The organism is Acinetobacter sp. YH01018 (assembly GCF_013420295.1).
Classification (GTDB): domain Bacteria; phylum Pseudomonadota; class Gammaproteobacteria; order Pseudomonadales; family Moraxellaceae; genus Acinetobacter.
In genome coordinates this window covers 1-105737 of sequence record NZ_VOYL01000006.1, presented here as the reverse complement: position 1 = coordinate 105737, position 105737 = coordinate 1, and the positions used below count along the sequence as shown (strand labels likewise).

The 105737-nt window shown below is 42.3% G+C and carries 99 protein-coding genes and 2 pseudogenes; 48 read left to right on the top strand and 53 right to left on the bottom strand.

The window, feature by feature from the left end:
* Window positions 1-506: 506 nt before the first annotated feature.
* The 6 genes from pstB to FTT83_RS04005 form a co-directional block, all read right to left on the bottom strand.
* On the bottom strand, window positions 507-1433 hold the full coding sequence (gene pstB / locus FTT83_RS04030; RefSeq protein ID WP_086196108.1) for a phosphate ABC transporter ATP-binding protein PstB: 927 nt from the start codon (window positions 1431-1433) through the stop codon (window positions 507-509).
* A gap of 13 nt (window positions 1434-1446) precedes the next feature.
* A complete protein-coding gene (pstA, locus tag FTT83_RS04025; RefSeq protein ID WP_086196109.1) occupies window positions 1447-2838 on the bottom strand; it encodes a phosphate ABC transporter permease PstA in 1392 nt (463 codons plus the stop codon).
* Window positions 2835-4214: a phosphate ABC transporter permease subunit PstC gene (pstC, locus tag FTT83_RS04020; RefSeq protein WP_086196110.1), complete on the bottom strand. Its 1380-nt coding sequence runs from the start codon at window positions 4212-4214 to the stop codon at window positions 2835-2837. Before pstC ends, pstA begins: the two co-directional genes overlap by 4 nt.
* A gap of 99 nt (window positions 4215-4313) precedes the next feature.
* Window positions 4314-5339 carry a substrate-binding domain-containing protein gene (locus FTT83_RS04015; protein ID WP_166167009.1) on the bottom strand — a complete coding sequence of 342 codons (1026 nt, stop codon included), beginning with the start codon at window positions 5337-5339 and terminating at the stop codon, window positions 4314-4316.
* 736 nt (window positions 5340-6075) lie between these two features.
* Window positions 6076-7608 carry an aspartate aminotransferase family protein gene (locus FTT83_RS04010; RefSeq protein ID WP_180176225.1) on the bottom strand — a complete coding sequence of 511 codons (1533 nt, stop codon included), beginning with the start codon at window positions 7606-7608 and terminating at the stop codon, window positions 6076-6078.
* Between the two features lie 3 nt (window positions 7609-7611).
* The gene (locus tag FTT83_RS04005; protein ID WP_180176226.1) at window positions 7612-8985 is read right to left on the bottom strand and encodes a diaminobutyrate--2-oxoglutarate transaminase; all 1374 of its coding nucleotides are present in this window, start codon (window positions 8983-8985) and stop codon (window positions 7612-7614) included.
* Between the two features lie 488 nt (window positions 8986-9473).
* Here FTT83_RS04005 and FTT83_RS04000 point away from each other — a divergent pair, with 488 nt between their 5' ends.
* Window positions 9474-10178 carry an SIMPL domain-containing protein gene (locus FTT83_RS04000; protein WP_180176227.1) on the top strand — a complete coding sequence of 235 codons (705 nt, stop codon included), beginning with the start codon at window positions 9474-9476 and terminating at the stop codon, window positions 10176-10178.
* A 158-nt stretch (window positions 10179-10336) separates the two neighbouring features.
* Entirely contained in the window at window positions 10337-10933 is a 597-nt protein-coding gene (locus tag FTT83_RS03995; protein WP_180176228.1) for a phosphatase PAP2 family protein, read from the top strand.
* Between the two features lie 61 nt (window positions 10934-10994).
* On the opposite strand, the gene proB is transcribed toward FTT83_RS03995, so the two are convergent.
* Together proB and cgtA are read right to left on the bottom strand one after the other, a co-directional pair.
* Window positions 10995-12128: a glutamate 5-kinase gene (gene proB, locus FTT83_RS03990; protein WP_131273367.1), complete on the bottom strand. Its 1134-nt coding sequence runs from the start codon at window positions 12126-12128 to the stop codon at window positions 10995-10997.
* Window positions 12129-12157: 29 nt separating this feature from the next.
* Window positions 12158-13369 (bottom strand): Obg family GTPase CgtA, encoded by a 1212-nt coding sequence (gene cgtA, locus FTT83_RS03985; protein WP_180176229.1) that lies wholly within the window; start codon window positions 13367-13369, stop codon window positions 12158-12160.
* A 268-nt stretch (window positions 13370-13637) separates the two neighbouring features.
* On the opposite strand from cgtA, the gene FTT83_RS03980 reads away from it, so the two are divergent.
* Complete coding sequence (locus FTT83_RS03980; RefSeq protein WP_180176230.1) at window positions 13638-14831, top strand: MFS transporter; 1194 nt, start codon at window positions 13638-13640, stop codon at window positions 14829-14831.
* Between the two features lie 226 nt (window positions 14832-15057).
* Here FTT83_RS03980 and FTT83_RS03975 read toward each other — a convergent pair whose 3' ends face one another.
* The 5 genes from FTT83_RS03975 to uvrB form a co-directional block, all read right to left on the bottom strand.
* On the bottom strand, window positions 15058-15432 hold the full coding sequence (locus tag FTT83_RS03975; protein ID WP_180176231.1) for a helix-turn-helix domain-containing protein: 375 nt from the start codon (window positions 15430-15432) through the stop codon (window positions 15058-15060).
* Between the two features lie 205 nt (window positions 15433-15637).
* On the bottom strand, window positions 15638-17095 hold the full coding sequence (locus FTT83_RS03970; protein ID WP_180044578.1) for a glyceraldehyde-3-phosphate dehydrogenase: 1458 nt from the start codon (window positions 17093-17095) through the stop codon (window positions 15638-15640).
* A 268-nt stretch (window positions 17096-17363) separates the two neighbouring features.
* On the bottom strand, window positions 17364-18293 hold the full coding sequence (gene rarD, locus FTT83_RS03965; protein WP_180044577.1) for an EamA family transporter RarD: 930 nt from the start codon (window positions 18291-18293) through the stop codon (window positions 17364-17366).
* A 147-nt stretch (window positions 18294-18440) separates the two neighbouring features.
* Entirely contained in the window at window positions 18441-19028 is a 588-nt protein-coding gene (locus FTT83_RS03960) for a lipocalin family protein (protein ID WP_180176232.1), read from the bottom strand.
* A gap of 160 nt (window positions 19029-19188) precedes the next feature.
* The gene (uvrB, locus tag FTT83_RS03955) at window positions 19189-21213 is read right to left on the bottom strand and encodes an excinuclease ABC subunit UvrB (protein ID WP_180176233.1); all 2025 of its coding nucleotides are present in this window, start codon (window positions 21211-21213) and stop codon (window positions 19189-19191) included.
* A 182-nt stretch (window positions 21214-21395) separates the two neighbouring features.
* Here uvrB and FTT83_RS03950 point away from each other — a divergent pair, with 182 nt between their 5' ends.
* Both FTT83_RS03950 and FTT83_RS03945 read left to right on the top strand, forming a co-directional pair.
* On the top strand, window positions 21396-22184 hold the full coding sequence (locus FTT83_RS03950; protein ID WP_180176251.1) for a hypothetical protein: 789 nt from the start codon (window positions 21396-21398) through the stop codon (window positions 22182-22184).
* A 193-nt stretch (window positions 22185-22377) separates the two neighbouring features.
* Window positions 22378-23835 (top strand): sensor domain-containing diguanylate cyclase, encoded by a 1458-nt coding sequence (locus FTT83_RS03945; RefSeq protein ID WP_180176234.1) that lies wholly within the window; start codon window positions 22378-22380, stop codon window positions 23833-23835.
* 77 nt (window positions 23836-23912) lie between these two features.
* Here FTT83_RS03945 and FTT83_RS03940 read toward each other — a convergent pair whose 3' ends face one another.
* Window positions 23913-24092 carry a hypothetical protein gene (locus FTT83_RS03940; RefSeq protein WP_086199367.1) on the bottom strand — a complete coding sequence of 60 codons (180 nt, stop codon included), beginning with the start codon at window positions 24090-24092 and terminating at the stop codon, window positions 23913-23915.
* 432 nt (window positions 24093-24524) lie between these two features.
* Here FTT83_RS03940 and FTT83_RS03935 point away from each other — a divergent pair, with 432 nt between their 5' ends.
* The 6 genes from FTT83_RS03935 (at window position 24525) to FTT83_RS03915 (ending at window position 30388) form a co-directional block, all read left to right on the top strand.
* Entirely contained in the window at window positions 24525-25607 is a 1083-nt protein-coding gene (locus FTT83_RS03935; RefSeq protein WP_180176235.1) for an OmpW family protein, read from the top strand.
* A 154-nt stretch (window positions 25608-25761) separates the two neighbouring features.
* A complete protein-coding gene (locus FTT83_RS03930; protein ID WP_180176236.1) occupies window positions 25762-26976 on the top strand; it encodes an MFS transporter in 1215 nt (404 codons plus the stop codon).
* Window positions 26969-27103 carry a hypothetical protein gene (locus tag FTT83_RS16015; RefSeq protein WP_257224410.1) on the top strand — a complete coding sequence of 45 codons (135 nt, stop codon included), beginning with the start codon at window positions 26969-26971 and terminating at the stop codon, window positions 27101-27103. The genes FTT83_RS03930 and FTT83_RS16015 overlap by 8 nt, the downstream gene beginning before the upstream one ends.
* A 188-nt stretch (window positions 27104-27291) precedes the next feature.
* On the top strand, window positions 27292-28254 hold the full coding sequence (locus FTT83_RS03925; RefSeq protein ID WP_180176237.1) for a TauD/TfdA family dioxygenase: 963 nt from the start codon (window positions 27292-27294) through the stop codon (window positions 28252-28254).
* 402 nt (window positions 28255-28656) lie between these two features.
* Window positions 28657-29886, top strand: coding sequence for a chromate efflux transporter (gene chrA, locus FTT83_RS03920; protein WP_180176238.1), 1230 nt, complete (start codon window positions 28657-28659; stop codon window positions 29884-29886).
* A 172-nt stretch (window positions 29887-30058) separates the two neighbouring features.
* Complete coding sequence (locus FTT83_RS03915) at window positions 30059-30388, top strand: four-helix bundle copper-binding protein (protein WP_180042282.1); 330 nt, start codon at window positions 30059-30061, stop codon at window positions 30386-30388.
* A 161-nt stretch (window positions 30389-30549) separates the two neighbouring features.
* Here FTT83_RS03915 and sthA read toward each other — a convergent pair whose 3' ends face one another.
* Entirely contained in the window at window positions 30550-31965 is a 1416-nt protein-coding gene (sthA, locus tag FTT83_RS03910) for a Si-specific NAD(P)(+) transhydrogenase (protein WP_086196133.1), read from the bottom strand.
* Window positions 31966-32174: 209 nt separating this feature from the next.
* On the opposite strand from sthA, the gene lipA reads away from it, so the two are divergent.
* Entirely contained in the window at window positions 32175-33188 is a 1014-nt protein-coding gene (gene lipA, locus FTT83_RS03905; RefSeq protein WP_180042280.1) for a lipoyl synthase, read from the top strand.
* A 141-nt stretch (window positions 33189-33329) separates the two neighbouring features.
* Here lipA and FTT83_RS03900 read toward each other — a convergent pair whose 3' ends face one another.
* The 11 genes from FTT83_RS03900 to FTT83_RS03850 all read right to left on the bottom strand — a co-directional run bounded on the left by FTT83_RS03900 (window position 33330) and on the right by FTT83_RS03850 (window position 42631).
* Window positions 33330-33983 carry a tRNA-(ms[2]io[6]A)-hydroxylase gene (locus tag FTT83_RS03900; protein ID WP_180176239.1) on the bottom strand — a complete coding sequence of 218 codons (654 nt, stop codon included), beginning with the start codon at window positions 33981-33983 and terminating at the stop codon, window positions 33330-33332.
* Window positions 33984-34001: 18 nt separating this feature from the next.
* Window positions 34002-34727, bottom strand: a complete 726-nt coding sequence (gene pdxJ / locus FTT83_RS03895; RefSeq protein WP_180042276.1) for a pyridoxine 5'-phosphate synthase — start codon at window positions 34725-34727, stop codon at window positions 34002-34004.
* 25 nt (window positions 34728-34752) lie between these two features.
* Window positions 34753-35481, bottom strand: coding sequence for a DNA repair protein RecO (recO, locus tag FTT83_RS03890; RefSeq protein ID WP_180042273.1), 729 nt, complete (start codon window positions 35479-35481; stop codon window positions 34753-34755).
* A gap of 12 nt (window positions 35482-35493) precedes the next feature.
* On the bottom strand, window positions 35494-35685 hold the full coding sequence (locus FTT83_RS03885) for an NF038104 family lipoprotein (RefSeq protein ID WP_166167159.1): 192 nt from the start codon (window positions 35683-35685) through the stop codon (window positions 35494-35496).
* A 30-nt stretch (window positions 35686-35715) separates the two neighbouring features.
* A complete protein-coding gene (era, locus tag FTT83_RS03880) occupies window positions 35716-36744 on the bottom strand; it encodes a GTPase Era (protein WP_180042271.1) in 1029 nt (342 codons plus the stop codon).
* Window positions 36744-37442: a ribonuclease III gene (gene rnc / locus FTT83_RS03875; protein WP_180176240.1), complete on the bottom strand. Its 699-nt coding sequence runs from the start codon at window positions 37440-37442 to the stop codon at window positions 36744-36746. Before rnc ends, era begins: the two co-directional genes overlap by 1 nt.
* A complete protein-coding gene (locus tag FTT83_RS03870; RefSeq protein WP_166167165.1) occupies window positions 37414-37788 on the bottom strand; it encodes a DUF4845 domain-containing protein in 375 nt (124 codons plus the stop codon). Before FTT83_RS03870 ends, rnc begins: the two co-directional genes overlap by 29 nt.
* A 22-nt stretch (window positions 37789-37810) precedes the next feature.
* Entirely contained in the window at window positions 37811-38638 is an 828-nt protein-coding gene (gene lepB, locus FTT83_RS03865; RefSeq protein WP_180042269.1) for a signal peptidase I, read from the bottom strand.
* A 20-nt stretch (window positions 38639-38658) separates the two neighbouring features.
* Window positions 38659-40476, bottom strand: a complete 1818-nt coding sequence (lepA, locus tag FTT83_RS03860; protein ID WP_086196143.1) for a translation elongation factor 4 — start codon at window positions 40474-40476, stop codon at window positions 38659-38661.
* Between the two features lie 173 nt (window positions 40477-40649).
* Window positions 40650-41111 carry a thioesterase family protein gene (locus FTT83_RS03855; RefSeq protein ID WP_180042267.1) on the bottom strand — a complete coding sequence of 154 codons (462 nt, stop codon included), beginning with the start codon at window positions 41109-41111 and terminating at the stop codon, window positions 40650-40652.
* Between the two features lie 137 nt (window positions 41112-41248).
* Window positions 41249-42631, bottom strand: coding sequence for a Do family serine endopeptidase (locus FTT83_RS03850; protein ID WP_180042265.1), 1383 nt, complete (start codon window positions 42629-42631; stop codon window positions 41249-41251).
* A 226-nt stretch (window positions 42632-42857) separates the two neighbouring features.
* Between FTT83_RS03850 and nadB the strand changes: the two genes are divergently transcribed.
* A complete protein-coding gene (nadB, locus tag FTT83_RS03845) occupies window positions 42858-44501 on the top strand; it encodes an L-aspartate oxidase (protein ID WP_166167177.1) in 1644 nt (547 codons plus the stop codon).
* 67 nt (window positions 44502-44568) lie between these two features.
* Here nadB and FTT83_RS03840 read toward each other — a convergent pair.
* The 4 genes and pseudogenes from FTT83_RS03840 to pabC all read right to left on the bottom strand — a co-directional run bounded on the left by FTT83_RS03840 (window position 44569) and on the right by pabC (window position 47534).
* Window positions 44569-44983 (bottom strand): annotated as a pseudogene (locus FTT83_RS03840) (PaaI family thioesterase).
* Window positions 44984-45058: 75 nt separating this feature from the next.
* Window positions 45059-45664, bottom strand: coding sequence for a dTMP kinase (tmk, locus tag FTT83_RS03835; RefSeq protein ID WP_180082229.1), 606 nt, complete (start codon window positions 45662-45664; stop codon window positions 45059-45061).
* 9 nt (window positions 45665-45673) lie between these two features.
* Window positions 45674-46720 carry an endolytic transglycosylase MltG gene (gene mltG / locus FTT83_RS03830; RefSeq protein WP_180176241.1) on the bottom strand — a complete coding sequence of 349 codons (1047 nt, stop codon included), beginning with the start codon at window positions 46718-46720 and terminating at the stop codon, window positions 45674-45676.
* A gap of 1 nt (window position 46721) precedes the next feature.
* Window positions 46722-47534 carry an aminodeoxychorismate lyase gene (pabC, locus tag FTT83_RS03825; protein ID WP_180042253.1) on the bottom strand — a complete coding sequence of 271 codons (813 nt, stop codon included), beginning with the start codon at window positions 47532-47534 and terminating at the stop codon, window positions 46722-46724.
* A gap of 160 nt (window positions 47535-47694) precedes the next feature.
* Between pabC and FTT83_RS03820 the strand changes: the two genes are divergently transcribed.
* The 7 genes from FTT83_RS03820 to FTT83_RS03790 all read left to right on the top strand — a co-directional run bounded on the left by FTT83_RS03820 (window position 47695) and on the right by FTT83_RS03790 (window position 54383).
* Window positions 47695-48699: a sulfate ABC transporter substrate-binding protein gene (locus FTT83_RS03820; protein ID WP_180176242.1), complete on the top strand. Its 1005-nt coding sequence runs from the start codon at window positions 47695-47697 to the stop codon at window positions 48697-48699.
* 178 nt (window positions 48700-48877) lie between these two features.
* Window positions 48878-49891, top strand: coding sequence for a sulfate ABC transporter substrate-binding protein (locus FTT83_RS03815; RefSeq protein ID WP_180176243.1), 1014 nt, complete (start codon window positions 48878-48880; stop codon window positions 49889-49891).
* Window positions 49892-49918: 27 nt separating this feature from the next.
* On the top strand, window positions 49919-50524 hold the full coding sequence (locus FTT83_RS03810) for an alpha/beta hydrolase (protein WP_180082234.1): 606 nt from the start codon (window positions 49919-49921) through the stop codon (window positions 50522-50524).
* 85 nt (window positions 50525-50609) lie between these two features.
* Window positions 50610-51443, top strand: coding sequence for a sulfate ABC transporter permease subunit CysT (gene cysT / locus FTT83_RS03805; RefSeq protein WP_180176244.1), 834 nt, complete (start codon window positions 50610-50612; stop codon window positions 51441-51443).
* Window positions 51440-52333 carry a sulfate ABC transporter permease subunit CysW gene (cysW, locus tag FTT83_RS03800; protein ID WP_086196155.1) on the top strand — a complete coding sequence of 298 codons (894 nt, stop codon included), beginning with the start codon at window positions 51440-51442 and terminating at the stop codon, window positions 52331-52333. The genes cysT and cysW overlap by 4 nt, the downstream gene beginning before the upstream one ends.
* Window positions 52334-52344: 11 nt before the next feature.
* Entirely contained in the window at window positions 52345-53406 is a 1062-nt protein-coding gene (locus FTT83_RS03795; protein ID WP_180082236.1) for a sulfate/molybdate ABC transporter ATP-binding protein, read from the top strand.
* Between the two features lie 53 nt (window positions 53407-53459).
* Window positions 53460-54383, top strand: a complete 924-nt coding sequence (locus FTT83_RS03790; protein ID WP_086196157.1) for a CysB family HTH-type transcriptional regulator — start codon at window positions 53460-53462, stop codon at window positions 54381-54383.
* Between the two features lie 771 nt (window positions 54384-55154).
* On the opposite strand, the gene carO is transcribed toward FTT83_RS03790, so the two are convergent.
* On the bottom strand, window positions 55155-55907 hold the full coding sequence (carO, locus tag FTT83_RS03785) for an ornithine uptake porin CarO (protein WP_180082237.1): 753 nt from the start codon (window positions 55905-55907) through the stop codon (window positions 55155-55157).
* Between the two features lie 302 nt (window positions 55908-56209).
* Between carO and dapD the strand changes: the two genes are divergently transcribed.
* The 5 genes from dapD (at window position 56210) to FTT83_RS03760 (ending at window position 59622) form a co-directional block, all read left to right on the top strand.
* The gene (gene dapD / locus FTT83_RS03780) at window positions 56210-57031 is read left to right on the top strand and encodes a 2,3,4,5-tetrahydropyridine-2,6-dicarboxylate N-succinyltransferase (protein ID WP_092818612.1); all 822 of its coding nucleotides are present in this window, start codon (window positions 56210-56212) and stop codon (window positions 57029-57031) included.
* A 130-nt stretch (window positions 57032-57161) separates the two neighbouring features.
* Window positions 57162-57872, top strand: coding sequence for a 7-carboxy-7-deazaguanine synthase QueE (gene queE / locus FTT83_RS03775; protein WP_092818613.1), 711 nt, complete (start codon window positions 57162-57164; stop codon window positions 57870-57872).
* A 38-nt stretch (window positions 57873-57910) separates the two neighbouring features.
* A complete protein-coding gene (gene queC, locus FTT83_RS03770) occupies window positions 57911-58582 on the top strand; it encodes a 7-cyano-7-deazaguanine synthase QueC (protein ID WP_092818614.1) in 672 nt (223 codons plus the stop codon).
* Window positions 58583-58595: 13 nt separating this feature from the next.
* Window positions 58596-59009 (top strand): hypothetical protein, encoded by a 414-nt coding sequence (locus FTT83_RS03765; protein WP_180176245.1) that lies wholly within the window; start codon window positions 58596-58598, stop codon window positions 59007-59009.
* A gap of 154 nt (window positions 59010-59163) precedes the next feature.
* Window positions 59164-59622: a peroxiredoxin gene (locus FTT83_RS03760; RefSeq protein ID WP_180176246.1), complete on the top strand. Its 459-nt coding sequence runs from the start codon at window positions 59164-59166 to the stop codon at window positions 59620-59622.
* A gap of 76 nt (window positions 59623-59698) precedes the next feature.
* On the opposite strand, the gene FTT83_RS03755 is transcribed toward FTT83_RS03760, so the two are convergent.
* Window positions 59699-60298, bottom strand: coding sequence for a LysE/ArgO family amino acid transporter (locus FTT83_RS03755; RefSeq protein ID WP_180042233.1), 600 nt, complete (start codon window positions 60296-60298; stop codon window positions 59699-59701).
* A 119-nt stretch (window positions 60299-60417) separates the two neighbouring features.
* Between FTT83_RS03755 and FTT83_RS03750 the strand changes: the two genes are divergently transcribed.
* Window positions 60418-61308, top strand: a complete 891-nt coding sequence (locus tag FTT83_RS03750; protein WP_180042231.1) for a LysR family transcriptional regulator ArgP — start codon at window positions 60418-60420, stop codon at window positions 61306-61308.
* A 42-nt stretch (window positions 61309-61350) separates the two neighbouring features.
* Here FTT83_RS03750 and FTT83_RS03745 read toward each other — a convergent pair whose 3' ends face one another.
* Window positions 61351-61920 (bottom strand): YceI family protein, encoded by a 570-nt coding sequence (locus FTT83_RS03745; protein ID WP_180042229.1) that lies wholly within the window; start codon window positions 61918-61920, stop codon window positions 61351-61353.
* Window positions 61921-61959: 39 nt separating this feature from the next.
* Window positions 61960-62547 (bottom strand): nicotinate-nicotinamide nucleotide adenylyltransferase, encoded by a 588-nt coding sequence (locus tag FTT83_RS03740; protein ID WP_180042227.1) that lies wholly within the window; start codon window positions 62545-62547, stop codon window positions 61960-61962.
* A gap of 104 nt (window positions 62548-62651) precedes the next feature.
* Between FTT83_RS03740 and FTT83_RS03735 the strand changes: the two genes are divergently transcribed.
* Window positions 62652-63452, top strand: a complete 801-nt coding sequence (locus FTT83_RS03735; protein ID WP_180042225.1) for an enoyl-CoA hydratase-related protein — start codon at window positions 62652-62654, stop codon at window positions 63450-63452.
* A 98-nt stretch (window positions 63453-63550) separates the two neighbouring features.
* The gene (locus FTT83_RS03730; RefSeq protein ID WP_180042223.1) at window positions 63551-64312 is read left to right on the top strand and encodes a nitroreductase family protein; all 762 of its coding nucleotides are present in this window, start codon (window positions 63551-63553) and stop codon (window positions 64310-64312) included.
* A 194-nt stretch (window positions 64313-64506) separates the two neighbouring features.
* Here the strand turns inward: FTT83_RS03730 and FTT83_RS03725 are convergent, their stop codons facing one another.
* The 4 genes from FTT83_RS03725 to purL form a co-directional block, all read right to left on the bottom strand.
* Window positions 64507-64824 carry a YqfO family protein gene (locus tag FTT83_RS03725; RefSeq protein WP_180042221.1) on the bottom strand — a complete coding sequence of 106 codons (318 nt, stop codon included), beginning with the start codon at window positions 64822-64824 and terminating at the stop codon, window positions 64507-64509.
* A 331-nt stretch (window positions 64825-65155) separates the two neighbouring features.
* Window positions 65156-65857 (bottom strand): hypothetical protein, encoded by a 702-nt coding sequence (locus tag FTT83_RS03720; protein WP_180042219.1) that lies wholly within the window; start codon window positions 65855-65857, stop codon window positions 65156-65158.
* A 309-nt stretch (window positions 65858-66166) separates the two neighbouring features.
* A complete protein-coding gene (locus tag FTT83_RS16010; protein ID WP_251992217.1) occupies window positions 66167-66298 on the bottom strand; it encodes a KGW motif small protein in 132 nt (43 codons plus the stop codon).
* A 221-nt stretch (window positions 66299-66519) separates the two neighbouring features.
* Window positions 66520-70356, bottom strand: a complete 3837-nt coding sequence (gene purL, locus FTT83_RS03715; RefSeq protein WP_180042217.1) for a phosphoribosylformylglycinamidine synthase — start codon at window positions 70354-70356, stop codon at window positions 66520-66522.
* 534 nt (window positions 70357-70890) lie between these two features.
* On the opposite strand from purL, the gene FTT83_RS03710 reads away from it, so the two are divergent.
* The 3 genes from FTT83_RS03710 to ruvB all read left to right on the top strand — a co-directional run bounded on the left by FTT83_RS03710 (window position 70891) and on the right by ruvB (window position 74176).
* Complete coding sequence (locus FTT83_RS03710) at window positions 70891-72228, top strand: deoxyguanosinetriphosphate triphosphohydrolase (protein ID WP_166167245.1); 1338 nt, start codon at window positions 70891-70893, stop codon at window positions 72226-72228.
* A gap of 121 nt (window positions 72229-72349) precedes the next feature.
* Window positions 72350-72952 carry a Holliday junction branch migration protein RuvA gene (gene ruvA / locus FTT83_RS03705; RefSeq protein ID WP_180176247.1) on the top strand — a complete coding sequence of 201 codons (603 nt, stop codon included), beginning with the start codon at window positions 72350-72352 and terminating at the stop codon, window positions 72950-72952.
* Window positions 72953-73168: 216 nt separating this feature from the next.
* Window positions 73169-74176 (top strand): Holliday junction branch migration DNA helicase RuvB, encoded by a 1008-nt coding sequence (ruvB, locus tag FTT83_RS03700; protein ID WP_086196174.1) that lies wholly within the window; start codon window positions 73169-73171, stop codon window positions 74174-74176.
* 11 nt (window positions 74177-74187) lie between these two features.
* Here ruvB and FTT83_RS03695 read toward each other — a convergent pair whose 3' ends face one another.
* Both FTT83_RS03695 and FTT83_RS03690 read right to left on the bottom strand, forming a co-directional pair.
* Window positions 74188-74835 carry a hypothetical protein gene (locus FTT83_RS03695; protein ID WP_180042211.1) on the bottom strand — a complete coding sequence of 216 codons (648 nt, stop codon included), beginning with the start codon at window positions 74833-74835 and terminating at the stop codon, window positions 74188-74190.
* 352 nt (window positions 74836-75187) lie between these two features.
* Window positions 75188-75769, bottom strand: a complete 582-nt coding sequence (locus FTT83_RS03690) for a hypothetical protein (RefSeq protein WP_180042209.1) — start codon at window positions 75767-75769, stop codon at window positions 75188-75190.
* A 303-nt stretch (window positions 75770-76072) separates the two neighbouring features.
* On the opposite strand from FTT83_RS03690, the gene FTT83_RS03685 reads away from it, so the two are divergent.
* From FTT83_RS03685 to pal, 7 genes are all read left to right on the top strand, one after another.
* Window positions 76073-77428 carry an amidohydrolase gene (locus tag FTT83_RS03685; protein ID WP_218944742.1) on the top strand — a complete coding sequence of 452 codons (1356 nt, stop codon included), beginning with the start codon at window positions 76073-76075 and terminating at the stop codon, window positions 77426-77428.
* A 240-nt stretch (window positions 77429-77668) separates the two neighbouring features.
* Entirely contained in the window at window positions 77669-78079 is a 411-nt protein-coding gene (gene ybgC, locus FTT83_RS03680) for a tol-pal system-associated acyl-CoA thioesterase (protein ID WP_086196177.1), read from the top strand.
* Window positions 78080-78104: 25 nt separating this feature from the next.
* Window positions 78105-78803, top strand: a complete 699-nt coding sequence (tolQ, locus tag FTT83_RS03675; RefSeq protein ID WP_086196178.1) for a protein TolQ — start codon at window positions 78105-78107, stop codon at window positions 78801-78803.
* The gene (gene tolR / locus FTT83_RS03670) at window positions 78803-79252 is read left to right on the top strand and encodes a protein TolR (protein WP_086196179.1); all 450 of its coding nucleotides are present in this window, start codon (window positions 78803-78805) and stop codon (window positions 79250-79252) included. The genes tolQ and tolR overlap by 1 nt, the downstream gene beginning before the upstream one ends.
* 3 nt (window positions 79253-79255) lie before the next feature.
* On the top strand, window positions 79256-80503 hold the full coding sequence (tolA, locus tag FTT83_RS03665; RefSeq protein WP_180176248.1) for a cell envelope integrity protein TolA: 1248 nt from the start codon (window positions 79256-79258) through the stop codon (window positions 80501-80503).
* Window positions 80504-80709: 206 nt separating this feature from the next.
* On the top strand, window positions 80710-81993 hold the full coding sequence (gene tolB / locus FTT83_RS03660; RefSeq protein ID WP_180042297.1) for a Tol-Pal system beta propeller repeat protein TolB: 1284 nt from the start codon (window positions 80710-80712) through the stop codon (window positions 81991-81993).
* A 56-nt stretch (window positions 81994-82049) separates the two neighbouring features.
* Complete coding sequence (gene pal, locus FTT83_RS03655) at window positions 82050-82619, top strand: peptidoglycan-associated lipoprotein Pal (protein WP_180042203.1); 570 nt, start codon at window positions 82050-82052, stop codon at window positions 82617-82619.
* Between the two features lie 42 nt (window positions 82620-82661).
* Here the strand turns inward: pal and FTT83_RS03650 are convergent, their stop codons facing one another.
* The gene (locus tag FTT83_RS03650) at window positions 82662-82856 is read right to left on the bottom strand and encodes an NF038105 family protein (RefSeq protein ID WP_086196183.1); all 195 of its coding nucleotides are present in this window, start codon (window positions 82854-82856) and stop codon (window positions 82662-82664) included.
* A 186-nt stretch (window positions 82857-83042) separates the two neighbouring features.
* On the opposite strand from FTT83_RS03650, the gene FTT83_RS03645 reads away from it, so the two are divergent.
* From FTT83_RS03645 to FTT83_RS03625, 5 genes are all read left to right on the top strand, one after another.
* Window positions 83043-84017: a class 1 fructose-bisphosphatase gene (locus tag FTT83_RS03645; protein WP_166167271.1), complete on the top strand. Its 975-nt coding sequence runs from the start codon at window positions 83043-83045 to the stop codon at window positions 84015-84017.
* 56 nt (window positions 84018-84073) lie between these two features.
* The gene (locus FTT83_RS03640; RefSeq protein WP_166167274.1) at window positions 84074-84850 is read left to right on the top strand and encodes an RNA methyltransferase; all 777 of its coding nucleotides are present in this window, start codon (window positions 84074-84076) and stop codon (window positions 84848-84850) included.
* 166 nt (window positions 84851-85016) lie between these two features.
* Window positions 85017-85631 (top strand): RNA polymerase sigma factor, encoded by a 615-nt coding sequence (locus FTT83_RS03635; protein WP_086196186.1) that lies wholly within the window; start codon window positions 85017-85019, stop codon window positions 85629-85631.
* On the top strand, window positions 85628-85948 hold the full coding sequence (locus FTT83_RS03630) for a hypothetical protein (protein ID WP_180176249.1): 321 nt from the start codon (window positions 85628-85630) through the stop codon (window positions 85946-85948). Before FTT83_RS03635 ends, FTT83_RS03630 begins: the two co-directional genes overlap by 4 nt.
* Window positions 85938-86342 (top strand): DUF3106 domain-containing protein, encoded by a 405-nt coding sequence (locus FTT83_RS03625; RefSeq protein WP_180176250.1) that lies wholly within the window; start codon window positions 85938-85940, stop codon window positions 86340-86342. Before FTT83_RS03630 ends, FTT83_RS03625 begins: the two co-directional genes overlap by 11 nt.
* A 61-nt stretch (window positions 86343-86403) precedes the next feature.
* Here the strand turns inward: FTT83_RS03625 and FTT83_RS03620 are convergent, their stop codons facing one another.
* From FTT83_RS03620 to cxpE, 4 genes are all read right to left on the bottom strand, one after another.
* Complete coding sequence (locus tag FTT83_RS03620) at window positions 86404-88821, bottom strand: CSLREA domain-containing protein (protein ID WP_180042199.1); 2418 nt, start codon at window positions 88819-88821, stop codon at window positions 86404-86406.
* A 17-nt stretch (window positions 88822-88838) separates the two neighbouring features.
* Window positions 88839-90641, bottom strand: a complete 1803-nt coding sequence (gene rbtA / locus FTT83_RS03615) for a rhombotarget A (protein WP_180042197.1) — start codon at window positions 90639-90641, stop codon at window positions 88839-88841.
* A 118-nt stretch (window positions 90642-90759) separates the two neighbouring features.
* Window positions 90760-91464, bottom strand: coding sequence for a DnaA regulatory inactivator Hda (gene hda, locus FTT83_RS03610; protein WP_086196191.1), 705 nt, complete (start codon window positions 91462-91464; stop codon window positions 90760-90762).
* A gap of 15 nt (window positions 91465-91479) precedes the next feature.
* The gene (gene cxpE / locus FTT83_RS03605) at window positions 91480-92700 is read right to left on the bottom strand and encodes a chloramphenicol efflux transporter CxpE (RefSeq protein ID WP_180042195.1); all 1221 of its coding nucleotides are present in this window, start codon (window positions 92698-92700) and stop codon (window positions 91480-91482) included.
* Window positions 92701-92834: 134 nt separating this feature from the next.
* Between cxpE and purM the strand changes: the two genes are divergently transcribed.
* Both purM and purN read left to right on the top strand, forming a co-directional pair.
* A complete protein-coding gene (gene purM, locus FTT83_RS03600; protein ID WP_086196193.1) occupies window positions 92835-93902 on the top strand; it encodes a phosphoribosylformylglycinamidine cyclo-ligase in 1068 nt (355 codons plus the stop codon).
* A 9-nt stretch (window positions 93903-93911) separates the two neighbouring features.
* Window positions 93912-94541: a phosphoribosylglycinamide formyltransferase gene (gene purN / locus FTT83_RS03595; protein ID WP_180042193.1), complete on the top strand. Its 630-nt coding sequence runs from the start codon at window positions 93912-93914 to the stop codon at window positions 94539-94541.
* A 79-nt stretch (window positions 94542-94620) separates the two neighbouring features.
* Here the strand turns inward: purN and FTT83_RS03590 are convergent, their stop codons facing one another.
* Together FTT83_RS03590 and sppA are read right to left on the bottom strand one after the other, a co-directional pair.
* A complete protein-coding gene (locus tag FTT83_RS03590; RefSeq protein WP_180042191.1) occupies window positions 94621-95424 on the bottom strand; it encodes an alpha/beta fold hydrolase in 804 nt (267 codons plus the stop codon).
* Window positions 95421-96446, bottom strand: coding sequence for a signal peptide peptidase SppA (sppA, locus tag FTT83_RS03585; protein ID WP_180042189.1), 1026 nt, complete (start codon window positions 96444-96446; stop codon window positions 95421-95423). The genes FTT83_RS03590 and sppA overlap by 4 nt, the downstream gene beginning before the upstream one ends.
* Before the next feature lie 131 nt (window positions 96447-96577).
* Between sppA and FTT83_RS03580 the strand changes: the two genes are divergently transcribed.
* A complete protein-coding gene (locus FTT83_RS03580) occupies window positions 96578-97561 on the top strand; it encodes a lysophospholipid acyltransferase family protein (RefSeq protein ID WP_180042186.1) in 984 nt (327 codons plus the stop codon).
* A 7-nt stretch (window positions 97562-97568) separates the two neighbouring features.
* On the opposite strand, the gene FTT83_RS03575 is transcribed toward FTT83_RS03580, so the two are convergent.
* The 3 genes from FTT83_RS03575 to FTT83_RS03565 all read right to left on the bottom strand — a co-directional run bounded on the left by FTT83_RS03575 (window position 97569) and on the right by FTT83_RS03565 (window position 102130).
* On the bottom strand, window positions 97569-100016 hold the full coding sequence (locus FTT83_RS03575) for a DNA internalization-related competence protein ComEC/Rec2 (RefSeq protein WP_180042184.1): 2448 nt from the start codon (window positions 100014-100016) through the stop codon (window positions 97569-97571).
* A 202-nt stretch (window positions 100017-100218) separates the two neighbouring features.
* Window positions 100219-100902, bottom strand: a complete 684-nt coding sequence (gene lolD / locus FTT83_RS03570) for a lipoprotein-releasing ABC transporter ATP-binding protein LolD (RefSeq protein ID WP_086196199.1) — start codon at window positions 100900-100902, stop codon at window positions 100219-100221.
* Entirely contained in the window at window positions 100895-102130 is a 1236-nt protein-coding gene (locus tag FTT83_RS03565; RefSeq protein WP_086196200.1) for a lipoprotein-releasing ABC transporter permease subunit, read from the bottom strand. Before FTT83_RS03565 ends, lolD begins: the two co-directional genes overlap by 8 nt.
* A gap of 23 nt (window positions 102131-102153) precedes the next feature.
* Here FTT83_RS03565 and FTT83_RS03560 point away from each other — a divergent pair, with 23 nt between their 5' ends.
* Window positions 102154-102723 (top strand): PilZ domain-containing protein, encoded by a 570-nt coding sequence (locus tag FTT83_RS03560; RefSeq protein ID WP_086196201.1) that lies wholly within the window; start codon window positions 102154-102156, stop codon window positions 102721-102723.
* A gap of 4 nt (window positions 102724-102727) precedes the next feature.
* On the opposite strand, the gene FTT83_RS03555 is transcribed toward FTT83_RS03560, so the two are convergent.
* Window positions 102728-103639, bottom strand: a complete 912-nt coding sequence (locus tag FTT83_RS03555) for a DMT family transporter (RefSeq protein WP_180042182.1) — start codon at window positions 103637-103639, stop codon at window positions 102728-102730.
* 12 nt (window positions 103640-103651) lie between these two features.
* Complete coding sequence (locus FTT83_RS03550) at window positions 103652-104122, bottom strand: YaiI/YqxD family protein (protein ID WP_180042180.1); 471 nt, start codon at window positions 104120-104122, stop codon at window positions 103652-103654.
* Window positions 104123-104392: 270 nt separating this feature from the next.
* Here FTT83_RS03550 and FTT83_RS03545 point away from each other — a divergent pair, with 270 nt between their 5' ends.
* Window positions 104393-105322 (top strand): hypothetical protein, encoded by a 930-nt coding sequence (locus FTT83_RS03545; protein WP_180042177.1) that lies wholly within the window; start codon window positions 104393-104395, stop codon window positions 105320-105322.
* A 297-nt stretch (window positions 105323-105619) separates the two neighbouring features.
* On the opposite strand, the pseudogene FTT83_RS03540 reads toward FTT83_RS03545, so the two are convergent.
* A pseudogene (locus tag FTT83_RS03540) lies at window positions 105620-105737 on the bottom strand (IS982 family transposase); the annotation flags it as partial.

Here is a 105737-nt window from a genome sequence, read left to right as displayed (position 1 = left end):
TGTTCAAATGGCTATTCTACGTTTGATTGGTTTTGGAAAAAAAGAAGAATTTAAGAAAGTGCTAGCAATTTTAAGAAAGAAAAAGCCTGATAGGACAAGGATCCTATGAAATTTGTCGTGTACAGAGCTCAGTATTATATTTTTGTCTTTTCAATAGAAAATAAAGGACAAAACCCATCGAACTCGACACAATCACAAAAATATCATAAAGCCATCGATGGTAATTTGTCATGCCGCGGCTTTGCGACGTTAGAAACAAGCCGTCATAATCAGGGATCAAAACTGCAATGACTATACTCAGCCCAACCATGAAAACAGCAAAATATTGATCTATATACACTGTGCCAAATAAGATTTGAAACACCTCTTTTAAGGCACGACGTGTGATTTTAGCGTGCTCTCGCTCTTCAAGTGTAGGCTGCATTCTTCTTTTATGGTTGGATTCTTAATCTGTTAATTATAACGAAAAAAGAGCCTTACGGCTCTTTTTAGATATGGTGTCCAGATTAACCGAAGCGACCGGTAATATACGCTTCAGTCAATTGGTGATCTGGCTGAGTAAAGACTTTTTCAGTCGAATTGACTTCAATCAAGTCACCCAAATGGAAATAGGCAGTACGGTCAGATACACGTGCAGCTTGTTGCATCGAGTGCGTTACAATCGCAATGGTATATTGGGTTGAAAGTTCTGAAATCAGTTCTTCAATTTTAGCCGTTGCAATCGGGTCCAGCGCTGAACATGGCTCATCCATCAGAATCACTTCCGGACTAACCGCAATAGTACGCGCAATACATAAACGCTGCTGCTGACCACCTGAAAGACCTGTACCCGGCTGGTTTAAACGGTCTTTGACTTCATTCCACAGCCCCGCTTTATGCAGGCTATTTTCCACAATTTCTTCCAGGTCGTATTTATCACGCGCCAAACCATGCAGTTTAGGACCATACGCCACGTTATCAAAAATTGATTTCGGGAATGGGTTCGGTTTCTGGAACACCATACCAACTTGTGCACGCAGTAAAACTACGTCCAGATTCGGGTCGTAGATATCCTGATTATCAAGCATCACCTTACCGGTCACGCGACAGGTATCAATGGTGTCGTTCATACGGTTTAAGGTACGCAGGAAAGTTGATTTACCACATCCCGATGGACCAATAAAGGCAATCACTTCATTTTCATAGATATTGATGTCAATACCTTTAATGGCTTCTGCTTCGCCATAGTAAACATGGACATCTGAAGTACTTATTTTAACATTCGATGTTTCATTTTCTTTTTTCGTTGAAGTATGAGTATCGAATTGAGAAACAAATGAAGTACCAGGATGTTTTTGATCGACTTCGGGAGCGATAAACTGTTTCTGTTCTGGATTCACGGATTCATCCTGTTCTAAGGAATTTGCTTGTGTCATAGCTGTTACAGTATTCATATATTGTCCTCACTTACCAGCGCACTTCAAGTTTCTTACGTAACCAGATGGCAAGGCTGTTCAAACCAACCATCAGCGCCAGTAAGACAATAATTGCGGCAGCAGTACGTCCTTCAAAGAAGTTACGTAATTCGTTACCCTGCCATAAGAAAATTTGTACCGGTAATGCAGTAGATTGATCGAGTGGTGTCGCTGGCACGCTTGCTACAAAAGCACTCATCCCAATCAGAAGTAAGGGTGCGGTTTCACCGAGGGCTTGTGCTACCCCAATAATGGCGCCGGTTAAAATACCAGGAAGCGCCAAAGGCAGCACGTGATGAAATACCGTTTGTACACGGGAAGCACCCAGGCCCAATGCCGCCTGACGAATGGATGGTGGTACTGCTTTCAGTGATGCACGTGTGGTAATAATCACGGTTGGCAAGGTCATCAGACTCAGTACCAGACCACCGACCAATGGTGCAGAAAGGGGTAAATGCATCCAGCCAATAAAAATGGCAGCGCCGAGCAAACCAAAGACTATCGAAGGAACCGCTGCCAAGTTATTGATATTCACTTCAACAACATCTGTAATCCAATTTTTAGGCGCAAATTCTTCAAGATAAATAGCTGATGCCACACCAATCGGAATCGAGATAAAAATCACGATCAGCATCATGAACACTGAGCCCATGAATGCACCTGCAAGACCAGAAGTTGCAGGTGAACTGCGTGAGTCCGGATTGGTAAAGATATTGGTATTAAAGCTATTCTCAATCACACCTTTGGCTTTTAAATCATCGGCAAGCTGGCGAATTTCAGGACTAAGCTGTTGCTGGTCATCAGGTAAACTGCGATCAATATTACCTGCTAACCATACATCGACATTGGCATCGGCCAGAATCTTGATCTCTTCTTTTTTGCCAATTAGCGTTGGATCAGCCATTACCATATCACGCAAGCGATAGGCCTCTGAACTGGTATACAAAGCGGATAAATCATCACGTTTTGAGGCAATTGAAGGATCTTTTGCAATCATGCCATTAACAATCAAGGCATCCCAATCCACCATGCCCATTTCGGTTTGCCAGGCAATGGTACGCTCCGCAAACTGGGCTGGAGATTCGCCATCCTTCTGCGTAGGTTTTGCACCCACCTGAATGATGGCAGGATCGAAATAGACCGGTACAGAGAGACTGCTTTGCCAGAATGCAGGTAAGCCTTTCGCTAAAATACTTCCGAATAAAAGCACCACAAAGAACAAACCTGTCACAACTGCAGAAAAGCCTAAAATACGGAATGTCTTTTCTTTACGATGACGTTTGGCTAAAGAACTGGCAATTCTCTGTTTACGTTTTTCGCGTAATTCAGCTGCAGCTTGTGGGTCAAAGCTTTGCCCCATAGAAGATGTATTTGATGTACTCATTCGTATTGCTCGCGATATTTACGCACGATATACAGTGCAACAATGTTTAAACCTAACGTAATGACAAACAGCGTTAGACCTAATGCAAATGCCACCAAAGCTTGCGGGCTGGCAAAGTCGGTATCGCCGGTTAACTGGTTCACAATGGTAATAGTAACTGTAGATACGGCTTCTAGCGGATTGACATGCAATAATGGACTATTCCCTGCTGCCAGAACCACAATCATGGTTTCACCAATCGCACGTGATGCGGCAAGTAGGAATGCGCCAATAATCCCCGGCAGTGCAGCAGGCAGAACCACCTGACGAATGGTTTCAGACTTGGTTGCACCCAGCCCTAAAGAACCATCGCGTAGTGCACGTGGCACCTGGGTAATAATGTCATCCGACAGTGAAGATACAAACGGAATAATCATGATGCCCATGACAAAACCGGCAGTTAAGGCACTGGTTGCATTAATGTGTAGTCCAATGCTTTCGCCAAGCAACTTGAAGAATGGGCCAATCACCATCAATGCAAACACGCCATAAACAATGGTTGGAATACCGGCTAAAACTTCAATGGCAGGTTTTGCCCAGGCACGAAAACTTGAAGGTGCATATTCAGCCAGATAGATAGCAATCATCAGTCCAACAGGAACCGCAACCAATAAGGCGATCCCGCTCACCATCAGGGTTCCCCAGATTAATGGCAACAGGCCATAACTGCCTTCTGCATTTCCAGAAGTACTAAATCCAGGGTTCCATTCCGTACCAAAAAAGAAATCGATCGGACTTACAAAATGGAAAAAGCGCATGGCTTCGCTAAACATCGAAAGTACAATTCCGATGGTGGTTAAGATGGCCACACCGGAACATAGAGCCAAGCCCCAATTAATGATTTTTTCAACCTGGTTACGGGCACGATATTGCTGGGCAATGCGCTTTTTAGCCATCACCAGACCCGCCAAAGCGGCACAAATCACTAAAGCCAATTTAGCAAAAGAACTAATCGTTTCAATTTTCGCGAGTTGCTGTGCGGCTGCAATTTCATAGGCTGCGGCTTGATCACTCACACCAAAACCCGAAGCAATCGCTTTAACACGATCAATGAGCACTTCTATACCGGCACGATCCAATGTCGCTGCAACGTTTGCAGGGACATTATTTAACACCACATGGCGCAGAATGTTCGGTTCGACAATATTCCAAACCAGTAAAATTAAAAAAGCAGGGATACCACACCATAAAGCCACCAGTGCCCCGTAATAGCCAGGACGCGAGTGCAACTTTGCAGTGTTATTTCCCTTACCTGCTAGGTTACGGCTTTTTGATAACCCGATTTGATAGGCGATGGCAATTAATGCCAACAACACGCCCATAAGTAGCAGATTCATGTATTCTCCAGCATTTTTCAATTTTCATGCTTTGAAAAACTTGTCTATACAAAAAAGCCGAAGGTAGAAATTATTCTACCGTCAGCTCATTTATCCTAATTACTTAACCGCTTTACCGGCTTTCAAATTTGCAAGAACTTTGGCACGTTCTTTGTCTGACATAGAAATCAGACCCGCTTTTTCCAGTTTAGAGCCTTTACCTGAAACTTTCTTATTCAGGAAGTACTCAGAATACTGTTGTAAGCCTTTGATTGATTTAAGGTGCTCACCTTTTACGTAGAAGTACAATGGACGTGATACCGGGTAAGAACCATTTAGAATCGTTTTCTCTGATGGGGTCACATTATTCACTGTAGCTACACGTAATTTGTCACGGTTTTGGTCATAGAAACCTAAACCAAACACACCAACTGCACTTGGAGAAGTTTTTAAACGTGCAAGTGTTTCAGTATAATCACCAGAAATTTCAATGACTTTTCCGTCTTTACGGAAATTTGAACATGCTTTCTTCTGAGCATCTTTATCTAAGTTTTTGAAATATGCGTAAGATTCACAACCTGCTTCAACCATTTTTTCCTGGAACACTTCACGTGTACCGTGGTTAGAAGCTGGAATTACCAATGTGATTGGTTCATTTGGAAGTGCTTTGTCAATTTGATTCCAGCGTGTATACGGGTTTGGAACCAATTTGCCTTGTGAAGGCAACTGTGCAGCCAGTGCAGCAAATACATGTTGTGGACGTAATTTATAAGCTGCTTTCTTTGAGTTAGATGCGAATACAATACCGTCATAACCTACTTTAACTTCGATTACTTGGTTTACGCCAGCTTTTTTACATGCAGCCAATTCAGTATCTTTAATTTTACGAGATGCATTGGCGATGTCGATGGTATTATCACCTACACCCTGACAGAATTGTTTTAAACCGCCAGATGTACCACCAGAACCCACCACCGGTGCTTTAAATTGCGGGAAAGTATTACCAAATTCTTCTGCTACAATACTTGCGTATGGCAAAACAGTCGAAGAACCAGCGATCTGGATAGTATCACGAGCTGCATTTGCTGTTGTTGCTACAGCTGCCCCTGAAAGTGCTAAAGCAAGTGCGATGTGGTTTAAGCGCATTCTTTTCTCTCTTCAATAGATGCAATTTTGAAGTACGCTACTTTTTATAAAGTTTTGTACTTATTTCGATGATTGCATTTTGATTTTAGAATATGACAATCAAGTTACAGCTTTGTGACGCTTTTATGATAATTCATTTCTTTTGTAGGGTTTTTAAAAATATCTTTTAAATTCAATAACTAAAAACCAATCAAAAATATTATTCAAACATTGTTTTTGAGTACGAATTTGTAATATTTCTTAAATCTGTCATTTTCTCATGCCTTCTGTTTCTACTTGCAGGGTGTTTATTCTATGTACAGACCATAAAAATGTTCTGTTTCTGGATTTCTTTTCTATCTGTATCAGGCTTTCTCTGTCCCGTCTCAAAGTTACACTACTCTAATTTTTACCACCACTTGTCCAAATCTCTGAAATTCATAAACATGATTTTGTCATATAGTCAAAAATAAATAATGACAATGATATGACCATAAACATTAAAACAATTAAAAATTCTAATCCTGATTGACCCGCTCACATGGTCTTTAAAGAACATGACTGGGACTTGCTTGCAGAATACTGGTCTCTAAAAAGTTTTAGTCTGTAATTTACAGCTTGAATTTAAAGCAAAACTTTTCAACCACATCTCTTCCAATCAGATCAATATTGATACCTCATAAATCAAATGAGGTTGTACAATCTTAAATAAAAAAAAGGAGACCGTATGGCCTCCTCATTTCACACAGACAATCAATTAATCAATTGCAGGCGTATATGTACCATCCGCGATTGGACCTTTGATACGATCAGCCTCTGCAAGCACAAGGCCAAGCAGGTTCTTCACGTTATCTAAAGTCGCAACTGGACTAAGTGTAGTCATCTTCAAGGATTGAACCTGACCCACTTTAGTCACGCCAATATTCGCTTCACCGCGAGCAAACAGTTCATCCGCAACGTTCTGGTTCAATGTATCTAACAATTCAGCAGGATAGCCTGCTGGCACTACACGGAACAAGACCGAAGCAAATTGCGGTTCAACCAGAAGCTCTAAACCATCAGTCGCTTTAATATAATCAGCAACATCACGGGTCAGTTTCACGCCATGATCGATCATTGAACCGTAAAGCTCTTCACCCAATGCTTCAACCGTCATCCACAATTTCAATGCATCAAAGCGACGTGTTGTTTGCAGTGATTTAGACACCAGGTTTGGCACGCCATGTTCTTCATCATAAGCAGAGTTCAAGTACTCAGCTTCATAATGCATGAAACGGTAGTTCGCTTCGTCTTTCAGCAAGAACGCGCCACAAGAAATGGTCTGGAAGTAATGTTTATGGAAATCGAGCGTCACGGAATCAGACAACTCAATGCCATCGAGCATAGAACGGTAGTCATTAGACAGAATCAGTGCACCACCCCAAGCTGCATCGATGTGCATCCACGCGCCATATTTGTTGGTGATTTCACGAATCTGTTTTAATGGATCAATCGCACCGGCATCGGTCGTACCTGCAGTAGCAACTACACATGCCACGATCTTGCCTTCAGCTTGAAGGTGAGCCATGGTTTTTTCCAGTGCATCGACATCCATCTGTGCATTTTCATTTACAGGAACAGTGACTACGGACTGGAAGCCCATGCCCATCATCGCCATGTTCTTTTGCACAGAGAAGTGTGCATTTTCAGAACAGATGACTTTGACATTACGCATAGCATCCGCAGGAATACCATCGCGCTGAACAGACCACGGATTGCCGTTTTCGTCTTTCCAGTTTTTCGAGATGCAGGCATCACGCGCAAGCAGCACACCCATCAGGTTCGACTGGGTACCGCCAGAGGTGAAGACGCCTGCCTGACCTGAACCATAGCCGACTTTTTGACGCAGCCAGTCAATCAACTGCACTTCCATCAATGAACCGGCCGGGCTTTGATCCCATGAGTCCATAGACTGGTTGGTTGCATTAATCAATACTTCTGCAATCTGGCTCGCCACCATGGTTGGGCAATGCAAATGTGCTAACGAGTGCGGATGATGAACCTTTAAGCTTTTGTTCAAGAAAAGCTCAACCATACGTTCAAGCGACTTGTGTAGACCCATGCCTTCTTTTGAAGGATGAAATGCAATCGCACTGCGTAGCTCTTTAATGCTGCCGCCGGTATACATTTTGTCGTTTTGCAACCATGCAGAAACGGCTTTTACCGCTTCCTCCATTGCTGACTGATAGTCAGCAATAGAACCTGCATCATTGCAGAATAACGCTTTACGGTGTTCTGCAAAATCTACCATGCCTTAAGCACCTCGAACTGCAACAAGCGCTTCAGCGATTGCTTTCTTAAAGCGGGCAATCACTTCAACACATTCGTCTTGCATGATGATAAGCGGGCAAAGTAAACGGATCACTGTACCGTTACGGCCACCTTTCTCAAGCAACAGCTTGTTGTCGAAACATGCAGCCTGAATAGCAGCAGCCAATTGAGAATCACCCGGTAATGAACCCATGTGATCTGCTTGTTGGCGTTCGTCAACGATCTCGATACCGATCATCAGACCACGGCCACGCACGTTACCGATACATGGGAATTCCACTGCCAATTTTTTCAATTCAGCTTGCAGGAAATCGCCACGCTCTTGCGCATTTTGTGCAAGATTTTGTTCTTTGATGGTTTTGATGGTTGCAAGACCTGTACCCATCGCCAATTGGTTACCACGGAAAGTACCGGTGTGACCTGCTGGCTGCCAGGCATCAAATTTGCGTTTAATACCCAGTACTGCAAGCGGCAAGCTACCACCTACAGCTTTAGACATCACCACCACGTCAGGTTCAATACCCGCATGTTCAAAGGCAAACATTTTGCCTGAACGTCCAAAGCCTGCTTGAACTTCGTCAAGAATCAACACGATATTGTGTTTTTCAGTCACTTCACGGATTTTCTTCAACCATTTAACCGGTGCTGTAACCACACCGCCTTCACCTTGAATCGCTTCAAGAATCACAGCTGCCGGCTTGGTTACGCCGCTTTCTACATCTTCAATGAAGTTTTCGAAATAATAAGTCAAGGCATCAACACCCGCTTCACCGCCAATGCCTAACGGGCAACGGTATTCATGCGGATATGGCATAAACTGTACACCTGGCATCAAGCCATTTACTGCATTCTTCGCAGACAGGTTACCCGTCATTGCCAAAGAACCGTGTGTCATACCGTGATAGCCACCTGAGAAGCTGATCACCGAGCTACGACCGGTATAGGTTTTTGCTAATTTAATCGCTGCTTCTGTACCGTCTGCACCAGACGGGCCACAGAACTGCAGGCAATACTCTTCCTTCCCACCAGGAAGTTGTTCAAGTAATGCTTCAGTAAATGCATCTTTTAAAGGTGTCGTTAAATCTAAAGTATGTAATGGCAAACCACTCGCTAGAGTGTCCTGAATACTTTGAATTACCGCAGGATGATTATGGCCTAAAGCCAATGTTCCTGCCCCAGCTAAACAATCGAGGTACTCTGTACCTTCAACATCAGTAACCCAACAACCTAAGGCTTTTGCTATCGCTAACGGCAATTTGCGTGGATAGCTACGAACATTGGATTCCATCTGGCTTTGGCGAGTCAAATAGTATTCGTTAGTAGACTTAGTGGCAGGATTTACAGAAGAAACGCTCATATCGAATTACCATCTCTGATATGGGTTGAAAGAAATAAGTCGGGTGACTTGTGGTCCTTTGACTCGGTGCTTTATAGAATCTAGTTTGACGACTTGATTTATACATCATAACTAAACGGCGGATGATACAGAATTTTTCAATAAAATAAACAAGTTTTATGACTTTATCTGTCCAAAACCGATCAAAAAAATATATCAAGCCAAATCTTAGATTGAATTATCATCTTACAGTGTGACAGACTAAAGAAAACCTTATTTTTATACTTTTTTTATGCAAAAGATTGAATTAACGTAATCGATTAATTTTTATAAAATTAAGTATATAATTTTTAAATGTTTTCTTGAGAAGTCATTCTTGATGAAAGAAATGAAATAGAAATGAAATCATTTACAATCTTGACACAAAGTCTACAAAAAATCCTCATGAAGTAGCGATACCATGCCTATCAGAGGCTGAACTTTTCTTTACAAAAAAATAGGTAAAAATAATGCGATATTTAACTCTCCCCTCCCTGGTATTTGCCAGCCTGCTTTCAACCGCTGCCTTTGCTCAGCAGGCAGAACCACTGAACTATAATTTAGTCAATGTACAGGCTGAAGCAACGCGCCAGATTTCTAATGATGAAATGCATGCGGTTTTATATATTGAAAGAAGCAAGAAACAGCCAGCCGAACTTTCTGCACTCATCACACAGCTCATGAACCAAGCCATTGCAGCCTCGAAAAAATACCCGCAAGTGAAAGTCGAAACGGGTACTCAGAGCACTTATCCTGTGTATGACAATGACAGCCAGAAATTGAAAGAATGGCGTGGCCGGGCTGAAATTCGTTTAGAAAGTACCGAGTTTAAGGCCGTCAGCCAGTTAATCAGCGAATTGCAGCAAAATTTCCAGACCCAGTCGATTGAATTTACCGTTTCCGATGCAAAGCGTAAAAAAGTGGAAAATGAATTGATGGTGGAAGCCTCGAAAAACTTCCAGCAACGTGCACAAATGTTGACTTCGGCATGGAATAAATCCAGTTATAATCTGGTGAACCTCAACCTGAATACCAATAACTATTACCCACAACCAGTGATGATGCGTGCCAATATGGCGAAATTTGCCGGTGCTGAAGCCGCAGATGCGCAAAATGTTGCTGCTGGTGAATCGAAAATTACAGTCAATGCCAATGGTTCAATCCAGTTTAAATAATTAAATGATGATTTAAATAAAACCGTGTGCACACACGGTTTTTTTATGAGCTAAATGGGCGATTTGGAACAATATAGCGACAATCCTGTCAAATGTTTCATTTTATTTTTCTTGTAAAATCATCCTATCTTTCAGCTTTTATCTCTCCTCACTATCCCATGTCCCTTGAAAGTTTAAATCTTGATCTGTTTAGTATCCTGAACGTGCCTGAACAGGCTTCCCCATTGATGATGCACTTTGCCACTTTTGTCGCCCATGATTTAGTCTATCTGCTGATTACCTGCTTTGCCTTGTTTTGGTTTTATGGTCATCAAAATTCAAAAGCCCTGATTCTAAAAGCCTTTATCTTTTGCTGCGTCGCTCTCTCAATCAGTGAAGTAGCATCTTACCTGTTCAATACCCCACGTCCTTTTGTGATGCATGTCGGTCAGACTTTAATTGCACACGAAGCAACAGGTTCATTCCCCAGCAATCACATGACTATTTTTAGCAGTATTGCATTTGCCTATTATTTTTCGGCACGACGGGATATTGGCAGGTTTTTACTGGCAGTCGCCTGGCTGGTGGCATGGTCACGGATTTATGTAGGAGTGCATTTCCCGGTTGATATGGCCGGTGCCTTTATTTTGTCGTGGGCTGTAAATCTTGCTGGTTTAAAATTATGGAATCATTACCAAACAAAACTGATGTGTCGGGTCATGTTCCTCTATGAAAAATTATTTAGCGCATTAATTCAACGTGGTTTAATTAAATAAGCAATTAAAAAATATATAAAAAATCCCGCTCTAAAGCGGGATTTTTTTGAATCTATAAAACTTAATAGATCGCCATATGGTTGCGGTGAATCATCTCAAGTGAACGCGCTTCACCTAAAACCTGATGCACTTTATCCGATGCCAGACCTTTGACAATTTCAGCTGAACGCGAACTGAAGTTGACGCGACCGACAGCAATGCGATGCCCCTCTTGGTCCACACACTCCACCACATCACCACGTTCAAAGTGACCTTCAACCGCTTTTACCCCGACAGGGAGCAAGCTGCGGTGATTGTCTTTAATCGCTTTGACTGCACCATCATCCAGCACCAGACGGCCAGCGGTTTGTAAATGTGCCGCCAGCCATTGCTGATGTGCAGTAATGCGGTCATTGTCGGTAATAAACAAGGTTCCCAGCAATTCACCAGACATTAAACGCGCCAGGACATTATCGCTTTCACCGCTGGCAATCAGGGTTGGACAACCCGATTTTGCCGCCAGACGCGCCGCACGGACTTTGGTCAGCATACCGCCACGACCAAATTTGCCGCCACCGCCTGCCATATCGAACAGGCTTTCATCCAGTGCACGCACGGTATGGAACAGTTTGGCATTTGGATTAGAACGCGGGTCGGAGTCAAACATGCCTTGCTGATCGGTCAGGATAATCAGCAAATCGGCATGTACCTGCCCGGCGACCATCGCAGCCAGAGTATCGTTATCACCAAAGCGGATTTCATCGGTCGAAACCGTGTCATTTTCATTGATCACCGGAATCACATGCCAGTCAATCAGGTGCTGCAAGGCATCACATGAATTGAGATAGCGACGGCGGTCTGCCAGGTCATCATGGGTTAACAAAACCTGCGCCGTTTGAATGGAGTGGTTTTCAAGCACACTCGACCAGGTTTGAATCAGTCCCATTTGACCAATGGCAGCACAGGCCTGAAGACTGGGTAGATCGGTGGGTCGATTCTCAAGTTTCATTCGAACCATACCTTCAGCCACAGCTCCGGAAGACACCAGAATAATCTCATGCCCTGCATTGTGCAGATCTGCAATCTGTTTCGCCCAATGCGAAATTGCATCCAGATCTAAGCCTGTTCCGTTTGCTGTAAGTAAAGATGATCCGATTTTAACAACGATTCGTTTACAAGCCTTGAGCTGACGTTGCCCATCTACCACTTCTATCATCTTGTCCTCAGTTACTCATATTTCAGAGCTTAACGTACGTAATACGACTCTGCTTCATCTTCGCCATCTTCATCATCTTCGTCATCACCAAGAATACCGGCAAGACGTTGCTGACGACGCATCTCACGATACGCTTCTTTTGCAGCGATGGTTTGTTCACGTGTTTCAGCTTCAAGCTGGTCACGGAATGCTTTTACTTGTGCTGCGTATTCCGGATCTTCAGCTTCGAGTTCACGCTGTTTCTCGATTTCATCCATCAGGTAATACACAACTTCTTTGGTCCCTTCAGATATTAAGCCCGAAGTCTTGAATACCGGACCTGTCCACTGCATCTCTTCAAGAAGATGGTTACACCATTCTTCACGCGTCTCTTCAGGTAACTGGTCAACCTTGTTCAGCACCAGTACCACTGGCAATTTAGAAAGCGTTGGGGAGAATTTTTTCAACTCATTCAAAATTGCTTTGGCATTGTACGCCGGATCTGAACCGTCAATCGGCTGTACATCGACAATGTGCAACAAGATACGGGTACGTGCCAGATGCTTAAGGAAACGAATACCCAGACCCGCACCTTCAGATGCACCTTCAATCAGTCCTGGAATATCGGCCATCACGAATGAACGGTGACGGTCGGCATCTACCACGCCCAGATTCGGTACCATGGTGGTAAATGGATAGTCTGCAACTTTTGGTTTTGCGGCAGAAACTGCACGAATAAAGGTCGATTTACCTGCGTTAGGCATCCCGAGCAAGCCAACATCCGCCAATACTTTAAGTTCTAAACGCACTTCACGGAATTCACCTTTGGCACCGTGGGTACATTTACGTGGTGAACGGTTGGTCGAAGATTTAAAGTGTGTATTCCCTAAACCGCCCTCACCGCCTGCTGCAACCAATACACGCTGACCATCCGCAACCAGGTCACCGATAATATCGCCAGATTCTGTATCTACAATGGTAGTTCCAACCGGAACCAGTAATACGGTGTCTTCACCGCCGCGGCCTGCACAGTTTGCACCGCGACCATTTTTTGCACGTTCTGCACGAAATTTACGTGTATAACGATAATCTACTAGGGTGCTGGTGTCATCGTCGGCCTGAATATAAATACTACCGCCACGGCCACCGTCACCACCATCTGGACCACCAAATGGTACGAACTTTTCACGGCGAAAACTGGCTACGCCATTGCCACCGTCGCCAGCCTCTACGGTAATGACTGCTTCATCAACAAAGCGCATGCTGCCAATCCTCTAAAAACTTTAAAACCCCATATTCTGCCATATTTTAAAGAATTTCTCGAATATATTTATTCAGCACTGCATGAAGATGACTGAATTCAGTCTTATTTTATAAACATCAATCAAAAAGCTGATGTTGTCCGATCTTTTGCCAAGCAATTATTTTCCAACCGTCGATATAAATTAATGATCACATGATTGATTTTACTTATTTCATAATCTGGATAACTCTCCTTATAGTGCATGCAGCGTTGTTTGAGTCCTGATCATGTCTTTGCCAAAACCTGAAACTGTCAGCCCTTTGTCATCACAATTTGTATTGCTTATGGCAATTGCCTGCGGTTTATGTGCAGGTTCGGCTTATTTTAATCAGCCGCTGATTTATTCGATTGAAAAGAGTTTGAAAATTAGCACCAGTCAGGCTGGCTTAACTGTCGTGCTTGCACAAATTGGTTATGTGCTTGGCTTAATGCTGTTGGTGCCTTTAGGCGACTTCCTGAATAAACGTAAACTTGTGGTCAGTTTGATGGTATTTGCTGCCATCTCGCAAATTCTGCTGTCATTGAGCACGACCCTCAGCACCTTATATCTTTTCACCCTGTGTGCCACCTTTGGGGCAATTTCCGCTCAGGTTCTGATTCCTTTTGCTTCAACGATTAGTCCACCGGAATCCAGTGCAGCAACAGTTGGAAAACTCATGAGCGGTTTGGTGATGGGGATTATCCTGTCACGGACCTTCGCCGGTTTTGTCTCAACGTACTGGTCCTGGGAAGGTGTGTATTTATCCAGTGGCGTAATCACCCTGCTGTTTGCTGTTGTGATGTGGAAAAAACTGCCTAATACACAACCTCAAACTGGCTTAACCATCAGTAGTATTTACCGTTCACTGTTTGTACTTGCCCGAAGCAATCCACATTTAATCCGTCGAGCCTGTGCAGGTGCCTTGGGCTTTGGCATCTTGTCGATGGTCTTTACCTCGATGACCTTTGTTCTAGGCAATGCGCCTTACTACTTTAGTGATTTTGAAATTGGCCTGTTTGGCTTGCTCGGTGTTATCGGGATTTATTCATCGAGCTGGTCGGGCAAAACTGTGGGGCAAGGCAAGGAAAATCTGGTCGCAAAACTGTGTATTTTTCTAATGCTGTTTTCATGTACACCCCTGTTCTTTGCCCAGCAAAATATCTGGGTTTACGCGATTGGGGTTTTGATGAGTTATTTTGGCCTCACCGCGTTTCATGTACTAAACCAGAACCTAGTTTACCGGATTGACCTGAAAGCACGTTCACGGATTAATGCAGTCTATATGACCATCTATTTTTCGGGTGCAGCTTTGGGTTCATTGGGTGCAGTATATGCATGGGAACACTTTGGATGGATTGGCTGTGTGGCACTCGGTCTGGTCTTTTCGATTGGAATTTTACTGATTGACCGGTTTGATTTTAAGCAGATGAAAAAGGTTTAAACCCAGCATAAGGAATACACCTCAAGGTTTATTCCTTTAAAACTTATAAGACTTAATCTCTAAAACGGATAAACATTTATCCTGTGAATCGCTTCCTGATAAAAATTTGAATCAAAAAAGAAAAAGTTATACAGACTACAACCAAAGTCTGGCCCTTTGCCAGTAAAGTCACCACAAGATTCCCGCTCTTTCCAGCTGATGACTGCCAATAAAAGTAATTTAATTCTTATTTAGCAATACGGTCTTTATTCTCCAAAATCTCAGGCAAACTCCGCTCTACCCAGCCAATCAGATAATTCATTTTTTCTGCAGCTTGCGAGCCTAAAATGGTCAGCTGATATTCAACTTTAGGTGGCACCACCGGATAGACCGTACGTAGGATAAAACCATCCTGTTCGAGCATTTTTAGCGTTTGTGACAGCATTTTTTCACTCACCCCTTCAATACGCTGTTTCAGCTCACTAAAACGATGCACCCCATCGCTTAAACAACGTAAAACTAGTACTGACCATTTATTCGCCAGATGTTCCAATATTTCCCGTGATGGACATTCATTCGATAACACCTGCCCCAACAAAGGACTGATCGCATATTTACTCATTCAAGCTCTCTCCATCTGTATATTTTTATCTTTTACTTACTATTTTTAATGTACTTACCATTTGTAAGTTATCAGATTAGAATTTCAGCTACAAGTATCATTTTTTAATTAAATTCAGTAAAAATTTCTGCCTATAGCATGAGCTTAAAATAACGGCATAAAAAAAGGAGCCTCTATAGAGACTCCCTTTTACTACTTTAACAAATTATGCATTTGTTTCAGCAGGAATTTTTGGGTAGCTTACGCCGCCCATCTGTTCTGCGATACGTAATACCTGGCAGCTATAACCCACTTCGTTGTCGTACCAAACATAGCAAGTTAAACGGTTGCCTGAAGTGATTGTTGCTTGCGCATCAAATACACCTGCAGTACGTGAACCGATAAAGTCAGAAGATACCACTTCAGTTGAGTTGGTATAACCGATTTGACCTTGAAGGTTTGAGTTGATTGAGATTTGACGAATGTATTCGTTCACTTCTTCACGATCTACTTCTTTCTCAAGGGTCAAGTTAAGAATAGCCAATGAAACGTTTGGTGTAGGAACGCGTACAGAGTTACCAGTCAACTTGCCTTTAAGCGCAGGTAATGCTTTAGCAACCGCTTTAGCAGCACCTGTTTCCGTAATAACCATGTTCAATGTTGCAGCACGGCCACGACGGTCAGCTTTATGGTAATTGTCGATCAGGTTCTGGTCGTTAGTGAACGAGTGAACTGTTTCAACGTGACCATTCAGCACTTTGTATTTGTCTTCTAACACTTTAAGTGTTGGCGTGATGGCGTTAGTGGTACAGCTTGCAGCAGAGATAATGGTATCTTCATCAAGAATGTCGGCTTGGTTCACACCGTATACAACGTTCTTCATGTCACCTTTACCAGGTGCAGTCAAAATTACACGTGCAGCGCCTGGGCATTGAAGGTGTTGAGCAAGACCTTCAGCATCACGCCATTTACCCGTGTTATCAATCACCAATGCATTGTTAATACCGTAAGCAGTGTAATCCACTTCAGATGGGCTAGATGCATAGATCACTTTAATGAAGTTACCGTTTGCAATAATGGCTTCGTTTTCTTCATCAACTGAAATTGTGCCTTGGAACGGACCATGGATAGAGTCGCGACGCAGCAATGAAGCACGTTTTTCCAAATCACCATCAGATGATTTACGCACCACGATTGCTTTAAGATTTAAACCACGACCCAAACCTGATTGGCCAATGATTAAACGCGCAAGAATACGGCCAATACGACCAAAACCGTAAAGAACAACATCTTTGCCTTCTACAACCTTCGCATTACCTGCTAAAGATTTCACTGCTTCAGCAACAAAAGCGTCTACGTCACCGCCTTTTTCTTTGAATTCAACAGCAAGTTTACCTAGATCAATTTCTGCTGAACCAATATTTTCAATTTTAGCTAAAGCTTCTAAAATCGGGAAAGTGTGAACCACAGAAAGCTCAACATCCATAACACGTGTACGGCGATGCGCTTTTAAAATCTGGATTACTGAACGGTTAACTAAAGAACGACCGTATACAGAAGTCACGATATTTTTTTCACGATATAGTTGACCAATCAGGGCAATCATACGTTCCGCGATTTCTTCACGGTTTTTCCAGCGACCTTGGTGCTCTGCATGTAGGGCGATGATAGTGTCTTTGCTCACAGCTACGTCCTCTAATTAATTGTATATCTAGGCATAAATTTCAAACCCCACAATTGTAAAGGAATTATCAGCAACTTTGAATCAAAAGCTGAATGTTCAACGTGCTTTTTACAATATATTCACTATAAATTTATAAAATAGTTGTAATTATTTTCATGATTTTACTGTTAAAAGATCAGAAAGCGATTTAAAAAGTAAAAGTATACTTTTTTGTTAAATGTTGCTTAATCAAACAACCTGAGTTTTTACCCAGTTTACCGATTGAAGTCTATTTCAAACGATCCTGATAGTTTTCCACATTTTGATTCAGTGCACGCTGTTTATGCTTTTGTTTGATGATATGAATTGTACCTTCAATGACCAGCAATAAAACGGCAATCCAGATGGGGATATAAGTCAGCCACTCTCCTGCCTCAACCCGCTCCCCCAACACAATAGAAGCAAAGGCCAAAAGCACGGGCTCGAGATAACTCAGCAATCCAAAAATCACAAAAGGCAAATAACGGCTGGCCAGCATATAACTGCCCAGTCCCAACGCACTTAAAAAACCCAAGCCAATCACCGCGATAATTAAATGTGGAAAATGAGCCATTAAACTCAGACTATCGCTATGCATAAAGCCCAAGTAAAAAGCCACTGGCAAAATGAGGCATAAATCCCACCAAAAACCGCCCAAATGATCCGTTTTAAAGACCCGGCGTAAAAAGAAATATAAGGGATAAGCCAAAGCGACATAAACTGTTTCCCAGGCGATACTGCCGATACGCCAAATTTCATGTCCTACTCCTAAAATGGCCAACATCACGGCAGCCAACTGCCATTTCGACAGTTTTTCCTTATAAAGCACACAACCCACCAGCACCATCACCAAAGGTAACAGGAAGTACCCCAGTGAAACTTGCAGACCACGGCCATTAATGGGGCCCCAGAGAAATAGCCACAGTTGTGTGGTACAAAGCAGGGAGCTAAAAATCAGCCAGATCAGGAACACAGGCTGTTTAACCATACGCTTAAAAATCTGGGAAATATGCTGCAAATCACCAGACCACCACATAAACAGGGTTAGAAAAGGCAGCGTGGCCAGCATGCGCCAGGCAAAAGTCTGTTCGCTGTCCAAAGGTTTTAAAAATTGCGTATAAAAATACAACACCCCAAAAGTAACGGATGCCAATACTGACAAAGCCAAGCCTTTATACATCTTTTACCTCAAGGGGATTCTTCATTTCATGACTTTGCGAAACCATCCAAAATACTGGATCATTCAACTTTCAAACCGGAGCTATCTTAACAAATAAAAAACCATGCCTAAGCATGGTTTTGAACTTTTGTTAAAGTATGCAATATGTTACCTGATCGTCTGCTTGGTATGAATCACATCACCCAAATCATAGCCCAACGACTTGGCATATTCCAAATATTCGTTGACGACTGCCTGATCAGGTTGCGGAGTACGGGACAATACCCACATGTATTTGCGGCGTGGTTCTCCCACTAATACCGTCTGATAATTTTCATCCAGTTTAAGCACCCAGTAATCCCCTCGACCGAAGGGTAACCAGCGAATCGCCTCAGGCAAGAAACTGACTTTTAACTTGCTATTAAAAGGTGCATTTTCAATAAATGCCTCTCCAATCGACTGGGTGAGGTTACCCTCTTTGGTATAGCAGCGGTTATCTACGACCACATTGCCGTTCTCGTTCAGGGTATAGGTCGCGGTGACATCACGATCACACTTGTTTTGAAAATACAGCGGCTTGCGAGCCACTTCATACCAGACACCCAGATATTTATCCAGCTCGAGCTTTTCGACCGTTTGTAGTGGCTTGGTTTGCGCATATGCCATTGTCGCCATACCCAAACCCAGCAATACAGCTCCACCGACGGCAATTTTAGCCAGTTTATAGCCCGCTTTTGGAAGATTATCACCTGTCATAAAAGTACCTTTCAGTCAAAATTTTAAATTCTTTAAGTGCTTACACATTTAAAAATAACGACTCCAACCCAACCATACTGTAGCGTTATGTAAGGTCTGTTGACATTTCATATATGGATTGCCAACAGACCTTAATTATTTTGCAATGAAAATCATCAAGCTAGCTGAGCATCTGTGCCTTCAGACGGACTATTTCATCACGCAGTCGCGCTGCCTGTTCAAACTGCAATTCTTTCGAAGCTTTGAGCATCTCTTTTTCCAGTTTGGACAAATGTTTTGCCAGCAATTTAGGGTCTGCCAAAATGTGGCGCTCATCAGCACTCAAGGCACGAGCCTGATCCGAAATTTTCTCGTCAATTTGATCATCAGTCAGCACTTCACCGGTATCGATATCCTGGTTATTTTGACGTTTGGTACTTCTTGGAATAATCCCATGCAGTTGATTAAACTCGATCTGTTTGGCTCGGCGGCGCTCAGTTTCATCCATGGCTTTTTGCATGGAGTCGGTAATGCGATCTGCATACAGAATGGCTTTACCGTTCACGTTACGTGCAGCACGACCAATGGTTTGGATCAATGAACGTTCCGAGCGCAAGAAGCCTTCTTTATCGGCGTCCAGAATTGCCACAAGGGACACTTCCGGCATATCCAGACCTTCCCGCAGCAGGTTAATCCCGACCAGCACATCATGTACACCGCTACGCAGCTCATGAATAATCTTGGTCCGCTCCACGGTATCGATATCTGAATGCAGATAAGCTACCTTGACCCCGTATTCTTTTAAATACGAAGTTAAATCTTCCGCCATACGTTTGGTTAAGGTCGTAACCAGAACGCGTTCATCCTGTTCCTTACGGATATTGATTTCCGAAAGCACATCATCGACCTGAGTCAGCACGGGACGAATTTCGATTTCAGGATCGACCAGTCCAGTTGGACGAACCACCTGCTCGGCAATCTGCTGCGCTTTTTCCAGCTCATATTTTGCTGGTGTTGCACTGACATAAATCGTGGAGGGGATAATCCGTTCCCATTCTTCAAACTGCATCGGACGGTTATCCAGCGCACTCGGCAAACGGAAACCATAATTGACCAGATTCTCTTTACGTGAACGGTCACCCTTATACATGGCACCAATTTGCGGCACAGTGACATGCGATTCATCAATAATCAGTAAGGCATCATCGGGAATATAGTCAAATAAGGTCGGTGGTGCCTCACCTGCCGGACGGCCGGACAAATGACGTGAATAGTTTTCGATGCCGTTGGTATAACCCAATTGCTGCATCATTTCCAGATCATAGCGGGTACGCTGTTCAATACGCTGTGCTTCCAGTAATTTGTCATTAGCCCTAAAGAAACCTAAACGCTCCTGAAGTTCCTCACGAATGGTGCCAATAGCACGCTGTAAATTATCCTTCGGAGTAACATAATGACTTTTAGGGTAAATGGTTACGCGTGGAACTTTACGCACCATTTTTCCGGTTAAGGGATCAAACCAGCGAATCGAATCAACTTCATCATCAAACAGTTCAATGCGGATGGCATCCTGATCTGATTCAGCTGGAAAAATATCAATAATTTCACCACGGATACGGTAAGTACCACGCAAGAATTCCAGTTCGTTACGGCTATATTGCATTTCTACCAGACGGCGAATAATGTCATCACGGCTGATCCGGTCACCCTGCACGATATGCAATAACATGCTCATATAGGCATTCGGGTCACCCAAACCATAAATGGCCGAAACAGAAGCGACAATAATCGCATCACGACGTTCCAGTAATGACCGTGTTGCCGAAAGGCGCATCTGGTCTATATGGTCATTAATCGCCGAGTCTTTTTCAATAAAGGTATCGGAAGATGGCACATACGCTTCAGGCTGATAATAGTCGTAATAGCTGACGAAATATTCAACCGCATTATTCGGGAAAAATGACTTGAACTCGCCATACAGCTGTGCAGCCAAGGTTTTATTATGTGCCATGACAATGGTAGGACGCTGTAACTGGGAAATCACATTGGCCATGGTATAGGTTTTACCCGACCCGGTTACCCCAAGTAACAACTGGTCGTGATAGCCGTTTTGAATACCTTTGACTAATTTTTCAATGGCTTGTGGCTGATCCCCCGCAGGCTGATAGCTGGTCACTAATTCAAAAGGTTGATGACTATCCGACATATTATTCAGCTTCTATACACTAATGCAGTTTGAATGATATGAGGGTTAAAGCTCAACATTCAATATCAATCTCCTGATATTTAGCGAGGGAGTTATATAAAGAAAATTGCAACATTTTTGTCTTGACCGCATGTGCATTCAATAGCAACATGAGACAAAGCCTCATGATCACAATAAAGCCTATGACTTACCATTACCATGACGAAAGTATTGTCAAAAATCTACCAGAAGATACCGTTTTTGTCTTTGGCAGCAACATGGCAGGAAACCATGCAGGTGGGGCTGCGCGTACTGCCCTGCAATATTTTGGCGCAATGCAAGGCGTCGGACGTGGCTGGTCAGGTCAAAGTTATGCCATTCCCACCATGAACGAGCATTTGCAACAGATGCCCTTGTCGCAAATTCAGCACTATATTGATGACTTCAAGATTTATACCAAAAACCATCCGAAAATGACCTATTTCATTACCTCGGTGGGTTGCGGCATTGCTGGCTATAAAACCGAAGAAATTGCCCCAATGTTTAAGGGTATTTCACATAATGTCATTTTCCCTATTTCTTTCCGCCCTTTTGTAGAAAGAGCCTTACCCAAGCTGACCCGTCATTTTCTCAGAACGGTATTTACCGATGAGGTTATTTTCTCCTCCCCAGATGAAGATATTACAGCCTGTTTAGATTTGTCAGAAAATGAAAAAAGTGCCGCCCGAATTATTCTCAATACCCAAATGTACCCAACCGACAGTAATGGCCGGGACCGAAATTTTGAAATTTCAGACATTTTGCATGTGTTAAACGGCAAGATTTTTGACTGGCAAGACCATTCAGAAGGTTCGATGATGTTTGGCGGAGTCATTCTGGCTTTGCTTGAACTCTACAATATCAACGAAAAAGACTTTATGGATGTCTGGCAAGGTGAACGTGAAATTTCTGCGCCTAAGCCAGAAAACAAGGCCCGTAGAGCCAGTCGCTAAGCTTTAATCCTATTTCATAAAACCGATCTTGAAAGCCAGTTCCCGAATTGGCTTTTTTTATTCACCTGATTTTTTATTTTGAGATACCCTGCTCATTAAAAATACATATTATTTTACTTATCATATTATTTTAAAATCATTTTTTACATCATATACTTGATACTTAAATTCTAAAAAATAATGAGCGCCTTAAATGGACATGCTGAACTCCCCTTTTTTTGAACTCTCTCCCGTTGCCATGTGGCTGGAAGACTATAGTGAAATCAAAAAACAATTTGATCTTTGGCGTAGTCAGGGCGTGCAAGATCTGTTCAGTTTCCTGCAAGAAGATGAATCGCGTATTCTTGCATGCGCAAAAAAAATTAAATTATTAAAGGTCAATTCTAAAACCCTTGAACTTTATCAGGCCAATGACTTTGAACATCTATCGCAAAACCTGCAATTAGTCTTTAAAAAAGACATGGCAAAAACCCATATCCACGAACTGGTTGCGTTGTGGAAGGGTGAAACCCGTTTTTCCAATTCTGCGGTAAACTACACCTTGACTGGAAAGCGCCTGGATATCCAGCTCAAAGGCATTGTACTGCCGCAACATGAACAGGATTTATCCTTGGTATTAATTACCACCGAAGACATCACTTCTTATACTGAAGCCTGCCGTAAGGAAGAACGAAGCCGCCATCTGGCAGAGGCACGCTTTACTTATTCTCCAACCTCTCTTTGGATAGAAGATTTCAGCCGTATTAAAATTAAACTGGATCAATTGCGTAAATTAGGCATTGAAGATTTTGCCACCTTTCTGGATGTGCATAGTGAGTTTGTCATTGAATGCATCAAGGAAATTAAAGTGATTGATGTCAATCAAGCCACCCTCGATTTGTTTGGTGCAGCCAGTAAAGAGATTTTATTAAAAAATCTTCATAAAATTTTTGCTGAGGAAATGGTTCGAACATTCCGGGAACAATTGATTGAACTGTGGAACGGTCATCTGCATCATCAACGTGAAGTAGTCAATTACGCAATTGATGGCAGCATTCGCCATGTACTGCTGCAATTTACCGTATTTCCGAATTATCTGGATGACTGGAGCATTGTACAGGTTGCCCTGACTGATATTACGGCGCGCAAAAAAGCTGAACATTATCTTGAATATTTAGGCAAACACGACGTACTCACCCAACTGTACAACCGTTCTTTTTATGTGGCAGAACTGAATCGGCTTGAACGCAATTTATTACATCCAATTTCGTGTATTTTTATAGATTTAAATGGACTGAAAATACTGAATGATAGCGAGGGACATGATGCAGGTGACGGTGTCTTACGGCGTATAGGCAACATCCTGAACCAGTTGATTCAGCATACGCCCTATTCGGCCTCACGTATTGGCGGAGATGAGTTTGTCGTTCTTTTACCCGGTGCAGATGAGGCAGCCTTACAAAACTGCCTGCAAAGTCTGCAGGAACTTTTGTCGGTGGACAATCAATTTTATGCCAATCAGCCGATCAGCCTGTCTATAGGTCATGCGACAAATTTGCCGCATGAACGGATTGAAGATATGCTGAAGCGTGCTGACCTGGAGATGTATCACCAGAAAAAGAATTACTATCAGAACCATGATAGACGAAACCAACTTTCTGACTCGAATTAAATATCCAAAACCCTAGTTTAACTGCAATAAAAAAGCCATGGTCAGACCATGGCTTTTTTATTTTTTATATGAAGAACTTAACGCTTACCCATGGAGCGGCGTGTACCACGTGGTGGCATCCAGGTACGATCAGCATAGCGCTGCGGTTTAGGGCGTAAATCTTCCAAGACTTCATCGGAAGAATTCTCATCTGCCTTTTTCATCGGGAAAGGTAAATTAACCAAGGGTTTTTTCTTGGGCGTATTTTGGGTGCTCATATGATTCACTCAAGGATTTCTGCAGCATATTGTACGGAAAAATGCTTCTCAGTGCGAGACAGGATTTTAGCTCATGGTGCAATCACTTGAGTCAATTGCTTTAGTTATGCCAGCGATGATCTGTTTTTAACTGCATCGTCATCAGCATTGACCACATCAGCCCCTATATCAACGCTATTAATGCATTAAAAATATATAAATATCATCTCAATTCCTACCTGTTATTAACCTACAAAAACTTTATCCATTAGCAAAAACAGCAGTTTACATAAAGTTATTTTTCTTCATGTTACTGAAAAAAAACAGTTAATTTTTTACATGAATACTACCCGATTAATATTTTTGAGTAACAAAATGATTTTTCTCTAAATATAGAATAAGAAATGTGAACAAAAAAAATGAATAATCGAAAAATGGACATGGAGTCCCTGAATGAAAAAAACGTTATTTTGTATGATGTCGTCTCTTGCTGCCCTACCCGCTGTAAGCTATGCCGATTCACATTATTTCAGCTTAAAAGATGGCGATGGTTTTAAACGCTTTTCTGTTTCTGTCGGTGCCCTACATGTCATGCCGCAGGGTAAAGCCCAGCCCTTTCAGGTGAATACAGCTGTTAAAAATGGTGAAGTTGCCAAGAATGGCGATATTCAGGTCGATACTGTATTAAACAACCTAGATCCGGAGGTCAATCAGACTGCACTTGCCACCGTTTTAAGAGGTTTGGGCTTTTTTACCGGAGGTCAGCTTGGAAGCGAACTCAGTGGCAGCTCACAAATTTATGGGCTGGAACAATGGGATAACCCAGGTACAGGCCTAGAGGCCGATGATGTCACAACACTGGGGATCATGACCAATTACTTCTTTACAGATAACCTTTCCTTTGAAATCAAAGCCGGTATTCCGCCCAAAGTTGACTTACAGGGTAAAGGAAAGATTTATGCACCCTTCTTGGCTGTAGCAACACCGCAAATTGGTAACTTGCCCTTAGAATTCCTCAATATTGATTTGCAAAACAATATCTTTATTACCGATTTAGAAGCTCATGGACCTGCTGCCTCGGCTCGTGCCTGGACACCGGCCTTTGAGTTCCAGTATCACTTTGGTAAAACCGGAGTCAATAAATTCCGCCCTTATGTTGGTTTAGGTTTGATGTATGCTTATTTCAATGAACTGGAAATCAATCCGCGTACAGAACAGGACTTGATTGCAGCTGGTCATATGATTGCCAACATCAAACAAGGCAATGCCGGAGCTTCACTGGAAGCTAAACCGAGTAAAGCCAATCCTCAAGTCAACCTTGAAGCAACGGATGTTATTGCCCCAATTGCAACTGTCGGTTTCACCTATGATTTTAATGAGCGCTGGTTTGCGGTGGGTTCAGTGTCTTATGCACATCTGAAAAATGAAACCACGATTACAGTAGCTGATGAACAATTAGGTACATTAATTACCTCCAAAGCAGATATTGAAGTCAACCCGATACTTGCTTATGCGGGGATCGGTATGCGTTTCTAAGTTTTTAATAATCCAAAGACGACTTTAAGTCGTCTTTTTAATCTTTATAAAACTTTCTATAACTTAATTTTATCTTTTGTTGAAATTTAATTTAATCGCCTCGTCCTTTATAATCGAATAACATAGCCACAACACAACTCCGCATGGATGAAATATGTCAGACACCCGTTTTTCCAAACCTCTGATTTACATGTTAATTGGAAGTGCCGTTATTCTGGCTTTATCCTTGGGTGTCCGTCATGCATTTGGTTTATATCTTGTTCCCATGAGCCATGAGTTTGGCTGGGGACATAATGTCTTTAGTCTTGCCATTGCCATGCAAAACCTGATTTGGGGTGCAGTACAACCCATTACCGGAGTTTTTGCCGATAAATATGGCAGTAAAATTGTAGTTGCTATTGGTGGTGCACTTTATACCCTTGGCCTGTTGCTGATGGCCGTCAGCTCCAGCGGCTTGCTGCTGAATTTAAGCGTCGGTTTAATTTTAGGTCTGGCACTTTCTGCGACCTCTTTTCCCATATTGCTTTCTGCTGTGGGGCGTGCCGCACATCCTGAAAAACGCAGTCTGGCGATGGGTATTGCCAGTGCAGCAGGCTCTTTTGGTCAATTTAGCATGCTGCCATCGACCCTGCTGCTTTTACAAAGTGTCGGCTGGTCAGCTGCATTGATGGTCAGTGCCATTTTAATTGCCTTCATTATTCCATTGGCGTGGACTTTAAAAGCGCCTGCTTATACGCCTGCGAATGTTTCGGCTGCCATCCCAACACCGGCATTAAGTATCAAAGAAATTCTGAGGATTGCCAAAAATCATAAACCGTTCTGGTTCCTGTCTTTAGGCTTTTTTGTCTGCGGTTTTCAGGTGGTGTTTATTGGTATTCATTTACCGGGTTACCTGATTGATCATGGTTTTGATGCCACCACAGGCACAGTATTTCTGGCTCTGGTCGGTTTATTTAATATTGTCGGTACTTATACCGCAGGCTGGCTGGGTGGAAAATACTCAAAACCTCACTTGCTGATGGGTTTATATGGCCTGCGTGGTATTGCCATTATTGGCTTTTTATTGCTGCCTTTGAGTATCTGGACAATTTACAGCTTTGGCATCATTATGGGCTTATTGTGGTTGTCTACGGTTCCCCTCACCAATGGTATTGTGGCGAACATGTTTGGCATAAAATATCTATCCATGCTCAGTGGTATCGTGTTCTTTACCCATCAGGTCGGCTCGTTCTTTGGCGGATGGCTGGGGGGTGTCAATCATGACATGACTGGCGACTACAATATGATCTGGATGTTTTCTATCCTGTTAAGTGTATTTGGGGTTCTGGTTCATTTCTTTGTCAATGAGGAGCATGTGGTTCATGACTGATTCTATGCTTGGACTCAAAATCTCGATTGCTGTAGCGATTGGTCTGTTATTGACTATCGCCATTGTGCTTTGGGTCAAAACACCGCAACTGTTTGAGTATTTCAATCAGGCCTTTTGCGCGCATTAATGCTGAAATATCAGCAGTGAAAACAGCAAAAAAACCGCTTTCTTTTGCTGTTTATATTAAAAGTTTAACAATCATCAATTTAAGTATTTTTCACTAGGATTTCATAAGCTTATAAAATATTTTGATTTTATCTTTTGTTCTGGATTGCTTAGATTTTACTTCAACGTAAAAAACATCAGAGCAAAACAATGACGGCACTCACCCAACTTTCTCAGGCAATACATGATGCACCGCGCTGGCATCAGCCAGAACAATTTCAAAACCCGCAAAATATTACTATTGTGCCCTTAGAGGGTGAAGCTTTAGGGGCTGTGGTTTTTGGCCTGGATGCACGTAAAGCCCAAGCAGGTGAAACCATTTACCGTCTAAAACAAGCATTGGCCGAACATCTGATTTTAATTTTCAAAAACCAGCGCTTGGACGATTTACAGTATTTAGCCTTTGCCAGCTATTTTGGTTCCATTTTCCGCCCAAGTGCAGATAATCCGGTACTTGCCACCCAAACAGATACCGGTACACCACCCGATGTCGTGCCCGTTTCCAATGCTGTGGGACAGGGAGACTACACCGGCCATGGTGAACTTTCGCCCCATGCCGATCACCAATGGACGCCACAACCGTCTTTTGGTTCATTACTTTATGCCATTGAATTACCAAAAGACGGTGGGCAAACATCCTGGTTTAACACCATCCAGGCTTATAATGCTTTAGATGAAGCAACCAAACAGCATATCGATCAATTACAACTGATTACCTATAACCCCTTTGTTCGTCGACAACACCTGAAAGACAATGACAATAATGGTTATGGCAGCAGTCCTCTATATCGCTTTAAAGATCAGCCGATTATTGGTCATGCCTATCCTCATCCACTGGTACATACCCATCCTGAGAGTGGTCGTAAAGCGCTCTGGTTAAATACCCATTCCAAGGTGGAACTGGTCAATTATGATGATCAGGCTGGCAGTGAATTGATTGCTTCATTGCGCGAACATCTGTTAAAACCTGAATTCCGCTATGAACATCAATGGCAACAGGGCGATATCGTATTTTGGGATAATCAGGTTACCCTACATTCACGCAAATCATTCCCTAGTGAGCAGCGCCGTTTGCTAAAACGTATCAGTCTGGCAGGTGGTCGGCCTTATTAAGGGATTCATCCATCTGAAATAATAACAATAAACAATAACTGAAAAATTACTCCACAGCATCATGACCTCATCTACATTTACGAATAGGCAAAATCGTAAATAAAATAAAAAATGCGTCATGATGCTGCAATTTTTTATTATCCCCCTTACCTTAGGATAGGCTCCCTCTGCTTATCAGTAACTAGCGTGCGATACATCACATCGGGGATCATTTTCAATGATGGTCATCTTGTTTAAATATTTACGAGTTAAATTAAAAAATAAAAGCCCATCAAAAGTAATTACTTGGGATGGGCTTTTTCATATTTGCAATATGTATTGCAGGAAAACCATACAACAAGGTCAATCCGACCTGTTAATCTTGCTCGGGCTAAAACTCAAATATTTTTGGATCGTTTCATCATGTCATCCCCTGTTCCCACGCTGTCAAATTTCAGCTTGTTTAAAATATTCCTCAGATTAGGCTATACGGCATTTGGCGGTCCAGCAGCCCATCTGGTGTTTTTTTATCGGCGTTTTGTGCAACAGCTTGGTTATCTGGATGAGCATCAATATGCCCATCTGCTGGCCTTGGTACAAATTTTACCTGGCCCGACCAGTAGCCAGATGGGGATTGCGATTGGTTTTCAGCTAAAAGGTTATCGGGGTGCGCTACTGGCATGGCTGGGCTTTACTTTACCTTCGGCACTGCTCATGACCCTTGCGGCAATGCTGGGTATTCAATTTTCTGGTTATTTTTCTGTCGAATTTTTCCATGTGATTCAACTCATTGTATTTAGCGTGGTGGCATGGGCATTCTGGCAAATGTTACGTAGCTTTTGTAAAGAGCAATGGCAGTATGTATTAATGCTACTGTCGGGCTTATTTGTCTATCTAGTTCCCATCAGTATCAATCAGGTTTTGGTGATTCTTTTTGGTGCTTTAGCAGGACTGATTTATCTGCATTATTTTCCGCAAAAAAATACCCCTAAACCCGTTACGGGCATCTCAATCACAGCTAAAAAACCTTTCGCTTATCTCTGGCTGATTTTATTCGCCTTACCTTTTGTACTGGTTCCAGCACTACAATATTTCTTTCCCAGTATTTGGCTAGACAGTTTTACCAGTTTATACCGCGCGGCTTCTCTAGTCTTTGGTGGCGGTCATATTATTTTGCCATTTTTACAGCAGGACTTTGTTGCATCCGGCTTGGTCTCCCAGCAACATTTTGACCTGGGCTATGCCATTGCCCAGCTGATGCCAGGCCCATTATTCAGTTTTGCCAGCTATCTGGGTGCTTTATTACCCTTAAGTTCATCGGCAGTACTGAATGCCGCCTTTGCAACTGCAGTGATTTTCTTGCCTTCTTTTTTCCTCATTTTCGGCGCTTTACCTTACTGGTCGCGTTTAATGCAATTTCCAGGTTTATTTCAAGCTTTGGCAGGCGTTAATGCTGCTGTGGTGGGCCTGTTATTATGCCTGGTGGTGCAGATGGGTGAAAAATATGTACTGTCTGGCTTAGATATTGTTTTTATTATCGCTGTCATTGCATTGCTTAGGAGCAAAATTCCAGTCTGGCTGACCTTAATCAGCAGTTTCTTTAGTTATTATGGACTCTTGTGGCTATTGGATCATCATGGCTTTTTCTCATAGCCTATAGAATCCAGTGATCCACTCTCTATTTACCCAGATTTTTTATCATGCAGCATTCGCTTACTTAAAGTGGACACTGTTTACTTTTAATCACTCAATCTCTCTATTTTCTTAGTCTATTTGTAATTAGCTTATTCAGATATCAATTTAAATTATTAATCAGGAAAACAGAATGAATACTGTCAGCTTTTCGGATTGTGCCCAAATGTGTATGACCTGTTCTTTGACCTGTACCACCTGTGCAGCTGCTTGTCTGGATGAAAATGAGATAGAGATAATGCGTGAATGCATTAAACGCTGTCTGGACTGTGCAGATATGTGCAATTTATGCGCCCGCTCTGAACAAAGAACCTCTGCCTTTATGCAGGAAATCTGTCAGCTCTGTGCTCAAATGTGCGATTACTGCGCCAAAGAATGCAGTAAACATGAAGCTGAACATTGCCAGCGATGTGCCGAAACCTGCCAGCAATGTGCCACAGAATGCCGTAAAATGGCAGCCTAAATCCAAGCAAGTGATAAGCAAAAATAGGAACACTTGATCTTGCGGGTTTGCGCTAAGCGCTATTCTCACTCTCATGCCCTTATTAGATATTTTATCCTACAAAATAAACAAAAACCCGCAAGCCTTCACTTACGGGTTTCGCATCTAAAATTCAGAAAATCTTAGAATAAACGGTTCATACCATTCAAGGTTGCTACACGGTACGCTTCCGCCATGGTCGGATAGTTAAAGGTAGTTTCAACAAAATACTTGATGGTATTGTTCGGGCTATTCATCACAGCCTGACCAATATGGATAATCTCGGCAGCGTTATTACCAAAGCAATGCACCCCTAACACTTCTAAGGTGTCACGGTGGAATAGAATTTTCAATTCACCTACGGTGTCACCGGTAATCTGTGCACGTGCCAGATGACGGAAAGATGCCTGGCCAACTTCGTAAGGAATTTTTTCTTCGGTCAATTGCTGTTCAGTCTTACCAATCGAAGAAATTTCCGGAATGGTATAAATACCTGTTGGAATATCCGTTACGGGTTTAACGTTCTCTTCACCGCTCATGTTTGAACCAGCGCAACGCCCCTGGTCATAAGCAGCAGAAGCCAGTGATGGCCAACCAATCACGTCACCGGCAGCATAGATATTTTCCACTTCAGTCTGGTACTGATCATTTACTGTAAGCTGACCACGACTGTTTGGGGTAATGCCTACATTTTCCAAACCTAAACCATCAGTATTCCCCGAACGGCCGTTACACCACAAAATGGCATCGGCTTTAATTTTCTTGCCGCTTTGCAAATGCAACACCACATGATCATCAAATGTCTCAAGATGATCAATTTGTTCATTATGACGAATCAATACACCCTGTTCACGTAAACGGTAAGATAAGGCATCAGAAATTTCATCGTCCAGATAACTGAGCAATTTAGGCTGGGTATTAATCAAATCAACTTTATGGTCCAGACCAATGAAAATGGATGCATATTCACAACCAATAACGCCGGCACCATAAATAATAATTTTTTGAATTGAATAATCCAGATCCAGAATTTTGTCTGAATCAAATACACGTGGATGATTGAAATCAAGCGCCGCCGGACGGTATGGACGTGAACCTGTCGCAATAACTAATTGCTGGAAAACAATCGTTTCTGTTATGCCTTCAGGGCTAAAGATCAATACGGTATTTTTATCCTGGATATAGGCACGACCATGATAAATATCAATCTTGTTACGGTCATAAAAACGGGAGTGTGTTTCAACCTGTTGCTGAATCACTTTATGGGCATTACGCAGCACCTGTTTCATGGTGAACTGCTTCCATTCGCCCACTTTCTGGAACATCGGGTCACGCTGGTAACGCAAAATGCTCGATACTGTTTGACGTAATGCTTTACTTGGAATGGTACCTACGTGTGTACAGTTACCACCTAATTGTTCACGCATATCAACAATTGCAACACGCTTGCCTGATTTAGCAAGTTTCATTGCCGCGCCTTCACCCGCAGGGCCTGAGCCGAGAACTACCGCATCGTATTTAACGAAAGTTCCACTAACGACCTCTTTTTTACGTGGCATTCAACGCTCCTATCTTCAATATTGGTCTATCTTGGCTATATTATGACGTAAATACTCGCAATTTTCTGTATTTACCTCACATATATTAAGTGATGACTACATTTATTAAATGAATATCCTTTTTACCCCATTTAGATTCAAGTCCGTTATAATGAGAGACCTAATATATCTAGTATCTCCCCCGTCAAAAAACAGTGGAAAAGTTGAATATGTCTGAAAACCGTAAACCTGAACAGGGTGTCAAACTTCGTGGCGCAGAGAAAGTCGCTCGTATTCCTGTAAAAGTTGTACCTACGGTTGAAACGCCACGCAAGCCGGACTGGATCCGGGTAAAAATGGCGGCTCCTGAAGAAGTTCAACGTATTAAAACCACGCTGCGTGAGCAAAAATTACATACGGTGTGTGAAGAAGCCGCTTGCCCGAACCTGCCAGAATGTTTTGGTGGCGGTACCGCAACCTTTATGATTATGGGTGATATCTGTACCCGTCGCTGTCCTTTCTGCGACGTGGCACATGGTCGTCCAAATGCCCTTGACCCTGACGAACCGCGTCATATGGCCGAAACCATTGCCAATCTGGGTTTAAAATATGCGGTTATTACTTCGGTTGACCGTGATGACCTTCGAGATGGCGGTGCACAGCATTTTGTAGACTGTATTAAAGAAGCCCGCAGTTTAAGCCCGAATACCTTATTAGAAATTCTGGTACCGGATTTCCGTGGTCGTATGGACATCGCGCTTCGCATCATGACCGAGTGCCCACCGGACGTATTCAACCACAATATTGAAACCGTGCCGCGCCTGTATAAAGCGATGCGTCCAGGTTCAGATTATCAGCATTCTTTAAACTTACTGAAAATGTTTAAGGAATACTGCCCGGACGTTCCAACCAAATGTGGCTTGATGGTCGGTATTGGTGAAACTGAAGAAGAAGTGATTGCATTGCTGGATGACTTAAAAGCACACGATGTCGATTACGTGACTATTGGTCAATACTTACAGCCTTCTAAAGAGCATGCACCGATTGACCGTTTCGTGACTCCAGAAGAATTTGAACGCTATACCGCCCACGGTCAGAAACTTGGATTCAAGAATATCTGGGCAGCCCCTATGGTTCGTTCAAGTTACTTTGCCGACCGTCAGTATTATGGTGAACCAGTTCCTTCGGTACGTCGCAAAACTGATCCTGCAAAAAAAATTGCGGTGCGGACCATTGAAGCTTAATTGAAGATCAGCCTGAAACTAGGCTGATCAATAAATGCCAATCTAAAACCTTTAGATTGGCATTTTTATTTAAGATTAAAATAAATCGTAAGATATAAAAAATCCTCTATTTGAATAGAGGATTTGTTAGATCAAAAGTATTTAAGCAGCTTGACGCGGCACACCACTATGGAAACGGAAAGTATCATCTTCTGAAAGGATTAAATTCTTTTCCACTTCACGGATATGCTCGATACGCCCCTGAATGTCTTCTTCCGGGTCTTTCATTTTAGATGTTTTGGCAACATCTAAGGCCAGTGCCAGATAATCTTCATAATGGCGTGATTCAGATTTAAGTAGGTAGCGATAATAGCGTCCTAACTCTTCATCAACCAGGGGCGCAAGTGCATAAAAACGCTCACAGGAACGTGCTTCCACAAATGCACCAATAATCAGCACGTCAATCAATGCTTCCGGCTCGTAGGTACGAATTTCCTTGCGCAATATGCCTGCATAACGCCCTGCACTCACGGCTTTCCATTCATGTCCGCGTTTGGACATAAATTCCAGCACCTGCTCATAATGCAGCATTTCTTCGCGTACCAGTTGTGCCAGCTTGACCTGCAAATCGGTAAAAAAGCTGTAGCGGAACATCAGGTTCATGGCTGTGCCAGCAGCTTTTTTTTCACAATTGGCATGATCCTGCATGAGTAACTCCAGGTTATTCACGGCTTCATCTAGCCACGCTTTTGGTGTTTCACATCCCAGGAAGCCAATCACAGGTTTCATGAGATCATCATAATGGGTTGTCGACATAACTTTTAAACTTAAATCTTAACGTGCTGCTTTAATCACAGCTTTCATTTGTTGAACAGCTTGGGTCAAACCGACAAACACTGCATCGGCAATAATGGAATGACCAATATTAAGCTCATGAATATGTGGAATTGCAGCAATTGGGGTGACATTTTCCAGGTTCAGACCATGCCCGGCGTTCACAATTAAACCTTTAGATGCAGCATATTCCGCACCTTTAACAATACGCTCAAGTTCATGCTGCTGTGCTTCTGCAGTTTCGGCATCGGCATAAGCACCTGTGTGTAACTCGATGGTAGGTGCACCGCAAGCCACAGCTGCATCAATTTGGGCAAAGTCAGCATCAATAAATAAAGACACTTCACAGCCAATAGCAGACAAGGCCTGAGTCGCGGCTTTAACATCTTCAAAATGACCCACCACATCCAGACCGCCTTCAGTGGTCACTTCCTGACGCTTTTCTGGAACGAAGCACACATGATGAGGCTTGATTTCCTTGGCAAATTCCACCATTTCAGCCGTCACGGCCATTTCCAGATTCATATGCGTTTTCAGCACAGGACGCATACGACGTACATCATCATCCTGAATATGGCGACGGTCTTCACGTAAATGCAGGGTGATACCCTCTGCACCTGCCTGTTCGCAAATTAAAGCAGCATTTACCGGATCTGGATAAGCGGTTCCGCGCGCCTGTCGCAAAGTCGCCACATGGTCAATATTTACACCAAGTAATGCAGCCATAACAATTACCTAACTATGTTTAAAATTAAGATTGAGATTGAGATTGAGATTGAGATTGAGTGTTTTGAATCCACAATTGACGGCTTTTCAGCGGTCGGTCGCCCAAAAGTGCAGTGATGATCTGCCGATACAGCTTAGTCAACAATTGTAACTGTTCAGGATTAAAATCCCTACCCTTTTCATAATCACGCATCGAAAGAATCTGCTGTCCAGATAAAGTCGAACGTGACTGTTGTACTGTAGGAATAAAACCATCATTAAGCTGAAACAGATAAGATTGTGATTCCTGAATTTTATGTTGCTGTGCATCCACTGTAAAATCAAGTGCATAGCCCAGTTCTTCTAAAAGTGCATGCTCGAACTGACGTAAGATTTGTCTTAAAAAAAGATCAGGATGCTCCTGCTGTGCCAATTGTTGCAATTGCTGCAAGGTCTGATGATATTGCACAAAGGTTTGTGGCATTTCCACTTCAACCGGGCACAAGCGCAGGATAATTTCATTCAGATAGAAACCGGAAAAGAAGGCATCGCCAAAAAAGAAAATCGGCTGATTGACAATTTCCAGTTTGGTAAAATTTTTCAGCTCGGATTTACCCGAAGCTTGCAGGCAAATCGGTTGATATTGTGGCGGCGGCGTTTGTCTTAAAATTCCATCCACACGACCATGCTCCTGAGTAAACAGATGCACAATATGACTGCGCTCACGGTATTTACGATGATGGATTAAATAACCATGCAAGGTTTCATTGCGCATACAGGCTTAAGTCTAATCCTTTTTCTTTTCAGAATCAGATTCTTCATCATCCCCATCTGGAATGACGGCACCCACCACAGCTGCCGTACCTTTAACCACGCCTTTAGTGGTTTTATAAGCCACTTTGACCGGAACGGTGACAATCTTGTAAATACAGCCTTGCAGGAACAATACACATGCCACAACAGTCAGTACTTTCATCATTACAGCTCCTTTCAAAGTAAAACCTAGATTTTAGATATCACTATAACCCAAGCTTTTTAATGCACGCTCATCATCAGACCAGCCACCTTTAACTTTCACCCAAAGGGTCAGCATGATTTTCTGTTCGAACATTTTTTCCATATCGGCACGCGCATCCATACCAATTTTTTTCAGCTTAGAACCTTTTTCACCAATTACGATGGCCTTTTGACCAGGACGATCAACAAAAATGGTGGCATCAATATAGGTACACGCCGCTTTTGGACGACCTGTTTTCGCATTAATGGTCGCTTCTTCAGTCTTGAAAGATTCAATTTGCACGGTCAAATCATACGGCAGTTCTTCACCCAATTGACGCATGATTTTTTCACGAATCACTTCCGAAGCAAGGAAACGTTCTGAACGGTCGGTGATTTGATCCAGTGAATAGAGTGGCGGCTGGAATGGCAAATACTTTTCGATGGTATTACGTAAATGTTCCAGATTGGCACCACGTAAAGCGGATACAGGTACGATTTCGGCAAAGTTCATCAGCTTGGCACGCTCTTGAATCAATGGAAGTGCTTGATTCTTGTTTTCAAAAGTATCCAGCTTATTGATGACCAGAATCACCGGCATTTCTGCATTTTGCAGTTTTTCCAGCACCAGTTCATCGTTTTGCGTCCACTTTTGCGCGTCAACCACAAACAGCACCAGATTGACATCACGAAGTGCAGAATGAGCGGCACGGTTCATCATTTTATTGATGGCACGTACTTCTTTTTTATGCATCCCCGGCGTATCCACAAAGACTGCCTGAGATTTTTCTCGGGTATCAATCCCCACAATCTTGTGGCGCGTAGTTTGTGGTTTACGTGAAGTGATTGAAAGCTTTTGACCCAGCAAATGGTTCATCAAGGTAGATTTACCCACATTCGGGCGTCCTACAATCGCAACAAAGCCACTTTTAAAGTCCGAAGGAATCGTCGTTCCTTGTAAACTGAAGAATTGATTAATTAAATCGTTACCGCCGTCTTGCGGTTCGTGATCAGCATCGATGTGATCGGAATGAGTAGTCATTAAGACTTTTGCTCCAATTGTTTTAAGATATCTGCCGCAACTGCCTGTTCAGCAAAGCGACGACTTGAACCCTCACCACACAATACAGGCAAGCCTTCAATCGTACATTCCACCTTGAAATGCTGATTCGGAGCATCGCCTTGAATATCTACAACGTCATAAACAGGGAGAGGTTTTTTACGTGCCTGTAAATATTCCTGTAAGCGTGATTTAGGATCTTTCAGCTGGTCTGTAGGTTCGATATGGTCTAAATATGGCGTGTACCATTTTAGCACGATGTCTTGCAAGACATTTAAATCGTGACAATCAACATAAATTGCACCAATAATCGCTTCCACAGTATCAGCAAGAATAGATTCGCGATGATGTCCACCCGATTTGAACTCACCCGTGCTGAGAATTAAACACGAACCGAGTTTCAAATCGTTTGCAATTTTGCCTAATGCTTCCTGACGAACCAGTGTGGCACGCATACGCGTTAAACGCCCTTCATTTTCATGCGGATAGGCTTGATACAAATAATGGGCAATGATCATCCCCAACAATGAATCGCCTAAAAACTCCAGACGTTCATAGTTAGTTTTATGACTAACCGATCGGTGGGTCAGTGCAAGCTGCAATAATTCAGGTTGTTTAAACTGATAACCGATACGGTTGACTAAGCGCATATCACTTAGTTTGGACTGACCTTTGATCAAAACTTTTCTCGAACTTTAACACTAAATCTATATTGAGTAAGAACGGCTTTCTTATCTCATACTCTTTTTTCACTTGCAGTCCATCAATATTGGTCACCTGAGCGATTTCATCAAATTTAAGATCGCGAACATTGTTCATCTCTAAACGTTGACTCATCTGACTTGCAAACTTTGAAGGATCGGTATCGGCCGGGCTACTTTGCAGCAACTCTGTAATCTGGCTATCTACAACCCGATCATCCCAGTACGGTGCCCAAACAGCGATGGCAATTTTTGCTAAGAAAGCAAAGCCAATGATTGCAATTAAAACTGCAATATAAGATGCCCCTTGTTGATTTTTACGCATTTGTTATTTTTTCCAATCATGCTCAATCAATTGCACCGTTGCGCTTAAACGACGGTAATTTAAATCCAGGTTCTTTATGCATCCAGATATAAAATGCACGACCTGTTAGATTCTGTTCCGGAACGAAGCCCCAAAAACGGCTGTCAGCACTCTGATCACGATTATCCCCCATCGCGAAGTAATGACCTTCAGGTACTTTCACTTCCCAATATAAACCATTTTCAGATGAATATTTACCATTTTCAACATAGTTGATAAAGGGGGCCTGACGGGCCACATTTACACCTTCAAGCTCACGCATTTTAAAGGTATGCTTGCCTAATGTTTCTTGATGGTAAATTGAAGTTGGTGTATCGAGAATATCTTTTTCTCGGCTAAATTCCACTGGAACTTTCGCCACTTTTTGTCCATTGATAATCAGTTGTCCATGATCATAAACAATATGATCTCCCGGCAAACCTACTACACGTTTGATATAACTGATGGTCGGTTGTGGCGGATAACGGAACACAATCACATCGCCACGTTCCGGTTCACCAACGTCAATGACTTTGGTATTGACAATCGGTAGACGCACACCATAGTTAAACTTATTGACCAGAATATAATCCCCCGTTTCCAAGGTCGGAACCATAGAATCGGACGGAATGTTAAACGGCTCATACAGGAATGAACGCAGCACCAGAACCACTGCCAGGACTGGCCAGAAGTCATATGCCCATGTGATAATGAAATTTTCATTCCCCTTACCTAAGGTTTGTCTTTGTTTGAAAACAAACTTATCCAGTAGCCACACCAAGAAAAAAATCAGCGTGACGGGAACGAGAATTAAATTAAAATCAAAATCCATGAGCTATATGACCTCTATTATTATCTTTCTACTTTCAACACAGCAAGGAACGCTTCTTGCGGGATTTCAACACTACCCACCTGCTTCATACGCTTCTTACCTTCTTTCTGTTTAGAAAGAAGTTTTTTCTTACGTGATACGTCACCACCATAACATTTCGCCAATACGTTCTTACGCATCGCTTTTACAGTTGAACGGGCAATAATTTGCGCACCGATGGCAGCCTGAATCGCCACATCAAACATTTGACGCGGAATCAGGTCTTTCATTTTTTCAACCAGGGCGATACCACGGTGACGTGCATCCTGACGGTGACAGATCATGGCCAAGGCATCAACTTTATCGCCATTAATAAGCACGTCAACCTTCACCAGCGATGAGCTTTCAAAACGGATAAAGTTGTAATCGAGTGAGGCAAAACCGCGTGAACATGATTTCAATTTATCAAAGAAATCCATGACCACTTCGGCCATTGGAATTTCAAAGGTAATTGAAACCTGGTTCGCCATGAACTTCATGTCTTTTTGTACACCACGGCGTTCCACGCACAAGGTCATCACGTTACCCAAGTATTCTTGTGGTACAAGGATATGACATTCTGCAATAGGTTCACGCAAATCTTCTACCGTTGAACCATCTGGCATTTTTGATGGACTGTCGATATAGATCGTTTCACCATTCTTCATCACGGCTTCGTAAATTACGGTTGGCGCAGAAGAAATGAGGTCAAGATCGTACTCACGCTCTAGACGCTCCTGTACGATTTCCATGTGCAACATACCAAGGAAGCCACAGCGGAAACCAAAACCTAAGGCATCTGAACTTTCAGGTTCAAAGAATAATGCCGAGTCATTGATTTGCAGTTTATGAAGTGCTTCACGGAACGGTTCAAAATCGCTTGAATCAATCGGGAATAAACCCGCATACACCTGCGGTTTAACCTTTTTGAAACCAGGTAAAGTTGCAACATCAGGCGTAGTCGCAAGGGTAATGGTATCACCGACAGGCGCACCAAAAATATCTTTAATCCCTGCAATGATAAAGCCAACTTCACCCGCTTCAAGCATGCCTGTTTCAGTATGTTTAGGATTGAAGATACCGACCGAGGTAATGATGTGCGATTGGCCAGTTGATTTAATCAACATTTTATCGCCCTTACGCACACGCCCCTGTTTGATACGCACCAAAGACACTACGCCGAGGTAGTTATCAAACCATGAGTCAATAATCAAGGCTTGTAGCGGTGCTTCACGATCACCTGTAGGTGCAGGAATAACATTCACCAGCGTTTCAAGTACGCCTTCAATGCCAAGACCTGTTTTCGCTGAACAGGTCGGTGCATCAGTTGCTTCAATCCCGATGATGTCTTCAATTTCTTGGATCACACGCTCAGGTTCAGCTTGCGGCAAGTCAATCTTGTTGAGTACTGGTAAAACTTCGAGTCCCTGTTCAATCGCGGTATAGCAGTTTGCTACAGACTGGGCTTCAACCCCTTGCGCAGCATCAACAACCAGAAGCGCACCTTCACATGCTGCAAGCGAACGTGATACTTCGTATGAAAAGTCCACGTGTCCTGGAGTGTCAATAAAGTTTAATTGGTATTCTTGACCGTTCGGATGAGTATAATACAACGTCACTGATGCCGCTTTAATGGTAATACCGCGCTCACGTTCCAATTCCATAGAATCCAGAACCTGAGCCTGCATTTCGCGATCTTGCAAACCTCCACAGGTTTGAATAAAGCGATCTGCCAGTGTCGATTTACCATGATCGATATGCGCAATAATCGAGAAGTTACGAATGTTTTTAATATCAACAGATTTTTTAGCTTGCGCCATGGGCTACCTTGAGAAAAAAACACGCCATGCAACCAATAGTTAATGCATGGCAAAAGCTGAATAGAAATTGCGTAGGATTATAGCAGATGGATTTTTCAATGTATCCTAAATAATGAGTTCGTTTTTCGCTTTGACAGTTATTTTCAAAATAAAACCGGATTGTAGTCATGTACTCAATTTGAAGCCATCGCATCATACTGACTAAAATCCAGCGGATTCACCTGTTCCGATATCGGCTGGTAGGCTTGGCTAAAAGTGGGAGACATGCGTTTTGGCCGACCTGTGGCAATTTCCACACAGGCCCATTTGGTATTCCCCATAAATAAAACGCTTTGGTCTTGGGGACGATAAAACACATATTGCCGGAAAGAATACAAGGCATTGATATCATCCAGCCAGGTACGCAAGATAATCTTTTCGCCTTCAAATGCCGCTTTACGGTATTGCACATGGTGCTCTACCGCAACCATGGCATGCTTCAGTTCCATGTATTCATTCAGCCCCAAACCCAGGGCCTCAATATGTGCAGTAGCGACATCCTGCATCCAGTGCATATACACTACGTTATTTACATGTCCCAGACTGTCAATATCTTTTGCTTGAACGGTGATTTCCAAATCAAAAACTGTGCTCATCTATTTTACCGACCCTTACACTATGCAAAAAATGACCTTCAAGGCTACACAGTCTACGTAATTTTGTATCGCAGTAAAATTGCAAAATATAAAAAACCACTCAGCTGTAGAGTGGTTTTCTGTTCGATGGATTCATGCTATTCAATACGCATGCCTAAAATTGCGCGCTGATCTTGACGAATAATAGAAACACGTGCAATTGAACCTTTTTTCAGTTCGGATACTGTCTTAATAAAGTCATTACTATTCAAAATGGTTTTATTATTGATTTGAGTAATGATATCACCTACAGCGATACGGGATTGTGATGCGATCCCTCCCCGTTTGACTTCTTGAATCAGAATACCGCCTTTAAGATTCAGTTGGGATTGTTCACTGGCAGTCAAATTACGAATCGTCACCCCCAAAACAGGACCTTTATTTTGTGCTGCCTGTTCCACCGGTGCCGGTGTGTCGTCCGGTGCAGTCATCAATGTTGCCGAGATATTACGAGTCTTATCATCCCGCAAAACTTGCAATTGAATGTTTTGATTTGGTGAAGTCCGGTTTAAGTAGTTGAGCAAATCAGAGGTTCTGGAAATAGGCAAGCCATTATATTTCAGGATCACATCACCCGCCTTAAAGCCAGCTCTGGCTGCCGGGGAATTGGGAGCGACCTGGGTCACCAATGAACCTTCAGGCTTGGACAGGTTATAAGATTCAGCAAGGTTACGGTCGATGTCTTGCAACATCACTCCCAAATATGAACGGGTGACCTTGCCATTCTTTTTCAGCTGCTCTGCCACATCCATCGCCACATCGATCGGAATGGAAAATGACAGGCCCATATATCCGCCAGTACCGCTGAAGATACGCGAGTTTACCCCAACCACTTCACCATTCTGGTTAAACAAGGGACCGCCTGAGTTACCCGGATTCAACGCCACATCGGTTTGAATAAAGGGCACCGAGGTTTCGCCCATCATGTTACGCATTTTCGCACTGACAATACCGGCAGATGCAGAATAGTCAAAACCGAAAGGTGAACCAATAGCCAGTACCGGCTCACCGACTTTCAGCCGGTCTACATTGCCTGTACGCAGTTCAGGGAAATTGGAACCATTGACTTTCAGTAGCGCCACATCGGTACGCGCATCACTTCCAACTATGGTGGCATCAATCTCACGGCGGTCATTAAACATAATGGTCACTTTAGATGCATCTTCAACCACATGATGATTGGTTAACAGATAACCATCCTTACTGATAAAAAATGCACTGCCGTAAGCGGTTTTCTCTTGCTGAGCCTGTTGCTGTGGAACAATCACCTGATTGCCAAAAAAGCGTTTCAAAATTTCAGGAATTTGCTGTTGAATCAGCTCTTCCTGAGTCATTTTTTTAACGACACTGACACTCACTACAGCAGGGCTGACCTGTTCAACCAGATTGGAAAAGTCTACCGAAGAAGCTGCTTGTGTTTGCATCGCTGCCATGGTGAATACAGCAGCATACATTCCTTTTTTTATATAGCGATTGTTCATATAAAGCATTCACTCCATTCATTATAAGTATGCGTAAACAGTATTTAGCATAAAACATGTCTGTCTTGGGTAATAATATGTTTGATTATATTTGTATAAACAACAGCTTAAATCTTTCTTAAAAGTTTGTTGCTTTATTACTTTTTCTCATCATACATTAGCATATTAGCTCTTGTTTTTTGATGAAAAAAGGGGTGTTATTAGCAAACTTTTTTCAAATTAGCTGATGAACATGTCTAATTTAAATACAACACATCATTTTGACGTGATCATTGTAGGCAGTGGTGGTGCAGGTTTAAGCCTGGCTTTATCATTACCAGATCATTTCAATATTGCTGTTTTGGCCAAATCGGCACTCACCGAAGCCAGTACTTTTTATGCACAAGGCGGTGTCGCGGCGGTTTTAGATGAAACTGACTCAATTGAACAGCATATTGATGACACCATGATTGCAGGTGCACATTTATGTGAGCGTGAAGCGGTCAAGCAGACTGTAGAAGGCGGCAAACCTTCGGTCGACTTTCTGCTAAAACATGGCGTGCAATTTACCTTAGATGAACAGGAACAATTGCATTTAACCCGTGAAGGTGGTCACTCCCAACGCCGTATCATCCATGCTGCAGATGCGACAGGTCGCGCCATTTCAACCACTTTGGTGCAACGTGCCCGTGAAAAGCAAAACATCACTATTTTTGAAAATTATATTGCCATTGATTTAATTACTTCAAAAAAACTCGGCCTGAAAGATCAAGAAAATCGTGCGTTGGGTTTATACGCGCTCGATGAAAAGACTGAAAAAGTCCATACATTCTTGGCACCCTCTACCGCTTTGGCATGTGGTGGGGCAATGAAAGCCTATCTGTATACCTCCAATCCGGATATTGCGACCGGTGATGGTATCGCCATGGCTTACCGTGCCGGTTGCCGGGTTGCCAATATGGAGTTTAACCAGTTCCATCCAACCTGCCTGTATCATCCGCAAGCACGCTCCTTTTTAATTACCGAAGCCATGCGTGGTGAAGGGGCTTATTTACGCTTGCCTGATGGTGAACGTTTTATGCTGCGTTTTGACGAACGCGCTGAACTGGCACCGCGTGATATTGTGGCACGTGCGATTGACTATGAAATTAAACGTTTGGGTATCCGTCATGTCTGGCTGGATATCACGCATAAACCAGCCGAGTTTGTGAAAGAACATTTCCCTACCCTGTATGCCCGTTTACTAGAACTTGGCATCGACATTACCAAAGACATGATTCCTGTGGTTCCTGCGGCGCACTATACCTGTGGCGGTGTGGTGGTCGATGAAAACAGCCAGACCGACCTTCAAGGTTTATACGCCATTGGTGAAACCTCTTATACTGGCTTACACGGTGCTAACCGGATGGCGAGTAACTCACTTTTAGAATGTTTTGTCTACGGCATGAGTGCAGCCAAACATATAGAAAGCCTGTTCAATCCAGATTATGTTTCTCCTGATGCACCAAGCTGGGATGATTCCCAAGTGATGAATCCGGATGAAAATGTCGTTATTCTGCAAAACTGGGATGAACTGCGTCAGACCATGTGGAACTATGTGGGTATTGTCCGCACCACTAAACGTCTGCAACGTGCCTTACATCGTATCGAAATGTTGAAGCGTGAAATCACTGAATATTATCAGGATTACCATGTCAGCAAAAACCTGATTGAATTACGTAACCTGGTACTGGTTTCAGAGATGATTGTACGCTGTGCCATGGCACGCAAGGAATCACGCGGTTTGCATTACACTCTGGATTATCCGGAGCTTGGGCCTGAATTACGTAAAACGGTACTAACTCCACCCAACTTCCAGGTGGAAACTCCGTTGGTCAATGTAGATGCTTAAACCCGTGTAGCCTAAATAAAAAAGCCGAACATCTTTGTTCGGCTTTTTCAATTTGCATGATATCTTTTTATTGCCGGGGTGGGATGGAATAAGTACCCACTGCATGTGCAATCGGTTCATCTAAATTCATGGAATATAACCATACATCACCCACAATGAGAGCCTTGCCCACTTTCATTAATTGACAGACCGCACGAATATCCTGTGCTGCCGTCGGTTTTCTTAAAAAATTGATGGATAAACTGGTCGTGACAGCCAAGGCCACAATACCGATTTCACCCAGTATGGCAATATACAGTGCATAATCAGCAGCGGTCATCATGGTCGGCCCTGATACCGTTCCACCCGGTCTTAAATCAGCAGTATTCATGATATAAGATGGTGGCTCCTTTTTCAGTGACTGTTTCTATTTCGCATTTTTCCAGGCTTTGCGGAAATTCACATTGCAAAAATTCAATAATTTCGACTTTATTACTTTTCATTGTTTATAAAAAAAATCTTCCATAATGTTAGCCACTATAGAAGATTTTTCATTTAAACCCAATTGCTGGGGATGACTACACCGATTGCAAACACGCGAGTGCCTGAGTGAATACCTGTTCTGGTGTTTGGGTGGCATCCAGACGTTTAATCCGTTCCCCCTGCTGTTGCCAAAGCTCCTGATAGCCTGAACGTACTTTCTCAAAGAATGTGGCTTTCTCCTGCTCAAAGCGATCTAATGCACCCCGTGCACGCGCACGTGACATTCCCAACTCAGTCGGGGCATCCAGCCAAAAAGTAACGTTCGGCATATGCGAGACAAAGTTGGCATTCAATAACTGTAATTTTTCTTTACTTAGGCCGCGGCCTGCACATTGATAGGCAAAACTGGCATCAGTAAAACGGTCACACAGTACGGTCTTACCTGCCTTCAATGCCGGAACAATCACCTGCTGTAAATGCTGTGCACGTGCCGCATACATTAAAAGCAGTTCTGTGTCATTCGACATGCTTTCTTCATGGTTGACTGACAACAGCAGGGAACGGATTTGTTCTGCCATTGGTGTGCCACCCGGCTCACGCGTCAGTACCACTTCATGACCTTGCTGTTGCAGATAATCATAAATTTTACCAATGAGTGTGGTTTTCCCGACACCTTCAGTGCCTTCAAAACTAATAAACATCCCCACTCCTTAATTTTTTGAACGAATGACAGTTAGATATTCTTGCACAGCACGATTATGCTCATCCAAAGTTGCGCTAAATTTATGCCCACCATTACCCGTGGCGACAAAATAGATATTTCTGGAATTGTCCGGGTGCATAGCAGCTTCAATCGCTTTTTGACTTGGCAATGCAATCGGCGTTGGTGGTAAGCCATTGTTGGTATAGGTATTATATGGTGTAGGTGTACGCAAATCGTTACGCGTGATATTGCCATTATAACGGTCGCCCATACCATAAATCACAGTTGGATCGGTTTGCAGACGCATCCCCTGTTGCAGACGACGGATAAACACCCCCGATACCTGATTTAACTCATGATCCAGACTGGTTTCTTTTTCCACAATAGAAGCCATAATCAGCGCTTCATATTTATCCTTATAAGGTAAACCACTGGCACGATTGGCCCATGCAGTATCCAAAGCCTTCATTTGGCGTTTATATAAATCAGTCAAAATCTTTTTATCAGTTTCACCCTTGGCAAAGAAATAGGTATCTGGTGCAAACAGCCCTTCGGGATGGTTAAATGGAATACCTAAGGCTTTTAGCATTTGATCTTGCGGAAGATTCAACACTTCTTTAGTGACTAAATCATCTTTCTTTAGAAGTTCAATTAACTGTTTAAAAGTCGTACCTTCAATCACCAGAATGCGGTTCATCTGTGCATTTTCAGCATTCGAAACCAGTTCCAGCACTTCACGTACCGACATGCCTTGACGAATTTCATAAACGCCAGCTTTCATACTGTCATGAATCATGATTTTTTGATAAAGCTTCAGGATAATAGGAAAACTGACTTTATCTTGCTGAGCTAGACGGTCAATAAAGCCTGAATAACTGTCACCATCTCCAATCGCCAGCATTTGCTTTTCACCTTGCACAGGATAGGACTTGAACAAGCTGGCACCCAAGATAACCGCAAATAATACCGTCAGACCTGCAATTAAAATAAGGATGCCTTTTAAAGGAAATCCTGATGCAGTTTTATTTTTCGATTTTTGCTTTTTGCTAGACATATTAATGAATCTGATTCAATTGAAGGATATTAAAGAGTTCAATACACGGCTGAATATTCAACGGTTGCCGGTTAAGTTCAGTTACAGCTTTCATGGGACTTAAGGCATTACAAAAAAACAGGCTTTCAAATTTTGCAATGTCTTCCATTTCAATAAACCGCTGTTCACAGTGAATACCATGCTGCTGCATCCGGGACAAAATTTCGGCCCGCATCACCCCATGCACGCCATTATAGCGAAGTTCAGGTGTAATCCAGGTATTGTTTAAACGAATGAAACAATTACTGCTTACGCCCTCCACAACAGTGCCTTGTACATCGGTCACCAAGGCTTCAGCCCAACCCTGCTGATCGGCTTCATGTTTTAACAAGACCTGTTCCAGACGGTTCAGACTTTTTAAACCGACCAGATTGGGCATGCTCAATCCCAATGCCTGTTGAAGTACTCCAGATTTGATTTTTTCAATGTGAAAATCATCGACTGCTTGGGGATAAAAAAACACCCAGACATCTGCCGGATGATCAGGCAAGCTATAGCCGCGTTGTCCCTCACCACGACTGATGATGATTTTTAATGTGCCATTTAGTTCAAGAAACTGCTGTTGTAGTAGAGCCAAAGTTTTTTCAATGCAGCTTAAATCTGCCTGCAACATCAGCCGTTCACAACTTAACTGTAGCCGTGCCCGATGCAAGCTTTCAAGTTCAATTTTGCCATGCCGAACACGTGCCGTGGTGAAACAGCCATCTCCGTAATGAAAAGCACGGTCCTGTAATGACACTTCATTTATTTCCCGTGCATTCTTAAAACATGGCATAACAAACATCCTGCAAATGATGACCTAGTTTAAAAATAGTGGCGCTTAATTGATAGCTTTTTTATTCATATCAAATTCGTTTCTTATTATTTTTTCAACAAAAAAGATGACGCTATGCTTGGCTCCGTTACAAAACATTAATAATTCAAAGGATAGCAAAATGCGCTCACTAAAAATCGGGGTTTTAGCAGCTCTTATTTCAGCAACGTCTTTTACTGCACTGGCAAAAGACTTTTTAAACGTTTCCTATGATCCAACGCGTGAATTGTATGAAAACTACAATAAAGAGTTTGCTGCATACTGGAAGAAAACCACAGGCCAAGATATTAATTTTAAACAGTCACACGGCGGTTCTGGCAAACAGGCACGTGCCGTGATTGATGGTCTGGGTGCCGATGTGGTGACGTTGGCACTTGCAGCAGATATCGATGCAATTGCAGCAAACTCAAATTTACTTCCAAAAGACTGGCAAAAAAAATTTCCAAATAACTCTACTCCCTATACCTCTACCATCGTCTTCCTTGTACATAAAGGCAACCCGAAAGGCATTAAAGACTGGGGCGATCTGGTCAAAAATAATGTCGGCATTATTACCCCAAACCCAAAAACCTCTGGTGGCGCCCGCTGGAATTATCTGGCAGCATGGGCTTGGGCGAAACATCAGCCAGGCGGTAACGATGCCAAAGCACAGGAGTTCGTACGTCAAATCTATAAGAACACCAAGGTCCTCGACTCTGGTGCACGCGGTGCAACCACGACATTTGCTGAACGTGGCATTGGAGATGTATTGCTGGCCTGGGAAAACGAAGCTCATTTAGCTATTCGTGAACAACCGGGCAAGTTCGAAATTATCACACCGTCGTTGTCTATTTTGGCTGAACCCCCTGTGGCGATTGTAGAGAAGAATGCACAGAAAGACGGCAACCTGAATTTAGCCAAAGCTTATCTCAACTATTTATATTCACCTGCAGGTCAAACCATTGCTGCCAATAACTTCTACCGTCCGCGCAATGCAGCAATACTGGCAAAACATAAATCCGTATTCAAACCCTTGAAACTAGTCACCATTAATAAAGAATTTGGCGGCTGGAGCAAAGTTCAAAAAGCACATTTTGAAAATGGCGGCGTATTTGACCAGATCATAAAAGCCAATAGCACCAAATAATCTCAGTCAAGCAAACAAAGCATCAGTTTTATTCATAAGGCTGGTGCTTATTTTATGAACCCAGCCTTATTTATCTTTTTTATTCATATAAAATTCATTTTTTATTATTTTTTATGCATAAAGAATATAGCTATTCTATACCCCTGTAATGAAACACATTAAGAATATTGAGGTTCGCATGAGCATTTCGGCAAAATTGAAACTTGGAGTTTTAGCAGCAGTTATATCTACCATTTCTTTAGCTGCTGCAGCGAAAGATTTTCTCAATGTTTCTTATGACCCAACACGTGAACTTTATGAAGACGTGAACAAAGATTTTAGCAAATACTGGGAAAGCCGTACCGGACAGAAAATTAACTTCAAGCAGTCACACGGTGGTTCTGGCAAACAGGCACGTGCGGTCATTGATGGGCTGGATGCCGATGTGGTGACTTTGGCACTTTCTGCCGACATTGATGTAATTGCGGAAAAAACCAGACAGTTACCTGCAGACTGGCAAAAGAAGCTGCCACATAACTCAACGCCATATACCTCTACCATCGTATTTTTAGTACGTAAAGGCAACCCAAAACACATTAAGGACTGGGGTGATCTGGTTAAGCCGGGGATAGGCATTATTACACCAAATCCTAAAACCTCTGGCGGCGCACGCTGGAACTATTTAGCGGCATGGGCCTGGGCAAAACACCAGGCGGGTGGCAATGATAAAACTGCACAGGAATTTGTGCGTAAAATTTATAAAAACACCAAGGTTCTCGATTCTGGTGCACGCGGTTCAACCACAACATTTGCAGAACGTGGCATTGGTGATGTGCTGTTGGCCTGGGAAAACGAAGCTCACTTAGCCCTTCGTGAACAGCCAGGAAAATTTGAAATTATCACGCCATCTCTGTCTATTTTGGCTGAGCCACCCGTGGCGATTGTAGATAAAAATGCAGAGAAAAAAGGCAATAAATATCTCGCTCAAGGCTACCTAAACTTCCTTTACTCGCCACGCGGCCAGCAACTTGCGGCTGAAAACTTTTACCGTCCACGCAATGCAAAAACACTGGCGCAATACAGCAAGGTATTCAATTCCTTAAAACTGGTCAGTATCGATCAGGAATTTGGCGGCTGGAGCAAAGTTCAAAAAGCGCACTTTGAAAATGGCGGTGTATTTGACCAAATTGTTAAAGCCAATAGTGCAAAATAATCGCATTCGATAAACAGGAGCATCGACATGATTCATACCGTAATTGTTCCAGGCGTAGGTGGCAGTGAACACGCACACTGGCAGTCGTGGCTACAACGACAACTCATGTCATGCTCCCGTGTGCAACAACAGGACTGGAACACCCCTGTGTTACAAAACTGGATTGCCGAGTTTGTAAAGACCGTGACGCCTATTCAGGGCAGCATCCAGATTGTCGCGCATAGTTTTGGTTGTTTAACTACTGTGGCAGCTTTAGCCCAGCACCCGGAACTCAATCAAAAAATTAAAAATTTGATTCTGGTTGCACCTGCCAATCCTGCCCGTTTTGGCGAAGCCGGTTTTTCACGTGATAGCCAGCAAGATTACCAATGCTATTTTCATCAGCTGAAAATTGCCGTGCCAACGACTTTACTGATCAGTGAAAACGATCCCTGGTTAAATTTTGAAGATGCCCAGCAACTTGCAAAGGCGTGGGAACTTAATCCGGTTAATCTGGGTCAGGTTGGACATATTAATGTTGCTTCCGGTTTTGGGCCTTTTCCTGAAATTTATGATTATTTAATTTCAGAAAATGTGCTGCAACATATCAATTTTACTGATGATAGCAAGTGCTTTTTCAAATTTGCAATTTAAACCCTGCAAATTATGCTTGTGCCGAATTAAACTTTTATTTTCGCTGACTTTATTGGTCAGTAGTCGCTCTTTTTAAGGAATCATCATGTCGCAGCGATCCCGAGTGCTGCCAGGATTTGGTCTTTCTCTAGGCTTTACCCTAGCGTATCTATCATTAATCGTGCTTATTCCATTATCTGCGGTGTTTATCAAATCGCTAGGTATAGGCTGGGATGGTTTATGGGAAATTTTAAGTTCAGAACGTATCTTAAAATCTTTGCAGTTAAGTTTTAGTGCTGCCCTATTTGCAGCCTTAGTCAATGTCGTGTTTGGCTTGTTACTGGCATGGTGCTTGGTCCGTTACAGTTTTCCCGGTAAACGTATTATTGATGCTTTGGTCGATTTACCCTTTGCCCTGCCAACAGCGGTGGCGGGTATTGCCCTAACCTCATTATATGCACCTACAGGCTGGGTCGGTCAGTATCTGGAACCCATCGGAATTAAAGTAGCCTATACCCCGATCGGGATTACTCTGGCGCTGATTTTTATTGGCTTGCCTTTCGTTGTACGTACCGTACAGCCTGTACTGAGTGATCTTGAAACCGAACTTGAAGAAGCGGCTTCTGCTCTGGGTGCCAACCGTTTTCAGATTGTCAGCAAAATTATCCTGCCCATTCTGTTTCCAGCACTACTGACTGGTTTTGCCCTAGCCTTTGCACGTGGTGTGGGTGAATATGGTTCCGTGATCTTTATTGCCGGTAACCAGCCATTTGAAACTGAAATCGCACCCTTGATGATTATTTCCCGTCTGGAAGAATATGACTATGCCGGTGCAACCACCATTGCCGTGGTGATGTTAATCCTGTCATTCGCGATTTTATTCCTGATTAACTTGCTGCAAGCATGGGCAAGCAAACGTACCGGGAGAACAGCACGATGAGTTTAATCACTAATAGCAATGCCTTAGCCGAGAAATTACAGTCCCGCGATGCGACGCGTGAACCAGTCTGGGTTCGCTATTTACTGCTTACGATTGCACTGATTTTCTTTTTAAGCTGCTTGATTCTGCCCTTAATTCTGGTCTTTGTTGAAGCATTTAAACAGGGGGTTGGGGTTTATTTTCAGGCACTGGTGCATCCAGACACCTTGTCTGCGGTGAAACTGACCTTATTGACCGCTGTAATTGCCGTGCCATTAAATGTAGTATTTGGCGTAGCAGCCGCATGGTCGGTGGCGAAGTTTAATTTCCGTGGCAAATCCATTCTCACCACCATTATTGATCTACCTTTCTCGGTTTCTCCAGTTATCGCAGGCATGATGCTGGTACTGATTTTCGGTACTCAAGGCTGGCTTGGCGGCTGGCTGATGGACAATGACATTAAAATTTTGTATGCCGTTCCTGCCATTGTACTGGCAACCGTATTTATTACTGTGCCTTTTGTGGCGCGCGAACTGATTCCCCTAATGGAAGCGCAAGGTACCGAGGAAGAAGAAGCTGCGATTGTACTGGGTGCTTCAGGCTGGCAAACTTTCTGGAAAGTGACCTTACCCAACATTAAATGGGGTCTGATTTACGGCGTGATTCTTTGTAATGCCCGTGCCATGGGTGAATTCGGTGCAGTATCGGTGGTGTCGGGTCACATTCGTGGTGAAACCAATACCCTGCCGCTACATGTTGAAATCCTTTACAACGAATATACCTTTAGTGCGGCATTTGCAGTGTCATCGCTTCTGGCTTTACTGGCAATTGTGACCCTGATCTTGAAAACATGGGTAGAAGTGCGCCAGGAAAAACAAAACAAACGTAATGAAGATTCAACAGTTTCTTAAGGAATGACATCATGAGTATTCAAGTTAAAAATATTGAAAAACACTTTGGTGCATTCCATGCACTTAAAAATATCTCGCTCGACTTTCCCGATGGTCAGCTGGTGGCATTACTCGGCCCATCTGGCTGCGGTAAAACCACCCTGCTGCGTATTATCGCAGGGCTGGAATCGGCAGATGGCGGTCAGGTGATTCTTGAGGGCGAAGATGCAACCAATGTGCATGTCCGTGAACGTGAAGTCGGCTTTGTATTCCAGCATTATGCCTTGTTCCGTCATATGACGGTATTTGACAACATTGCCTTTGGTTTACGTGTGCGCCCTCGTTCTACCCGACCATCAGAAGCTGAAATTAAAAAACGTGTGACCCGTTTGCTTGATCTGGTTCAGCTGGGCTTTTTGGCCGACCGTTATCCTGCACAACTCTCGGGCGGACAACGTCAACGTATTGCCCTGGCACGTGCTTTGGCGGTTGAACCTCGTGTATTATTGCTGGATGAACCTTTTGGCGCACTCGATGCCAAAGTGCGTAAAGAGCTGCGTCGCTGGTTACGTACTTTGCATGATGAATTGCATATCACCTCAATTTTCGTGACTCATGATCAGGAAGAAGCTCTGGAAGTAGCCGATCAAATCGTGGTGATGAACAAAGGCAATGTCGAGCAAATTGGTTCACCTCGTGAAGTTTATGAAACACCGGCAACACCGTTTGTATTCGACTTCCTGGGTCAGGCCAACCGTTTCGAAGGTCAAAACCAGCAAGGCATTATCCAGATTGGTGACGACCGTCTGCAACTACCGCAGGTGAAAGATGCTCCGCAAGGCAACGTGATTGCCTTTGCCCGTCCAAATGAATTACGCATTCATGCAACACCGCAAGAAAATGCCATTCAGGCCACTTTCCTGCGTGAAATCTGGATTGCCGGCAAGGTTATTGCTGAACTTCAAGATCGTCAGGGCAATTTAATTGAAATTTCGCTTAATTCTGAAGAAGCGAAGTTACATCAATTTAAACCAAATCAAACAGTGTGGTTAAGTCCAACGGGATTGCACCTGTTTGCCAATGACGTCGCTTAATAACAAATAGATGGGGCAAAAACAGCCCCATCCTCTTTAGGGTAAACAGCATTATGAATTTCCAACAATTAAGAATTATTCGAGAAACTGTTAGACAAAACTTTAATTTAACTGAAGCTTCGGCAGCACTTTATACGTCACAATCTGGCGTCAGTAAGCATATTAAAGATTTAGAAGATGAACTGGGCGTACAGCTGTTTATCCGTAAAGGTAAACGTTTGCTGGGCTTGACCGAACCTGGCCAGTCTTTACTCGGGATTGTGGAACGTATGCTGGTTGATGCAGACAATATTAAACGTCTGGCAGATGATTTTAACCGCGTCGATGAAGGTACGTTGACCATTGCAACCACGCATACCCAGGCGCGTTATGTCTTGCCGCCGATTGTGAACCAGTTTAAAAAAGAATTTCCAAAAGTTCATTTGATTCTGCAACAGGCCAGCCCGGTTGAAATTACCGAAATGTTGCTGCAAGGTGAAGCAGATATTGGTATTGCAACCGAGTCGCTAACTACTGAGGAGAACCTGGCCAGCGTACCTTATTATAATTGGCAGCACAGTATTATTACCCCGCAAAACCATGCACTTGCCAACAAGACAGACATTACGCTGGAAGACTTGGCGCAATATCCGATTATCACCTACCATGGCGGTTTCACAGGTCGTTCTAAAATTGACAAAGCCTTTGAAGAGGCAGGTATTGATGTTGATATTGTGATGTCAGCACTGGATGCAGATGTCATCAAAACCTATGTTGAATTGAATATGGGCGTCGGTATTGTCAACAATGTCGCTTATGATGCTGAACGTGACTATCGACTCAAACAGATTCCAACCGATATCTTTGGGGTAAATACTACCTGGATTGCAGTGCGCAAAGGTCATTTGCTGCGCGGTTATGGTTATGAGTTTATTTCACTCTGCTCGCCAGAAGCCGACATTAAGGCCCTGAAAAAAGTAGCTTATCCAGAAGAATAAGCATTTCATGATTTTTTTAAATAAGGGATATAAAAAATATCCCTTTTTAAATTCATCTGTCGTTGCAAAACTAGATTTATAAAAATAATTTAATTTTTCAATCACTTAAACATAAAAACCTCACATAATACTTGCTCATTCTATATAAAATCACAAAAGAAAAAATTGAATGGGGATATCTATATAAGCTAAGGCATTTGGTCTCAGTATTGGTGTTTTCATGACTAGCGACCTCTACATACTGCAGCACTGGAAAGCTCTAACCAATCCATTACCTCTTTTTTACAGCCGGATTATTAAGCCGAGTTCTCAACGGCCATTGTAGATGCCAATATTTCAGGTAAAACACTTCAGCCAAACCAGAATACCCCCCTCAACATTTACTTAAATTTCTACCCCAAATTTTGCCCATTCTTTTTATATTTCAAATGTTGCATTTAAATTGCAAACTCACACTCACTGGTCTTTTGGGCTCATCTACGATCAAGCTTTTGCCACAGATGTCAGCTATGCTTTATAGTTTGGGTATCGGTAGTTTTTATCCTATGTACTCTAATGTATTTATTGTCGCGGGTATAAAGACTCAACAAAGCCAAAGTTAAGCAAAATCAATAGGGTTCATGCAGTCTGTTTGGTATGTTATCTTCAGTAAACCATAACAAGGCTATTGCTTATGGCCTTAAGCTCCGTTACCGCTTCTAGCAAAAATAGCTGCATTGTCTAAAAATAAAAAACGAGCCGAAGCTCGTTTTTTTAAAGACTACTATTTTATTACCAATGATAACTTACACCGATTTTACCTACAGGAAGCCATTTGTGTTTGTCATCAGTCGCAATTTTAGTTTCATCAGCTGCAATATTGTCAACCAGTGAACCGCGTGTTGGGTTATCAGCCGCACCACCACTGACTAACTGTAAGTTAACATCTGGATTATCGGCATAGTAAGCACCGACTTCACCAAATACGCCCCAATTTTTATTAATCTTAGGCGCCCATCCTAAGCCTAAATATGGAGCAATGTCATTTTTGTAATCCATGGTCCCTTTAATATGAGCGCCATCTGCACCCGCTACAAAGTCTGTATGGTTAATGGTAAAACCTTCTCCCGCACCTACACGGCGATCAAGTTCATACTCATTATCTAAATAGGCTACACCAGCGGCCATATATAGACCTTGCACCCATCTATTTTCACTTGCACCCCAAGGACGAATTTCAGCATTCAAATAGGTATTTTTATTCTCCATATCAATGTCATAGTCTGAACCATTGACCGAGATATCATCAGACCAAGAGATATCGCCGCCATTATAACCCAATGCCAAACCGACATATGGGTTTGCAGTCCACAGTAATGCACCACCATAACCGGTTGTACCTACTTCAGCACGGACACTAGTTGGAATAAGCTGGTTACGTTCAAATGCATAACCATCTTGAACGACTGCATCATCAGCTGCCATGACTGTTCCGGCGACAGAGGTCAATACCGATACTGCTAAAAGCGTAGCTAAAGTTTTCATTGTAGATCTCCTCAAAAAGGTTTCTATTTCGTCATTAGTGCTTTTCTATCTAATAGTTAGAACTATAAAATATTAATTGCTCAACTTTTATTCGAAATTTGCTTAGTTTTTGTTATTTTTTGATACATTTTCTATTTGTTTTTGATTATTAAATCATTTTTTTGTTTATTTATCTGTGTAGCCGATTTTCGCTCCCATTTTGCCCATCTTTCATAATTAATTCCGATCCAAAGCCACTTTTTCATCTATTTATATCTCAATATAGTGTAAAATCTTAAAAATTTTTTTCTGGAAGGAAGATCATGTCTCAGCTTTCAACAATCATTGAACAAGCGTTTGAAGACCGTGCGAATTTCACAGCAGCAGATTGTCCTGCTGAAATCCGTCAAGCAGTTGAGGAAGTCATTGCTGGCCTGGACAATGGTACTTTACGTGTTGCTGAAAAAATCGAGGGTGAATGGGTTGTTCATCAATGGATTAAGAAAGCGGTATTGTTATCATTTAAATTAAACGACAACAAACCAATGGAAGCTTGTGATCTTCGTTTCTATGACAAAGTTGATACTAAATTTGGCGATTGGACTGAAGAACAGTTTAAAGCTGCAGGTGTACGTGTAGTACCTCCTGCTGTAGCCCGTAAAGGTTCATTCCAGGCGAAAAATGTGGTCTTGATGCCTTCTTATGTGAACATCGGTGCTTATGTGGATGAAGGTACCATGGTTGATACATGGGCAACTGTGGGTTCATGTGCGCAAATTGGTAAAAACGTTCACTTGTCTGGTGGTGTAGGCATTGGTGGCGTGCTTGAACCGCTTCAAGCGAACCCAACCATTATTGAAGACAACTGCTTCATCGGTGCTCGTTCTGAAATTGTTGAAGGCGTGATTGTTGAAGAAGGTTCTGTCATTTCAATGGGCGTATTCATTGGTCAATCTACCAAGATTTATGACCGTGAAACTGGCGAGATCCATTACGGCCGCGTTCCTGCAGGTTCGGTGGTTGTTTCTGGTAGCCTTCCATCTAAATGCGGTAAATACAGCCTGTACGCAGCTGTGATCGTGAAAAAAGTAGATGCGAAAACCCGTGCAAAAACTAGCTTGAACGATTTATTGCGCGAAGACTAAGATGTAGTCTGCTGCGGAACATTGATTGTTCCCCGGAGCTTCAACCGCTCCTCGTCTCTACGGTTAGCAATAGCCGTAGGGATTTTTATTTTTATACTGTGTTATTTATCCTGAGCTGGATTATGTTGTTATGAGTACTCTTCGATCTTCCGCTATTCCTGTTACCGATCCGTCTGCGGGGTTACGTATTACGGAGATTTTCTATTCATTACAAGGTGAAGCCAATGCTGCAGGATTGCCGACCGTATTTATCCGTTTAACCGGTTGCCCTTTACGTTGTACTTATTGCGATACCACTTATTCTTTTGAAGGTGGCGAACGCCAATCCCTGGATGACATTATTCAGACCGCACTGGATTTTAAAACACCCTATATTTGTGTGACCGGTGGTGAACCACTGGCACAGCCGAATGCCCTGCCTTTAATGCAGCGTTTAGCTGACCTGGGCTGTGAAGTGTCTTTAGAGACCAGTGGTGCACTCGATGTATCTAAAGTCGATCCGCGAGTTTCCAAAGTACTGGATTTTAAAACGCCAACTTCTGGAGAAGTTGCACGAAATTTGCTTAGCAATCTCGATCATTTAACCCCGCATGATCAAATCAAGTTTGTGATTTGTAACCGTGAAGACTATGAATGGTCAAAACAGCAGGTTGAACAATTCAAACTTGCCGATAAAGTCAGTACCGTGTGGTTCTCGCCTGCTTTTGCGGTAGAAAAAGGTGCGGTGAAATTACCCCAACTGGCACGTGATTTGGCTCAATGGATTTTAGATGATCATCTCCCGGTCCGTTTCCAGCTGCAATTACATAAATTGCTCTGGAATGATGAAACTGGTCGTTAATCCATTGTTATTTTGACTTATTTTTTGGAGATTTGAATATGCGCCCTCGTGCCATAGTTTTATTATCTGGCGGCTTAGACTCAACGACTTGTTTGGCTTGGGCGCAAGCACGTTATGAATGTATTGCTTTAAGTTTCATGTATGGTCAGCGTTCAACCACTGAACTGGATGCCGCTCGAGCATTAACCCAGCGTGCTGGTGTAGAACACCGGGTGATTAATATCGATTTAGGTAACCTGGGCGGTTCCGCATTAACAGACCATAACATTGACGTACCAGAACATGAACAAGAAGGTATTCCTGTAACTTATGTTCCAGCACGTAACACAATATTTCTGTCGTATGCGCTCGCAGCGGCGGAAGTTTTTGGTGCAGAAGCCATTGTAATTGGCATCAATGCCGTTGATTATTCAGGTTATCCGGACTGTCGCCCTGAATTTATTGAAGCTTTTGCCAACATGGCGCGCCTGGCAACCAAGGTTGGTGTAGAAGGAAAACCTCTTAAATTTGAAACACCTTTGTTACATTTATCCAAAGCAAATATCATTCGCTTAGGTATAGAACATGGCGTAGACTATAGTCAAACGGTGTCTTGCTACCAAGCAGACGACCAAGGACGTGCTTGTGGTAAATGCGATAGTTGCCGCTTACGTAAACAGGGTTTTGCTGATGCGGGTATCGCCGATCCGACACGTTATATACCGTCATAACAGGGTACAGTACATGAAAAATTTGAAGTCAAACATTATTCTTTCTACATTGGTTTCTGCAGTCGCATTGATGGCGACTGCTGCAAATGCAGCCGAAACAAACAAGCTTCAGGAAGCTTATAAAAGCACCAATGTAAAATCTGCTTTAATTAATGTTTGTAAGGAAGAAACTGCGAAAGGCAAAAAACTTACTTCTGCTGAAGTAAGCAAATACTGTACGTGTGCAGTGGAAGCGGATGGCCGTTTAACAAATGCACAAAAATGGGAAATCCAAAGTACCATTAACCAGAAGAAAAGTCCTGCGACTTTAGCTTTTGTGCAAAAACAAAATAAAGATCTGCAAGCGTGTTTTGGTCCACAATTGACAGGCAAACTCAAAAGCTTGACTGAAGAAGCCATGAAATCTGCTCAACAACCTAAAAAATAAGTTGATTTAGATTTAATAAAAGCCTGCATAATTGCAGGCTTTTTTATTTGTGAAAATTACCTTTCCTACTTCAGCATAAACATCGTTAAATTCGCTATCATGGCAGCATAAATTTACCATTCATATGACAATTTAACTTTATAAGGATGAACGCATGTCTGCTATTACGCTGCCTAATCAAGCCTTCCCGACCACAACCGGTGAAATTAACCTGACTGAAATTCCTACAGAATGGCTGATTGTGTATTTTTATCCTAAAGATTCTACTCCGGGCTGTACTACACAGGCGATCGGTTTCTCGTGTTTAAAAGATCAATTTGATGCCTTAAATAGCACCATTTTGGGTATTTCACGTGATTCGGTAAAAGCGCATCAGAACTTTACCGAAAAGCAGAAGCTGAGCATTAACCTGATCAGTGACAAAGAAGAAGTACTGTGCAATCTTTTCGACGTGATTAAAGAAAAGAACATGTATGGCAAACAGGTGATGGGCATTGAGCGCTCCACCTTTATTTTCCATAACGGCAAACTGGTCAAAGAATATCGCAAGGTCAAAGCTGCAGGACATGCCGAACAGGTACTGGAAGACTTAAAAGCACTTCAAGCAGCTTAATTTTTCATTATCAAAAGGCATGATTTTTAACTAGAAATAGTATTACTCATGCCTTTTTCTTTTGTGTTCCGCTCACTTATTTTAATAAGGAAATGGCAATCGACCACATCACACAGCCAATCATAATATCCAGTATTTTCCAGGCTTGTGGCCGTTGAAAAACCGGTTGCAAATAACGTGCTGCATAGCCCAAGCTAAAAAAGAATAAGAACGATGCCGTTATAGCCCCTAAGGCAAAATACAATTGCGTATTGGGATATTGTGTCGAGATCGAGCCTAATAATACCACCGTATCCAGATAGACATGTGGATTCAGCCAGGTTAAGCCTAAACAGATGAACAAGATCTTGCATAAAGAAGGTGCTTCGTTTTGACTGACATCTAAACGCTGCTCACCCTTCCAGGTCTGATAAAAATGTTGTGCTCCATATATCAGCAAGAAAATTGCACCGAAATATTTGGCAATATTCAGCCAATTCGGATGCAACATGACCAGCGCTGAAAAACCCAGCACTCCGGATGAAATCAATATAGCATCAGATAAAGCACAACACAGGCAAATGGCAAACACATGTTGCTGTTTTAAACCCTGTTTCAACACAAAAGCATTTTGTGCGCCAATCGGGACGATCAGACTTAAACCCATAACAAAACCATGTAAGGCACTATTTAACATACACAATAAAACTTAAAAATCATTCAAAAATCGTGTCTTGCATTATCCCAGCTTGAAGCATAAATTAAGTATGATTAAGAAAATATCAATTTAACTCAGTTTTTCTTAGGTAGCACCCTATGCTTTCAAGTAAATCCTGCGAAGCTTTTCTTGCTGTGGCAGAATCCGGCAGTTTTGATGAGGCTGCACAGCGACTGTGTATTACCGCTTCTGCAGTCACCTTACGAGTGCAGGCTTTGGAAAAAGATTTGGGACAGATTTTATTGCTGCGCGAACGTCCTTGTCGGGTCACGCAAGCTGGTCAAAAGCTGCTGGAACATCTACAGCATCAACGTCTACGTGAACAGAATCTTTTACAACAATTTATGGGGCAATCCAGCCAGCATGAATTTCATCAATTCAGTATTGCCACTAATGCTGACTCTTTATCAACCTGGTTACTCAAAGTTCTACAAAGCACATTAATCAAGCATAAAATTGCCCTGAAGCTGTCTCTGGATGACCAGACCCAAACCCATCAACTGCTTGAAACCGGTTTGGTTAATGCCTGCATCTCGACTGAATCCACAGCCATGAAAGGCTGTGAAGTACATTATCTGGGACAGATGACTTATTGTATGGTAGCCACACCTTCCTTTGTAGAAAGGTGGTTTAAAAATGGTATTCACCGCGATGCCTTAAAACATGCCCCAGCCATTATTTTTAATGGCAAAGATCTGATGCATCATCAGGTGATTCTGAACTTGTTTGGATTAAATCAGCAAAGTTATCCGCATTATTTTATTCCCGCCTCCACTGCATTTGTGGAAGCAGTACATTTGGATTTAGGCTTCGGTTTGGTGCCGGAATGTCAAATTGGTGATGATCTTCAAACTGGGAAACTGGTTGAAATTATGCCAAATGCCAAAACCGAGATGAAATTGTATTGGCATCACTGGAAGCAGCAATCTGTGCTACTGCAACAATTGACGATTGACCTGCTGGAAAAGGCTCAACATCAGATGAATTAAAAAAATGTAAATCAGCAGATATTTTGTGGCAAATCCTACTGCTTATTTGCGTTGCCATTGCCCAGATACTTCAATATTGACTTTCTCTCCGATGCCACCTAATGCCTTTTTCATCCCAAAATCACTACGCTTAACCATGGTTGTAGCTTCTACATTCATAAGTTGTGGATCAAATGGATTGGCTTCTAGGGACGCATCAAGGATCACCGGCCGGGTAATACCGCGCAGGGTCAGATCACCTTTGATCTTGTATTGATAGTTCCCCAAAGCGAGAAATTCATGACTGTTAAAAGTCGCTGTTGGGTACTTCTCTGCATAAAATAAATCTTCACCTAAAATCATATTTTTCAGTGAAGGCTTGCTCAATCTTAGGCTATTTACTTGCATCACAAACCGTGCCGAGGCATTCTGAGGTGCTGCAGAATCAAAGCTCATACTGGACTGAACCTGTTCAAACTTGCCTTTTACGGTTGAAAAGCCCATCGACTTCACCTCAAAGCCCACATAGCTTTGTGGAGTCAGTGTCCATTCCTGTGCATTGACCTGTGCGACGATACCTAGATGGATTACACTGACAATCAGGACACTTTGTAAGCTGGTTTCGATATTCATCTTATCCACTCCTGGGTCTTGGCAATGCTGTGCCTCGACCTAAAAGCTTACTGAAGATTGTTCCAGATTGGTTTTATCTTGGGTCAGGTATTTGTGCTGCAATTGTTGATAAATGGCAGTTTTCTGAAATTTGTGTAAAAACTCACTGGTGCCGAGCGGCAAAGCAGATTCGATAATTTCACCACGATAATATGCTTCACGCAGCGGCGTTGCTGAAATTGCCCCGACCAAGCTGGCAAGTTCCACCATCTCCCATTCCGGAAACAGCTTCAGATAATAAGAAGATTCATCTTTAAAATGACCGATCAAGCCGACTTTGGCTTCTGGTTCAGCAACTTCTTTTACTAGAGATTTAACCAGTTGTTGCCATTTTTGGTCATCATAAACATCAATCACATGCACAAACTTGATCCGCTTCTGGTCCGCTTCTGAAAAATTGGACAAGATCATCTGTTCACGTTCAGCAGCACTAAACGGATTTTTAATATTGCGTTCATTTTGTGCTGAACCTAAGGCCAAAATCACCTTTTGGCTTTGCTGTAATGCAATTTTAATGGTTTGCATATGTGCCAGATGAAAAGGCTGAAAGCGACCAATGAAAACCAGATAATCGAATGTATAGTTCATAACAGATCAAGTTTTTTATGACTCGTGAGTTGTGCCGCTAAAATAAATATGCGACATAATAACTGCCATAAAATCAAATTAAATTTTAAAGCAAGGATAGTACGATGACACTGAGCTGTATTCAACAACCACATCAACATTTAAATGCGAATTTAGACAATGGCGTACTGACCTTAGCCATTCATCGTCCTGAAGCTAAAAATGCGTTATACGGTGAGCTGTATCTAAAAATTGCCCAGGCATTGGATGAAGCCGATCAGGATAAAGACGTGCGCGTGGTGATTTTACGTGGTGAGGATGCCGACTTCAGTGCCGGTAACGATATGCAGGATTTCATGAAGTTTATTCAAACTCCGCTGGCAGGCAAAGCGGGTGATGCACCTCCATTTGTGGTTTTAAAATCTGCGGCAAAATTTTCTAAACCGTTAATTGCTGCTGTTCGTGGTGTGGCGATTGGCATTGGAGTAACGATTTTGCTGCACGCTGACCTGGTGTATAGTGATTCTACTGCCCTGTTCCAGATTCCATTTGTGAGCTTAGGTCTATCGCCTGAAGGCGCTTCGAGCAAATTGCTGATTCAGCAAGCGGGTTACCATAAAGCGGCTGAGCTGCTATTTACTGCACAAAAGTTTAACAGCGACAAAGCCTTAAGTGCTGGAATTGTGAATAGCATTGAAGATGATGTATATGCAACTGCATTGAAACAGGCACAAACTTTAGCAGCACTGCCGCTCGCTTCAATCAAGCAAACCAAAGCCTTAATGAAACATAATCTGCAGGAAATTATTGACTGTATTGATAACGAAGCCGAGATTTTTATGAAGCGCGTAACTTCACCGGAAATGGCAGAAGCTGTTGCAGCATTTATGCAAAAGCGTAAACCGGATTTCGCTCAATTTAATTAATTGAAAAATACATAAAAAACCACTGGGTAATTTACATTGCTTGGTGGTTTTTTTCATTTCTACCCCCACATCAAATAAAAATTGTTACGGAATACACCATGACCAGCCAAGCCAAGACTGAAAAGAAACGCTACTTTGAACCAGCCCCACAAGATATTGATGTCGAAAACTTTAAGAAAGTCATAAAAAGCCGTCGTTCAGTACGAAAATTTACTGACAAAGCCATTCCTGCTGAAGTGCTAGATGAATGTTTAGATCTAGCTTTACTTGCACCGAACTCATCCAATTTACAGCCTTGGACCTTTTATGTGGTTCAAAACCCTGCCAAGAAAAAGCAGTTGATAAAAGCCTGTCTAGGTCAATTGGCTGCAAAGACTGCGGCTGAACTGATTGTCTGCGTGGCAAGGACCGACCGTATTGATGAAATGGCAAAGAAAAATATCAGTGAGTTTCCATTTCCTGAAGTGCCTGCTGCTGTGCAGAAGTATTACAAGTTTATTCCCTACAATTATAAAACCGGTTACTTCAATGTAATAGGTAACTTTAAGAAAGTGGCTTTCAAAGTTGTACGTACACTCGATAAGCAATTGCCTGTGACTGCTTTTAACCCGGCAGATGCAAAACTTTGGGCAAGCAAGACCACGGCTTTAGCATGTGAGAACCTGGTTTTAGCTTTACGTGCTTATGGTTTTGACAGTTGTATGATGGAAGGCTTTGATGAACCGATGGTCAATAAAATTTTAAATCTGAATGATCAACAATATCCAGTCATGGTGATTGCTGCCGGTGAACGTGCAGCGGATGGCGTGTTCTTCCCGCAATACCGTTTTGATCGTGAGCTGTTTGTTCAGAAGGTTTGATTTTAATTGCAAATCGGCACAGCCCCGTAAGCTGTCATAACTCACTTTTAATTTGTGGAGGCGTTTACGTTACTTTGAAAGGTGAGGAATATATTCCGTAAGGTAACCAAAACCGTTTGCTAGCCAGAAGGTTCATCCCTGAACCTCTGGCTAGCGGGTGACATCCATGTCACCCTTTCCCAAATCAAATATCGTCAATAATTTACATCTACTATCTGAACAAACTCAAACGCAGGCTCTTCATACGGATGGCTGGCCTTGAGTGCTTTTGCCACATTAGATGCTTGATTTTCAGGCACAATAGTTTCTACCCGCCATTCCTCGACCTGTTCCAGTTCCCCCACTTCACCAATAAAAGGATCAGCGCCTTTTAACGGCTTAAACTGTCCTGTACCCAACACCTGCCAGGCACAATGCTCATAGTTGCCTATCCCACCTGCCCCTGCTTGAAACACGGCGTTTTTGGTTGATTCAAGATGAGATTCAGGAACGTAATAAATCAGTTTAAGCATGCTATCAATAAACAGAATAAAGATAGGATTATCTTAGCGCTTAAACCTGAATTAATCTCTATCAGATTTCATTGAGACCTTATCAGAACATCAAAAATTAAAATCATTTTAAATACAATTACCTATCACCTTTCTTGACATTTCTTTGACAGTTCAATATTTTACATTGCTCAAAAAACGCTCTATGTTTAGTTCTAACCCTTCAAATTCGATTTTTTCTTTTCATCTCGGTCACCATTATCACCTTAGAATTTCAGCAATAAAAACGGCTGATTGAGGCCGTTTTTTATAAGCTAATGATGAAACTTAGAACAAAATTTTAAGTATTTTTCTATGATTCTGTTGCTAATTTATCGAGTTTAATTTTTATAGCATATAATTTTGCATACACTTCAATAGCATCATTTAATTCTGATCTTCCTTCTTCCATGGTGAATTGATTAGACTTCCTTGAAATATATTTCTGTATACATTCATCGCTTATTTTAATTCTTAAATCTCGAGGGTTATCATAACTTTCAAGTGAATCTGTATGCTTCTTATTTGGCAAATGAAGCATATACAAGTTATTGTACTGCCGAGATAATATTAATCTTAATGATTTTTCAACATCTAACCTTAATTTATTTAAACAGTTAAATTTTTCAATTTGTTCAATTAACTCACAAAATGATTCAGCACATTCATCTACTATACAATCACTACAAAACCCACCTGATCCATAAATACTTTTTTGGACTAAAACTCTAAATAATTCTGTTCTAGCTTCTTTTAACTCCTCTATGGTCTTTTCAGCTTCCGACCTTAATTCTTTCAATTTGACGCCATTTCCTGCAATTGAAAATTCTTGAACCTCAGCTGCAAAGGCTATGATCAATCCAATCACAGCAAATCCAAGACTAAAACCTACAAACTCAGTTCCTGATAATTTCTCCAAAGAGATTAGAAGCCACAAACCACAAGCAATCCCCGCTAAGCCAACAACAGCTCCAAAAACTATATTATTTTTTAATTTATATTCTTTCTTTTTCAATTTTTATTCCGTATGTTTTTAATTAACTAATTTATTATAACAAATAAATAAATTCTAAAATTCAAAAAGTTATTTTATAAAAAACTGAAATCCAATCACATGACTTACGACATGGATGTCGCTCGTTTGGTAGGGATACAAGGACGTATCCTCTACCAAACAAAGCAATTTTGTTACTTTTGCTGCATCAAAAGTAAAACATTGCTTACGCATTATTGATTAAAATTTCGCACAATCAGCGAAGCTGTGACTTTATTAAAATATCCAACACAAAAAAACCACCTCACGGTGGCTTTTTCAATTTAAAAATTAAGAACTTTGCAACAAATAACTACCGATCAAGAACAACATTTGTAGCCCTACGACTGCCATAAAAAACATCCATCCTTTCTTACGTAAAGTCGCTTTATCAACATTTGTATAGATTGCAGTTTTTGGCATTGTGTCACCTCGCTTAGAGATTCAATCCTGAACTTATATTTAGTGAACCATCTTTCTTCCATATTGCATCATGATTGTGCATAAAATATGCAAATCATCTTTCACACCAATATAAAAGCAAAATCCAAACCAAGTCCAGCGGGAGAAATAAAAATAAAATAAAAAATAGATACAAAATAAAAAAGCCACCCGAAGGTGGCTTTTTTCAAAACACTTCAGAATTAACCAATGAACTTACGTGCATTGCGGAACATGCGTAACCATGCACCATCTTCAGTCCATTCTTCAGGTTTCCAAGAATGCTGAACAGCACGGAAGTTACGTTCAGGATGCGGCATCATAATCGTTGCACGACCGTCAGTAGATGTCACACCAGTAATCGCTTCTGGTGAACCGTTCGGGTTCAATGGATATTGCTGTGTAGCATTACCCAAGCTGTCTACATAACGCAGGCTGACTTGATTGCCTGCATTTAATGCAGCAATTTTGTCTTCAGTTGCAACTACACGGCCTTCACCATGTGCTACCGCGATTGGAAGAATCGAACCTTCCATACCGTCTAACAAAATAGAGTGAGATTTTTCAACACGAACGTTCACTGCACGCGCTTCAAATACTTCTGAAGTGTTACGGTGGAAACGAGGCCAGTTTTCCGCACCCGGAATCAGTGGAGCCAATTGCGACAACATTTGACAACCGTTACAGATACCCAAAGAGAAGGTTTCTTGACGATGGAAGAATTTCTCGAACTGGTCACGCAGTTTAGGGTTAAACAATACTGATTTCGCCCAGCCACCGCCTGCGCCCATTACGTCACCGTAAGAGAAACCGCCACAAGCCACAATACCTTCAAAGTCATCCAGACTGATACGGCCAGCAAGCAAGTCGCTCATGTGTACGTCAACAGTGTTGAAGCCGACTTTATCGAATGCCGCAGCCATTTCCACATGACCGTTTACGCCCTGTTCACGCAAGATCACCATGTTTGGACGACGTGAATTGATATACGGCGCTTCAACAGGTTCATTCAGGTCGAATGTCGGCTGTGCGATGATACCTTTGTGGTTCTTGTCAGTGATTAAAGCAAACTCAGAATCCGCAGTTTCAGAGTTGTCACGCAAACGTTGAATTTGATGTGATACTTCAGTCCAAGCTACTTGCAAATCAGCACGTTCAAGTACCAGACCGTTGATAGTCAATTGGTCAGTATTGTTCACTTTACCTACTACAGAGATAGCATCTTTAAGTGAAGATTCAGCGATTTCTGCCTGTAATGCTTCCCAATCAGCAGTAGCAATTTGCAGTACTGCACCAATTTCTTCAGCAAACAGGCTTGCAGTCGATTGATCTTCCAGTGCTACACCCAAACGTGAAGCAAACATCATTTCTGCAACAGTCGCGAGTAAGCCACCATCACCGATGTCATGATAAGCCTTGATCAGGCCACGGTTATTCCAGTCCTGAACCAATGCAAAGAATGCTTTGAAATCTTCGAAACTGTCTACATCTGGAGTTACAGAACCAATGGCTTTATACACCTGAGCCAGAATCGAACCACCAAGGCGGAACTGACCTTTAGAAAGATCAATACGTACCAGTACTGAATCCAGGTTTTTCAATTCAGGGGTCAATGTTTGACGTACATCAGTCACCGGTGCAAATGCAGTAATTACGCCAGACATTGGAGATGTTACAGACTTGTCTTCACCTTCATCATTCCAGGTGGTACGCATAGACAGTGAGTCTTTACCAACAGGAATTGCAATACCCAGCGCAGGACACATTTCCATACCGATGGCTTTTACGCCTTCAAATAACGCTTGGTCTTCACCCGGTTGGCCTGCAGCTGCCATCCAGTTTGCAGACAATTTAATGTCGCTAATCTGCTCGATTTTTGCAGACATGATGTTGCTAATAGACTCAGCTACAGCCAAACGTGCTGATGCAGCAGGGTTTAAAAGCGCAACTGGTGGACGCTCACCCATCGCCATCGCTTCACCAGTGTAACCGACAAGGCTGGTTGTAGTGACTGCAGCATCTGCTACAGGAACTTGCCAAGGACCCACCATCTGGTCACGTGCAACCATACCGGTAATCGAACGGTCACCGATGGTGATTAAGAACGATTTAGAAGCAACGGTCGGGTTTTTAAGAACACGGAAAATCGCATCTTTCAAATCAGTGACTTTAGCTGCATCGAAGTCGTCGCCTTTGCGTTCAATCGTTTCATATGAACGGCTCATGCGTGGTGTACCGCCAAGCATCACCTGCATTGGCATATCCACGGCTTTGTTTTCAAACAATGGATCTTCAACAGTTAAGTGACGTGCTTCAGTCGCTTCACCCAATACTGCAAACGGACAACGTTCACGTGCACAAAGTGATTCAAACAGGCTTAAAGAACTTGGACGAATCGCCAATACATAACGTTCTTGTGCTTCGTTCGACCAGATTTCCATTGGAGACATGCCTGGCTCAAGTGATGGAATCTTACGCAGATCAAGCACTGCACCCAATTCATGGTCATTGACCAACTCAGGCATGGCATTTGAGATACCGCCCGCACCGACGTCATGTACAGACACGATCGGGTTGAAATCTTCCATGCGCCAGCACGCATCAATCACTTCCTGACAACGACGTTCCATTTCCGGGTTTTCACGTTGTACAGAAGCGAAATCCAGGTTTTCACCCAATTTACCGCTGTCTACAGAAGATGCTGCACCACCACCTAGGCCGATCAACATTGCAGGACCACCAAGAACGATTAACAAGTCGCCCGGTTGGATGGCATCTTTTTCAACATGGTCAGGACGGATGTTCCCGTAACCACCGGCAATCATGATTGGCTTGTGGAAGCCTTTCACTTCACCATTGACGTTTTGTTCGAAAGTACGGAAATAACCGTTTAACGCAGGACGACCAAATTCGTTGTTAAACGCAGCACCGCCCAATGGGCCTTCAATCATGATTTGAAGTGGAGATGCCATACGCGATGGTTTGCCGTAGTTTTCTTCCCAAGGTTGTTCAAAGCCTGGAATGTTCAGGTTAGACACCGTGAAACCGGTTAAACCTGCTTTCGGTTTACCACCACGACCCGTTGCGCCTTCATCACGGATTTCACCGCCCGAACCAGTCGCAGCACCAGCAAATGGTGCAATCGCTGTTGGATGGTTGTGGGTTTCCACTTTCATGAGGATGTGAGCAGCTTGGCTCTTGTATTTATAAACGTGGTGACCTGTTTCGTTATCTTTTTTCGGATAGAAACGCTGTGTGTCAAAGCCCACGATGACAGAAGCATTATCTTTATAAGCGGACAATACGTCTGTTGGAGATTCTTTATAAGTATTCTTGATCATTTGGAACAATGATAATGGCTGTTTTTCACCATCAATTGTCCATTCTGAACCGAAGATTTTATGACGGCAATGCTCAGAGTTGGCTTGAGCAAACATCATCAATTCGATGTCGTGCGGGTTACGACCCAGCTTGTTAAATGCTGCGGTTAAATAATCAATTTCTTCATCTGACAAGGCAAAACCAAATTCAGAGTTGGCTTTAACCAGTGCTTGTTTACCCTGACCTAAAATATCAATGCTATTTAAAGGTTTTGGTGCAGTTTCAACAAATAAAGCTGCAGCGTCATCAATATGATTGAACACGCTTTCAGTCATACGGTCATGTAAAACCTGTTTAACTTCATTGGATACTTCAGAAATACCTTTTAAAGTAAACAAAACACCGCGTTCAAGGCGGTGTATCGGGGTATTACAGTTGGCAAAAATATCAGTCGCTTTAGAAGACCACGGAGAAATCGTGCCTAGACGTGGCGTTACAAGAATCTGAATTTCATCACTTGCTGCCTGACGAACTTCAAAAGAAGCACCATCATTTAATAATTGTAATGCAGATTGATGCTGCTGTTCGTTGAGCGCTTGATCAAACAGATAAATCCATTGACTTTCAATTGATTGAACAGAACTCATTGACGCGAGACGGTTTAAGAGTTGAGTTTTCTTAAAAGAAGAGTGTGCTGGTGCACCGGCCACGATAAACATGCTGATTTTGGCTCCACGGGCAGGTCTATTGGACCCTACCGCCAATGTGACTTAGAGAGAGCGCATATTCTACTGTGTATTGGCAAAATCAGCTAGATAGAAATTCACGAATGTGCCATCTATTCTTTCAAGAACATGGAAGAATATTTTATTTTTCAGATAAAAATTTTGAATCTTATATAAATTTAAGCCTGCACTATCTTGTTTCTAAATATTATTTCAATATTACAGCTTATGCTCAATTCCGTATCTTTTAGCCAGTGTTACATAATTCTGCATCTTTTCATTCTTGATGTCTTAGCGTTCTTTCATAAATCATTTTTCAATAACTATAAGCTGTTCGTAAAGTCAAAAGAAAAAATAGATTTTAGCAGGTATTGGATTCATGAAAGAGATCTCTTGAGTAAATGATTGAGCTCAAACACTAGTACCCAGCTCAGTGCATTATCAGAAAGACAAATCATGTCGCCCTACTCTAGTCGCTTGGACTTTTTTTTGGCATGATGAATTCAGCTCTTCATTGAATAACGATAAATGGAACAAATGCGTTGGTTGGAACTGCTTTCGACAGTTCGTATTGGTAGCAAAAAACAAAGTTCAGAACAGGCACGTAGCCCATTTCACAAAGATTATGACCGCATTATCTTTTCGCAAAGTTTCCGCCAGCTCAACCGTAAAACCCAAGTCCACCCCCTGACCCAGCACGATGGTATTCACACCCGTTTAACCCATTCGCTCGAAGTATCATGTATTGGCCGTTCATTGGGCATGCTGGCAGCGGAAAAAATTAAAGATCAACTCCCGGTGTGGATTTCCCCTGCCGATGTCGGTGCCATTATTCAGGCTGCGTGTCTGGCACATGATATTGGTAATCCACCTTTTGGACATGCCGGTGAATATGCCATTCGCGAATGGTTTGATGATGCTTCACATGGCAATTTTTTAAAAAAACTCACCCCGGAAGAGCAGGCCGATGTACGCCAGTTTGAGGGCAATGCCCAAGGTTTACGTTTACTAACCAAAATTGACTATCATCCCAATGATGGCGGCATGCGTCTAACTTACGCCACTTTAGGCGCTTATTTAAAATATCCGTGGCTGTCGAAAACCATTGCCTCACAAGGGGATCGCCCTGCCAATCAGCGGGCAAAATTTGGCTGTTACCAGTCTGAAAAAGAGACTCTCAAGCAAATTGCAGAGCAGCTCGGTTTAATTCAGCTTGGTGAATATCAGTATTGCCGTCATCCGCTGACCTATTTACTCGAAGCTGCGGATGACATCTGTTATGCCCTGATTGATCTGGAAGATGGCATTATTTTAAATATGTTGTCTTATGAAGAAGTCGAACCGGTTTTCCTCGACCTGATTGCAGATTATGGCAGGCCTGAAGAATTATCCATACCAACCACCTGGCAGCAAAAAATTGCTGCTTTACGCGGCCGGGTGATGAAACGTCTTGTGGATGAAGTGACCACTGCTTTTACCAAACATCACTTTGAAATTTTATCAGGACAACTCAAAGGCAGTTTATTGCAATATTGTTCTGAAGATATTGAATGGGGGATTGAACGAGCCAAAAATTTAGCCCGTGACAAGATTTTTGAACATCCGCAAAAGGCTGGTTTAGAGATTATTGCCCATCAAAGTCTGCAAAATATTCTGGATGCCTTTATTCCGCTGACTACACCTCATAAGACTTTAAGCTTTAAAGAGCAGCGCTTGATGTCTATGTTACAACGCGCCGGAGTCAATTTTCAAAGTAATCACTATGAAAATATTATGCAGGTGCTGGATATTATTTCGAAATTCTCAGACCATCAGGCCTATAACCTGTCGCAAGAGTTACAGGGCAATAAAGCCGGCTTGATGTAAAAATGTTGCAGATATGCTGGCTAAAATTTTCATCAGATTTAAAAATTATACCTGAGCATTTTGCCTTTCGTACAAATGCTCACTACTATGCAACCAACGATAGATAAGTGAATAAATAAACATGATTGGATGTCTTATTGGCGAGGTGTTGGCTCTAGAAGCACCAACAGTATTATTAAATGTAAATGGCGTGGGCTATGAAATCGATACCCCGCTTTCCACATTTTGCCAATTACAAAAAGGCCAGAAAGTTACCTTATGGACGCATCTCGCCGTTCGTGAAGATGCTCAATTACTCTATGGTTTTTTAAATGCGCAAGAGAAAACCATTTTCCGTACCCTGCTTAAAGTCAACGGTGTGGGGCCTAAAATGGCTTTGGGTATTCTTTCTACTCTCAGCGTCGACATGCTAATTCATACTGTTGAACATGAAGATGTGAATACGCTAGTTAAAGTACCGGGTGTCGGCAAGAAAACCGCTGAACGCTTGATGATTGAACTGCGTGACCGCTTCAAAGCCATGTCTGCTGGCAATGTTCCGACCAATTCAACAACACCACAAATTCAGTTTACGGGTAATTCTGCCGTCGCAGAAGCCGAAGCAGCTTTACAGTCTTTAGGCTACAAACCTGCTGAAACACAAAAACTGATTAATGCCGTTAAAGCTGACTATACTGAAGCCAGCGACATTATTCGCGCTGCATTAAAATCGATGAATAAATAAAAATGTCCAACAATCTTGGATACACGCAGGCGACATGGATGTCGCCGTTAAACTGATGCTACAAGGATGTAGCATCAGTTTAACAAATGGGTTTTGTCACTTTTGCCCAGTCAAAAGTGAAAATTGCCTACACTAAAGGCATATAAAACCTAAAAGATTTTTGAGGCTGTGAATTAATCCACCTCAAATGACCGTAAAGAGATAGATTAAACACATATGCAAGACCGTCTCATCAGTGGTTCTGAAAAACCTGAAGATCATTTTGATCGTGCCATTCGCCCCACTTCCCTCGATGACTACATCGGTCAGCCCGTGGTCCGCGAGCAAATGGAAATCTTTATTGGCGCAGCCCGTGGCCGTGGCGAAGCTCTCGACCATACCCTGATTTTTGGCCCACCGGGTTTAGGTAAAACCACACTGGCCAATATTATCGCACGCGAAATGGGCGGTAATTTAAAATCCACTTCTGGTCCGGTACTGGAACGTGCAGGCGATCTGGCTGCCATGCTGACCAATCTGGAAGAAGGCGATGTGCTCTTTATTGATGAAATTCACCGTCTTTCACCTGTGATTGAAGAAATTCTGTATCCAGCGATGGAAGATTACCAGCTGGATATCATGATTGGTGAAGGACCGGGTGCACGTTCAATTAAACTCGACTTACCCCCATTTACCTTAGTTGCTGCAACCACACGTGCAGGCTTGCTCACCTCTCCGCTACGTGACCGTTTTGGTATTGTGCAGCGTCTGGAATTCTATTCAGTTGCCGACCTGACTCATATTGTGTCGCGTTCTGCCAGTTTAATGGATGTTCCCATGACTGCTGATGGTGCACAAGAAATTGCCCGTCGTGCCCGTGGCACACCACGTATTGCCAACCGTTTGCTGCGTCGTGTACGTGACTATGCTCAAGTCAAAGGTACAGGCGAAGTGACTCAGGAAATGGCACAACGTGCACTGGATATGCTGAATGTCGATAAAGATGGCTTGGATACTTTAGACCGTCGTTATTTAAGCATGTTGTTAGAACGTTTTGATGGTGGCCCTGCCGGTGTGGAAGCTTTGGCTGCTGCCATGGCAGAAGATTCAGGCACGCTAGAAGATGTGATTGAGCCTTATCTGATTCAGCAAGGCTATACCATGCGTACTGCACGTGGCCGTATTGCCACTAATATGGCATATTTGCAGTTTGGCATGACGCCACCTGAGCCGAAGGACAAATGAGAAAAGGGAGTTTAGACTCCCTCCTTTACCTTGGTTAGTTCACTATTTAAAAAATTGAATATCTTTTCCTTAAATAATCGTACCTCTTCTTTTAAGTCTGATAGATTAATTTCTATTTTTTCCTTTCTAAAACTTGGAGTAATATTAGAAATAGTCCTTCGCTTGAATAAAATAATATCAGCTCTAGTTAACTTTTCTTCAGGGGTCGAATTACCTATATATAGTTCTAGTTTAGTACCTAAACTTTCCATTAGATCTCTTTTTTTAGTTAAATCGACTACATATTCAATTGGATAATCTATATCTAAGTTATTTTGTAAGTTTTTCGACTCATATAATAAATTTTCATATAATGAAATAAAATCAGCACTTGCTAAACGAATTGCATCAATTTTTTCCTTGCTTAAATGAATAGCTGTTTCAATTTTATTCTGTTTCTCTTGGCTTTGAATTAGTTCTTGATTCGACTTTATTTGGCTTTCTGTAGACTTTCTCACCACATAAATTGTAATCAAAAAACCAATAAAACTTATAAAAACAGAACAAATAATTGATGCTGCTACAACCCAATCTGTGGAGTGTTGAATATCTAAAAATAATTTCTGCCCATTCGGCTGCTGTAAAACTACTGCCTGCATGCTTTCTTGTTGGTTCGCCAATTCCTACCCCTTAAAAATCAAAATATTACCTAAAATATTTTATTACAACTCATCAACTTATATTTTTATTTTTAGATTCATCACTTTTAAAAAATCAATTGACAGGCGACATGGATGTCGCCCGTTGGATTGGGGTATATGGACATACCCTCAATCCAACAAAGGGATTTTGTTTACTTTTGGCCTCTCAAAAGTAAGACTTTGCCTACACAAATATATTTCAATTTTATTGAAAAATTGTGGCAGTGAAATCTTATAATTTATCTACGCGAATTCTAAAACTTCTTATAAGCACAAAATCAAAGCATGCTGCTGTTTGATTAACAAACTAGCACCACTAAAAATAAAAGCCCTAAGACCTAGAAATCACCCTCACCTCTTCCACCAGCATCAACTCGCACGCACCATTCCCGGTATCTTCACGGCTAAGTGAACTACGCCAAGTCCAGCCATCAGCAGCCGTGACCTCAACCAGCTGTCCTTTTAAATAAATCAAATCATCTTGATCAATAGCTTTGAGCTGCTTTGCAATCTGTTTCGATGCAGGGATCAAGTGTGTATTGGCACTGTGCGTTGAAATTTCATTGACCGGAATGGGCGGTGCATTTTCATAACGCCAGTAATACCAGCGATTACTCTGACTGATCGATAACTGTTTATAAACAGCAGGATTGGTCATGCTGCCCCATCCCAAAGCAAAATCAACTGGACTAAGTTCCGCCTCTCGTCCAAAACTATAGTCTTCTCTGGATAAAACCCGAAACTCGCCAGCATACGCTTCCAGATTTTTCATCCTATAGCCATCAAACTGATGAATTCCTTGAGCAGACTGATAATCAGCAGCCTCTGAAATCCCTTTATCCGGTTTCAGCCAGTAATTCCACAGTGCAAACCCCAAGGCAAAAATAATTATATATTTCAAAAAGCGACTCATTTTAAACTCGAATGTCATGCAGTGTTGTAATGCCCTAATAATGGATTGAATCAAATAAAATTGTTGGGTCACAGATCCGAAAATTAAGAGGGATAAACAAAATTGATAAAAGCTAATTTCACATAAATCGCAAAGTATTTATAGTCTCGAAGTCCATATAAAACCTTTGTATTCCAGCAACTAACAACAAATATACCTTAAAAGTATATTAAGGGCACTCAAATAGTTTTGTCTAAATTTCCTTCATTATGCAATGCTATGGATTCACTGAAATGATCTCAACCTTTAAGGATTCGGTAATATATGGACATATACAAGCAGATCTCCCTTTGTCTTCCACTTTTTCTTTGCAGCCAGCTGAGCCTTGCAGACTGGATTGATGATTCCGTTAAAAATGTAGAAGCCCATACCATTCAGCTTCGACAGCATATTCATCAAAATCCCGAACTGGGCAATATGGAATTCAAAACCTCCGAGCTGGTACAAAAAGAGTTAAAATCTTATGGGATAGAAGTGCGTAAAGGCTATGCCAAAACCGGTGTCATCGGGGTACTTAAAGGAGCTAAACCGGGTCCAGTGATGGCATTACGTGCCGACATGGATGCCCTTCCGATTGAAGAAAAAACTGGACTTCCTTATGCCAGTAAAGTCAAAGCCATTTATCAGGGCAAAGAAACCGATGTCATGCACGGCTGTGGTCATGATGCTCATACCGCGATGTTACTGGGTGCAGCCAAGGCCTTAGCAGCCAATAAAGATAAAATTGCAGGTACTGTGGTATTTGTTTTCCAACCGGCTGAAGAAGGCGGTGCTGATATTGATAATTTTACTCAAGGTCATTTGATCGGTTCACGTAAAATGATTGCCGATGGTGCATTGAACAATCCCAAACCGGAAGTTATTTTTGGTATGCACGTAATGGCAGGTATGCCAAGCGGTAATATCTCCTATAAAGATGGTGCCATTCTGAACAGTGCGGATCATTTACGCATTCAGGTCAACGGCAAGCAGGTACATGGTTCCATGCCCTGGCTGGGTCGCGATCCAATCTATGCTTCGTCGCAAATGATCAACAACATGCAAAGTTTGATTAGTCGTAATGCAGATTTGACCAAAGGCATGGGCGTAGTCAGCATTGGTAGTATTCACGGGGGAACAACGGGTAATGTCATTCCCGATCAGGTGAATATGGTGGGTACCATTCGTTCTAACAGTGAAGATGTTCGCCAGAGCATTTTAAAAACTTTACCGAACATGCTAGAACATAATGCCGCTGCCAATCAGGTCACAGCAAAAGTGGAAATTGCACCCTACGCGCCTGTTACGACCAATGACAAAACCTTAACCAAACTGATGCAACCCACGCTGGCTCAGGTGAATGGCGAAGATAAACTGCATGTATTGGACAACAATGCCAGTGCCAGCGAAGATTTTGCCTATTATGGTCAGCTGATGCCATCCTTGTTTGTCTTTGTGGGGGCAACTCCTGCCGATCAGGACATGACCAAAGCCGCACCTAACCATAACCCGTTATTTATTGTCGATAATAAGACTTTAAAAACCGGGGTAGAAAGCCATGTGCGTTTTATTCTGGATTATCCAAAAGTTGCCGAACAGGTACAGGCCGACTGGAAAAAGAGACAAACCACAAAAAAATAAGTACGTTTAAAAAAAGTGAGCATCCTTTGCTCACTTTTCGTATTTACAGGTTTTGCAGATTGAATACAGAATAAATTTCATTTGAAACCTTGTGCCATTGGACTCAATTCTCATAATGATAAACTGCCACGCGTTACACAGCTTGACTCTTGGCAAAAAAACCGTCATTTTCACAGTTTTTTTAAACCGCTAAAAGCACAGCTAAAACCATAAAACTGAATTGAAAAATGGGACACAATCATGGCGAATAAATTCGAATTCAACATTCGTGTATATATTGAAGACACCGATGCCGGTGGCATTGTCTATCATGCAAACCATATTCGTTTTATGGAACGTACCCGTACCGAATGGCTACGTGCTTCAGGCGTAGATCACTACTGGCACCAAAAAGATTACAACTTTGTCGTTCATAAAATTAACGTGAAATATTCACGCCCTATCCTGATGGATGACCTGATTACTGTTACCGCGAGTGTAGTTTCGTGTAAAGCGACATCATTTGTATTGCAACAGAATATTTATCGTGGTGAAATCATGCTTGCCTCTGGTGAAGTCGAATTGGCATGTATCAGCGTAGATGGTATGCGTCCAACCCGACTTCCTGAGGAAATCCGTACACTAATTCTCAAAGAGTTAGGACAAGACTAAAAAAATTTATTGGCACATTGTAACTATGGCAACACAACTAGAATCTTCGCTACACGTATCAGATCTTATTTTACAAGCAAGTCCTGTGGTTCAACTGGTAATGCTGCTGCTACTTCTGGCATCATTATATAGTTGGTATCTGATTGCCAAGTTACATATGAGTTATAAAAAAGCCCAGGCCGAAGATCAACACTTTCAAAAAATCTTCTGGTCGGGGGCTGAATTAAATACCCTGTATAACAATGCCCAGCTCAATTCCAAACGTGTCGGTCTGGAAGATATTTTCTATCATGGCTTGGGTGAATTTTTCAAACTTAAAAAACGCAATGCGCCTGCCCAGCAAAGTATTGAAAGTACTGAACGTATCCTGCGTGTGGGTCTTAGCCGTGATCAGGGACACCTTGAACAAGGTTTGGGTGCGCTGGCAAGCATTGGCTCAGTTGCGCCTTATGTCGGACTGTTTGGTACGGTTTGGGGCATCATGAATGCCTTTATTGGTCTGGCAGAGGTCGATCAGGTTACACTGGCAACCGTAGCTCCAGGTATTGCCGAAGCATTAATCGCCACTGCAATTGGTCTGTTTGCAGCCATTCCTGCTGTTTTGGCCTTTAACCATTACACCGCAAAAGGTGAAGCAGTTTATTCAGACCGCGCTTTATTTGCTGAAGAAATGGTGGCGCTGTTACAACGTCAAACTGTGGGTTCTACACAGGAAAATGACTGATGGCAATTCAACGTTCCGGACGCTTTGAGCGTATCAAAAAACCATTAAAAAGTGACATGAATGTTGTCCCTTATATCGACGTGATGCTGGTGCTGTTGGTGATTTTTATGGTCACTGCACCCATGATTACTACAGGGGTAAAAGTTGATTTGCCTCAAGCAAATGGTGCACCCATGCAGGCCGAAGACCGCCCTGCCATTGTCACACTTGAAACAGATGGCACCATTAAACTTGAAGATAAATCACATAATAATGATGTACTCACACTCGATGAATTAAAAGCTGTACTGACTGAGTCACAACGTGAAGCTTCAGCACAGAAAAAACAAATGAGTGTACTGATTAACGGCAGTGAATCTCGTCCTTATGGTGAAGTCATGAAACTCATGTCTGCCTTACAGGATGCAGGATTAACTCAAGTGGGTTTACTGACTGAGCCATTAAAATAATTTATGAAAGATTTTAAAAAGCCGCCTTTTAAACAAAATGCAGTTGCGATTGGCTTCACCCTTGGGGTGCATGTTATTGCAGTGGTTGGCTTGCTTTATCTGGGCATGAGTCAACCACCTGAGCCGCCCAAAAAGATCACTACCGTTTTAGTTAAACCTGAAGATTTAAAACCTGTCACACCTGAAGTCACAGAGTTTGATGAAACAGCAGACAAAAATGTCGCTGAACAAATCACCCAAACGGCTGAACCAAGTATTGAACCTGCTCCTGTGATTCCAGTTGCACCCCCTACTCCAGCACCGGCAAAACCTGATACCGATAAAGCCGTACAGCAAGCCAAGGCTGCTGCCGAAGCGATGCAAAAGGCTGAACAGCAGGCTGCTGAAAATGCAAAAGTTGCTGAAGCAAATAAATTAAAAGCCCAAGCTGAGGCTGCTGCAAAAGCTCAAGCGAATGCTGCCGAGAAAGCCAAAGCCGATGCCGCTGTAAAGGCTAAAGCTGATGCTGCAAATAAAGCCAAGGCTGATGCCGCTGCAAAAATGGAAGCAGATGCCAAACGTAAAGCAGATCAGGCTGAACGTGCAAAAGCAGAAAAAGTAAAAGCGGATGCATTAAGAAAAGCAGAGGCGGATAAACAGCATGCTGAAGCTGCTGCAAAAGCCAAAACTGATGCTGCAAATAAAGCCAAGGCCGATGCCGCAGCAAAAGCAAAAGTCGATGCTGCAAATAAAGCCAAGGCTGATGCCGCTGCAAAAGCAAAAGCCGATGCTGCAAATAAAGCCAAGGCTGATGCCGCTGCAAAAGCAAAAGCCGATGCTGCAAATAAAGCCAAGGCTGATGCCGCTGCAAAAGCAAAAGCCGATGCTGCAAATAAAGCTAAAGCGGATGCGGAAGCACGTGAACGTGCCGTGGAAGAAGCCAAAGCATCAGCCGCCAAACAGGCAGCGGAAGAAGCTGCAACCAAAAAGGCTGAAGCCAAGAAAATTGCCTCAACAGCAAAACGTGATTTTGAAAATAAAATCAAACGTGCATGGGACATCCCAAGTGGCTCATCAGGTCAAAAAGCCACTGCCAGAGTCACTTTAAGTGATAGCGGTTCGGTTCAGTCCGTGATTGTCAACTCGAGCGACCCTGACATGAAAGCCAGTGTAGAAGCTGCTGTTCGAGCAGCTGCACCTTATCCAATGCCTTCAGACCCCGATGCACGACGTGAAGCAAGAACCTTTACTTCAAGCTTTACGGCGAGATAACTAGAAGCCACATCAAATTCTGGTTGATGTGGCTTTTTTTGGCATTTAAACTGGATAGTCGATAAAACAGCCAAAATTTTATTCACTTTTCACAGTCTTATAACAGTTTAGTCATTATGATGGGCTTTCAATCACTCAAAATCATGCCATTATGTGACACAAGCAGATTCACAATAATTTATATTTTTTAGAGTACGTAGCAGATGATGGAAATGACGCGTAAACATCTACTTTGCCTAACCATTTTGGCCGCTTTAAGCCCGGTATTAGCCACGCAATCCTATGCTCAATTACATCTGGAGATTGCTAAGGCACCTGAAGAAGCGCCAAAAATTGCCATTATTCCATTTAATAATGATCAAAGTATTTACCCAATCGTCGAAAATGACCTGAACCGTTCCGGTAAATTTTCCAGCGCTTCCAAAAATCTTCCTGCCACTGCAAGCATGAATAATCCGAATACAGAAGCATGGAAAGCTGCCGGTGTGCCTTATGTGGTAACCGGTACGGTAAAAACTACTGATAATGGCAGTTTTGAAGTTCATTATCAGCTCTATGACATAGAAAAACAGCAATACCTGTTAAATGAATTATTGACTGTACCGGCTTCGCGTATCCGTCAAGCTGGTCATATGATCAGTGATGCCATTTACCAGGCATTGACCGGTATTCCAGGTGATTTCAGCGGTCGTATCGCCTATGTACTGCGTAACCCAGCAACACCGGAACAACGCTATACCCTACAAATTGCCGATACCGATGGTGAGCAGCCGAGAACCATTCTGACTTCCCGTGATCCTATCCTGTCACCGGCCTGGACCCCAGACGCAAAAAAAATTGCTTACGTTTCATTTGAAACCAAACGTCCGGCCATTTACGTACAGGACTTGGCTACAGGAAACCGTGAAAAACTGGCCAGCTTCCGTGGACTGAATGGTGCGCCAAGTTTCTCACCGGATGGCAAGAGCATGCTATTTACAGCTTCCATGCATGGCAATCCTGAAATCTATCAAATGAACCTGGATACACGTGAACTACAGCGCATGACCAATGACAGTGCCATTGATACCGAAGCACGTTATGCTCCAGACGGTAAATCTTTTATTTTCACCTCTGACCGCGGTGGTTCAGCACAGATTTATAGCTATAATTTTGCCAATAGCACAAGTAAGCGTCTGACCTTCCGTGGCGCATTTAATGCCCGTGGTACCTTAAGTGCAGATGGCAAAAAAATTGCTCTGGTTCATCGTCCAAGTGGTAGCAACTATAAAGTGGCCATCCAGGACATCAACACCGGTATTACCAACATTCTTACCCCGACCAGTCTGGATGAGTCACCAAGTTTCTCTCCAAATGGTCAAATGGTGGTCTATGCAACCCGTGAAGGAAACCGTGGTTTATTGTCTATCATGTCACTGGATGGTCGTTTCCGCATGAACCTGCCAAGTGAACAGGGCGAGGTTCGTGAACCGGCTTGGGCCCCTAAATAACAATACAAGCGAATTAATTTTATTAATCTAAAGTAATGATAATCATGGAGATAAAGATGAAAGCAATTCAATTATTAGTACTTCCTGTTCTTGCTACAGCACTGGTGATGACTGGATGTGCCAGCCGCAAGCCTGCTGCTGAAATTCAGGCAGGACAAAATCCGAGCGGGGCCACTACCGTCAGTACTGAAGGTCTAAGTGAAGATGCTGCCTTGAATGCACAAAACCTGGCAGGTGCGTCATCTAAAGGTGTGACGGCTGCGAACAAGGCATTCCTAGCCAAGCGTGTGGTTCACTTTGACTATGACAGCAGTGAACTTTCAAATGAGGACTATCAAACCCTTCAGGCACATGCCCAATTTCTTGTCGCCAATGCCAATTCAAAAGTTGCTTTGACCGGTCATACCGATGAACGTGGTACCCGTGAATACAACATGGCCTTGGGCGAACGTCGTGCCAAGGCAGTAGAAAGTTTCTTGCTGACTAACGGTGTAGCTGCAACCCAGTTGGAAGCCGTAAGTTATGGCAAGGAAATGCCGGTTAATCCGGGTCATGACGAAAATGCATGGAAAGAAAACCGCCGCGTAGAAATCAACTACGAAGCCGTTCCGCCTTTATTAAAATAAGGGTTACCATATAAAAAAAGCGCTCAAATTTGAGCGCTTTTTTTAAGCTTTCTCAGATGCCTGAGAGGCTTCTTGCGGATGCTGCATGGATTCAATCAGATCATGCTTGTTGAATTTTTTGTATTCAGGTTTAGCTTCATATGCTTTCCACGCCTCTTTCACTTTTTCGGCAGAAATATCATCTAAACTCATAGCTTCATTTGGCGTTGGAGTCGCATCAAACTTTTGCGTTGTCATAATTATGCTCCTATCACGTTTTCCATAACCTATAGAACTCAACATAGCATTTTCCACAGAACTTACAAGAGTAAAATCGCGACAAATAGCAGAGTTTAATTGTTCTTTTGCCACGTTCTCATCTAAAATAGCTGCCCATATTCATTTGATAATTTTTTATCATTTTCTAATTGGAGCTTTCCTGTCATGTCATACCTCACCCTTTCCCAATATTTACAACAACAAAACGGGAATCTTACACCTGAATTGGCTCAAGTTATTGAAACAATTGGCAATACATGTAAAGACATCGATCAATTATTGCAAAAAGGTGCTTTGGCTGGTGTTTTAGGAAGTGCACAACACGAAAACGTTCAGGGTGAAGAACAAAAGAAACTTGATGTAATTTCAAATGATTATTTAATTAATGCTTTAAAAGTTCATCCACATGTGGGTGGTCTGGCTTCTGAAGAATTAGACGAATTCACTCCTGCACAAGAAAACGGCAAGTATCTGGTATTGTTTGATCCTCTCGATGGTTCTAGTAATATCGATATCAACATGTGTGTCGGGACCATTTTCTCTATTTTGCCTGCTAAAAATGCAGTGACCAAAGCTGAAGACTTTATGCAAGCTGGTACAAACCAGGCTGCTGCAGGTTACGTGCTTTATGGCCCATCCACCATGATGGCGCTAACTGTAGGTGCTGGGGTGGTATTCTTTACTTTCGACCCTGAAAGCAAAGAATTTTTAATGACTTCTGAAAATATTCAGGTTGCTGCCGATACTAAAGAATATGCCATCAACGCATCGAATCAACGTCACTGGGAAGCACCGGTAAAACGTTATATTGATGAATTGCTTGCAGGCAAAACAGGCCCGCGTGAAAAAGACTTTAACATGCGTTGGGTGGCGTGTATGGTGGGTGATATTCACCGTATTCTTTGCCGTAGCGGTATTTTTATGTATCCATATGACACTAAAGATCCGAAAAAAGCCGGTCGTCTACGTTTAATGTATGAAGCAAACCCAATGAGTATGCTGATGGAACAGGCAGGTGGTGCATCTACCACTGGTCGTGTACGTATTCTGGACATCCAGCCGACTGAACTTCACCAACGTGTACCTGTAGTGATTGGTTCTAAAAATGAAGTTGACCTCGTAACTGGCTATCATAATTAATTTTTCTTATAGCGGAAGTAAGTCCTCATAACTTGCTTCCGTGGATTTATTCTCCCATGCCGACTATTTTTCTAGAATCAAAAGATAATCCCAAAATTAAACACTTGCGTGGCTTAATTGAGCAGAATTCATATCGCAAAAAACAAGGTCAAACCGTACTTGAAGGCACCCATTTGTGTCTGGCCTGGTTAGCTGAAGATAGAAAAATCAAATCTATTTTTACCACCGAACAGGCTTTAAGCCATCCTGATTTTGACCGTATTGCCGAGCAATACCAAGGTGCAGTCTTTGTCATTGGTGAATCCCTGTATAAAGATTTAAGTACGCTGGGCACCACACTGGCTTGTCTTGCCATCGTCGATTTACCCACTTCCCGTCATGCTTTAGATTTCACGGCAGACACCTTAATTCTGGAAAATATTCAGGACCCTGGCAATGTCGGTACTTTACTCCGCTCCGCTGCTGCTGCCGGTATTCGACAAATTGTCTGCACCAAAGGTTCAGCTTCGCTTTGGTCACCACGAGTACTGCGTGCCGGAATGGGTGCACATTTCTCCTTGCATACTTATGAAAATGTGACACTGGAAGATATTTTGTCTCAATTCAAGATTCCGGTATATGTAACCAGTTCACATGAATCAGAAAGCTTGTATACGAAAGATTTGACCCAATCCTGTGTCTGGATTTTAGGCAACGAAGGTCAAGGGGTTTCTGAGTACGCCCTTGCACATGCACAAGCCGTTTCCATACCCCAGCCCGGCGGACAAGAATCCCTGAATGTTGCTATTGCGGGTTCAGTCTGTTTCTTCGAAATGGTTCGTCAGCGTTTATAAACTGATCTTTCGTTACTTTATTTTAAACATCACTGATGGATGTTAAAAAATAGACTACACTAGAAAAATAATATTATTTTTGTCAACCAAACCATTATTTTCAACGTTATATAACTATGAAATTGGAAATAATGGTGGGTATCCAATGACAGGATTTTCCATCTCTATGGATTCAGCACCAAAACAGTCTCAGTCAGAAAATTTAAGTACTCTGAAGAGTACGGCTGAACAACGCCTGAAGACTTTTATGCAGGATGTGACTGGACGTGCCTTGGTCATGATGGAAAGTGCGACTCAAGGTCAACAAGGTATCGCGATGGATTTGGTACAGGAAGCATTTATTTCCTTGCACAAAGCTTATGCTGATAAATCGACTGATGAATGGTATCCCCTGTTTTACACCATCTTAAACCATAAACTGCAAGACTGGCGCAGAAAAGAAGCTCGTCGGGTGCAACCTTTTTCTTTTTTCAAGAAAGTCAGTCTGGATGATGACGATCTTGAGTTAAATGATATTGTCGATGAGACTACTCCTAGTCCATTCGATTTTCTTAATCAAGCCGTGACTGCCGAAGAAATCAAAGAAGCCATCGCTCAGCTTCCTGTTCGCCAGCAGCAAGCTTTTATGCTTCGTGCTTGGGAAGGTTTTGATACACACACAACTGCACAAATCATGCAGTGCAGTGAAGGGAGTGTAAAAACCCATTATCACCGTGCTATTCAAGGCCTCAAAGCTTCTTTAGCACATTTGAATCCATATCGTGGAGGGTCATCCGAATGAAACAAGATGATTTCTTAAAACAAGTTACTTCCAAACTCGATGGGCTCGCACAACATCACAAAGCCAAACCCGTGGTGATGCATCATGTCATTGAAGAAATTCAAGCACGAGAAACATCCCGTTATGGGCTTTGGAAAATGTCAGGTTTTGCTCTTGCCACCGCAATTGCAGGATTCGTGGTATTGCCAAACTCCTTTGAAATGTCAGAAAAACCGCAAAATCAAGTAGTAGTGACCCCAAAACTATCTCCTCAAATGGTTGAAGATTTGGAAATGTTAATGGTTTTAGGTGAGGATAAGGTTCCACATGGCAGCTAAAAAATTAGCCTTTGCTTTTTGTGCACTCGGATTTTTACAAACCAGTTTTGCTGGTTTCGAACGTTTTTGGATTTTTTCCAAAGATGCTGATACACAAGTTGCAGAAACCTGGGAAACATTATCCGATAGTGAACAACGTGCACTCATTCAACGTTACCAATCACTCAAAGAATTACCCGAAGCACAAGGCACTACTTTACAGCAGCGTATGGATTGGTTTACCCAACTTCCAGAACAAGAAAAACAGAAAATGCGTGAAACCTGGCAGAAAATGAGCAGCCAAGAACGTAAAGAATTGGGTATTCGTATGCAAAAAGCGACACCTGAAGAGCGCCCGCTCATTCGCGAAGAATATATCAGTAAATATTTCCCACAAATGACTAAAAATCATTAATTATTTGATTATATTTAAAAAATTAAAATCAAAAAAGCCGCTGAAGTCAGCGGCTTTTTTATTATTTCATTCGATAACGTCGATATAAAGTTAAACCTAGAATAGCAAATACACCATATACTCCAAATGCCCCACCACCACTCGATGATGAATTGGTATTTTGGACAGTGTTGTTCAGATAAATAGTGGCAGTATTTGATCCCAATCCCTCAGCATCATATATTTTATAAGTCACCGGATAATCGAATTGACTGAGATTATTCTTAACTGCAAAATGCAATTTTCCACCATAACATATATTACTAGCATCAGTACCCGGACAAGGACCCTGGCGTTCTGCCGTCATAGTCAACCCAGCTGGTAACTTCTCAATTTGGATTGGAATCTCTTGTCCTTGTTTATTTTGGTAAAATGCCGGTTTTGCTGCAGCTACAGTAGAAGTCAGGCCATCACCATTATCATGGTCATTTTCCAGAGGATTAACGGTTACTTCCAGATTAGAACTTGAACTAATAGAATAAATATCATCCTTTGCAACAGGAGTAATATTTACAAAACTGGCCTGTAAAATACCTGAAGACTGCTTGGCTTCACCACCCTTTTCTTTAAGCGTGTATTTACAATAGGCATAATCAGCAGTATTAAGCAATTCACCACTTGTACGATAGATCATGATCTGTTTGAAATCTGCATTCCATTCGCATTTTAAGTCATCTAGTTCACCTTTTAGCACAGCATTACCATCGGTTACGGTGAGTGTACCAATGCCATAAGGCTCAACCTCAACAGTATAGTTATCGGCATTTAAACTCTTGATGCGATAGTCTTCACCTGATGTATCACTTACCTGCTCTTCTGCAGGAATCGCCAGTACAAATGGGTCAAAATAAATAGCACGGTATTTTTGGTGCTGCTTGGTATATTTCAACAGATTTTCGTATTGAGCTAATTCCTCTTTGAAATCATTGATTCCGGTTGAGTTTTTAACTCCTTCATCAATTAATGCCTTAAGTTCATCAATATTGGACTGATAAAATTCCAGTAAACTAATAATCGAGCTATTTTTTAAATCTGTAATATCTATAGCGGATAAATTCATACGTTCAACCGAACCGATATCGCAACTATTCTTTTTGCTTGGTTCAAGTTGTAAAACTGTATCTAAAAAACGGCTTAAACCGCGTTGATCATAATCACTACAACCTGAACGATTGACATCAATTAAATCTGCCGCACTTTGATTATCTCTTGGATAATATAAAGGCAAGAACATATTATATGCTGATGATTCCGTCATCTTAGACAGTAAGCTAGAAAAACTGGTGCTAGAGACATCTAAATTTTTCGAACTTTCAACCGTGGACTCTAAAGTAATTTTAGGTAACACACATTGATCTGTTCCTGATGCCAAGTTCAAGGCATTATTGCTTGCAACAAAAATCATTTTTTCACTCGGAACACCATTAACCGAGTTATAACGACAGGATTTATCCGAATTATTAAAAGCCAGAATATTGAATGCGAAAACTTTGCTGCCCGATTGATCATATAAAAAGGTGCTGTATGCTGAATTTTCTACGATCGTATTACTAATGGCGGTTAAAGTTGAATAAGGACTAAAACGATCTAAACCGTCACTCACTGCCCGTAAAATACTACCGCTACTTGAGTTTGCTATATTTTGTGCAATCGTATTCGCAGATAAGTTTACCTTTGCAACACCACAAAAATCTAATGCACTCGCACTGGCGATCGAACCATTCTGAATAATACTGCTTTGAGCAATGGTCACCGCAGGTTTGGTATCTCCCAGATTGCCGTAACAGTCCATTGCAATAACACTGCCTTTATTGGCCTGATTCCCTTGAATTAAGCTGTTACTTATCTTGACTTCTTTTTCAATATCTTGCGCAATATTATAAATTGCCCCCCCTGCAATATCCGCCTTCGAGTTTAGAATTGCACCCTTATTGAAGCTTAAAGCTCCACCGAGTAATAATGCCCCGCCCCGACCATTTTCAGCATAACCTTTTTCAAGTTGAATATCATTTAGCGTTAGACTGGTTTCACTAATACTGGTATTAAAAATTCTTGAACGATTTTCACCACTAATAATAGTTTTTATCTGTTCAAATGCAGGATATTTTTGTGTCAGTTTATCTTTTTCATCATAGTTAAAACGTGAAACGCCACTAATCACCAAAGCCGATTCCGGCACGAGTTCTGAACTTAATTTATATGTACCGGCTTCTAATTGAATTTTATCTGCTACACCATTAAGCGTATTTCCAGCTGTACACCCCCCATAACCTATATTTTTTTTCGCAGTAATGATTGCTTCACGCAATGAACATGCATTACTGTTTTCACCATTTTCGTCTGCAAACGTCGTGACCTTAATGGTTTTATCCTCCGCTGCCATTAATGACATAGCAGATAAAACCATAATGCAGAGCAATCCTTTTTTATAATTGTGCATTACTTTTTTCCTACTTTTTATTTCTTATAATGACGCAGACCAATCAGACCTAATAAAGCCAATAAATTCAACAGCCCAAATGCACCACCTGATGTTTTGACGCTCTTGCTATCCATAGCATTACTTTGCTCTTGCACCATATTTGCACTAAGCACCAGATATTTTTTATTTTCATTAAAACGCGTAGAAGATGTAACGACACGCAGTTCAAAAATATCTGCACCGCGCCAACTACCATTTGGCGTGTAAACCAAATTACCATCAATATCTAAAGTCAGTGAACCTTTGCTCTCCGTTAAGGTTTGATCAACATATACACAACCATCTTGCCATTGTTCACCATTGGGATGTTTGCCCAATAGCGCTTCACATTTTTCTTTCGGATATAAGTCACTGTCACCCAAGTATTGCAAGATATTGATTTTCGCTATTTCACCTACTTTTAAGTCCTGACCAATACGTGCAATGGTCGTGGGTACAATAATCTCAATAGCACCGCGGTCACACCAGCTGTTATCAGTGGTTCTGCTCTTATCGCGCTGATCTAATCCCTCACAGATCACCTGAACATGCTCAGTATCTGAATCAACTCGCCCTTTATTTAAAATGAGCGTGTCAAACATGTTATTTGCACTAAGTAAAATACGTGGCCGTATATATCCTAAAAAGGTATCTTTTGCTGTTGCATAAGGACAAAGTAAGGCTTCTTGGTCTGCAATGAGTGATTTACAACTGCCCTCGCTACTGTCTCCTGCGAAAAGTTTATTGCCAGTCCAAAATTCATTCGGATAATTGGCATCACCGCTTCTACATTCAGAAGTAACCAAGTTATTTTGCAAAATACTTTTATCATCACTACTAAATTGGCAATTATTATTTGTTCCATTTGGATTACCAATCACAATACTGTTAGCGATATAGCCTTGAGCATTTGGTGCTTCAAACTGCACACCTGCAGTATTCGCAACAATAGTCAGATTATTTAAGCCTATTCCATCCCGAATATTAACAACATAGCCTGTGTTATTCACAAAGGTACTGTTGGTAATCATATTTATCTTAGAAGGAAAGGTCAGTTTAGAGAGGTCTAGAATGTTCTTTTCACTAAAAATGTTGGCAGTGCCCGAAGTGGTTTTATTATTTTTAAAAACAACATTCGTGATGGTGAAATTTGGACGTTGACTGTATAAAATACCACCACTCATCGCTTCGTTATTTTCAATCAGACTGTTGCTAATCGATACACGGCTACTATATACATCGGCATCGGTATTCTCACCTACATTATAAATAGCTCCTCCTAAACGCGCTATTCCTCCCGTGAGTTTTACATATTTTAAGACCAAGTTTTCATTATTATATAAAATACCGCCGCGATCGGCACAGACACTCTTTTGACAACCTTCAAAACTGACTTCTTGTATATTTACTATAACGCGTTCTTTGGCATTATCATCAATATTAAAAACCTGATCTTGGCCTGTCATACGAATAATGGCGTTATTTAAACCGGCAACAGCTGTGTCACTAACATTAGTTTCATAATAAGTTTTCAAATTAAGTGCTGATGTAATATTAATTTTACTTGTCAGCGTATAGACTTTTAATTTATCTAGCAGAATAGTCGAGGTAGAGTTTTCTCCTCCACAGCCATAAAAACCTTCTTTCGGCAACCCCAAATTAACGTATTCTATTGCTTCACGTAATGAGCATTCCTTGTCATCTTTTTTAGTATCTTCAGTCGTGTTTACGATAATATCTGCACTATAAGCATGTCCTGCAAAGCATAACATCCCTATACCTATGCTCCGTTTGAGCATATTAGTCTCCTTATATTCTTTAATTTTTTTTATTCTTTAGTTGCAACATCCCTGCAACATCGAACTATTTTGCTGTACTTTGTCACAGCTTGAGTAATTACTCAAGATTTTTTATTTTTTACCGATATTCATCGATCAAGGCATAAATTTGTCTTAAATTCGCATGACTAATCTTAGTTTTCTCACCTTTTAATAGCTGAATAAGCTGTTCCAAAGTTTGCAGTAAAACCGAAGTCTGATGAGGCCCATGAGCCAATAAATAATCAATAATCTGCTGGTCAATATGAATTCCCCGACGCGATAACACCGAGTTCACCAATGCATAACGGTCAGCATATAAACTCCCTGAGGGTACCTTGACACTGACTGCCTGAGTCAGGCGGGACTGTAAATCCGGAAGTTCAAGTTTCAATTCAATCGGGGCCATACGGGAAGAAAAAACCAGCTGTCCACCACCTTCATTATTGTAATTAATTAAATGAAAAACTGCTTTTTGCCAATGTGGAACACCGCTGATCGCTTCGATATCATCCAGTGCAACCAGATCATATTGATCTAATGAGCTAATCGCTTCAGTAGGCGCATCCAGCAATTCAAGCAGTGAAACCTGAATTGCAGACTTGCCTATTTCCAGATAAGAATCACAAATAGCAGAAAGCAAATGACTCTTGCCGGATCCTGCACCACCATAGACATAAAAGCGGTTCATTAAACCGGCATGGAGTTGTCGAACTGCATCGATTACATGCCCCCATCCCGGCCCAGAAAAATCGCTAATTCTGGCGTCCAGTTGAGGTTCAATATCGAGTTGCAGTTGACGCATATATGGGTTTTAACCTTAAGGTTCTTTATTATCTATCGATTCAATCTTACTCGATTTTTCAGTCTCTTGCAGATTTTTTGCAGGATGATTTTTGACTTCAATATCAATATCAATCTGTTCGCTTTCAATTGAAACCGATCCTATATCAGTGTTCTCTATCACCACTTGAGGGTGCCCGTAAACACGGCTCTTTTCATAATACTCTCGTGCATGACGTAGCAGTACGACAATGACGGCGGCTACAGGCAAGGCAATCAGCATTCCCAAGAAACCTGCAAGCTGGGCACCTGCCAATACTGCAAACACTACAGCAACTGGTGATAGGCCAATTTTATCACCTAACAAGAAAGGTTGCAGAATATAACCTTCTACCATCTGCCCCACCATGAAAACCACAACCACCAAGGCAAGATGGGTCCAGTCCAGACCAAATTGAAATAGTGTGGCGATTACAGCGGCAATGATTCCCACAGCAAAACCCAGATAAGGAATAATACTGGACAGACCTGCAATCATGCCGATAATCAGACCGACTTCAAGCCCAATCATTTGCAAACCCACTGCATAGACCACGCCCAGCAAAAACATCACCAAAAATTGACCTTTAACAAAAGCACCTAAAACACTGTGACATTCACTGACAATCTTCAAAGTTGCCTTTTCATAAGGACGCGGAATCAATCTACGGAAACTGTCCAGCATGCGCTCCCAATCCAGCAGGAAATAGAAGGCAATAATTGGAATTAATATTATTGTTCCACCAATTTGAATAAAATTCAGACCAGACTGGGCAACCTTCAGCACGACTGCCTGAATACTGTCTGCACTGTAATTGGTTTGAATGTAATCCATAATGGCCGAGGACATCTGCTCGGTGTCTATTTCCATCGGCACCAGATTAAATGTATGCGACAACCACGGCAGGAAAGTATAGTTCACCCAGTGCATACCTGCAGGAATACTGGTTTTGGCATACATTAGCTGTTTCCAGACCAGTGGAACCAGATACCACATTGCCCAAGTCAATACGACCCCAATCCCTATAAACACCACACTAATCGACACCCAGCGCGGCAAACCGATACGATGTAACTTATCTACTAAAGGACTAAACAGATAGGCAATTAAAAATGCCCCGATGAAAGGTAATACTACCGGTTTAAGCAGATACAGAACCCAAAGGATAAATGCGATTGCTGCAAGTATAAAAATGCGTCGTGAAGTGCGATCGACCATAGAAACTCGCCTTTTTTCGGTTTATTTGTTCTAGACAGTAAAATATTTTAATAAAGATAGCATTTTAGCGCATAAATAACATAAGAGTTTCGTATATTCGGGTATAATCGCGGCGCGAATGCGGAGACTTCATTATGAGCAACTCAACTTCCCCTAACACTGGTTTAAGCTATAAAGATGCGGGTGTCGACATTGAAGCGGGCGACTTACTCGTCGATCGTATCAAATCTGTCGCAAAACGTACTTCTCGCCCTGAAGTCATGGGCGGACTAGGCGGCTTTGGCGCACTTTGTAAAATCCCTAAAGGTTATGAAGAACCTGTTCTCGTATCTGGCACAGATGGTGTTGGTACAAAATTACGTTTGGCATTGAATTTGAACCGTCATGACACAATTGGTCAGGACCTGGTGGCAATGTGTGTCAACGATCTTCTTGTATGTGGTGCAGAACCATTATTCTTCCTCGACTACTATGCAACAGGTCACTTGAATGTTGATGTTGCAGCAAATGTAGTAACAGGTATTGGTGCGGGTTGTGAGCTTGCAGGCTGTGCACTTGTAGGCGGTGAAACTGCCGAAATGCCAGGCATGTATGAAGGCGAAGACTATGACCTTGCAGGTTTCTGCGTAGGTGTAGTTGAGCAAAGCAAAATTATTGATGGCTCTAAAGTTAAAGCGGGTGACGTTTTAGTGGGTGTTGCATCTTCAGGTGCACATTCAAATGGTTACTCTCTTCTTCGTAAAATTCTAGACGTGAAAAATGTTGACCTCACTCAAATTGTTGACGGTCGTCCACTTGCAGATGCTGCAATGGAACCAACACGTATTTATGTGAAGCCAATTCTTGAATTGCTTAAACAGGTTGATGTTCACGCGATGGCACACATCACGGGTGGCGGTTTGCCAGGTAACTTACCTCGCGTACTTCCAAATGGTGCTCAAGCAGTGATTAATGAATCTTCTTGGCAATGGCCGGAACTGTTCAAACTTCTTCAAAAAGAAGGTGGTGTTGAACAATTTGAAATGTACCGCACATTCAACTGTGGCGTAGGTATGGTACTTGCTGTTGATGCAGCAGATGCTGACAAAACTGTTGAGTTGCTAAACCAGCTTGGCGAAAAAGCATGGACCATGGGTCATATCGTCGACAATGCTGAATCTGTTGAAGGTGCAGACGAAAAAATCCGTGTAGTTTTTGCATAAGTACTTCGCATGATTAAAATTGCTGTCCTTGTTTCAGGGAGTGGAAGTAACCTGCAGGCCCTGATTGATGCCAATCTCTCAGGTCAAATTGTCGGGGTCATTTCCAACAAACCTGAAGCATATGCTTTAGAACGTGCTGCAAAAGCGGGCATTCAAACTGCCGTTATTGAACACAAGCAATATCCTAACCGTGAAGCCTTTGATGATGTCATGCATCAGCAATTGCTTGATTGGGATGTTGATCTGGTCGTGCTTGCAGGCTTTATGCGCATCCTGAGTGCCAAATTTGTCAAAGCATGGGAAGGGAAAATGCTCAACATTCACCCTTCCCTGCTGCCGTACTACAAAGGCATGCATACCCATCAACGTGTACTTAACACCGGTGATGTACTACATGGCTGTACGGTTCACTATGTCACTGCCGAACTGGATGCAGGTCAGGCTTTGGCCCAAGGCGTGTTGAAAGTGAATCTGCATGACAACGTTAGCAGTCTTGCCAACCGTGTGCATGTACTTGAACATGTCATTTACCCGCAAGTGGTGGAATGGATCTGTAATGGAACCATTCAGCATACTGAACAGGGTATATTGTATCGAGGTCAGACAATGAAAGAGCCGGTACAATTCTGCAAGTTTTAAAGAATATTAACGCATAAAAAAACGCATCCTCGGATGCGTTTTTTTATTGCTTCATTTTTTACTCATTAACTGGCGCAGATTACACTGCCGGCTGTTGAATCAGTTGCTTGATCAATTCTACAGTCTCAAGCGGTTTTTCCAGTGGAAACATATGACTTCCCGAAACAACCGTATATGCAATACCAAACTTCTTTTTCGCGATTTGCGGAAAGCCCCGCCCAATAAACGGCCCTTGTTCCGCCATCAGCAGCTGGACAGGCACTTGAGGTTTTGGCTGTGGCAGCCACCATAATGATGGATTGGTTCTAAAAATATTCACCTCATCCATTTTGGAAATGGTCAACTCCACACCGCCTCGCACCTTGTCTTCCGTTAAAGCATGATCAATATAGGCCTGGAAACAGCTTTCATCAAAGTGTTGATAAAAGCCTTTAGGACGCAGCAATTCAGCGGCCTGTTCACGACTCTCCCAATGGTCTCTGCGACGTAAGGACAAAGAAGCTGGCGACATTTTATCCATGGCTTTCAGCTTCAAGGTTTTGGCCACATGCAAAGCAAAGGCGTCTTTCCCCATAATTAAAGGCGGATCAATCATAATGACCTGCTCAAACAGTTCAGGACGTTTTAAGGCTGCCTGAAAAGTCAACACTGCTCCCAAAGAATGACCAAGGCCAATGACTTTGCTGCCATTAGCCTGGCGGACAATACTGTCAATCACTTGATTGGTCAGACTGTTCCAGTGATTGTCTATGGGGTAACGCTTGTCCGGACCAAGCAAGGGGACATAAATAATGTCATATTCATCTTTCAGTCCATCAAACAGCTTTTGATAAACTTTCGATGGCACGCCATTGGCGTGCGCAAAGTGGATTACTGGTTTCATTGCAGTTTTGTCGTTTGTTCAGATTGGACTTGCTGTGAAATCGAGCTAGCAAAACCCTGTCCAATTGAACTTCCCATACGTCCTAGTACTGAATCGAAAGGATTATATTCAATGGTATAATTTACTGCTTTTTCCAGTTTCAGTTCTCGTTTCAAACTATTTAAACTGCCGATACGGTCTGCAATGCCCAATTTCACTGCCTGTTCACCTGTCCAGAACAAACCTGAGAAGATTGCAGGATCAGTTGATTTCAATTTTTTACCACGTCCTTGTTTTACGGCATTGATAAAATGGTCGTGCACATTATCCAGCACCCCTTGTACATGGGCCTTTTGTGTAGCATCAACCGGTTGAGTCATCGATAAAAGAGCTTTATTTTCACCTGAAGTCATGGTGCGGTCTTCAACACCTAATTTCTGCATCAAACCTGTTACCCCATAGTTTGGCATAATCACACCAATAGAGCCGACCAGACTTGAAGGGTTGACAATGATCTCATCCGCAGCAGAGGCGATATAATATGCACCTGAAGCACCTGTATCACCAATAATGGCATACAGTTTTTTGTCTGCATGGGCTTTTTTCAAATATTGAATTTCTTGCCAGATTTCATCCGATTGCACAGGTGACCCGCCTGGCGAATTAATATTTAAAACCACAGCTTTACTTTGTTTATTTTCAAAGGCTTTTTTGAGTGCTTTGATTGTATCGTTACTATTCACGCTTTGCTTGTCTGCAGCAATGGTACCAATAATGTCGACCACGGCAATATGTGAGCTGGTGGTCGCCGTTGGATCTGCCGTGGATGTGCTGCAGCTTTTAGCCAGTAACACCAAAATAAAAAGAATATAAGCAAAGGTGAGAAATTTAAAAAAGATTCCCCAACGGCGCGCACGGCGCTGTTCTTCTACAGAGGCTAAAACGGCTTTTTCTAAAATATGCCATTCTTTGCCAGTTATATTTTGCGAATTATGTTGTGTATTTTGAATTTCATTTTCTGGTTTTGGTGGCCAATCGGACATGGAAAACGATCCACTGTTAAGTTAAATTAGAGTCATTATATACACTGATCGGGTTAAATCTGTCTAAATTATCTGTTTTCCCTTATAATAAATTTATCTTTTCCATTCCTGATGCAATTGACAATATAACAATGACCGATCGAAGCTCCCAGAATACAACTTATCGTCTTTTGCAATTTATTAGCCGACAACCTATTCAAATTTCTCGATTTATAGCGCGTGGTTTAGCTGGTCTGGTCAATACTCTTAAAATTTCCAAAACCTCAGAAACCATTCAATTGAATTTAAATATTGCGCTGCCTGAACTGAGCGATACGGAGCGGGAAAAAATTACGGCTCAAGCCATCCGTAATGAGCTGATCTCTTATTTTGAATTTTTCAGTATCTGGGGTTCAAGCAATGAGGCCAATCTGGCGCGCATTCATAAAGTGCATGGTAAGCAGCTGCTGCTGGATGCACTCGCAGCAAACAAAGGTGTGGTTTTAATTGTTCCGCATTTTGGTACCTGGGAAATCATGAATGCCTATATTGCCCAATTTACCAAAATGACCATCATGTACAAGCCAGTCAAAAATGAAGCGGCCGATCAGTTCGTTCGTAAGGCTCGCAGTCGCGAACAGGCAACATTGGTACCTACCGATGAATCCGGAGTTCGCCAGATTTTCAAGGCCTTAAAGCAAGGCGGAACAACGGTAATTTTGCCAGACCATACACCCAATGTTGGCGGTGAAATGATTCCTTATTTTGGACTGCCTTTGGCCACCAGTAATTTAAGTGCCAAACTGATTCAAAAAACCAAAGCCAAAACATTGTTTTTGTATGCACTGCGTAATGATGATCAGGGCTTTGATCTACATTTTGAAGCAATTGATGAACGCATTTATTCGGTTGATACCAATCAAGGCACAAGCATTATTTTTCAAGCCATTGAGAACCTGATCCGTCGTTATCCTGAACATTATCATTGGAGCTATAAACGCTTTAAAGCCAATCCTGAATTGGATGGACTGTATTATCTCAATAAAACAGAGGCCTTAGCACTGGTCGAAAAAGTCCGTGCTGAGACTGCAGCCCAAAATACAATGTTTCCAGTAGAAAATGATCAGGTCATATAATCAGGCCTTATGATTTAAGCTTTACTGCTGCACGTTTTAACCATAGCTTTTGTTCACGTGCATAATGTAATTGCATTTGTCCATTGGCCTGTCTGCTAAATTGAATGCTGCCCTGCTGTACTGTACTCAGCAAAGGAATTTTCAATTCCTTTAAGCGTAACCGAACCATATCACTTGGATGTCCATAACGATTGTTAAAGCCAGCCGAAGCGATCACGATTTTCGGTTTTAATTGCTTTAAAAAAGCATAGGCCGAACTGTGCCGACTACCATGATGCCCCAAAACCAGCACATCAACTTTTAAGTCTGGATAATCCTGCAGAATTTGATATTCCGTTCGCCAACCGGCATCTCCCATCAGCAAAAAATTTTGATAGGGTTGGGCATTTTTCACCTGTACATAAACAACGCAGGACATTTCGTTTTGATCAGTTTTGGCATTTGCCAAATTCTCTGCTTTGGGTGATAACACGGTTATGTTCATCCCATCATTCCACGACCATTGCTGCCCTTGATGACAATAATCAAACTGGCTACTATCGGGAATGGGAACTTGCTCATTTGAATAAACATGCTTAATGGGTAAATCCTGTTTAATCGATGCATACGCCCCGCTATGATCCTGATCTAAATGTGTCAAAATCAGCTGATCCAATTGATCCACACCCTTCACCGATAAAAAGGGCAAAATAATTTGTTTGCCGATACTGAATTTAGCTTCATCATAATTTCCACCAGTATCAATCATCATGGTCCGGTCTTGATCGCGGATAAAAATTGCCTGTCCTTGTCCAACATCCAGTACGTTTAATTCGAACCGATTTTTACTGACATCGAGACCAATTAAAGGAATAAAACACAATATGGACCAGGTTTTAGGTAACACAGCACGCGGTAAAAACAGGATTATCAAGCCTAGACATAAACTCAGCCACACGGCAAATGTCATCGCAATCGGCTGTAATGTCGGGGCAAACAGCCCATCTAAAAGTTGCAGCAACCACAGCAAAGCTGCAAGACACAGATCGTTGATTTGAAAAACCAGGCTACCCAAAGGTTCAGCAATGAAATAGCACAACGCTGCGATCACATCTAAGGGCACAATCACCAGACCAATCCATGGAATAGCGAATAAATTGCTCAACGGCGTAATCCATGCAATCTGTTTAAAAAACAGCATCATCAGTGGAAATAAAGCCAGAAATATTTTCCACTGCGATTCGATTAAAAGTTTTAATTGTATTTTTATATATTGAGTTTTGGTCTTTAGCTGATCCGCCCCCCTTTGCTGCAAGGTCTGGTAAATGCGTAGCAACACAAAGCATGCACCATAGGACAACCAGAACGCAGCCGATAAAATACTAAAAGGATCAAAAATTAATAGAATAGAGGCACTAGAAAGCAAAATATTAAATGGCCGGACCTTTTGCTTGAATAAGATAAATGCACTGATCAACAAGCAGCTCAACAGCGTTCTCAATGCCGGAATTTCAAAGCCGACAAATGCACAATACAGTACTACGCTCGCGCAAAAAGGCCAGATCAGCAGATATTGCTTTGGCCATTTCAAATAGAGTTGTGGTCGATCATGACGAATGAGCTGATGCAGCCCCCAACACAGCAGTACAGCAAAAATCAGCACATGTGGACCCGATATGGCCAGCAAATGACTCATACCAAAGCGCTGAAATAGTTGCTCGGTTTCTGTATCCAGTAAACTTTTATCCCCGGTCAATAAAGCCAGCATCAAACCTTCATGCTGCACGGGCTGCTGATGAATAAAATTGCGTAATGCCAAACGCTGCTGCTCAACCCAGAGTTGCATCTGATTGGAAACAGAAGCTTGTTGTTTTAGGTATTGTCCATGCCCTAAAGCATAAACCTCTTGTTCTGTCAGCTTGTGTATTGATGAAACTTTAAATCCAGACATGATATTTTGCTGGATATACCATTGCTCCTGATCAAAGGCACCCTCAGTGGCATAGCTATGCGCAGGCAGGATTTGTCCCTGCAAACGGTAATATTGACCTAACTCAAGTACAGATTTGGAACCAGAATGCATTTCATTTTTTAAAAATGCCTGCCATTGCACCACTTCTGTATGGCGGTTCAGTACCTGAATTTTTTGCTGGATGGTCTGATCGCCTAATTCATTGATGTGTTTAATATAAGCAATCACCTCCACTGCTTCAGGCTGTTGTTCCCGAAACAGCAAACGCTCATTTAATTGATGATTGGCATAACTATAGCCAAGTGTGATCCCCAGACTTAGCCCTACAGAAAGCTGTAAAAATTTAAATCCTAAGCAATTGGCCTGTTTGAAAACAGTCAGTTTTAAAAGAAGAGTCAGGATGAAAAGAGTGCTACACGGAAGGAGTAAAGACTGCAAGATTGGAAGAGTTTTTCCCATTATTGCAATACCCAGCACCCAGCCGATACAGATTATTTGAATCATTGTGATTATAATTTTTTTATTTTAGGCAATATTAAAGCCCACCGCAGTGAGCTTCAATTGTTTTTTAAATTTGTCGATCAGTGTCTAGGGTGGATTGATACTTCGTCTATGTTTGCGACAAGGAGTATTTTTTACGCTGTTTACATCTCATTGTTTAATTGCAGCTTACAACGCAGACCTTTTATGAAATATCAACCAACCCTTAATCATCAATCCAGACACCGTCTTGCATATGCAAAATCGAATCGGCAGTCTGGGCCAACTGTTCATCATGCGTCACAATCAGCATCGCCATATTGAACTCATCACGTAACTCACTGAGCAGTTCAAAAATTTTTACTGCCGTTTTACGGTCCAAATTCCCCGTCGGTTCATCCGCCAGCATCAGTTCCGGCTTTGCCACCAGTGCACGTGCCAAGGCTACACGCTGACGTTCACCACCAGACAGCTCACCCGGTTTATGCGTCATGCGATGTGACAGTCCAACCCGATTGAGCAAGTATTCAGCCTGTTCTTTAGACTGTTTATACGTCGTTCCTGCACGCAGCATCAGCGGCATGGCGACATTTTCCAATGCAGTAAATTCAGGCAACAGATGATGGAACTGATAGACAAAACCTAAATGCTGGTTACGTAAATAGCCCCGTTCAGCTTCACCTAAATTATCAAAGCGCTTGCCATTTAAAAACACCTGTCCTTCTGTTGGACAGTCCAGCCCCCCCAACACATGTAACAAGGTACTTTTACCGGAACCACTGGAACCGACAATCGACACAAACTCGCCTTTTTTGACCTGCAGGGACAAGTTTTTAATCACTTCAACTGTGGTTTTGCCATCGGTAAAACTTTTCGAGATATTTTTCGCTTCGAGGACAAGATTACTCATAACGTAAAGCCTCTGCCGGTTGGGTTTTTGCAGCACGCAGTGCCGGATAAATCGTGGCAAGGAAACTTAAAATAAGTGACAGGCTCACAATCACCACGACATCTTGCCAACGCAAATAAGACGGCAAGTAATTAATAAAATAGGCATCAAACAGGTTCAAACCAAATGCGGTATTCAACCAGCCGATAAAGCCACTGATACTTGAAGCAAAGATAATCCCGAGAATGGCACCGGAAACAGTCCCGATCACACCAATAATAGTACCCTGTACCATAAAAATCCGCGTGATGGTTGCAGGTGAAGCTCCCAATGTACGCAAAATGGCAATATCAGATTTCTTGTCGGTGACGACCATCACCAGTGAGGACACAATATTAAATACTGCCACCAGTACAATCAGGAACAGTAGCAAGCTGACCATGGCTTTTTCCATCTGAATGGCGCTAAACAAATTACCGTGGGTAAAGGTCCAGTTCGATGCATAGAAATTGTTTGGCAGATCTTTGACAATATCATCCGCCACTTCTGGGGCAAGAAAAATATCATCCAGTTTTAAACGCACACCTTGAGCACCGTCCGGCAAACGCAATAAAGTTGAAGCATCATTCAGGGCAATATAGCCCATCATGGAATCCACTTCTGCCCCAATACTGAAAATACCGACAATCTTGAAACGCTTGAAACGAGGCACCACCCCTGCAGGCGACGGTGTAGCTTCTGGAAGGACTAAAGTAATATTGTCGTTTAATCCCAAGCCCAGTGAATCGGTCATTTGTTTACCCAAAACAATGCCAAATTCACCTTTTTTCAGGCTATCAATACTCCCCGCAATCATGTGATTCTGGATAATTGACACTTTCTTTTCATATTCAGGTTCGATGCCCGTGACCATAATTCCGGCCACTTGCCCCTGTGCTGTCAGCATGCCCTGTAACTGGGTAAATGGCGCTACACCTTTGACATGCTCATGCTGTTCAACTTTCTTTGCAAGTTCTGGCCAATTTGTTAATATTTGTGTTGAAGAAACAGTAGCTTGAGGTATCATTCCCAATACACGGTTTTTCAGCTCGCGGTCAAAGCCATTCATTACAGACAAGACTGTAATTAACACGGCCACACCTAAGGTGAGACCGATCATAGACACCAAAGCAATAAAAGAAATAAAGTGGTTGCTACGCCGTGCACGAGTATATCTCAACCCGATGTACAGCGAGATTGGTTTAAACATACCATTTAGTCCGAGGAATAATTATGGAAAATTTACAGCATCAAAGCGGCAATATGGAACGCCGCGTTATGTCTCGTATCGATGCTGCTTTGCGAATTAATTATCAGATTATCTCTGATGATGTCGCACTTAATGACCCTTATGATCCTAACTTTGTGCTGCCCCGCTATTTTCTACTACTCGCAGAATTAGATCAATTTGATCATGCTGTAAACTACGAATTAGAACAATTAAATGAAAAAGATCAACAAATTGCTAGAATATTATCCTTATTCAACCAAAAATTAAACCTTATTACCGGCTCTTTATACGATGCAATTGTACAATCCATGTTACCAATCCCGGAACATGTCAATTTTTCCGAAACCGGTTTCAGTTTTTTTAGCGAGCACCCTATTCAGGAAGGCACTTATGTGCATGTGACCTTGAGCCACCCTGAAAATTTCTTCCATATTGCCGCAACCGCTCAGGTAGTCTATAGCCGTACAGAAGATAATGGCAAGTTCCGTACTGGTGCTTATTTCATTACCTTACATCCACAAGACCGGGTAAAACTTGCCGAGTGTGTCAACCTCAGCAAAAATAAAGATTAGATATTTAACTGTTGGACTTGATCTTGATGGCGAGATTCTGGCTCGCCTTAAGATCACGATAAAAATAAACAAACAGACCAAACAATAAAATAAAGGCGCCGATAAAAACCATCACCGATAATTTTTCATTATTCAGCATCGCTCCAAACAACATGGCCAACATGGGTGTCAGCACCGTAGTCAACGATAAGGTGGTCGCCTTAATATTCTGTACCAGTTTAAAATAACAGAACATGGCCAGCAGTGAAGCCATAATCACTGCATAAAACAAACCGATCAATGCCTTGGTATTCGGAATATGATCTGGCGCATGCTGCCAGATCAAGGGCAACATGCACAGTGCAAACAGGCTGGAGACCAGAATGGAACCCGTTGCTTGAGCCATGGGTTTCAGCGGTGCATTGACTTTTTTGACCCAGAAAATGGATGCGCAATATACAAAAACACTGAACAACATCAGTCCTATGCCTATTGGCTGAACGTGATGGTCACTGCCACCCAGACAGATAATCCCCAGCCCCAATACTGCAATGCACATCCCCAGCCACTGCAAGCGATGCAAATGAACGTTAAAAGCAAAACGGCCAATCAATCCGGTCATAATCGGAGCTAGACCGAACATCAAGGCAATAATGCCTGAACTTAAATAGGCTGTGGCTAAATAGGTAAAAATTTGTGAACCAATAAAACTGCAGGCACCGGCAATATAACTATGCAGGGAGATTCCATTCAAAGGTAATCTGACTTTAAGGATGACCAGCAAGCCCAATGCTAAAGGCAGTGCAATAAAAAAGCGCAGTGCCAACGCCCACAAACTATGCAAGTCCGAAACACTCCAGACAATTGCCAGTGGCGTGGTTGCCCAGATAAATACCAATAAGGCATAGGTGGACATGATATTGGTTTTTGATGGCATGAGGAGCTCAAGTTAGGCTGCTGTTTTACGTTTCTGTTTCTGAATGGTTTGATCCAGTGCACTGGAAAATTCGCGCTTGTCCCGTTCAGAAATTGGTGGCGGACCACCCGTATTAACACCTGCTCCACGTAATGAATCCATAAAATCACGTAGATGCAGACGCGCTTTTACGTTGGCAGAGGTATAAATCTCGCCGCGAGGATGAATAGCAATTCCACCTTTTTCAATCACTTGAGCAGCCAATGGAATATCCTGGGTCATGACGATATCATGCTCTTTCATGCGCTCGATAATTTCTTTATCTGCAGCATCTGCGCCACTCATCACCTGAATGGAATTAATCCGTACTGACGGGGTAATCCCCACATTTTGATTCGCGACAAAAGTCACTTCCAGCTGATAGCGGTCAGAAGCGCGAATAATTACATCACGCAGAATTTTAGGCAATGCATCGGCATCGACCCAAAGTTTAAATGGCAGCACACCACATCCATAGTCAAAAAAGAATAGCCTGTAGTTTAGCAAATTCCATACGACAGGAGGATGGCTAAATTGATTCAGCTCATTTGCTGTTTTTAGATTTAACTCACATGGTCATGCTTTCCATGGCACACTTGCAGGCTTCATCGCATCCAGATACAGGAGTTTGAGTTTATTTTAACGACTTTAATGGTTAAATTTAGTCCCTTGACTTGAAATTTAACAATAACCCTCGATTTAATAGATAAATACAGCCCAACATCAATTGTGAATATGAAAAATCAAAATAGACCAGAACTGATCACCATTGAAGACCAGAACTTTGGCAGTCATGTCGAACATTGGAATCTGCTTACAGATCACCCATGTACCGATGTGCCCAAGTGGTTAGGCCTGGCACTTGATGCACCAGTGATGCCAATGGGTTTATGTAAAGAAGAAGCTGACATGGATGCGTCAGCCTGGCTTATTCAAGGACCTAAACAGGCAACCGTGCAAATGACCCAAGTCATTGCTGTTGAAAACAACAAGCCCCAAGCGGTCAAAACAGCCTTTCCAAGTTTTGAAAGTCCCTACAAAGTGAATGCCACCATTGAACGGATTATCACCTGTAAATCCAACACTCAGGCGGTACTGCGCTTGAATCTGGGTGCGAATACCATTGTCTATGCCTTTGACACACTGTATAGCGTCAATCATGACCAGTATGAAAAAGATCAACCCTATCTTGCGCAGCTCAATGCCTGGGCCTATGAACTGGAAGCCGTTTCAGATCATGAACAGTTGGTAGTGGATGATCCGGCCTCCATCAAACATCACCGTGCATTAAATGACATTCTGGCTGCCAATAACGGCGTGGCACCTGCCAATTTGCAGGAACAGATTGATGCCTGGGAACCCAAATCGGAAGATGACAAACAGCCGGTGACTGTCGATTTTTCCAAAATGGTGGCCTATCTGTATGGCGAAAATATGGGGCAGGAAGATGAAGCCTGGTTCCAGGGCAATATTGTTGGCAAAACCTCGATGTCATTTATGGATCAGGACTATACGCTTTATGATGTCGCCCTGATTCATGATGAAAATCAGGCAGCTACCCTAATTCGTATTGCCACCAAGAATCCGGCTTATAAAGACTTTACAATTGGCCAATTCATTCGTGGCAATTTATGGATTCAAGTGAATATTTACGCTAAAAAATAAATCTTCTAACCATAGCAGCACCACAACAGGATTATCCTCTCAGGTTATGGTGCTGCTTTTTATTTTTTTAATACTCTTCTTTCATCATTATTCATCCCCTCTTTATTTTTCTCCCTCTGGGAGAAATAAAAGGAATTTATGAAAGAAGTCTAAGTTTTATTATCTCTATCTACAGTGTGATTAAAATTTATCCACAAACCAACATTATATGGGTGGTTTTGAATTTAAATTAAAATAACTTATCCACAATTTTAAATTCAAAATTCTATTTTAACTAACTACTACAGTTAACCCTAGTTACGGATAAGCTAAATTTCTAACGACATGAATTTTTGGCTTATTCTTCTGACAGAGTTGATAAGCACATAAAGATGAAAATATGCCTGCTAGAAAACCGGAAATAGTCCGATGTTTA

Excerpts from the sequence above, each read along its gene's own strand:
- pstB (WP_086196108.1), bottom strand. The coding sequence starts at position 1,433 with ATGAATACTGTAACAGCTATGACACAAGCAAATTCCTTAGAACAGGAT.
- pstA (WP_086196109.1), bottom strand. The coding sequence starts at position 2,838 with ATGAGTACATCAAATACATCTTCTATGGGGCAAAGCTTTGACCCACAA.
- pstC (WP_086196110.1), bottom strand. The coding sequence starts at position 4,214 with ATGAATCTGCTACTTATGGGCGTGTTGTTGGCATTAATTGCCATCGCC.
- FTT83_RS04015 (WP_166167009.1), bottom strand. The coding sequence starts at position 5,339 with ATGCGCTTAAACCACATCGCACTTGCTTTAGCACTTTCAGGGGCAGCT.
- FTT83_RS04010 (WP_180176225.1), bottom strand. The coding sequence starts at position 7,608 with ATGGTAGATTTTGCAGAACACCGTAAAGCGTTATTCTGCAATGATGCA.
- FTT83_RS04005 (WP_180176226.1), bottom strand. The coding sequence starts at position 8,985 with ATGAGCGTTTCTTCTGTAAATCCTGCCACTAAGTCTACTAACGAATAC.
- FTT83_RS04000 (WP_180176227.1), top strand. The coding sequence starts at position 9,474 with ATGCGATATTTAACTCTCCCCTCCCTGGTATTTGCCAGCCTGCTTTCA.
- FTT83_RS03995 (WP_180176228.1), top strand. The coding sequence starts at position 10,337 with ATGTCCCTTGAAAGTTTAAATCTTGATCTGTTTAGTATCCTGAACGTG.
- proB (WP_131273367.1), bottom strand. The coding sequence starts at position 12,128 with ATGATAGAAGTGGTAGATGGGCAACGTCAGCTCAAGGCTTGTAAACGA.
- cgtA (WP_180176229.1), bottom strand. The coding sequence starts at position 13,369 with ATGCGCTTTGTTGATGAAGCAGTCATTACCGTAGAGGCTGGCGACGGT.
- FTT83_RS03980 (WP_180176230.1), top strand. The coding sequence starts at position 13,638 with ATGTCTTTGCCAAAACCTGAAACTGTCAGCCCTTTGTCATCACAATTT.
- FTT83_RS03975 (WP_180176231.1), bottom strand. The coding sequence starts at position 15,432 with ATGAGTAAATATGCGATCAGTCCTTTGTTGGGGCAGGTGTTATCGAAT.
- rarD (WP_180044577.1), bottom strand. The coding sequence starts at position 18,293 with ATGTATAAAGGCTTGGCTTTGTCAGTATTGGCATCCGTTACTTTTGGG.
- FTT83_RS03960 (WP_180176232.1), bottom strand. The coding sequence starts at position 19,028 with ATGACAGGTGATAATCTTCCAAAAGCGGGCTATAAACTGGCTAAAATT.
- uvrB (WP_180176233.1), bottom strand. The coding sequence starts at position 21,213 with ATGTCGGATAGTCATCAACCTTTTGAATTAGTGACCAGCTATCAGCCT.
- FTT83_RS03950 (WP_180176251.1), top strand. The coding sequence starts at position 21,396 with ATGACTTACCATTACCATGACGAAAGTATTGTCAAAAATCTACCAGAA.
- FTT83_RS03945 (WP_180176234.1), top strand. The coding sequence starts at position 22,378 with ATGGACATGCTGAACTCCCCTTTTTTTGAACTCTCTCCCGTTGCCATG.
- FTT83_RS03940 (WP_086199367.1), bottom strand. The coding sequence starts at position 24,092 with ATGAGCACCCAAAATACGCCCAAGAAAAAACCCTTGGTTAATTTACCT.
- FTT83_RS03935 (WP_180176235.1), top strand. The coding sequence starts at position 24,525 with ATGAAAAAAACGTTATTTTGTATGATGTCGTCTCTTGCTGCCCTACCC.
- FTT83_RS03930 (WP_180176236.1), top strand. The coding sequence starts at position 25,762 with ATGTCAGACACCCGTTTTTCCAAACCTCTGATTTACATGTTAATTGGA.
- FTT83_RS16015 (WP_257224410.1), top strand. The coding sequence starts at position 26,969 with ATGACTGATTCTATGCTTGGACTCAAAATCTCGATTGCTGTAGCGATT.
- FTT83_RS03925 (WP_180176237.1), top strand. The coding sequence starts at position 27,292 with ATGACGGCACTCACCCAACTTTCTCAGGCAATACATGATGCACCGCGC.
- chrA (WP_180176238.1), top strand. The coding sequence starts at position 28,657 with ATGTCATCCCCTGTTCCCACGCTGTCAAATTTCAGCTTGTTTAAAATA.
- FTT83_RS03915 (WP_180042282.1), top strand. The coding sequence starts at position 30,059 with ATGAATACTGTCAGCTTTTCGGATTGTGCCCAAATGTGTATGACCTGT.
- sthA (WP_086196133.1), bottom strand. The coding sequence starts at position 31,965 with ATGCCACGTAAAAAAGAGGTCGTTAGTGGAACTTTCGTTAAATACGAT.
- lipA (WP_180042280.1), top strand. The coding sequence starts at position 32,175 with ATGTCTGAAAACCGTAAACCTGAACAGGGTGTCAAACTTCGTGGCGCA.
- FTT83_RS03900 (WP_180176239.1), bottom strand. The coding sequence starts at position 33,983 with ATGTCGACAACCCATTATGATGATCTCATGAAACCTGTGATTGGCTTC.
- pdxJ (WP_180042276.1), bottom strand. The coding sequence starts at position 34,727 with ATGGCTGCATTACTTGGTGTAAATATTGACCATGTGGCGACTTTGCGA.
- recO (WP_180042273.1), bottom strand. The coding sequence starts at position 35,481 with ATGCGCAATGAAACCTTGCATGGTTATTTAATCCATCATCGTAAATAC.
- FTT83_RS03885 (WP_166167159.1), bottom strand. The coding sequence starts at position 35,685 with ATGATGAAAGTACTGACTGTTGTGGCATGTGTATTGTTCCTGCAAGGC.
- era (WP_180042271.1), bottom strand. The coding sequence starts at position 36,744 with ATGACTACTCATTCCGATCACATCGATGCTGATCACGAACCGCAAGAC.
- FTT83_RS03870 (WP_166167165.1), bottom strand. The coding sequence starts at position 37,788 with ATGCGTAAAAATCAACAAGGGGCATCTTATATTGCAGTTTTAATTGCA.
- lepB (WP_180042269.1), bottom strand. The coding sequence starts at position 38,638 with ATGGATTTTGATTTTAATTTAATTCTCGTTCCCGTCACGCTGATTTTT.
- lepA (WP_086196143.1), bottom strand. The coding sequence starts at position 40,476 with ATGGCGCAAGCTAAAAAATCTGTTGATATTAAAAACATTCGTAACTTC.
- FTT83_RS03855 (WP_180042267.1), bottom strand. The coding sequence starts at position 41,111 with ATGAGCACAGTTTTTGATTTGGAAATCACCGTTCAAGCAAAAGATATT.
- FTT83_RS03850 (WP_180042265.1), bottom strand. The coding sequence starts at position 42,631 with ATGAACAATCGCTATATAAAAAAAGGAATGTATGCTGCTGTATTCACC.
- nadB (WP_166167177.1), top strand. The coding sequence starts at position 42,858 with ATGAACATGTCTAATTTAAATACAACACATCATTTTGACGTGATCATT.
- tmk (WP_180082229.1), bottom strand. The coding sequence starts at position 45,664 with ATGTTTATTAGTTTTGAAGGCACTGAAGGTGTCGGGAAAACCACACTC.
- mltG (WP_180176241.1), bottom strand. The coding sequence starts at position 46,720 with ATGTCTAGCAAAAAGCAAAAATCGAAAAATAAAACTGCATCAGGATTT.
- pabC (WP_180042253.1), bottom strand. The coding sequence starts at position 47,534 with ATGCCATGTTTTAAGAATGCACGGGAAATAAATGAAGTGTCATTACAG.
- FTT83_RS03820 (WP_180176242.1), top strand. The coding sequence starts at position 47,695 with ATGCGCTCACTAAAAATCGGGGTTTTAGCAGCTCTTATTTCAGCAACG.
- FTT83_RS03815 (WP_180176243.1), top strand. The coding sequence starts at position 48,878 with ATGAGCATTTCGGCAAAATTGAAACTTGGAGTTTTAGCAGCAGTTATA.
- FTT83_RS03810 (WP_180082234.1), top strand. The coding sequence starts at position 49,919 with ATGATTCATACCGTAATTGTTCCAGGCGTAGGTGGCAGTGAACACGCA.
- cysT (WP_180176244.1), top strand. The coding sequence starts at position 50,610 with ATGTCGCAGCGATCCCGAGTGCTGCCAGGATTTGGTCTTTCTCTAGGC.
- cysW (WP_086196155.1), top strand. The coding sequence starts at position 51,440 with ATGAGTTTAATCACTAATAGCAATGCCTTAGCCGAGAAATTACAGTCC.
- FTT83_RS03795 (WP_180082236.1), top strand. The coding sequence starts at position 52,345 with ATGAGTATTCAAGTTAAAAATATTGAAAAACACTTTGGTGCATTCCAT.
- FTT83_RS03790 (WP_086196157.1), top strand. The coding sequence starts at position 53,460 with ATGAATTTCCAACAATTAAGAATTATTCGAGAAACTGTTAGACAAAAC.
- carO (WP_180082237.1), bottom strand. The coding sequence starts at position 55,907 with ATGAAAACTTTAGCTACGCTTTTAGCAGTATCGGTATTGACCTCTGTC.
- dapD (WP_092818612.1), top strand. The coding sequence starts at position 56,210 with ATGTCTCAGCTTTCAACAATCATTGAACAAGCGTTTGAAGACCGTGCG.
- queE (WP_092818613.1), top strand. The coding sequence starts at position 57,162 with ATGAGTACTCTTCGATCTTCCGCTATTCCTGTTACCGATCCGTCTGCG.
- queC (WP_092818614.1), top strand. The coding sequence starts at position 57,911 with ATGCGCCCTCGTGCCATAGTTTTATTATCTGGCGGCTTAGACTCAACG.
- FTT83_RS03765 (WP_180176245.1), top strand. The coding sequence starts at position 58,596 with ATGAAAAATTTGAAGTCAAACATTATTCTTTCTACATTGGTTTCTGCA.
- FTT83_RS03760 (WP_180176246.1), top strand. The coding sequence starts at position 59,164 with ATGTCTGCTATTACGCTGCCTAATCAAGCCTTCCCGACCACAACCGGT.
- FTT83_RS03755 (WP_180042233.1), bottom strand. The coding sequence starts at position 60,298 with ATGTTAAATAGTGCCTTACATGGTTTTGTTATGGGTTTAAGTCTGATC.
- FTT83_RS03750 (WP_180042231.1), top strand. The coding sequence starts at position 60,418 with ATGCTTTCAAGTAAATCCTGCGAAGCTTTTCTTGCTGTGGCAGAATCC.
- FTT83_RS03745 (WP_180042229.1), bottom strand. The coding sequence starts at position 61,920 with ATGAATATCGAAACCAGCTTACAAAGTGTCCTGATTGTCAGTGTAATC.
- FTT83_RS03740 (WP_180042227.1), bottom strand. The coding sequence starts at position 62,547 with ATGAACTATACATTCGATTATCTGGTTTTCATTGGTCGCTTTCAGCCT.
- FTT83_RS03735 (WP_180042225.1), top strand. The coding sequence starts at position 62,652 with ATGACACTGAGCTGTATTCAACAACCACATCAACATTTAAATGCGAAT.
- FTT83_RS03730 (WP_180042223.1), top strand. The coding sequence starts at position 63,551 with ATGACCAGCCAAGCCAAGACTGAAAAGAAACGCTACTTTGAACCAGCC.
- FTT83_RS03725 (WP_180042221.1), bottom strand. The coding sequence starts at position 64,824 with ATGCTTAAACTGATTTATTACGTTCCTGAATCTCATCTTGAATCAACC.
- FTT83_RS16010 (WP_251992217.1), bottom strand. The coding sequence starts at position 66,298 with ATGCCAAAAACTGCAATCTATACAAATGTTGATAAAGCGACTTTACGT.
- purL (WP_180042217.1), bottom strand. The coding sequence starts at position 70,356 with ATGTTTATCGTGGCCGGTGCACCAGCACACTCTTCTTTTAAGAAAACT.
- FTT83_RS03710 (WP_166167245.1), top strand. The coding sequence starts at position 70,891 with ATGGAACAAATGCGTTGGTTGGAACTGCTTTCGACAGTTCGTATTGGT.
- ruvA (WP_180176247.1), top strand. The coding sequence starts at position 72,350 with ATGATTGGATGTCTTATTGGCGAGGTGTTGGCTCTAGAAGCACCAACA.
- ruvB (WP_086196174.1), top strand. The coding sequence starts at position 73,169 with ATGCAAGACCGTCTCATCAGTGGTTCTGAAAAACCTGAAGATCATTTT.
- FTT83_RS03690 (WP_180042209.1), bottom strand. The coding sequence starts at position 75,769 with ATGAGTCGCTTTTTGAAATATATAATTATTTTTGCCTTGGGGTTTGCA.
- FTT83_RS03685 (WP_218944742.1), top strand. The coding sequence starts at position 76,073 with ATGGACATATACAAGCAGATCTCCCTTTGTCTTCCACTTTTTCTTTGC.
- ybgC (WP_086196177.1), top strand. The coding sequence starts at position 77,669 with ATGGCGAATAAATTCGAATTCAACATTCGTGTATATATTGAAGACACC.
- tolQ (WP_086196178.1), top strand. The coding sequence starts at position 78,105 with ATGGCAACACAACTAGAATCTTCGCTACACGTATCAGATCTTATTTTA.
- tolR (WP_086196179.1), top strand. The coding sequence starts at position 78,803 with ATGGCAATTCAACGTTCCGGACGCTTTGAGCGTATCAAAAAACCATTA.
- tolA (WP_180176248.1), top strand. The coding sequence starts at position 79,256 with ATGAAAGATTTTAAAAAGCCGCCTTTTAAACAAAATGCAGTTGCGATT.
- tolB (WP_180042297.1), top strand. The coding sequence starts at position 80,710 with ATGGAAATGACGCGTAAACATCTACTTTGCCTAACCATTTTGGCCGCT.
- pal (WP_180042203.1), top strand. The coding sequence starts at position 82,050 with ATGAAAGCAATTCAATTATTAGTACTTCCTGTTCTTGCTACAGCACTG.
- FTT83_RS03650 (WP_086196183.1), bottom strand. The coding sequence starts at position 82,856 with ATGACAACGCAAAAGTTTGATGCGACTCCAACGCCAAATGAAGCTATG.
- FTT83_RS03645 (WP_166167271.1), top strand. The coding sequence starts at position 83,043 with ATGTCATACCTCACCCTTTCCCAATATTTACAACAACAAAACGGGAAT.
- FTT83_RS03640 (WP_166167274.1), top strand. The coding sequence starts at position 84,074 with ATGCCGACTATTTTTCTAGAATCAAAAGATAATCCCAAAATTAAACAC.
- FTT83_RS03635 (WP_086196186.1), top strand. The coding sequence starts at position 85,017 with ATGGATTCAGCACCAAAACAGTCTCAGTCAGAAAATTTAAGTACTCTG.
- FTT83_RS03630 (WP_180176249.1), top strand. The coding sequence starts at position 85,628 with ATGAAACAAGATGATTTCTTAAAACAAGTTACTTCCAAACTCGATGGG.
- FTT83_RS03625 (WP_180176250.1), top strand. The coding sequence starts at position 85,938 with ATGGCAGCTAAAAAATTAGCCTTTGCTTTTTGTGCACTCGGATTTTTA.
- FTT83_RS03620 (WP_180042199.1), bottom strand. The coding sequence starts at position 88,821 with ATGCACAATTATAAAAAAGGATTGCTCTGCATTATGGTTTTATCTGCT.
- rbtA (WP_180042197.1), bottom strand. The coding sequence starts at position 90,641 with ATGCTCAAACGGAGCATAGGTATAGGGATGTTATGCTTTGCAGGACAT.
- hda (WP_086196191.1), bottom strand. The coding sequence starts at position 91,464 with ATGCGTCAACTGCAACTCGATATTGAACCTCAACTGGACGCCAGAATT.
- cxpE (WP_180042195.1), bottom strand. The coding sequence starts at position 92,700 with ATGGTCGATCGCACTTCACGACGCATTTTTATACTTGCAGCAATCGCA.
- purM (WP_086196193.1), top strand. The coding sequence starts at position 92,835 with ATGAGCAACTCAACTTCCCCTAACACTGGTTTAAGCTATAAAGATGCG.
- purN (WP_180042193.1), top strand. The coding sequence starts at position 93,912 with ATGATTAAAATTGCTGTCCTTGTTTCAGGGAGTGGAAGTAACCTGCAG.
- FTT83_RS03590 (WP_180042191.1), bottom strand. The coding sequence starts at position 95,424 with ATGAAACCAGTAATCCACTTTGCGCACGCCAATGGCGTGCCATCGAAA.
- sppA (WP_180042189.1), bottom strand. The coding sequence starts at position 96,446 with ATGTCCGATTGGCCACCAAAACCAGAAAATGAAATTCAAAATACACAA.
- FTT83_RS03580 (WP_180042186.1), top strand. The coding sequence starts at position 96,578 with ATGACCGATCGAAGCTCCCAGAATACAACTTATCGTCTTTTGCAATTT.
- FTT83_RS03575 (WP_180042184.1), bottom strand. The coding sequence starts at position 100,016 with ATGATTCAAATAATCTGTATCGGCTGGGTGCTGGGTATTGCAATAATG.
- lolD (WP_086196199.1), bottom strand. The coding sequence starts at position 100,902 with ATGAGTAATCTTGTCCTCGAAGCGAAAAATATCTCGAAAAGTTTTACC.
- FTT83_RS03565 (WP_086196200.1), bottom strand. The coding sequence starts at position 102,130 with ATGTTTAAACCAATCTCGCTGTACATCGGGTTGAGATATACTCGTGCA.
- FTT83_RS03560 (WP_086196201.1), top strand. The coding sequence starts at position 102,154 with ATGGAAAATTTACAGCATCAAAGCGGCAATATGGAACGCCGCGTTATG.
- FTT83_RS03555 (WP_180042182.1), bottom strand. The coding sequence starts at position 103,639 with ATGCCATCAAAAACCAATATCATGTCCACCTATGCCTTATTGGTATTT.
- FTT83_RS03545 (WP_180042177.1), top strand. The coding sequence starts at position 104,393 with ATGAAAAATCAAAATAGACCAGAACTGATCACCATTGAAGACCAGAAC.